We start from the raw sequence: 114,637 nt of genomic DNA, 5'->3' as shown, positions 1-114,637 counted from the left end.
CGACCGCGTCGGAGCGGCCGGCGATGACGAAGTCGGTGCCACGACGGGCATGCGAGGCCTCGGGCGAGTTCGGGTCCGGGCCGTGTCCGTCGTCGTGAAGAGTCGTCCACTCCGACCATCCGCCGCCTCGGTTACGGGTGCGCAACAAAAGGGTGGCTGTCGATGGCGCGTCGCCGGCCCATGTCAGGGCAGCCCCGGAGAAGGACTCGGTGCGGAATTGCTTGGTTGCGTAGATGTCGACCGCCGCGGAACGGCGCGCCGGGCTGTCCGTGCTGCCGAGATCGCGCAGGTGCTCCGCTCGCCCCACTGCACGCAGCTTGCCGCGGCCGACGGCAATTCGCTCGATTCTCGCCCCGGCCGGACTCGCTTGGACTGTGGATGGCAACGTGATCAGTCCAGCCGCGACGGGTGCGCCGAGGGCAAGTCGTAGGACCGACCTACGGGTGAGGTAAGGGCGTAACTCACTGGCCGATTGGTGCTCTGCAGACATAGTCTCTCCCCGTGACTATCCGTAACTCTCTGTTATGGATGCATTTGAGGCTAGTCGCGATGTTTGTGACCCGTCGAGCGATTCGTAGAGATTCGACCCGCGAATTGCCGGATTGTCCTAGCGCAACGCACGTGCCACGCCGCCCTGGCATCAGCCTCCGACTACGCCGTTGATCTTCCTGGCGGCATCGGCGACGAGAGCAGCACCGTCGGTATAGGGCGAACGCCAGATGGCCAGAGCCGAGCTGGCCTCGGAGGTGAGCACATCCCGCGTGAACGCCTCCACGCCGAACGGACCGGTGTAGCCCGCCTCGAGCGCGGTGGTGACGATGCGCGGAATATTGACCACGCCGGTCGTCAGCGGGCCACGGCCGGACTGGCCGAGCTCGAGGTAGCCGAGTCTGGGTGCCGCCAGGCGGATGGCAGCGGCCATATCGGCCTCCTCGACGGCCATATGGAAGGTGTCGAGATGGATGCGCAGATGCTCCGAACCGCTCATACGGATGTACTCCAAGGCTTGTGCGGCGGTGTTAATGGCCGCTGTCTCGTAGCGATTGAGGACTTCGAAGGTCATCGTGATGCCGATCTCGTGTGCTTCGTCGGCGATGTGGCCCACCAACTGGGCGGACTGCTCCAGGGACGGCCGAGGAAACGGCCCACCGGGCCGGCCGAAGAGGCCATAGGGCACGCCGTTGAGCTGGTCCGACCCGAGCTCGGCGGTGAAGCGGACCATTCGCCGCAATGCCGCAGAACCGGCCGCACGGACTGTGGGGTCCAACGAGGAGACGTCGGCATCCGGAGACTGCCCGGCGATCGCCACGGGTGTGAGCTCTCGCGTGGCGAACATGGCGCCCAGCTTCTCGGCGTCGAGCGCGTCGGGATCCACCGGCGGCAGGACTACACGGCTGTACCCGGCATCGGCCAGGACATCCAGTGCGGCCGGTAACCCCGGATCGTCCAGGCCTGCCACCAGCACGTTCAGGTGGCAGCCCAGGTCAAGCTTCGCTGTGCTCATCGTCTTCTTCTCTCCCGCCGATTCAGAAGACCGGGAGGTCGAGTCGCTGTTTGAACACCGAGTAGCCGTCGTCCACGTGCACAACCGTGCCGTTGATGACGTTCGCCTCGTCCGAGGCGAGGAAAGCCACAACGTTAGCGATCTCGTCCGGCTCGGTCAGCCTGTCCCGCAGTTGCTCGGCCGCGAACGTGGCCTTCAGATCATCGTCGAACTGCTGGATGATCGGCGTACCAACGCGGCCCGGAGTGATGGCCACACACCGGATCCCGTGCCCGGCCAGCTCGTAGGCGGCCGACCGGGTGAAGGAAATGACAGCCGCCTTCGCCGCGCTGTACGTGAATGCCAGCTCAGCCGCCTGCTCCCCGTAGATCGACGATGTGCTGATAATGACGCCGGGAGTGCCCTGCCGCACGAATTGGCGCCCCGCGGCCAGGATGCCGTAATACACCCCGGTTTGATCCACCGCGATCATCGGCTCGTAGTCCACTGACGGATCGTGCTCCAGCAGTGGCTTGCCACCGGCGATACCGGCGTTGTTGAAGATGACGTCGAGCTTGCCGAACGTTTCCACAGCGTGCTGGACGGCTGCCTCGACCTGCTCGTAGACCGCGACGTCCACCTTGACGGCCGTAGCGGACCCGCCCACGTCCTCGATCTCGGCCGCCACTCTGCGGGCGTCGTCGTCGTTGATGTCCGCCACGACGACCTGCGCGCCCTCGCGCGCCAGCTTGTGTAGGGTGGCCTCGCCGATGCCGCTGGCTCCGCCGGTGACGAGTGCGACCTTGCCTTCCAGACGCATGTGTATGACTCCTTCTCAGCCCGTGGGCTCGATGTCGGCGACGTTGTCGATGGTGACGAGGGTGACGTCGGATTCGATGAAGTTCTCCTCCGGCAGTTCACTGGTGTCCGCGTAGTGCTCCAGTTGTCCGATGACGATGTCGAGGATGCCCGGCCAGTCCTGCACCACGGTCGCGTGGAACGGGCCATCTTTCTCGATCTCGTTCAGGGCGATGCCGACGGCGTCGACGCCGGTGACGACGACGTCCTCCCGCCCCGCCTCGGTGGCCGCCTGCGCCGCGCCTACGGCGGCGTGGTCCCAGCCGTTCCAGATGCCGTCCAGTCCGGCGGGGTTCGCCTGGAGGTAGTCGGTGACGAACTGCAGCGCCTCCTCCTGGGAGGTGCCGGGGTTGAGTACCTGCCGGACCTCGTCCGGGGTCACGGTGGCGCCTGCCTCGGTGAGCAGGTCATAGGCGATGCCGCTGCGGGTCATGATCCCCACGTGCGGGTCGTGCCCGATGATCATGACTTCCTTGCCTTCGAGGCCGCCCATCGCCTCCTCGAGCGCTCCGACGGTGAGCTCGGCGATCTGCTGCTGGCTCGTGGTCACGTCGACGACGAAGTCGTCGTTCGGCTCCACGCCGCCGTCGATGGAGAAAATCGGCACGTCGGCTTCCTCTGCCGCGTTGACCAGCGGAGCGATCTGCCGAGGATCCGGGAAGCCGGCCAGAACCGCGTCCGTGCCCTGAGTGATCGAGCTGACGACATCGGTGTTGATGACGTCGTAGTCGAAGTCGGACGTATGCAGGGTGACGTCCCAGCCGAGTTCCTCGCCACGTTCCACGAAAGCGTCGAGCGTGTACTTGCCGACCGGAGTTCCGTAGCCGGCGGTGAACGCGGCGACCCGAAAAGTGTCGTCGTCGCCAGCGGTGCATGCGCTGAGCATGGTTGCCATGGCGAAGGCTGTGATGGAGGTGACTGCCAGTGTTCGTCGTTGACGCATGGTGACTCCTCGTTGAGTGACGCGACCCGTCGACACGGGTGCTTTCCGACGTAAGAGCAGTGGTGTGTATCCAGCTACCTGCTGCATGTCTTCAACGCTGAGAGCAGCACGGCAGCCACGATGATGAGGCCCGTGAGCACCTGCTGGTAGTACGTGTTGACGCCGATGATGTTGAGCCCGTTGCTCATCACCCCGATGATGGCGACGCCGACGAGCGTCCCCCCGATATTCGCCTGCCCGGACTTCAGCACAGTCATGCCCAGAAGCGCTGCGGCGACGGCGAGCATCATGTAGTTGTTAGCGCTGGTGGCGCTGGCGCTGCCCAGCCGGGAGACCAGGATGATCCCGCCGAGCGCCGCCACCGAACCGGCCACGGTGAAGGCGAAGAACCGCATCCACCGCACGTTGATTCCGGACAGCCGTGCCACCTCGGCACTGCCACCTACGGCGTACCAGCGGCGGCCGGTTGTGGAAAACCGCAGCACCAGCCAGATCACCAGTGCGATGACCGCTGCGAAGATGACCGGCATCGGGATGCCCAGGTGACGGCTCTGGCCGAACCAGCCGAACGCCTCCGGCATGCCGTAGAGCGTGGTCCCGTCAGTCACCAGGAATGCCAGCCCGCCGATCGTTGTCATCGATGCCAGGGTCGCGACCAGCGCCGACAGCCCGGCAAAGGCGACGAGTATCCCGTTCGCGACACCGACTAGCGTCCCGACCAGCAGGCCGATCGCGATCGCCACCGGCATCGAGGTTCCACCGACCATCAACGCGGCCGCCGTGGCTCCGGACAGCGTTGCGTTCGTCCCCACCGAGAGGTCGAAGTTCCCCACCACCATGACGACCGTCTGCGCCACCGCGATGATCGTCAAGATGGCGATCTGCAGCAGGAGGTTGCGCAGATTCGCGAAGGTGAGGAACGCGTCAGGGCGCATCACACCGAAGAAGGCGATGAGTGCGACAAGCGCGAGGACGGTCCCACCCTGCCAGAAGAGCTGGCCGATCGAGGTGCGGTCGGCCGTGGCGCGGTCGGTCGATACCGGGACAGCTTGTGGAGTATCGGTCTTGGCCATCTCATGCAGCCCTTCCGTAACAGTAAGAGAGGAGGAGCTCTTCGTCTGCGGCCTCCGCGGGGACCTCACCCGACAGGCGACCTTCATGCATGATGAGGATCCGGTCGGTCATGCCGATGAGCTCGGGAAGCTCGGAACTGACGGCCACCACCGTGGTGCCACCGGCGGCCAGCTCGCGGATCAGCCGGTAGATCTCCGCCTTCGTACCCACGTCGATGCCCCGAGTAGGCTCGTCCAACAGCAGCACCTTGGGCCGGCGGGCGAGCATCTTCGCCAGGACGATCTTCTGCTGGTTTCCGCCCGAGAGCTGGCTCACATGCTGGCGCGGACCGCGCGCCTTGATCTGTAGGTCGTCGAGCGCCGTGCGGGCCAGACCGGTGACCCTGTGCTGCAGCACCCACCCGATCCGGCTGACCTCCGCGAGGTTCGCCACGGCGATGTTGTCCTGGATCGTGGCGTCCAGGATCACGCCCTGGCTGCGTCGTTCTTCCGGCACCAAGGCGAGGCCGGCGTCGAGCGCTCGCCCGACGCTCCCCCGAGGCGCTAGGCCCCGCCCGGAGACGGAGACCGTGCCTCCCGTGCGGCGTTGCGCCCCCGAGAGCAGACGCAGTAACTCGCTGCGGCCGGATCCGGCCAGCCCGCCGATCCCGAGCACCTCTCCGGACGAGGCGTGGAACGACACATCGCTGACCCGGTGACCTGTCAGCCCCTCCACCCGCAGCACGACGTCGTCGGTCGCGGTCCCCCGTTCCGGGTATAACTGGCCTTGTGCGCGGCCGACCATGGTGGCAATGACCTCGTCGACGGTGACGTCGTCGACATCGCGGGTGGTGATCGTCGATCCGTTGCGCATGACGGTCAGCCGGTCGCACAGCTCGAAGACCTCCTCGAGGCGGTGCGAGACGTAGACGATCGCCACACCCTCGTCGCGCAGCGCCCGCAGAACCGTGAACAAGCTCTCGATCTCGACGTCTGTCAGCGACGCGGTCGGTTCGTCGAGGATCAGCACCCGGGCATCGGTCGCCAGCGCCCGGGCGACGGCGACCATGGTCTGCTGGACTGGAGAGAGATCTCCCGCGAGGCGACGCAGCGAGATCTTCTGGTTGAGCCGGTCCAGCTGTGCGCGGGCCTGCTGATGGAGCCGGCGCCACTGGACCAGGCCGCCGCGCCGTGGAGTCGTGTCGCCGAGCAGGATATTCTCCGCGACACTGATCGTCGGGATGACAGACAGCTCCTGGTAGAGCGCCACGATCCCGGCATGGTGCGCGTCGCGGACGCCGGTGAAGGCCACTGGCCGGCCCTCACACCGGATCTCACCTGCCTCGTGAGACAGCAGCCCGGTCAGCACCTTGATGAGCGTGGACTTGCCCGCGCCGTTCTCACCGAGCAAGGCGTGGATCTCGCCGGGACGCACGGAAAAATGGGCGTCGTCGAGCGCCAGGACGCCGTCAAAGCGTTTCACGACGCCGCGCGCCTCGAGCGCTGGTGGCGACCCATCGGCTTGAGTCGCTGTCACCAGGCTCGGCGCAGAGTCCAGCGGGGCTTGTGGAACTGGCGAGGCGTTCATGCCGCACCTACGTCATCGAGGTTGTTGCAGCGGATGAGCACCTTGGGGTGATTCCCGGAGAGATGTGCGGCGAAGGCGTCCGCCGCGTCTTCCAGCGGGTAGACGGTGGTGGTGAGTTCGTCGGTGAAGAGATAGGGCAGCAGGTTCAGAGCGCGGGGGAAGGCGTAGGGCGAGACGAAGACGCCGGTGAGCGTGAGCTCCCGTAGGTAGAGGTAGTCCGATAGGTTGAGCGGCAGCTCGTAGTCGGACGGATACATGGCGCCGTAGACGACGGTGCCTCCATAGGCGGCGATGTCGAGTAAGCCGCGGGTGGCGCGGGGGGATCCGGAGGCGTCGATGACGACGTCGAAACCACGCCCGCCCGTGACTTCCCGGGCGCGTTCCAGCTGGTCCTCATCGGTCGGGTCGATGGCATGGTCGGCCCCGTGCCGCAGGGCCATCTCCCGGCGTGCGGCGACCGGCTCGATCACCGTCAGCGACGTCGCACCGTACCGGCACATGACCTGCGCGGCGAGCTGGCCGATCGGTCCACCGCCGCAGACGGCGACAGTGTCGCCAGGACGGATACGGGTCTTGTCCGCGATGCGCACCGCTACCGACGTGGGCTCAAGCAGGCAACCCTTACGCAGTGAGACATCCTCGGGCAGCTCATAGACCTGGGAGGCGTGCCACGTGACGGTCTCGGCCATGCCGGGACGGTTGTAATCGTGGATCCGTTCGCAGAACTGCTGACGTCCGTCTCGGCAGGGGCGGCAGATGCCGCAGAACTTCAGGAAGTTGCCGGCCACGCGGTCACCGATCCGTAGACCAGTGCGGGACGCGGCATCCTCCCCCAGAGCCTCTATCACGCCCGAGAGCTCGTGGCCGAGGCCGATGGGCACGTCGGTCCCGAAGAATCCTTCGGCCAGGTGTGGGTCGGATCCGCAGATCGCGGCGTAGGCGACCCGCACGCGGACATCCTCGGCGCCAAGGGGCTGATCAGGGAAGTCGACGACGCCGATCCGCCCGCGCCTGCCCTCGTCGGTGTCGCGAAGGTTCCCGATCTTTGTCACGGCTACGGTTCGCATGATCTCCTCCTCTCAGACGCCGGCGGGCACGGCCGTCGTCGCTGCTCGACGCACGGCATCGAGCGTCGCGGTGAGCCCGTAGCCGTGTTTGTTCCGCAACTGCTCGTCTTCGCCGAAGCCGGCGTAGACCTGCGGGATGCCGAGGCGTTCAAAGGAGGTCAGGCGGATGCCGCGGTCGGCGACGACGTCGGCGACGCGAGTAGCGAGGCCGCCATAGGCGAGGTGATCCTCCAACACGACAAACCGGCCGGTCGTCTCCTCCGCACAGCGGACGATGAGATCCTCGTCGACAGGTTTGAGAGTGAACATGTCCACCACTCGCACCGACAGGCCCTCGTCGGCGAGTTGATCGGCAGCGGTCAGGGCCTGGGCGACAGTGGTGCCGTGCGTGAAGAGCGTGACGTCCCGACCGTCACGGGCGACGATGCCCTCGCCGATTCGCACGTTGTGCTGGCCGGATTCGTAGAGGATCTTGTCCTTCTTGCCCACCGCGAGGCGGATGTAGATCGGGCCGGACATGGTCATCGACTGCCGGATGATGTCTCCAACCATGAGCGGGTCCCCTATCGAGGTCACGGTCATATTCGTCAACGAGCACATCAGCGACAGGTCCTCCACCGCATAGTGCGTCGAACCGCCGTTGCCAACCAGGCCGCCGTGGGTTCCGATGATCTTCACCGGGAGGTTCGGATAGCACACATCGGTGCGGACCTGCTCTAACGCGCGCATCGACAGGAACGGCAGCATCCCGGACACGACGGGAATCATCCCGTCATACGCCAAGCCCGCCGCGATGCCTACACAGGCCTGTTCGGCGAGGCCGACATCGAGGAATCGCTCAGGGTATTTCTCTCGGAATTCCACGAGGGTCGCCCCGATATCCGGGGTGACCACCCAGAGGTTCTCGTGATCCTCACCCAGCTCAGCCAATGTGGCGCCGATCACGGAGCGGGCGGAGAGCATCTCCCCGAAAGTGAACGTCACGGGCATTACACAGCCTCCTTCTCGCGAGACGTGCTGGTAGCGCGTGCCGCCGCGAGTGCGGCGAGGGCACGCTCGAGGTCTTCGCTGCCCAGGGAGCCGGCGTGCCAGGCAAGATTGCGTTCCATGAAGTCCACGCCCTTGCCTTTGACCGTCTCGCAGATCACCACGGTCGGCCGCCGTTGGTCTGGGGCGGGGAGCGCATCAACCGCGCCGACTAGTTCGGTCATGTCATGCCCGTCGGCATCGATCACGTTCCAGTCGAAGGCGCGCCACTTGTCCGCATAGGGCTCGAAGACGACCCGCTCCTCGGCGAACGACGTCATCAGTTGCCGGTTGCGATCGACGAAGGCGACGAGGTTGCCCAATGCGTTCGACCGGGCCGCCATCACCGCCTCCCAGACCGAACCCTCACCGGTCTCACCGTCACCGAGCAGGCAGAAGACACGGTGACTCTCGCCACGCCCGCGAGCGGCCAGCGCCATCCCCACCGCGAGCGGGAGCCCATGGCCGAGTGAACCGGTCGAACACTCCACTCCAGGGAGCTGAACCTTGCACGGATGCATCCCATATGCGCTGTCAAGCTGCCCGTATGTCGCGACGATGTCGTCGTAATCGAAGAATCCGCGCTGGGACATCGCGATGTACATGCACACCGCCGCGTGGCCCTTGGAGAGCACGAACCGGTCTCGTGTCGGATTGGCGATATCCGACGGGTCCACGCGCAACCCATACTGAAACAGCACCGTGAGGATGTCCGACACCGACAGGTCGCCCCCGATGTGCACAGCTCCCTCGTAGGTCCCGCACAGGCGCAGCAGCTTCTCCCGCAACTCATACGCGAGATCCTCGAGTTCTTCCACACCGAGTTGCTGCTGCGCCAGCACTTCATAGCGCTCATCAGCTGCTGGGATCTCTCGACTCATAAATGCCTCCTCATTGGTGACACCTGATGCTGAGGTCAACGCGTCGTCGATAGTGCGTCCCCGTCGCTCTTCCTTCTCGGGTAGCGAATTCGCCAAGGGAATCGATTGCGGTGACATTAACAGCAACCTATTTACTTGTAAACAAGTTTGCGTCTAATCTTGGCCAGACGTTGATCCCGACCGTGACGGACGATCACAAAGAGGTGAGTGGGATGACCGAACAGATGGAAAAGACCGGCGTACGTACTGGCTTGTTCATTGGCGGGCGCGAGCGTTTCACCGATGAGACACTGCGAGTGGCAGATCCTGGGAAGCCAGGCCGAGTCGTCGGAGAGGCGTCGGCCGCCTCGGTGGGAGATGTGGCTGATGCGGTGGCCGCGGCAAAGGACGCGTTCGCGCACTGGTCGTCGCTGTCGGCGGATGAGCGTTCGGCGATGATGGCGGAGGCGATTGCCGGAGTCGGAGATCTGCGGGACGAGGATGCGGAGATCCTGGCCCAGGAGAACGGGAAGATCCGCGGAGAAGCCTGGGTCGATGGACTGGTCTTCGAGATCCGATGGCAGCTCGCGCTCGCCCACACCAACGAGGTCGAGGCATCCACCACGCTCGACCCGGCGCCGGGAATCCCGGTATCCACTCAGGTCGGATATCAGCCGCTAGGCGTCGTCACGATCATCGTGCCGTTCAATTGGCCGATCGCGATCCTCGGCGCGTCGTTGCCGCACGCATTGCTGGCAGGGAACACGGTGATCGTCAAGCCACCGCCCTCGGCGCCGCTGGCGACCACGCGGGTCGTTCAGCGGGTGGCGGAAAAGCTTCCTGAAGGGGTATTGAATGTCGTCACCGGACATGATGAGAACATGGCCGGGTTGATCGAAAACACCGATGTCGCCAAGGTCTGCTTCACCGGATCGGTCGGCGGCGGTAAGAAGATCATGGAGATGGCATCCAGATCCCTGACTCGAGTCACGTTGGAGCTCGGCGGTAACGATCCGGCGATCTTCCTGCAAAACGCCACGCTCGACGACGCACATCTGGACCGGCTGTTCGCCGCGATCTTCGACACCACTGGGCAAATCTGTATGAACGCCAAACGGGTGTTCGTTCACCGTGCCCGGCTGGATGAAGTCGTCGCAGGGTTGGAGGAGCGCTTGCAGCGCGTGGTCCTGGGCTACGGGCTGGACGAGGACACCACCATGGGCCCGTTGCACCAGGCCGCCCAGAAGGGGTTCGTGGAAGAACTCATCGCCGAGGCCAAGGCCGCCGGTGCGGATGTGCGAGAGTTCGGTCAGCTGCCCGATGGGGAGATGGCGGCCGGGAACTTCGTGCGCCCGACTTTGGTGGTCGGCGCTGACGTGCACCTACGGGTAGTCACCGAGGAACAATTCGGCCCGGTCATCCCCGTGATCGGATTCGACACCGAAGAGGAGGCCGTGACATTGGCGAATGACACCTGGGGCGGTCTATGTGGCTCGGTGTGGAGCGCGAGCGAGGCCGACGCCCAACGTGTCGCCGCCAAGCTCGCCTGCGGGTACGTGTGGATCAACGACCACGGCGCGCCCCGGCTGGACCTGCGCGCCCCGTTCGGTGGAATGAAGCAGTCCGGGTTCGGTCGGGAGCAGGGCATTCACGGCGTCCGGGCGTTCCAGGACACCCACTCCATCGGCACGCTGGACCAGCAAGCCCTGGCACAGGCGGCTCACTGACCCTCATGGACCTCCCACGCCCCCCAAGAAACACGCCAGCCCCCGGCGTCAACAGCCCGGACCAAGACAAGGAGAAAACGCACAAGGCCAGCCGCAGTCGCGTACGGAGGAAACACGCACCGCCTCCGAACGCGGTGACTGAGCCGGTGCCGACCATCGACCCGGACAACTTCATCCCCCGGCTGCTGGCGCTTGTTTCCAATGCACTTGTCTGGCGCGAGTCGACTCTCCTCCGTGAGCACGTCGGGCTTGGTACCAACGACTGGCGAGTCCTGTCGTCCTTGGCGATCTACCCAGGTGCCTCCGCCACTGAGGTCTCGGAATTCGTCGGTCTCAACAAGGCTGTCATCTCCAAAAGCGTCAACGTTCTGGCGAGTCGCGGCCTCATCGTGCTCTCCGATGGCCCGCGCGGCTCGCGGCCGATGTACCTGACGCGCGCCGGCGTCGAAACCCACGACGCCATCTACCCGCTCTCGGTGTCCGGACAAGACATCATCATCGATGACCTGACAGAGGAGGAGATCTCCGAGTTCAAGAGAATCTTGCGCTTGATGACGGCCCGGATCCGGGAGACGCCCGTACCCAGCAACGGCGCCACCCCCGAGACCGAGCCGGAGGCCTGATCACCACCGCCTGCCTTTTTCGCGGCAACCCGACCAAGAGCTGAGCCTCATCCGCGTCGATGCGTGTTCCGGCGAAGTCACTTGGCAACGAACCGAGGACCGCGATCACTGTCCAACTTCCTTGTCGCTTATGATCATCAAGCGGGGGTCCCAGGACAGCTGGGCTACGTGGAGGCCAGATGAGCGACCCCGAAGAACCTCTGGTACCGAACCCCGTCTATACAGACCTACAGCAGCTACGCAATGCTCTTGACCAGGTCGCACCAGACATTGGCGATGCCCTGTCGGGTGCTATGAAGGAGCTGGAAAACGGCGCGTGGCGGGGCCGAACCACGGCCACTGCCTTCGAGGCCGAACTCGACGGCCACCATCGATGGCTGCGCGACGTGGTCGAAACCATCCTCGGCCAGATCGACACCAGAATGCAGAACACCGAAGCCGAGGTGCCCGAGAGTGAGGCTACCGCGCTGCAGATGCTGCTTGATGGAAATCGCGACTACTAGGCACGAAGGGCTATGAACAGGTGAACGACATCTCGCAGATCGATATCGCGGCGATGCGGTCGATGATCGGGTCACTCGAGGACGGCAGCGAGGGCTTGCTGGACGCAGCCTCGCGGCTGCGCTCACGTGCGTCTTACCACGGTCTGGCGGCGGGTGAGCTCCGTCAGATCACCGACATCGGACAATGGACCCAAGAAGAACTGCCGGGCCTGCGTGAGCGGCTCCGGCTGGCCGAGGCAATCGAGGCCAGCGCGGGTGACAACCGCCCCGTGGTCAACCTCTCCGAGGCGGCGTTCAACCACGAACTCACCGATCCGGTCACCCAACGAGCTTTCGGCGGCGGTGTGGATGTGTCCGCGACCGTGGTCGTCACGCTTGAGACCGGCGAGAACGTGCTGGTCGAGGAGTTGAGTGACGGCCGATTCCGGGTTACCGACGGCCAAGGGTTCGCGGCCGGTGCCGGCGTCGGCGTCGGCCTGGAGGCCGGTGTCATCATCGACGGCAAGGAATACGGCATAGGCGCCTCCGCCTCAGCCGATGTGATGCTGTCGTTCAAACAAGGGACGACTTACTATTTCGATGACCTAGCCGAAGTCCAGAGATTCCTCGTCCTCAACGGGGCGACGACGATTGCCCTCAACATGTCGCCAGTTCTCAGGCCGTTCCACCCATGGATCAAACAGCAGACACCATGGACGCCTGAGGCAGACGAGTGGTTCGCCGAGGTTGGGGTCGAAGGCCAAGGCCAAATACGAGCCATGGGGATCATCAACACGATAGGTGGCGAAGCAGCCGTTGGTGCCTACCTTGGCGGAACGTATCGCCGCGACGGCACCGCAACGGTTTACCTGCGTGGGACCGCCGAGTGGGCAGCAGGCGTGCACACGATTCCAGGCGACGTTGAGGCGGGTTTCGCCCTGGACGGTGAGGTCCTCGTCGAGCTGGACCTGGACGCTGACGGCAATCCGACCGCGCTTCGTTTCCAAGCAGCTGGGATCGGTGAAGCGTACGTTCGCGAGCAAGGCGAGACCATCCTGGGCACCGACGATCCACGATACGTAGAGCTCACCTATGAGCTTCCGATCGACTGGCCCGCCGATGCCGAACTCATCGGCGACACGTTGAGTAGCCTTGAGGACCCAACCAGCCCCATGGCCGCCACGGCGGCAGACCGACTGACGACCGAGATCGCGGAGCGGGGATTCATCTACCGAGATACCTACGCTCTCGGAGACTCCGAGTTCGGTGCATTCGCCAACGGCCAGGTCAAGGGGTTGGATGTCGGTGGCAGCGCAGGGCTCGACACCGTCCAACGGCAGCATTTGAGCCGCGAGTACCGCCACGACGGCGTGTGGGTGTCCTCCAACCCGTAGAGGCCGGCGGCCAGGACATCATCAACTTCGCCACCGAGGTCGTCGCAATGGGCGGCCGCGCGTCGGAGAAGCGGTGGAATGTGGACTGAACCCCCGCGCGAATAGGGGCGCCGGAATAGTGAGCGGGGCGGTCGCCCGGCTGGCAAGGCCGGCGACTCCCTATTCGCACGGGTTCTTGCTGGGCTTAACGAAGCAGATACGCCGGTCCGGCGATACCACCGGGTCGTTCGTCGGAGGGCTGCGGATCTGCGACGGAAACGACAATCGAGTTCGTGCCGGCCCTGAGGAACCCACCGGCATGGAACTCCCAGACACTCGAGGCCGTGCCGTCCGCCGCGACCTCAAGCTCGTGATCGTTGACCCACGCGCGCGCCGTGCCGTTCAGCCGGGTGAACAGTAGCCGTGCTTCCCGGCTGATTTGGCTGCCGTTGAGCCTGACATCCGTCCGATAGGCCAGTCCCCCGTTGAAATAGCCGAGGCCTTGTTGCGGCCAGGTGCGGCTGCGGGTATCCAGCGACATCCACAGGCTCTCGGTGGGAATCACGCTCTCCCACAGCCCGACGTTCGCGCAGTCTCCCCTCGGGTCCACCATGGCGAACCAGGTGTCCGGCAGTTCGGTCTCGACGCGTCGGCCCTCCAGGTCCACGGTGACCGGTGGAACCGGGATGTCCAGCTGACGGTACCCGTCGCCGCGCCGGTACGGAGCGGGCGCCGCACCAGGATCGACGACGTCCGGGCTCGCCCAGATGAACGCGGGGCCCGTCAGCCCGCCCGTACCCAGCTCTTGCAGCCGGACGTTGGTGATCTTGAGGGTGAACTCATCATGACCGTCGAACTGGAGGAAGCCGGTGACGTCGAACTCCCACGGCTGGAAGACCCTGCTTCCGGCCACCAGCGGCACCTCATGCCCGTTGACCCATGCCCGCGCTGATTCGTCCAGCGAACCGAGCCAGAGGGTGAGCTTCCGGCTGGACCAGGCTGGATCGACGGTGACCGTTGTCCGATACCACATCACGCCTCGGTAGTAGCGAAGCCCCTGGGCAGACCAGGATCCGCCTCTGGTGCGTAGTTCGCGCCAGGTGTCCGTCGGCACGTCGGCGGCATAGACCTGATCGGCTTCGGCGGCGTCGTCTTGATCGAGGAGCGCCGACCAGGTGTCCGGCAGCATCGCGGCAATCTGATTTCCGCCGGAGGACCTTTCCGCGGCTTGGCTGACCGGATCGCTGAACAGGTTCAGGAAGTTTCTCCGCAGCGGATACAGAGCGACCGGCTTGTGGCTCACGGCTTCGGTGAAAGCGTCAGCCGCGTTCTGATGTTCGGCCTTCGCCTCTGCGAACTCCAGGTCGCGCCAGTGGCGCAGGGACTTCAGGAAGGCATCACCGACATCGAAGGCGAGGCGGGCGACGTGCACCCGGTCGACGATGCCGGCGTCGCCGCTGCGTTCGGCTATGGACTCAGCGGCGGACAGTTCGTCGTCGAGCGAGGCCATCAGCTCTGCGGGGAAGATCTCAGTGTGGTCGAACCAGCGCCCCGCTGAGTAGGGGGCGTCGGCCATGGCATCGCTGATCGCCGCGTAGTACCGCGCCATCGGTGCGGCGGCGGGACCATACGCCGCCGTCATGAACTCCCGCAGAATCGGCACCGGGTTGGCGTCGGTCTGCCACATGAGCTTGGTGGCGAGGTAGAAGGCTGGAGCGTCGTAACCCCAACTGGCCGAGACCTCCACCCGCAGCCCCTCCGACGAGCCGTGCTCCACCATCAAGGGGAACTCGTCCCGGGCGGGACCGATGCCGCAGAACGGCAAACCCCGGATCGGCCAGGTTGAACAGGTACCCGCGGTAGCTCCACGCGTCCACCAGCTCGCTCCAGCGGTCCGCCAGCCGGAGGAAGTACCGCCGTTCCCACCCCGCGGGATCCGCCGCCGTGTGCATCCGGTCGACGTTGATCGGAGCCAGCGCCGGGACGATCTTGCGGTTCGGAATCTCCCGGACGGGCGGCAGCATGTACGTGTCGTAGCAGAAGAAGGCCAGCCCGACATCCGGATAGTCCTGCTGCACATCGTCGAGCACCAGATTGAAGAACTTGATGTACCGGTCCGTCACGCTCGGCAGTCCGGCCAGCGTGTCGTAGTCACCGGCGTCCCAGTCGCTGGTGCCGAAGCCGTGGCCGTCGGCCGGGCCCATTCGCAAGAACCGCAGGTCCGGATTCTCGGCGAGGAGGGCCCGCGCGGCCGCGATGGCACGGCGGAGAACCTCTGGATGGCTCACGTCCAACTGGGCCGTCGGCTGTCCGTTCTCAGACATGAACAATTCGGGCTCGGTCGTGCTGTTCGCCGGGGGCAGCAACGGAATGCCGTGCGCGTTCCACGACGTGCCACGCAGCCGGTGACGCCGTGCCCAGTCGACGCCCTCATAACGGTCGACGCCGGGAGGAAGGGTGCTCAGATAGTTGTCGACGAAGTGCATCTGGCGGCTGGCGAAGGTCGGGATCTGCACCGTGTCCTGAATCGCCGCTTTGAGCGTGGTGGACTCGGGCGCCACCGTCCCGTGCGGGCCAGGCATCAGCCAGCGGATCCCCAACTGCTCCAGGAGCTCGTAGGCGGCGAACAGTGTCCCGTTTTCGTCCACGCCAGCCATCTGAATGGCCGACGGCCCGACGATCAGCCGGAACGAGTCGCCGCTGCCCTCGACCGGCTCGAGGTCATCGGCGATCGGATCCGGACATGCCTGCCCGACGTATATCGGGACGGCGGATACACCGGAGACACCGGTGCTGATGGGCAGGGTGGCGCCGGTGATCAGTTCGATATGCGTTTGCAACTCGTCGGCGGCCAGCAACTCCTTCTCGGTGGCATCCCCGGCGACGACGATGACCGCTCGCGGTCTGCCCTTGTCCACCAGTGCTGGCCCCGATGGCCGGTCAGCCGGACGTAATGCGGAGGCTGCCGCCGGCGCCGAGAGGCTCGCGGCCACGGCGGCGAAGGCCGTCGCCACGCCACCTCGAAGGACGGTTCTCCGGTCGATGGTCGGTTTCTCGTTCATCTCAACTCCTTGTGGAGGCTGGGATCGGAAACGGTGACTACGTGTCAGGTGTGTATGTGCAGGTCACGCCCGCTGAATTCGGGCAGGAGGTCGTCCAGTGGGCAGTGCACGGCCATGCCCGGGATGACGTGTTGCCACGTGCTCTGCGGGCCGTGCAGGCGGGTCTGGATGATGGATTCGGGGTCCAGAGGCGGCGTCTCGAGCTCTATCCGACGTATCCGCGGTTCGATCGCGGCGGCCAGGTAGCCGAAGAAGGCGCCCGCACCCGCACCGAAGAACTGGATCCCGGGCCCGCCATGGCTGGTTGCCTGCTCCTGGGTGACGAACTCGACTGCCCGCAAGACGTCGAATACGCGCGCGGCGGCCAGGCTGTCGCCAAGCCAGATGAGGTCGGTCATCAGCTTGTAGACCGTGCCGTAGTTCTCCTCGAGCGGAAAGGGATTGATCGGATGCGGCGCGAGCGCGCCGATGCCACGCACATCGACGGCGAGGATGCCGATCCCCCGCCCCACGCGCTCAGCCAGCCATGTGGTCCGGTCCGCGAGCTCCGACGTTCCACCGTCGAAGCAGGCGATCTCGACCGCCGTCATCGGATCCTGAGCGGGCCGGACAAAAACACCCGCGTTCACGACGTCGACCTCTGACCACCACACCGCTTTCCTGCTGATCAGCTCGACGGCGCCGACACGATGGCGCTGCGGCGGCTGCCATCTGGCGAAGAACTCCGCCGGGGTACGCCGATGCTCCCCCACCTGGTCGGCCAGCCATTGCGCGGGCGACGACGAGCGGGTCGACCGGAGCACGTCGAAGCGCCCTCTGTTGAGTTCGAAGACCTGGCTCACATCCGGATGGTCGAGCCGTATCTGTCCCGAGGCGGTGCATTGCAGGTCCGCCTCGGGAATGAGTTCGGGATCCGAATGATCGACCGGAGCCCCCGCATCGTCACCCAAGTGGCGAACGAAGAACCCGGCCGCCGCCCGGGCCAGCTCAGCACGTAAACCGTGCGGATGATCAACCCGGACATGGCCGAGCCCGTCCGGGTTGCCGAGAATCCCGTACACCCGGCCGGCTCGTTCGACGGTGTCGATCGCACCTTCTACCGGGAAGAAGTCGTAGTTCGCGGACATCACCAGAACCGGACGCGGTGCCATGGCGATCAGGAAGTCCTCGTGATCGACACCGACCTGGGCGCCGCCGGGGAGGATCTGCTCGGCGTCCTGGGCACCACCCGACCACTGGTACGAGCTTCTGGACATGATGAAGCAGCCCACGGCGGCGGCGGTGATGCGCGGCTCGGCGAGCATCAGCCAGGTCGCTTGAGTGGCGCCCCCGCTGTTCCCGGCCACGCCGATGCGCGCCGGATCCACCTCGGGCCGCGTGCACAGATAGTCGATCGACCGGCGAGCGTCGTCGACGAAGTATCTGGCGATGGTGTCGCCGATCCACCAGCACTGCACGCCCGCGTGGTTGTGTTCCACCACGTTGGGGCGGACCTCTTCGCGGCCGGCCGAATCCAGGTAACTCTTGCGCTCGCCGTGGCCGATCGAGTCGATCGCCAGAACCACCAGGCCGTTGCGTGCCAGCCGAGCGCAGAACGATTGGTACCTCCGCGCCGCCTTGCCCGCTTCGGAGTGCCCGGACAGGAAAAGGACCGCGCCGGTGGGTTCACCGGTGTTCCGGGGCAGATAGAGATTGGCCGTGACGAGTCGTCCGGGCGCCTTCTCCAGCACGACCTTCTCGATCCGGAAGGACGGGCGTTCCACGGTGCCGGCCAGCCGGGCGACCGGCACCGGGCGGTCGGTGGGAAGCCCGCCCAGAACCGAATCGGCGTACTCGCGCAGGATCTTCTGCCGGGCACGGACGTCCTCGGCTGTGCGCAGCGAATCGTTCGCTGCCCGCCCGGCGTCGATCTGCTCCGCCGTTCGAGCGTAGACATTCATCTGCACCTGCAGCGACGGATCATAAAAGCCGTCGAGGCACGGGCCGAAGCCACTGATCCGAACACCCACTACGCTGTCCCTTCTGCGATTCGCTCGTTCGATGCTCAGGTGTTCGGGATGTCGCCGACGGGTCCGTTGACCGACCCCCAGCGGACCGTGGGACCTGTCACATGTGTCCGGCGTCCGTCGGACCCGTTGGTCACGGTCACTCCGGAGATGAGGATGGACCAGCGCGTCGTCGTTCCGGCCGGCATGTCTTCGGTGAACCGGCACCCGGCCACCACCGCGCCGTAGACCCGGGATTGGTACGAGTCCGCGGTGACCCCCGCATGACCGTGCAGGAATTCGCAGTCCGTGAGTCTCTTGATCGCCGAGTTCGAGGTGAAGTAGATGCCTCGGCCACCGCGAGCGATGAACGAACAGTTGGTGTAGGCGACGTTCTGACCGGTGTTTCCGGAATCGGACAGGATGACTCCGGCCGCTCCTTCGCGATACACCTGGCCATTCGTCCATGCCCGGTCTTCGAACACGCAGTCCGTATAGCGCGCCGCCAGGCTGGCATCGCTTGAGCCGTAACCGACGTTCGCCGCGCCGTAGAACCGGCACTCCCCGAACTTCATCCCGGGGTAGTTCGTGTAACAGCTGTATGTGGTGGTTCCCCAGAACGTGCAATCCTCAAAGCTCGAGTGGCCGCCCTCTCCAAATTGGTCATTGGCGGCGTTGAGGCCCCACCCGGCATTGTTGATCATGTCGCATCCGATGAAGAGCCCGTCCAAGGTCACACTGCTCTCCGGCTCGATGTCGACGCCGGCGGCCGGTGCGGACCGGATGGCGCCGCGTCCGGTGTGGTTGAACGAGCAGTTCACGCACGTCAGACCGCGTCCGCCGGTCCAGGAGAGGCCCTGCCTGCCGTTGTACTCCGACACTACGTTGCTGAGCGTGTGCGGCGTGGCCGGGCTGGCGCTGGTCAGCCCGCCATAACCGATGGTGACACCGTCCAGCGCATGATGATGTGTGTACATGTTGCTGATGGCCACATCGCTGCACCTGAGGATGCGGATGCCCGTGCCTTTCATCTGCCGCCCGGTGTCGCCCCACCGCCCGCCGAGCACCAGGTTGGCGCTGTTGCCGTCCAGCTCCAAGCCGTCGATGGTGACGTTGGTGCTGCCCTCCACGCCGATCATCCAGCGCACCTCGGCCGCGTAGGCCTCGTCCCAGAAGTTGCCCGGCGGTGGGTCGAAAACGGCGCCGGTCTCGGGGTGGAACGAGCCGTAACGCAACCCGGAGGCCAGCCGCATGGTGGCTCCGGCCCCTTCGATCCGCAGGTACTGCACGGGCGTGGTCCGCGGGATGAAGAAGATGTCCTGCATTGGGTAGTACGGGGTGCCGGGGCTGTTGTCCACCCCCTGGATACCGACGATGTAGGTGGCGGGCGGGATGATGAGAGTGCCGCCGCCGGCCGCGATGATCGCTGCTGCCGCGGCTTGGAATGCGGCCGTGTCGTTGGTCTGACCGTCGCCCACGGCGCCGAAGTCGGCGCGCAGATTGAACGTGGGGTACTGCGCGGCCAGGTGCGACGCCGCGGACGACGCGCCGGCCGTTGCGACCGTCGCCGTCGCCAGCCCTGCGACAGGAGCCAGTGCCGCCGCCCCGAGGAAGGATCTGCGGCTCAAGCCGGAAGAAGTGCTCATGGTGCGTCCTCTCCGGGCGCATGGGCACGCCCTGTCTGTCAGTACGGACTTGTGCTGGTTCGGTCGCGCTGGTGTCAGGTCACTTGACGGCGCCGGCCACCATGCCGGATTCGATTTGCCGCTGGAAGACGATGTAGACCACGAGGACGGGGATCATGGACAAGGTCAGGCCCGCGAACAGCCCGCTCCAGTCGCTCGCATATTCCTGGCTCACGGCGAGCGACGCCAGTCCCTGCGCTATCACGTATTTGTCCGGATCCGTCTGAAGCACCAGAGGCAACAGAAACTGATTCCACTGGCCGATGGTGACGAATATCCCGACGCTGATCATTCCCGGCCGGGCCATCGGCAGCATCACCCAGAAGAATGTGCGCCAGTGCCCGCAGCCGTCGATGAAGGCGGCGTCGGCTATCGAATCCGGAAGGGTGCGGAAGTAGGCGGTAAGAAAGAACACCGCGAATGGTAGATAGTACGCGGTATAAATCAGGGCGAGCCCGGGGAGCGAGTTTGCCAGTTGCAGAGATCGCGCCACGAAGAACAGCGGAACGATTGCCAGGAATACCGGAAACGTCAGGCCGGCCACGAACAGGAAATAGATCACTCTGTTGCCCGGGAACGGATATCTGGCGATAACGTAGGCCACGAGAGATCCCAGCCCCAGGGTGAGGAATACTCCCAGGGATACCACGACCGCCGTGTTGAGAAAGTATTGCCCGATGTTCGCCGTCGTCCAGGCCCGGACGAAGCTGTCCAGGCTGAACGATCCGGGCAGGGACCACGCGCTAGTGAGGATCTCGTCGTCGGACTTGAAGGAGTTCAGCACCGTCCAGAGCAACGGCAAGATGACGAGGACGGCCCAGGTCAGCAGAAAGGCGTGAGAGAAGACGTTGAGGGTTCGCCCGCCGAGATCCGCCTGGTCCCGTCCGCTGCGCCGGGCTGGTTCGGCAGGCACCGGGTGATTCGGGTCGAGTGCTCGAGGCTGGCTGTGGACGCTCATCGACGGCTCCTAATACACCACGCGGTCACGCCGCATGAATCGCAACGTGATCACCGCCAGGAAGATGGTCACGACGAACAGGGCGACCCCCAGGGCGGTGGCATATCCGAACCTGCCGTGCTCGAAAGCCGTCAGGTAGATGTAGTTGCCCAAGACCTGGGTCGAGTTGTTGGGACCACCCGACCCCCCGGCCGCCGACATGACGTTGACGATGGCGAACATGTCCAGTGCGTTGATGCCGGCGTAGACGAGCGCGACCTGAACGGTGTCCCAGATCAGCGGCACCGTGATCCGCCAGAAGATGCGCCAGCGGCTGGCGCCGTCCAGCATCGCCGCCTCGTACATGTCAGGCGGGATCGACCCGATCGCGGCGGTGAACACCAGCACGTAGAACCCGACCGACACCCAGACGATCACGGCCAGGATCGCCCAATACGCCGTCTTGGTGCTCCCCAGCCAGTTCACCGGATCGATGCCGATGAGCCCCAGGAACCCATTGAGCAGCCCGTTGCCGGTGGGATCGTAGACGAAGGACCAGAGGACGCCGATCACGGCGATCGACAGCAGATGCGGAAAGAAATAGACGATGCGATAGAAGGACGCGCCGCGCACACCTTGAACCGCGGCCTTCTTCGCCCGGCCGGCCACGTTCAGCATCGTGGCGAAGAACAGGCCGAGCCCGATCGAGAACACCGGCAACACCACTGCGGCAAGAAGGTTGTGCCTCAGCGAGATCCAGAAGACCGGGTCCTTCAGGAGCCGCTCGTAGTTGGCCAGCCCGATGAGCCGTCGTTCCGACGTGTAGCCGCTCCAGTCGGTCAGCGAAACATAGAACGACTGCAGGTACGGCCAGAGCACAAGGACGGCGTAGAGCACGATCGGGCCGGCCAGCGCACCGACGATGAAACGGTATCTTCCCTGCCGCATGGATGCGTCAGTCTCGCTGGAACTTGGTGACGGAGTCGTCGTCCTTGACGGCATCGGCCGCGCTCTGGCATTGCTGCGCCCACTCGTCGGGGTTGATCTCACCGGTCATCAGCAGGCTGGTGGTCTCGTTCACGCTCGCGGAAAGCTCGCTGTACCACTGGTTATAGAGCCAGAAGAAGGTGTCGTCGCCGGATGCCGCGAGCGCCTCGCGGACGGACGTGAGGCCGGATCCGACGTCGGTGGGCTCGTAGTCGGCCAGAGATGTCAGCGTCTGCGTCTGATCGGTGAAGTTCGTCGCTGATTCCGGCGACAGCATGATCCGCAGCAGCTCCATGCCACCCATGGGATTCTTGGCCTGAGACGGAACGATGTAAGGCTCGGAGCCCATGCCGCGGATCGCCGTGCCGGGCAGTGCGTCGGACGACGTCACGGCTGGCGTCGTGGTGACAACCATGTCGAATCCATCCGGCGTGACGTCGCCCAGCTCACTCTCCAGCCAGGAGCCGCACGGAATGAAGGCGGCCTCCCCCGTCGCCCAGTACGTCTGGGCCTGGGTGTGCGTCATGCCCGACGTCCCGGGAAGGATGTAATCCCTCTCGACGAGCTGGTAGAAGGCCTCCGCGGCCGCCATCACCGGCGGCGCCGTCCATGCCCCGGCCTCGAGGTTGTCGATGTTCTTGAGCACGTCCAGGCCCCCGGCCTTGGCCGCTGCCATGAGGATAGGCGTGAGGATGTAGCCGGGGTTCTTCCCCTGATACGTCCACGGCGACATGCCGGTGGATTTGATCTCCGCGCAGAGGTCCAGCATGTCGTCCCAGGTTTCGGGTTCCGGCCAGCCGTTCTCCTCGAACAGGGACCTGCTGTGCCAGATGCCGTGGACGACGAACGCGTAGTACAGCGCATGCGGTGTCCCTCCGAAAGAGCCGAGGTCCACCACACCGGGGATCAAGGTCTCGCGCACTGTCTTGCCGTCGGCGCCGATCGCCGGTGCGTCCAGCAGCGGCGTCAGGTCCATCAGCTGACCGTCAGCGACCAACGCCGCCATGGGCAGGTTGCCCGCCCCGGAGTTGTCGATCAGGTCGGGGACGTCCCCGGAGATGAAGCGTGGCTGCAGTTGCTTGCCGAGTTCCTGGCCGCCCTGGTGCTTGATCTCCGCATTCGGGAACCGCTCGGTGTAGATCGCCTGCGCGTCGATGACGTACTGATCGCCATATCCGCCCTTGAAGATCACCGTCTCCAGCGGTTCGTCAGCAGAAACGTTCAACGGGTTGTCAGCGTCGGGCTCGGTGCTCGGGGCACCCGTCGAGCCGCTGCCTGAAGGCGTATCAGCGTCATTGGCCTGGCCGCAGCTCACCAGTGAGCCAGCAGCGAACGCCGCTGCGGTGGTTCCACTGAGCCGGAGGAAAGCGCGACGGTCAAGTCCGCGCGAAGGCCGGATGGTCATCGGTGTTCCTTTCTGTTTGGTCGTGGAACTGCGAACTGCGCTGTTGCCGGAGGCTCTTGTCGGACGGCGGCAGAAGTCGGGATTGCCGGCGGTTCAGGATGCATCGTGGCTCCTCACCGGATGATTAAGCGCTATGATTAAGCGCGTTAGCAGATGCTAGGCTCATCATGCTGTGGTCGTCAATAGCTCGGCCGCATCTTCGTCTGGCGTTTGGAGGTACTCGTGGCTCAACGCCCGCGGGTGGGCGGACGGCGCGTGACTCAGAGTGATGTCGCGCGGGCTGCCAACGTGTCCACGGCCATCGTGTCGACGGTGGTCAACAACAAGGCGGCGTCGATCCGGGTAAGCGAGCAAACCCGCGCCCGGGTCTGGCAGGCCATTCGCGAGCTCAATTACGTCCCGAACGTGGCCGCGCAGAATCTGGCCGGAGGACGCAACCGGATCATCGGCGCCTTCACCTACCACCGGCTCTTCCCCCGAGAGTCTCGCGACTTCTACTACGAGTTCCTCTTGGGCATCGAGGAAGAAGCGGAAGCGGTGGGGCACAACCTCCTGCTGTTCACCGGAGCACGCAACGAAGAGGGGGAACGCTCGATCTTCGGCCGTGACACCAACATGCTCAGGCTCGCCGACGGAGCGATACTCGTCGGCGGCAAGATCGACGGCGACGAGATCCGGCGCCTGGTCGAGGACGATTATCCGTTTGTGGTCATCGGCCGTCACGAGGTGGCGGGCCCCGACATCTCGTGGGTCGCGGCAGATTACGAATCCGGCACTGAGGCGGTGGTCGACCGCCTCCATGCACTCGGACACCGGCGGATCCTGATGGTGGTCGGGCGCCGGACCCACGAGACGTTGATCGAACGCCGGCTCGGGTTCACGGCCGCCTGCAAACGTCATCGATTGGGCCGCCAGCGCGCACACATGGTCGCCTTCGGCGCAGTCAATCCGGATTTACCGCAGGTCCCCCATGTCGCCGACGAGGACGGTGTGCTGACCTTCGCAGACAAGGTTGGTTGCACAGCCGTCGTGGCCGAGTCGTCGTACGTCGCGCATCGCATCTACCAGGCCGCGCTCGCCCAGAACCTCGCCGTTCCACAGGAATTGAGCATCGCCGGTCTCGGAGACCACGGCGATCGGGAGAACGTACTGTCGCCGGACCCCGCGCTCACCCAGCTGAAAACGCCCAGCCGCGAGATCGGTGCCGCGGCCGTTCGTATGCTGCTGCGCCGGCTCGAGGCGTTCGGCGAACCCGCCGAGCAGGAGCGGATCGCGTGCGAACTGGCCGAGGGAACCACCACGGCCTGAACTACGCCTCACTCCCGACCCCAGTCCCGTTCGACGACGAAGAACTCCCTCCCGACGCTTCTGCCAGCGCCAGCCCTCATACCGCCTCATCAGACATTTCCGGTAACGAACCCCCGTCCACCAGCACTCTCACAGTAGAGACAAAGATCCGCGCACTTGACCTTCGAGTCAGGTTGAAGGTTTACCGTGAAGGCCATGGAAGAACTGCGGATTTCCGACGTCGCGTCGCGTAGCGGCGTGCCTGCGACGACGTTGCGCTATTACGAGGACGTTGGGCTCCTGGCTGCGCAGCGGGCGGCCAACGGCTACCGGGTGTTCGACGCCACGGTGCTGGAACGGCTGCGGTTCATCACCGCGGCGAAACAGCTGGGTTTGCCGCTGGACCAGATCGCGTCGTTGTTACAAGTGTGGCAGTCCGATCCATGCGCGTCGGTCAAGGCTCAGTTGCGTCCCCTGCTCAGTGGCCGGCTTGCTTCCATCGAGTCCGGGATCGCCGAGCTGATGCGCATTCGGCATGGGCTGGCCGCCGCGGCGCGGCATCTTGACCAGTTGCCCGAACGTGATGAACGGTGCAGCCCTGAGTGCGCTTTCCTCGTCGCCGAGCCGCCAGTGGCATGTTCGCTGGGTTCGGGCCAGCACGAACGCGTCGAACAGTGGCGCCGGGCGCTGATCGGCGCCCCGCTACAACGTTTCACCGGCGGCGTGCGTGTCGAGCTGCCCATGACCGCCCTGGCGGCCGTGAGCGAGCTGGCCGTGGCCGAACAGCAGTGCTGCCCGTTCTTCACCTTCGACATCAGCCTGCACGGTGTGGTGTTCTTCCTGACCATTACCGCACCGTCAGAAGGCATGCCGATGCTCGACGACCTCATCGGTGTCCCCGCGGACGCGACCGCGCAGCCGGACGTGGGTGCATGTGCGTCGTGACTCGCTAGAACGCCACCAGCTGTGGGTCTAGCTCGCGGCTGTCGCATTCGGGCTGGGTTTCGGGACGTTGTGGCCACAGGCCGGAGGCACGCTGGAATCCATGGTCTGGCCGGTGCTGGTGATTCTGCTGTATGCCACCTTCACCCAGGTGCCACTGACCTCGATCCGTTCCGCGTTCACCGACCGCCGGTTCCTGGCCACGGCCCTGGCGGGCAACTCCGTAGTACTTCCGGCCATCGTGTGGGGGCTTGTCCAGTTCATACCGGACATCGATGCGCTGCGGCTGGGGTTGCTCCTCGTTCTCGTGGTGCCATGCACCGACTGGTTCATCACCTTCAGCCAACTCGGGCGGGCAGACTCCGCACGAGCCATCGCCCTCACACCGCCGACACTTATCCTGCAACTGCTCCTGCTACCCGTATACCTGCGCCTCATCGGCGGCACCGACCTCATCGCGGTGTTCACCATCCGAGATGTCTGGCCCGCGTTCGTGGTCATCCTCGCGCCTTTGATCGCCGCGGCGATCACCGAGATCTGGGCCTCCGGACGTCCTACCCGCCAACGCCTGCGCGCCCATCTGGGCTGGTGGCCCGTCCCGTCGCTGGCAGCCGTGATCTTCCTGGTCGCCGCGGCTCACAGCGGCCCGGCCCGAGACGATGCCCACCTGCTGCCCGTCGTCATCGTGATGCAGTCGCTCGTCGAACTGCTCGGCATGATCTTCTACCTATGGTTCGTACCCCGCGTCTTGTTCCCCGACCGCGCGAAACAGCCGGACTGAGGAAGTCCGACCTGCTGCCCAACGTCACGCGACTTTGATACCGCCAGGTTGCGTTCAGGGCAGCTACAGACCGTGAACGCCACCTGGCGGTATCAAAGTCGTGGAATTCGGCCCGCGGCGAACTAGATTGACGTCGTCCGCCGCCAGAACCTCCGCGATCTCGGTCTCGAGTCTCGGTCTCGAGCGCGCCGGGCTCAGCCCAGCCTTGATCACAGTGCGGCGTGCTACTGTCCGAGTAGTTGTGATCGTTGTTTACTTCAACGATATTTGTGGGTCATGCGCCGTGACCCGGGTCTCGGGTTCCGCTGGCCTTGACGTTCTTCTCCACTCACGTGCGGCCGGCTGCGTACGGGTGCCACCCTCGCGGCCTGTCGTTGCCGCCAGGCGCGCAACCACGGCTATACCGGCCACGTGCCCTGTAAATGTCCGAAACAACCAACCCCCCTTGGGTGGTGCACGTTGATCTCATTCATCTGGTCTCCAGGAAATCCGCTGCCGGCCGGCACCGGCGGTTCGGAGAACTACACCGTCGGTCAGGTTCGAGAACTGAACCGCCGTGGCGTTCCGGCGCAGGTAGTCACCGTCGGCCTGGGAACCGCCGACGGCCGTGACGACTTCATCGACATACCGTTCCGGTCCCTGTCGAGGCTGGCCGAGGTCGGTGAACTGGACGGCACCGTCGTCTTCGTCAACGAACCACACATCGTGTCGACCAAGTTCCAAGCATTCCTGATCCTGCACAACCCGCCGCCCATCCGGGAACGGGAGAAGGCGTTCGCCGCCGACGGCACCAGAGATCGCATCCTGATCGCTACCAGCCGGTATGCGGCCGGGTTATGGTCGCGGTTCCTCGATGTCGATGTGTCGACCATCAAGGTGGTGTACCCGTTCGCCGAGCCGTGCTTCGCCACACAGCTCAGGCCGGTCAACGACAGCGGGTTGACCCGTGTGTTGTTCGCCGGCCGGCTGAGCCCGGAGAAGGGCATCTACACCCTCTTGTCGACCCTGCACATCGACGTCATCGACCACGACTCGGACCTCGTCTTCACAGCGACGACCGCGGGCGCCGACAAACCGCAAGGAAAGATCATCGAACGGCTGCTCGACGCGCATCCCGGGATCTCCGTGGTCACCACCCGTAAGACACCGGCCGCGATGGCGGAGCTGATGGCCGATCACGACATCGTGGTGATGCCGTCCAATAGTCAGTACTGGCACGAGACCTTCGGCATCGTCTCGATCGAAGCCCAGCACGCCGGTTGCCGGGTCATCGCCTCCGACGACGGCGGCCTGCCGGAGACCGACTGCGGGGGCATGACTCTGGTCGAACCCGACGACGCGGAGGCACTCGCCTGGGGCATCCATGCGGCAGCGGTGGCCGGGCCACTCCCGATGTCCGTCCGACCGAGCGCCGGCACGAGGTTCACCGTGGAGCAATCCGTAAACACGCTGCTCGACGTATTCACCCGGCCTTTGCCGATCCCCCCGGCAACCATCATTAGGCAACTTGAAGAGCTCGTGGCCGCACCATCGGTAGACAGACCGATCCCGGTCGGGCCGAGCAACCCCGTGACCCCTGCCGCAGCGTAGGCGCGGGCGGGCAGCCGGCCGGGATCGAGATTCCCGCGACCATGAGGTCGCGGGGTAGTGTGATTGAGAGGCGTTGGACACGGAGGCGCTGATGGCTCCAGCCACGCCGGCACGATGTATATCGGTCGTAGAGGCCGAAGACGGGCGTGGTCATGCGACTGCCCGACACAAAGTCGATTGATACCGATGTGCGAGCGGCGTTCAGCCCAGCAATCAATGGTGACGTGCGGGTTCTCGACAGGGCTTGGTGGCCTCGTTCCAGCACGAACAGAATGCTGTCGTTTGCTGGGAGCTCCATGTGAGTCCGACTTCGCCGAGCCCGGCAGCCGCGACGGCAACCGATACCGTGCCCCGGCGCACGCGGTACGTGAGCACGTACACCGAACTAGCTCACCAGGTAAGGGCGGCTGGGTTGCTCCGACGGCGCTATGCGTATTACTGGACCAAGATCATCGGAACAATCGCGGCATTCGCCGGGATCTGGGTGGTGTTCGCGTTCCTCGGTGACTCCTGGTTCCAGCTGGTGCTCGCCGCAGGGCTAGGGGTCGTGCTGGCCCAACTGACGTTCCTGGGCCACGACAGCGCACACCGGCAGATTTTCGCGTCCCACCATTGGAACGACTGGACGGCCCGGGTGTTGTCCGGACTATTCGTCGGGCTCAGCCACGGCTGGTGGATGAACAAACACAGCCGCCATCACGCCAACCCGAACAAGGAAGGCGCGGACCCCGACATCGGGCCCAGCGCCTTCGCCTTCACCCCTACCGTCGCGCAGAACCGCCGCGGACTGACTGCCCGCCTCACCCGGTGGCAGGGCTACTTCGTCCCGCTCATCCTGTTCATGGGACTCGCCCTCCACATCGCGAGCATCCAGCGGCTCATGCACCGGCAACAGCTCAAGCACCGCTGGTGGGAAGCAGTATTCATTACCGGTCGTTTCGGCGGATACGTCACCGTACTGCTGCTCGTTCTGCCACCAGGCAAGGCTGCCGCCTTCTTCGGGGTCCAGATGGCCCTGTTCGGCCTCCTGCTCGGCGGTGCCTTCGCACCTAACCACGTCGGCATGCCGATCGTCCCGCCCGACCTCAAGATCGACTTTCTGCAGCGCCAAGTACTGATGTCACGCAACATCGCCGGAGGTAGGCTCACCAGCTTCGCCATGGGAGGGCTCAACTACCAGATCGAACACCATCTGTTCCCCAACATGCCCCGTCCCAACCTGCGTCGAGCACAACCCCTCGTCCGGGAACACTGCGCCAAACACAACATCCACTACACCGAAACCAGCTTGGCCGGCGCCTACCGCGTCATCGTCCGCTACCTCAACGCCGTCGAACACGCCACGATGGACCCGTTTCGCTGCCCGCTCGCCACCCAGTACCGCAGCTGAGCTGAACCGCCGGCCGCTCCTCGGACAGGTAGGCGGCCACCTCCGGCTGACGCAGCCCTTCGTCCGTCACGTAGCGTCGATGGATCGAGCGTTCTTGCCTCGTCTCCTCCGACGAGGTCGACCGAGCCCCGGATCAGTACTCCTCGCAGGTCCCGGCCCGCGCGAGAGATGTCCACCATGACCGATGCGAACGGGTGGCCGACAAGATTGCGGTACTTGCGAGTGACGTGCGATGTCGGGACGTGGATGTGTGAACCCACCCGCTCAGACCACATCGGCACGATATGGATCGTGTCCGAGAGGTCCAGGGTCCTGAGCTTCACCCGGGGATAGGTCGGTGCCCGTCGAACACAGGAGCCGACGGTCCGGGCTGTGATCGGCCATGGTCGGCGCGCCGCTTTCGCCGGGGTCCGGCGCCACCTGTACACAGAAGGACCACGACGTCGCCTGGGTCGGCAGGCTGCTCGGCCCCGGCACGTCGAAGACGTCGGTATCGGGCGTTATCCGGCGCAACGGGGTTAGAGCGAAGGCGCGGCCGGTGACGCTCTCACCGGGTTCCAGCCGCACGGCGGGCGCCCGATAGGCGGTACCGGTGTTGCTGTCGGTTCCGCTGCTACGGCTGGTGGCAAAGATCTCCTTGGTGACGAGGACGGTCCCAGCGTCGTCGCTGTAGACCCAGCTGGACTCCTCGGTGTCCGGAAGGGGAACATCGATCGTGGGTGTGACCTGCGCTGGTCGTCGTTCTACCACGAGCACGGCGACCTCGGCGTCGTTGGTGACGGTGTACTCGGCGACCAGGCCGGACGTCTCCGGCGGATAGTCGGGTCCGGTGGGAGCGCCGACACCGAGTTCCGCGTCGAGGACGACGTCGAGCTCGATAGGCGCCGTCGTATCGTCACCGTCGGGGTCCTCGCCGGACCCGCCTCCGCCGCAGCCCGTAAGTGCGAGCACGGCAACCACCACCGAGAATGCTCGACCCAGGTGCATCGCCGGTCCTCTCGCTGGCGCATAGTGGATGTCCCTTCGACGCGTCACGGCTCGGTACGGTTCATGACCACGTCGATGTCGCGGGATGCGCGCTGGAGGTGCTCGCCGTCGGGCTCGAGGACGGCGCAGAGGTTCTCCACCAGTCGGGCGAAGCAGCATACCGAGACGTCGTAGCTTTCGTGGAACATCACTCCGACGGTCGCCTGGCCAAGAGATGCGCGGTCGAAGGTGCCTTGCTCGCCCACTGCGGCACCGGAAACAGTGAGATCGCGCAAAGAGGACCGGTTCGCGGGTTCTTCTGTGGCACCATGCCTTGCTTCAATCCGCCGGTAGGCGCGACAGCTCGGAGAGATCTCCTATCGCGACGTTAGCCTGGACCAGTGAGTTCGTCGTAGTCGCCTCGTGCCCAGGCTGCGTGTCGCTGCGCGGAGCTGCGCAGGCGGGCGCTGGCGTCGTGCGTGATCGCGCGGCCGAAGTTGCCGTAGATCCGGTCGAACTCGTAGCGTTCTAGATGATCAGCGATGCGCAGCACGACCGATGATGACAGCGGGATGCGGTTCGGGTACGACCGCATGAAGGCCAGCGATTCACCATCGGGATTGACAGCCACTGTGTCGCCGGTCAACAGCACGCCGGCGCCGTCCTCGCCCGCCCAATGCACCACGCTGCTGCCGGGGAAGTGTCCGCCCGGCTGGGACGCCACTACTCCCGGAACGAGCTCGATCTCCCCATCCCAGAAGGCCACCGAGGCAGGTGTGAGGCCGAGCCATTCGCGATCGAGTGACGACACGTACACCACAGCATCCCCGAGCGCGCGAGACCACAGCGACTGGAGGCCGTACATGTGCGGGTGTGACGCGATGATCGCTCGGAGCGGTCCCAAAGCCCGCACCGCTTCGACCGCATCGTTCGTCATCGACGCGGGCACCTCGACCATCACGTTGCCCGCTTCTGTCACGATGACCTTGGCCTGTTGATCGATCCCGGGCCCACCGCCGACACGGACCGACCACAGCCCTGGCTCGGCCGGCAAGACCTCGATGCGACCGGTGTAATCCGCGGGGTCAACCCAGCGCTGTCGTCGATCCTCGGCCAAGTACTGACGTTCGTCGGCACAGATCGGACAGACATCAGGAAGGGAGGCGGAGTCGTACTCGACCCCGCAAATCTCACATTGTCTGACTGACACGGACAAATCCATTGGGCCTGGGGCGTTGTGGTTCACATGTACTCCTTGTGCTCGGAAGCCCCAGTGTGAAACTTCATGTGCACTTGAGGTCAACCGGATGAAGCCGGCAAGATGTGAGCATGCAAGATGAGCTCACCATCGGGGAGGTCGCAGCACGCGCAGGGGTCGCCACTTCGGCAATCCGCCACTACGAGACGATGGGGCTAATCTCCAGCGAACGGACCAGCGGCAACCAACGTCGCTTCGCTCGCTCGGTCCTCCGCCGCATCGCGGTGATCCAAGCTGCACAGCACGTGGGCATCTCCCTCGCTGAGATACGCGACGCCTTCGCAAGATTCCCGTCCGACCACGCACCGACCAAACGAGATTGGGTACGCCTCGCTCGCGAGTGGAAGCCTCGACTCGAGCAGCGCATCCGCGAACTCGAACAGGTCCACGACGGGCTTTCCAAATGCATCGGCTGTGGCTGCCTCTCCATGAGACAGTGCGCCATCTACAACCCCGACGACCAACTCGCTACACAGGGCTCGGGCGCCCGCCGCATATTCCCGCATGGATAGCTACGCGAGACGACGACGCTATTGATTCGCAGTTATCTTCATGCCGCCAGCTCGGCGGGCGGAGCTGGCTCTGGATCACGTACGACCGGTCCTTGATTTCGCCACAGGCCCTTGCCCAGCACCGAGACCAGGTCGGAGCCGTTGTTGGGTGTTGGTGAGGCCGAGCGCTGCGGCGGCCGGGCCGAGCTGGTTGGTCTCTTGCCGGTAGACGATCCTCGTGTCCCACGTTCGCCAGCAGGCTGTTCGCCAGGGCACGGTTCGCGGAGCCCACGTCGCCGACGTTCTCCAAGTCGGTGAGCTTGTTGAAGGCGAGGAGACTTGGGAGCCCGCGTCCCCGGACCGACACGCCAGACCGCGCTACACCCTCAACTGTGAAGAACCGTTCAAATCCCCCACCCGATCAAAGATCCACACAGTCCTGCAGGTCACAGACCTGCGGCGTGTCCGAGCACCGACTTGTCCACCTAGACTCACCACCGGATCGATCTATCGCGCGGAGCTGTTCGCCTCGTAGTGAACCAAGGCCATCAAGGCCCGATTGCGGGGCTACCGTACGAGAGCATGACGCCTACAGCCACCAACGCGGCATACGACTCGATCGCACACTGGTACGACAACCTGGTCGGCAACGCACACACCGCCCACGACGACCCCTACTTCACCCCACTCCTCGACCTCGCCGGCGACCTCGCAAACCAACGAATCTGCGACCTCGCCTGCGGACAAGGCCGAATCTCACGAACCCTGGCCACCCACGGAGCAAACGTCGTCGGCATCGACGCCTCCGCCGAACTGCTCACCATCGCCGCCCGCTACAACAGCGATCACCGTTCTGTCGAGTACCGCCACGACAACGCCCACACCCTCGACAGCTGCCAGGACGCCGAATTCGACGGCGTGATCTGCAACATGGCGCTGTTGGACATCCCCGACCTCACAGCCACCATCAGCAGCACATACCGGATCCTGCGCCCCGGAGGCTGGTTCGCCTTCTCAACCTTCCACCCATGCTTCAACGCACCCCGCAGCGCCGAACTCATCGACGACACCGGCCACCACCACCGCACCGTCACCGACTACTTCACCGAAGGCTTCTGGACCTCAGACCGACGCACCGGCCCACCACGCATTGTCGGCGCCCACCACCGAACACTCACCACCTACCTCAACACCCTCATCAACGCAGGCTTCACCCTCCGACACATCCAAGAAGTGCCCGGCCCAACGCCAGGATGGCAACAAGTCCCACCCGTACTCGCCGCCATCGCCGACAAACCCTCTCAGTGAGCGGATACTCGTCGCCATCATGGATTGTGTCGAGCACGCGTGCCCTGCGGATACGGCTGTGCCTGCCCGGTAGTCTGCACGGGGTGATCAATTCGTACGCGAACTCTGACGATGCCAGGGTTGCGGTAGCTGCAGCACAGGCCGGCGCGGGCACGGTGCGCACCATGTACGGCCAGCAGCTCTCCCGCATCGACAAGGGCAGCGGGGACTTCGCCACCGACGCCGACATCCAGGCCGAGACGACGATCCTCGACATCATCCGTACTGCCCGTCCCCACGACGCCGTGCTCGGCGAGGAAGGCGGGCAGCAGGGCGCCGCGGTGTCTGGGCGCCAGTGGCTGGTGGATCCCTTGTGCGGCACGCTGAACTACGCCGTCGGCACCATGCTCGTCGCCGTCAACGTCGCGCTGCTCGACGGGCCCGCCGCCGTCGCCGACCCTTTCAGCGGCGAGGTCTTCTTCACCAACGCTGAAACGGCCTGGGTACGACACCACGACATCGACACGGAGCTGGCGCCCTCACCCGAACCCAAACTGGTAGACCTCAACCTGGACCCGCCGTTTCCCAGCGCGCCCGAGTTCCGGGCCGCGGACCTGCTCACCCACCCCGAGTTCGTCAAGAGTTTCCGACCACGTGTCGTATCCACGACGTTGGCGCTGGCCTGGGTCGCCGCCGGCAAGCGTGCCGCCTACGTCACCGATGGCAACGACCTGCCCGAGAGCGTGCACTTCGCCGCCGGCATCGCCGTGTGCCAGGCCGCTGGCTGCATCGTGACCGGAATCAACGGTGACCCGATCGATCAGACCAGCCGTGGACTCGTGGCAGCCGCTGACACCGAGACCCATGAATTGCTGATCTCGATGATCCACAGCCGAACCTAAAGCCTTTGCCCTGGGCAACGAACTATCACGGCTTCCCGACTTCTGCCTCCAGCTGGTTCATCCGAACCGGGTGGAGAACCGCCCCACCGCATCCCCCCTCGGCGCGCCCGGCCGGTCCATCCGCCAGTCCCTAACAAGCTCCTCGATCTCGTCCGCAGCGGCTTCCGGCCACTCACGGCGCAGCCTGGCGCGATACATCTGCTCACCAAACTCGTACATGTCGAACACCGCACGTATGCGCCGCGCCGCAGCCGAATCGCTCCCCCAACCAGCTTATAGAACACACTGTCTCGACCGTCAGCACAAACCCATCCATCAGACGCGGCAGCCCAAAGACCCTGAGACGCCGAGCGGTGTCCAATGAAGGTCCCATTGCTTATGCTCGGCCACTCGCAGCATCAGAACCCAGACCTGCGCGAACCATAACCACGTGAGGGTTCAAGTCGGCCCCCTAGCCGACTTGACTAGCATTTTCGCAGCTCAGAAGCCTGTCGAGTCCTAGGGTCGACCTGGCCCGCCTGCCGACATGCCCGGGCGGGGGTTCAAGTCCCCCCTGCACCAACAGGCAGTGTTGTTGCAGGTCAGAGCCCCACAATGTGTCCGAGGACCGACTTGTCCACTTAGCCTCACCCACGCCGCCATACTCGACTTGCCGTGACGTGCGGCAACGGCTCTTCATGTGGGTGTTTCGACGTGCTCTCCTCCGCGTCCTCGCCAAGTTGGCCGCACGCCGCGTTGTGCCTGACAACCAGGCCCGGGAGTTCGTCCAGCGAATCGATACGGGAGCAGGCACTGATCAAAGACCGCTGGGATGTTGAGGATGTGACCCCACGGACCGCGCCGGATCAGGCACGTCTTCATACCGGCCTCCATCGCCGGGCGCGCGTCGTTATCCGGCCGATCACCGACGTACAGGATGGTCGACGCATCACCACCGCCTTCACGAATAACCCGCTCGAAAAAAGGCCGGTGACGGCTTCCCCAACCGGCTCACCACTCTCACCGAGGGCCTGCTGCTACTCGCCCAGCCGGACGAGGCACCGGACGGGCAGCTCGACCGGGCCCCGATGGACCTGCGCACCCTGGCCAACGACGCCCGGCATGACCTGCACGCGCTCGACACATCCCGACCGGTGGAGTTCACCGGGCCGGGCGGCAGCGGTCCTCCCGCCGCTTCCCCCGTGTACGGCGATGAGGCCCGACTACGGCAGGTCGTGGTCAACCTCGTCGGCAACACCGCCAGCCACACGCCGCCCCGGCACCCCAGCCCGCATCAGCGTCGGCACCGTGGACGGATACGCAGTGCTCGAGGTAGCCGACCAAGGACCCGGCATGACAGCCGAGCAAGCAGACCGGGTCTTCGACCGGTTCTACCGCACCGACCGGTCCCGAGACCGCTCAAGCGGTGCCAACACCGAACTCGGGCTCGCCATCGCCCGCTCCCTCGCTAGAGCACACGACGGTGACATCGAGCTGACGACCACCTGCGGCGAGGGCGCCTGTTTCCGGCTGACCCTGCCGCTGCTGCACCGCGACTGAGTGACCAGTGACACATGTGGGCCTAGGGTTTCGCGCGCGGGTACTTGCTCGACAAGTCGTTCGGCGCGCTCGACGCTATGATCCGCGCGGTGCTGTAGTGAGGTGTCGTCCTCTAAACACCAGCCCTGGCTCGCAGGTCAGTGGCGGCGGATAGCGTCGCGGAGACGCCCCAGCAACCTGAACTGCCGAAAGGGAATCGCACACACTCAGAGCAACACAGGATCTGCAGGCGAGCCTTCGCAAGGACGATGGGGGTTCACGTCCCCACACTTGGGCGTGTCGCACCTGCTCCACGGAGCCACGGCGACCAGACGAACACTTAGCGAGCGACCAGACGAATACGCCATTTGCGACCAGGCGAACGCAATTAGTGCGGCCAATCGAACACACCACGTGTCATATTGACCATATGGCACACCTTCCTCAGTCACCGATCGGTCGCATCATCCCACGCAAAGCCGCCGCACGTGTCGAGGAAGCACTCGAAGACACCCGCGTCGTACTCATCAATGGTGCCCGCCAATCCGGAAAGAGCACCTTGGTCGGCCAGATCGGCCATGACCGAGGCGCGGAGTGGCACAGCCTCGACCGAGCCGCCACCCGCCAGGCTGCAGCATACGACCCCACAGAGTTCGTCAACAGCGACGCCCCCATGGTGATCGACGAAGTCCAACGAGTTCCGGAACTCCTACTTGCGATCAAGGAAACCGTCGACGCCGACCCGCGACCCGGCCGATTTCTACTGACCGGCTCCGCGCGTTTGCTCGGCCTCCGCAGTGTCCCCGACGCGCTGCCGGGCCGCATGGAGACCATCGAACTCTGGCCTCTGTCGCAAGGAGAGATCGACGATCGCCCAGATGGTTTTGTCGACGCCCTTTTCGACGCCGGCACCGACCTACACCACACATCCGATGAGACCCGTGACGGCTACATCCAACGGCTGACCCGCGGCGGCTTTCCAGAGGCCGCCTCCCGGACACCCCGGCGAAGAGAAAGGTTCCTTGACTCCTACGTCGCCGACATCATCAATCGCGACGTCATCCAGCTCTCCGAGATCGAACGCGCACCCGAAATGCGAACCTTGACACGCATCCTCGCCGCACGGTCAGGCCAACTCCTCGTACCGGGCACACTGGCAAACGAACTTGGCCTCCCCCGGCCAACCATCACCCGCTACCTCGGCCTTCTCGAGGAAGTCTTCCTGATCAGACGAATACCCGCCTGGTCACGAAACCTCAGCACACGCGCCATCGCCACACCGAAAGTCGCTACGGTCGACTCCGCCGTCGCTGCAAACCTCCTCGGCCTGGACAGCCACCGCCTGCGCCAGCCCAACAGCCCCCTCGGTCCGCTGCTCGAAGGCTTTGCCGCTATGGAAATCGCACGACAGCTGACCTGGTCCCACCAACGCGCCGACATGTACCACTACCGCACCAAAGACAAGGTCGAGGTCGACATCGTGCTGGAGAATCGCCGCGGCCAGGTCGTCGCCATCGACGTCAAGGCCGCCTCCACCGTCAAGGCAGAAGACTTCCGCGGGCTTCGCCACCTAGCCGAACGCCTCGGCCATGACCTCATCGTCGGCGCGGTCCTCTACATCGGGCAACAAACCCTCCCTTTCGGCCCTCGCTTTCGCGCCATACCGATCAGCGCACTCTGGGAAACGCCTTCCCCACACTGAGACAGCCCAGGCGCCAACGCTCGCGATGACGACGACGGAAGCTGAGGTGTCGGGGCGAGATGCCGACCCCCTGCGCGAGGTCCATCTGGCTTCTGCGTCGAGCCCCGCCAGTGCCGGCTCAACTGTCCGGCCGACAGGCTGGCAACCGGTCGCGCATCACACACGGCAGAAAGACTCGCAGCGTCATTGCCGCCGAATCCTCCCAACGGTTCCACTACCTCTGAGGTAATCGACACGACTACCCCCGCAAAGGGAGTCTGACGGCATGAGTACCACTACTTCGTCCTCGACCTTACGCCCGCCGATGAAGGAACGGTGGCTGCGTGCGGCCATGTTGATCGACGCCGCAGTGACCGGAGCCAACGGCCTCGCCTACGTCGTCGCGGCCGCCTTGCTGACCACTGTGCTGGGGCCACCGGTGCCCTTTCTGATCGGCATCGGCGTGTTCTTGGCAAGCTACGCGATTGTGATCCTGCTGGTCAGTCGGGCGCGATCCATCCCTCCTGCGGGCGTGTGGTTCGCCATCGTCATGAACGCCGCGTGGTCCGCCGCATCCGTGATCCACATGATCACGGCCGACTGGTTGACCCCGGCGGGAAGGGTATGGGCCGTGCTCCAGGCAGTCGTCGTCCTCGGCTTCGCCGTCGCACAGATGATCGGCCTGCACCGAACCCGCTCGTGACCTTGCCCTGCCCCTCCGTACTCAGCGGATCGCGGTGCCTCCGGGGACGTCCCGGTCAGTGTGCACGTCAGAGCACTTCGGCGGTCTTCATCGCGGCATTCCTCAGAGACCACCCGAACGACATCTACGTGCGCGAAAAGGCGATCGTAGGCAGCCTCGACGACTGGCTTTCATCGATCTTGAACGATCCCGAGTGGGCCGCCAATTGCTTCAGTGCGCCGGTACGCGGACAGCTCGGAGAGATCTCCTATCGCGACGTTAGCCTGGACCAGTGAGATGGTCGTAGTCGCCTCGTGCCCAGGCCGCGTGTCGCTGCGCAGGCGGGCTTTGGCGTCGCGTGTCAACGGCGCCTGAATTCTGACCCCTTCGCGGCAGGGTGGTTTCCAGCCTTGCCGCCTGGGGGTCAGTTTTCACGCGCCGCCGACATGCTGCACCAGCAGGGCGCGGTCCTGGTCGTCAACGACGGCCGCGGACGCTGAAGTGGCGGATCACGGTTCTCGCTCTCAACTCAAAGATCGCGGCTAGGACAACGACCCGATCTCGTGCTCAAGCCTCCGGAAAGGATGAACTTTGAACGGATGCCAAATCGACGACGTCCCCAACCACGGATGCTCTTAGTCCGGCGCCCGCATCGTCGGCACGACGACGCGGCGAGGCGCTGGGTACGGCCGGCTCGGATGTCATCGTGGTTCCACCTTCCAGTCCCTACTCCGAGGGTTCTTGCATCAGAGGTGGAATGTCGCGTCGGGTGTGCAGCACGCGCCACACGTCGACATGGACTGCGCGCTCGACGTAGAAGACCAGGTAGGGGAACCGAGCCAGCGGCCAGGTCCGCAGTTCGGGGATGTCAAGCTCGTGGGAATAGCGAGGCGATCCCATCCCGGGACGACGACCAATGTGTGCATAGGCGTCCTGCAGCGCGTCAACCAGATCAAGCGCCGCTTGCTGCGCACGCTCCTTCACGTAGTAGGCGACCGCATCATCGACATCCCGGTTGGCCTGCTCACGCGGGATGACCGGCTTCGGACTCACTCTTGGGCACGTCCACGAACGCGCTCGCGTAGCCCATCGAAGTACGCCGCATCCGCAGGACCAGACGGAGCAGACGCAGCACCCTCCAACACCAGATTCCGCAGAACTTGGCGATCCCGATCCCGCCGGATCAACTCACGCATGTACTCACTGCTCGTCCCGTAGCCCTTCTCCGCGACCTGTTCGTCCACGAATGCCCGGAGCTGATCCGGCAGCGAGATGTTCATCGTCCCCATGCCTCAAAGACTACGAGCGGATGGCAAAAATTGCCAAGCATCCACACGCAGTCCGCCACGTATTCACTCCGAGGACACACCGCAGCCCCAGGCAACTGTTCGCTCCACCCAGCCCTCCGGTGGAACGACGCCAACAGGCGATCCGGACCCGATCATTCCGTATAATAAAACGGTCGGTTCGATTTGTGTCCAAGGAAGGACTTGTCCACCTAGCCTCACCCACACCGCCGTCCTTGATTTGAGCTGCACCGCAGGCGCATCAGGGCCTGACGTACATCAGCCATAGTTCGGCGGGACACGAAAGCTGCATCGAACACCGGACGCCTTGGCCAGCTTCCGATCGAGAGTGACCATCGGCGCCGTCAAGTGCTCGGCCACAGCCACATACCAGGCGTCATACGATGTGACGTTGTCACGCAACTCCCACACACGTGCACCGAACGGCTCGTACGAGAAATAGACGACCGAGAGGGCGAGCAGGTCAGCGTGCGCCAGCGACGCGGTATCGACGGAGATCTCACCCGACTGCGACGCGCGTCGCAGTATGTTCGCCGCTTCCACAGACATCAGATGCGGTGCTGCGAGATCCTCCGACTCCATCGCTTGCTCAGCCCAGGTCCCCGCCGGCCCACTATCGACTAGAGCCGCCACGACGAACGAAGCGTCGACCACAATCGTCACCGGCGATCAGCATCCCGGCGCTCCAGGATGGCCTCTGCCGAAAGTTGGCTCCCAGTGCGCTGTTTGCGACTGCGAACCCGCGACAACAGTGTCTCCGCATCAGGCCGCCTGGTCAGCTCGACCAGCTGCAAACGAACATACTCCTGAAGCGAGCGACCCGAGCGCGCCGCACGCGCCGCCAACTCATCCCGCGTCTCATCCGGCACATCCCGGATCGTGATCGATGTAGCCATAGCTGCATTATGCTGCCAGGACATGCAACCTGCAACACGCCCGGCAATCCTACCCAAACGGCAGCACGAATCTGACCCAGCTCCGGCCGGACCTCCGGACCCACGATCACGCTGGCACGCCACGCGCCGAAGCGCCACCTCACGCTGGTTCAACCGAATCGCCTAGACAGCCACCCCACCGCAGGTAAGCCAGATCAGACGTCACCCATCGGCGCAGCAGACCCGCCGACTCTTCACTTTGGTGACACCTCACGGTGGACCTTCGGCCGATGGCTGGTCAACGGCGTCAAGGTTGAACTGGCACACATCCACGATCCGACAGCTACCCACCTGATGATCGAAACCCGAGGCCCACTGGCATGGCGCGAACGATCAACTGTTGAATGGCATGGGCATCGGTCCCAACCGTCTCGATCGAAGTCCAATTGGCTACCATGATCGCCAGAGAACAAGAACACAGGATCAAAGCAACAATGACGGCTGTCAGCCGCCATCATCTGAACGGGTCGCTTCTGCGTCGCGCCATCGCCGACAGGCAATCAGAGGGCTTCGCCATGAACGTACCCGAGCAGCTGAAACGCCTGCTCAACGAGCGGTCAGCACGCTCGGAAGACGCCCCAGCAACCTGAATTCCGGCCACGAACCACACCTTCAGGCCAACCCAGGCCCTGCAAGCAAGCGTCCACAAAGCGGATGATGCGCGTGGGGGTTCAAGTCCACCAAACGCCGGAAATTCACAAACTCGCAGGTCAGAGACCTGCGGGGTGTCCGAGGGCCGACTTGTCCGCTTAACCTCACCCACACCACGACACTTGGCCTAGGGTGACTTGCGACGATGGTTGACGTCGTTTGGACCGTAGACGTGGCGTCCGATGCTGCCGGCACCGTAGCGACGACGCTGGCCGTCATAGGAGCATTACCGCCTCCAACGCTGACCGATCTCCCGCATCCGGAGTCCGGTCGGGACGGACGCTGTCGACGCGTCGAGGCGAATGCCGAGATCGTCTCGAGTCGGTGGCGATTGTAGTCGCCACGGCACGCAAAACGGACTACGATGGCGGTTCTAGTCGCCACAGGAAAGTTGATCGATGAGTCTTGTAGATAGGCCTCTGTACCTCGACCGAATCGCAGCCTTCATCGACGCTCCGGTCGTCAAGGTACTCACCGGCTTGCGCCGCTCCGGCAAGTCCCGACTCCTCGAACTCACTGCCGGACTGATCCGCGACCGTGGTGTGCCGAATGAGCGGATTCTGCACCTAAACTTCGACTCGCTCAAATGGTCCCATCTCCGCTCGGCAGAGGCTCTGGATTCCTTCATCACAGCCACCCTGCCCGCCGATGGCCGAGTCTACGTCCTGCTGGACGAGATCCAGGAGGTTGATGAGTGGGAACGTCTGGTGAACTCCCTCGTCGTCGGAGGCAGGACCGACCTCTGCATCACCGGGTCCAACTCACGCCTACTATCCGGAGAACTTGCAACCTATATCGCCGGTCGGTACGTCTCGATCGACGTGTGGCCGCTGTCCTTCCGGGAGTATCTCGACTTCACGGCGATGTACTCGGACCGAGACACGTCCCGCACGGATGAAGAGTTCGCTCGGTTCCTGCGACTCGGAGGCTTTCCCGGGGTGCACATCCTCCCGTTCGAGGAGCCTGATGCACACGCGCTGGTCACCGACATCTACCAATCGACGCTCGTCCGGGATGTTCTGACCCGCCACGCAATCCGTGATGCCGACATGTTCGAGCGAGTGGCCGCATTCGCGCTGGACAACGTCGGCAACCCGTTCTCCGCCCGGCGGGTCGCGCAATATCTAAAGTCCCAACGGCGAACCGTCCGGCACGAGACGGTGCTGAACTACCTCTCGGCATTGGCCGAGGCGTTCGTCATCGCCCGTGTTCCGCGCTACGACGTCAGAGGACGCGCCCTACTCGCCACCGACGAAAAGCATTACGCAGGGGACCACGGGCTCGTCCATGCCTTGTTCGGCTACTCCGACCAACGCCTTCCCGGCGTATTGGAGAATATCGTATGGTCCGAGCTTCGGCGCCGCGGCTACGACGTGACGATCGGCAAGGTCGGCGCTACCGAGGTCGACTTCGTCGCAACCCGGCGCGACGAGATCCTCTACGTCCAGGTCGCCACCACAATCGCCGCATCACCCGAAACTCGCCAACGCGAGTACGCGCCACTGGAGGCGATCCCGGACAACCATCCGAAGTACGTACTGACCCTCGACCCGCTCGCCGGGGACCAGACCGGCGGCATCCACCACCAGCGCATCCCCGACTTCCTCCTCGCCGACACCTATTGACATCATCCCCAACGAGCGCATCGTCTACACCACGGCCTTGTTCACCGACGAGGGCCCCTCGACCGTTCCGCGCAAGCCCTGAATCGATCACCCTTGAAGGAAACGGGTGGAGGCCATGAAGCGACGCAGGTCTGCGGCGTCCAATTCGACGCCGACGACCCTGAAGCATGGTCCTGCAACGTGGCGTACTTGGGTCGGCACATCCCTACCGACCGACCCGGCACCGTGCACGTTCTGCACTTCGACCAACCCACCTACGTGCAAGAGGGCGATCGTGGGCATATGCAGCCGACGACCCACTATGTCGGTTGGACCGGCCGACGAGTCGAGCGGCGGGTGCGGCAGCACGCCGTGCCCGCCGACAGCGTCGTCGACAAGATGCCGGGCACGGCGGAGGACGAAAAACAGCTCAAGGCGACCGGCCACTGCCTGCGCTATGGGAGGCTGCAAGCGCCCGAGTGCCTGAGTGCCGCGCCACAGCGGCACCAACGAACCGAACGTTGACTGCCCACCGTCAACCTCGCCCGCGATACGTTTCCTGGCGCTCGTGGTGACCACCAAGGCCGGCCACGAGGTGCGCCTCGTCCCGAGCCGCGACCACGCTCCACCCTGAAGCGTGGGATTCTGGTGAGTGTCCGAGGACCGACTTGTCCACCTAGACTCACCCTCGGTGTCACCCTCGGCCTGGAGTAGTCCACACGCTCGCCTCTGTACGGGGGACGGCTACTCACGACCCGTCGCTTGCGCCTGCCTGCGAGTCGTCGGTGTCGAGGACCGTCCTGGCCGTCTCGATCTCGTCGCTGAGAGCTTCGCGTAGCTCTGGGGCGTGTTTGGCGACCACAGACCAGACAATATCGTCGTCGACGGTCCAGTAGTTGTGCGCGATACGGTTACGCATCCCCCTGATCAGCCGCCACGGCACTGCCGGATGAGTCTCCAACCATTGCTCACCCAGACGCTCAAGATCAGCGGCTAGGCGGATGACGTTGTACTGACACGCACGAGCAACTGCGATATCAGCGTCATACGCAGCCCGCCCACGCTCTGCCAACTGGGCCATCTCGCCCAGCGAAGCACCGACGTAGAGCAAACGCTCGGCAGTACGAACGTCCACCGTCAAGCCGCCAGAGCCAGCGGTTCGCGGTGACGGTTCACACCACGCCGAAGCAGATCGTTGGACTCCAGCTCGGCAGTGGTCACGACCTGCACGGGACAACCGAGCACAGTGGACAGTTCCTCATCCAGACCAATAATTTCAGCAGCCGTCGCCCCGGGCTCAAGTTCAACCAGCAGGTCAAGATCCGAATCCGGCCGATCATCACCCCGCGCCACGGAACCAAACACCCAGACCTGGGTGACCGGGAAACGAGTGAACACTGCGGCGACGGCACCGCGATGACGATCAAGCAACACCGATGGCCGAACTGTATTCACCAAACGCGCGTCAAGATCGAACCCCGCAGCATTCAGCAACCGCTCAAGCATCGCCACCGACGGCTGCCGCCGCCCAGACTCAACCGCTGCCACCGTCGACTGCGGAACACCAGCTGCACGAGCAAGCTCACGCTGCGACACACCACGCTTCGCCCGCGCCGCAGCCACCAAGCCCGCCGCCGTACCGCGCCTCACCGCACTCATCTCACGTTCAGCCAGAGCCATACACCCATGATAGCGAATTCGCTGTCACAGCGAATCGCCTCCACCGCCGCCGGGACACGAACCGTACTAAAGGAAGGACCCCTCGAACACGATGCACCGCTGATCCGCGCCTCGCGCACGTAGCTTCTCGGCCTCGTGCACGTCGAGATCTTCGAGGATCGCCACGCTCCACAACGGACGATAAAACCCTTCGACGGCTAGCGAGAGGAGGAAGACGCGCTGACGGCTCGGCCACAGAACACTGGTATCACAAACGGCCGAGAACGTGTCCTCATCCTGTCAGAAGAAGGACCCCGTCAACGCGAGCCAGCGGGCCCTGCGGCCTGCTGCTACCTCGGGCCCGGACACGTCGAAGGTCTTCGGCGACAGTCTCCGGGCTCTCATCGAGGTCGTATCCAGCAGGTGGGCGGCACAGTAACGGCACAGGCCAACGTCACGATGGAAGAGCGAGCTGAACTCTACAATGCGCTCGCCATTCGTCTCACATTCACACCCGCCCCGCGCCAGGTCAAAGTGGATATTGACCCCGCGCGGGGGGTTTGGGCGTGTCCGAGGACCGACTTGACCACCTACCACACGCACACGGTGATCAACCTAGCCGCCTGACCTGCGGCCTTGCCGACCGGCCTCGGCTCACGTGGTCTTGTTTGGTACACCGAGTGGGAGCAGCTCCGCCCGGATCGGCTTATTTGGCGCGAGGGAGAAGACAGCGTTGCCGTGTTCGGTAATGATCTGTTCGATCTGCGGGAGATTCGCAACCAAGATCGCCGCGATTTGTTCTGTCGGCGTCGTTCGCATCTCACGAGTGATCAACACACTCGGACAATCCGCACTCGATGCCGCGAGGAACTTGGTCAGCTTCTTATCCGCGGTCACCAGCATGCGGTCCTGCGTGCAGCACCAAGACAGAATCTGCGGATCAGCGGTTGTCGCCAGCCCGACATCCTCGGTATGGGCGACGTCGTGGCCATGGGTCTCAAGCAACGAGGCAAGCCGACGAGGCAAGTTCTGATCAATCAGCAGCCTCACGCCGGTTCCTTGAGCGGCACGTAGAGCTCCCGATGCGCCAGAGCAGCCGCATAGCCCAGGACCTGCTGAACATCCTCCGGCTCGATGAACGGAAAGTCCGTGTGGATCTGTTCGAACGTCCAGCCCGCAGCCAGCAACTCCAGCAGATGTTCAACGCTGAACCGGTAGCCACGAATGCACGGCTGACCACCAAGCTTGTCAGGCTCAACAGTCAAACGATCAAAACCAGGCACAGTCTGCGGCATGGCTCCAGTGTAAACCTCCAACGCATCCATGTACGGACAGAAGAAGGCATGTAGCCATTGCTCATCGCCACCACGCCGCAGCCTCCCACGACCGCTCTTCAAATACGTCACGCGATCCAGAAGTGACGGCAACTAGCATGCGCTACGTGGATACCCTGCCCAGTGGTGTTGTCACCGGCCTGATAGTGGCCGCCTTGATTGCCTTAGCCAGCTGGGCGTGAGCTCGTGACCGTCTGCCGATAAGAGTTCGCAGCGCCCCACGCCCAGCTCGCGCAACCTCGACCCCGAACCCGCACGCCGTGTCGGTGCGTACCGAGATAGATGACGGCCTGCCTCCGCTCGATTCGCCTTCCCCACGCCGCCGCGGCAACCGGCGCCAGACCCATGGGCGAGCACCGAGAGATACATCAAGTGGGCGGCGCATAACGGCGGGGTGCCCCTGGGGCGTTTCAACCATCGCTTCACCATTCGAGGAGCAGAAGACACTGCCGTACATCTTGAAAGATCGCGGTGCGTGTTCTAGACCGCCGCGATCCCCTCCATGGAACGGTCGTGGGCGAGAATGCTGGTGGCGATTCCGTCGATCGCTACCTCATCGCCGACCTGGACGACATCGACGAACATGGTCACGCCAAGACTGAGCAGGCCGTCGACGAATGGGACACGCAGCTCGACGATTTCGTATCTCGACCATGGAATCTGTTGACCGTGTCAAGAACGGACGTTGACGCCTTCGTCCTGTCCGCGACAACTGACCGATACGACTGCCAGTTCATCGTCGAGGTCCACTACCGAGGTGAGCATCGAAGCGGCATCGTACGGCTTGAGGGGGAACGAGGTCCCTTTCGGGTTTTCTGCCCTTCCCTACCCCTAGCTTTGGCTCAGCTCATCCCCCAGCTGAGTGACCTCGACGTTAGAGGAACCGCGTGCGACTCCAGTGGGAAGACAGCTTCCCGCGGCGCCTCACACCGACTGCCATGTCAGTCATCTACGTTGACAACAACGTAGATCGCCAGGACGCTGGGCACCAGCAAAAAGCAGGTGGGAGTTCAAGTCCCCCACCGGGTCGGCTCTACTCGCATTTATGCAGGTCAGAGACCTGCGGCGTGTCCGAGGGGGGACTTGTCCACTTAACCTCACCCACACCGCCATGCTCGACCTTCCCGTACGATGTGCGTCCTTTCGCGCATCCGACGACCCCCGGCCACAAACGTTCAAATGTGTACACAAACGTGATCTCAATTAGATACACTTAAGAGATGAGGCTTCAAACCCTGTCCGTGCGGGAAGCACGAGAACAACTTCCTGGCTTACTGGCCCGCTTCCGCAAGGGGGACCGCTCCCCCATCGGTGTCGGCTCACACCGTAAAACCGAAGCCGTCGTGGTGCCGGTCGACGTCTACGACGAACTTACCGCCGAACGAGATCGAGCCGCAGCCGAAGCCGAAGCCACAGCATCCCTGCGGGCCGAAGGATTAACCCCCAGCTCCGACGCAGACGCGATCACCCAACGCTGGATCCGCGGAGAAATCACCACCCAGCACATGCGAACCTTGATCCGCGAACTTCACCGCGCCCCGTGACTGATCCGTACCTCGATCCAGACAGCAGCGTCCTACTCAACCGTCTCGAAATCAGCGACGCCGAACAGTTGCGGACGGCGGCGACATCCTCGCGACGATTCAGATCGATACGTGACCAACAGCATCGGCATTCAGGGTGCCCGGAGGCGAAACTCGCGTCCGTCAGGGTCGGCGAGGACGATCACCCCACGATCGTTCGACCGAAGGCTCTGGGCCCCGAGCCCCACGAGCCGGTCGACCTCAGCCTCCAGGTCGCCGCCGGTCGCCACGAGTTCGAAGCGCTGCCGACCGCTTCTCTGCGGGCCGAGGTCGTCCGGCGCGCGGTGCCACGCGTCCCACGACACCTTGGTGCCGCCTTGCGGGGACTGGACCGCGGTCTGCGCGCCCTTGTCCCACACCAGCGGCCAGCGCAGAGCCTTGCTCCAGAAAGCTCCGACCGCGCGGGTGCCGTCGCACGTGAACTCACCGAGACGGCCGCAGTCGGCTAGGAATCGGTTGCCCGGCTCGATGACGCAGAACTCATAGCCCTCGGGATCGGACAACACGATGTGTCCTTCATCGCGACGTTGGCCGACGTCCAGATGGCTCGCGCCCAGCTCCACCGCGATGGCCACGGTGTGCTGCTGGTCAGCAAGGCTCGTACTGGTCAGGTGCAGATGAATCCGGTGCTGACCAGCCGGGGGCACTCCATCGGCAACAAAACGCAGGCCGAGCTGCCCATCGGCACCAGGCAGAAGCACACCGTCGCCATCCTCAACCAGCTCACGCCCAAGCAGCCCGGCCCAGAACTGCGCCACGCGCGTTGGGTTCTGGGCGCCGTAGGTCACCGCCACCAGTGTCGACTGCACCGTCGCAAGCTACAACGAACCTGCCAAAGAACACCACCTACGCGGGCTCCAGCGCGAGAGATTCGTCGATCGACTCACCCACTACTTCGCCCAGGTCAACGCCTTCCACCCATTCTGCGAGGGCAACGGCCGAACACCGAGCCTTCTTCGGCCAGCTCAGTCACGACGCCGGCCGCCCCATCAACTGGTCACAACTCGACCCAGCGCAAACGAACACGCATCCATCCAGGTCAACTCCCCGGTAGCCGCGATTCCTCGGAGAGATCTCCTATCGCGACGTCAGCCTGGGCCAGTTAGATGGTCGTAGTCGCCTCGTGCCCAGGCTGCGTGTCGCTGCGCGGAGCTGCGCAGGCGGGCGCTGGCGTCGTGCGTGATCGCGCGGCCGAAGTTGCCGTAGATCCGGTCGAACTCGTAGCGTTCTAGATGATCAGCGATGCGCAGCACGACCGATGATGACAGCGGGATGCGGTTCGGGTACGACCGCATGAAGGCCAGCGATTCACCATCGGGATTGACAGCCACTGTGTCGCCGGTCAACAGCACGCCGGCGCCGTCCTCGCCCGCCCAATGCACCACGCTGCTGCCGGGGAAGTGTCCGCCCGGCTGGGACGCCACTACTCCCGGAACGAGCTCGATCTCCCCATCCCAGAAGGCCACCGAGGCAGGTGTGAGGCCGAGCCATTCGCGATCGAGTGACGACACGTACACCACAGCATCCCCGAGCGCGCGAGACCACAGCGACTGGAGGCCGTACATGTGCGGGTGTGACGCGATGATCGCTCGGAGCGGTCCCAAAGCCCGCACCGCTTCGACCGCATCGTTCGTCATCGACGCGGGCACCTCGACCATCACGTTGCCCGCTTCTGTCACGATGACCTTGGCCTGTTGATCGATCCCGGGCCCACCGCCGACACGGACCGACCACAGCCCTGGCTCGGCCAGGAAGACCTCGATGCGACCGGTGTAATCCGCGGGGTCAACCCAGTGCTGTCGTCGATCCTCGGCCAAGTACTGACGTTCGTCGGCACAGATCGGACAGACATAAGGAAGGGAGGCGGAGTCGTACTCGACCCCGCAAATCTCACATTGTCTGACTGACACGGACAAATCCATTGGGCCTGGGGCGTTGTCGTTCACATGTTCTCCTTGTGCTCGGAAGTCCCAGTGTGAAACTTCATGTGCACTTGAGGTCAACCGGAGAAGACCGGCAAGATGTGAGCATGCAGGATGAGCTCACCATCGGGGAGGTCGCAGCACGCGCCGGGTCGCCAGTTGGGCAGACAACTTGCCTCCGCTGACAATCTCGTGACAGCAGGTGTTCGCCTCGCCGATGCGCCGCACGATAGGCACGGAGAGGCGGCCTCCGGCTCGCCCCGTTATGCTTCGCCGCGTGCCAGCGCCGTCGCGGCCTCGACCTGGGCTTCCGGTATGGCCGCAAGATGCTCGTTCATCTTCCACTGAGCCGAGGCCGCTCGCTTTCGCGCGGTGCTGCGGCTCGTGCTCCGAACCCGGTGGCGGCGTTGGGTGTCCCGGCACACGTGACCGTACTGTTCCCGTTCGTCAGCCCACCCCAGATCGACGCCGAAGTTCTGCGACGAGTCGCCGCTGTGGCAGCCACCGTTAGCCCCTTTGACTACCGCCTCAGCACGACGGCGTGGTTCAACCATGACGTCGTCCATCTGGCGCCCGACAATCCCGCACCATTCGTCGACCTCACGACACGGATACACGCTGCATTCCCCGATTACCCGCCATACGGCGGTCAGTACAGTGAACCGATCCCGCACCTGACCATCGGCCACGGAGGCGACCTCACCACACTCAGCGCCGCCGAGAAGACCGTCCTCGCCCACCCTCCGGTGACGGGACGCGCATATCGGCTGACTTTGATGGTCGAGGAGCCCGGCGGTCATTGGGTGCCGCGGCTGGTGTTCCATCGGATGCGACGACGGATTCCATGACTCCTGAGTGCACCACCACCTAAAAGCCACATCAACGACGCCGCCTTATGGGCCCTCACATTCACGTTGACGGCCACCGACGGTGCTTCTCCGGAGTAGGCGCCGTCCTCCTCGCTCCACATCTGCTGAACGATCTGCAGGGTCTCCTTCTGGCGTTCGAACCGCTCCGCGAGGACGGGCATCGCACGCCTAGCCCGACGTGCTCGCGCTCGTACCACAGGGCACTGATCCCGAGCATCGCGCGGCCACGCACCGGCATGAGGAAGTTCCAGACCGGGACGTCCAAAGACGATTCAGGACTGACCCATGCCGGTATTCAATTCGATGTGGATCGACCTGCCCAATAGGTGCATGTGGCGGGCGACGCCGATGGTGGTGGCTCGGAGAACGTCGTCGCGCAGGACTGCACCGGACCAGCGATCGCCCCGGGGCACAAGCCTCCCACAGGCGGATTCCCCACATGAGGCGCTGGACCCGCCGCGGGTTACAAAGTAGCTGCGTGGGGGTACAAGTCGGCGATACGCCGAATGATCAAGCATCCTTGCAGGTCAGAGACCTGCGAAGGGTCCAAGGGGAGATTGTCCACTTACCACACGCACACCATCGTCGATCTGCGGACTGGACCGCGGCACCCGTCTCAGACCAGGGGATGCCGTACCCCGGTGCCAGTTTTCCTACCTAGCTTCTACCCTGTCCCCTGCCTTCCGGCCACCTACATGATTGAGTGGCGTTCCGTGGTCGATGATCCTGCGAATACCGAAGTCACCCTCGCCGGCGGAAACAGCAACCGCGTCACACGACTCGGCGCCACAGTACGTCGCAACACTGGACCACATACGCCTGCCGTACACGCCCTACTTCAACATCTCGAACGTCACGGATTCACCGGCAGCCCACGCCTACTCGGCGTTGAAGGCGGCCGAGAAATCCTCAGCTTCATCGACGGAGAGGCAGGAACCTACCCCATAAAGCCCGCCGTACAAACCACCGAAGCTCTCGATACCTCGGTCGCTCTGCTACAACGATTCCACGACGCCACAGCCGGACTCGCCCTCCCCGACGGATGGGTCGATCACCAAGTGGCCGGCACCACCAGCGAAGTCATCTGCCACTGGGACGCCGCGCCGTACAACATCGTCTACCAAGGATCACGCGCGGTCGGACTCATAGACTTCGACCACGCTGGCCCCGGGCGCCGAATCGACGACATCGCCTACCTCGCATACCGGCTCGCGCCGCTGTGCGCCGACACCAACCTCAACGCCGGCGGGTGGGACACTTCGGTCGACAGACTGGGCCGCCTCCGCCGAATCCTACGCCGCTATCCCAGCGAACACCGGACCTTGATACCCGACCTCGTGACAGACCGCCTCGAGAGAATGAAGCACTGGATCCTCACCCGCTCCGCCGCCGGCGACCCCACCGTAGAGGTGCACATCCGCGAGAACCACGTAGGAATCTACGCCGCCGACCAACACTTCATCACGTCGAACCGGGACACAATCCTCTCCGCACTCCAGTAATGAGAGGGTCTGTTGCACGACACCAGCGTAAAGCTCCAACGCTGCCATGAAACCGACAGACGACACGCACGCGATCGTGACCGCAGCCGTGCTCCGGTGAGCTCAGCGGGCGAGTGATGCGCACTCGGCCAACCGAGGCTGCCCCGTACGTCAGTGGCGGCGGATAGCCTCGCCAGGTATGAGTGTCCAATGGGCCTGCGTGGCGACAACACGCCGCTGCGGGCCCTTATCGACCAACTCGTCGCCCGCTAGGCGGTTTCCCGCCCTCATACGTCCCCGGAAACGCTACAGATCGTCAGCAGCACGTCGAAACACACCTTCAGCGGCTTCATCCGAGCCGCGCAGAGACGCGACACGGAGATGGCACACTCCTGCCACGAGTTCACAGCAACCGAACATGCCCCAGGGCTCACATCGGCGACACACCTAACGATCACCAGAATCTATGCAGGTCAGAGACCTTCGGCGTGTCCGAGTAGCGATCCGAACCACAACCTCACCGTCGTCCTGCGGACGAAGCTGAACCTTCGGTAGCGGCCGGTCGCTGTTGCCAGTGGGCGTCCGCTGGGTGCGGCAAATCTTCAGCGGGCGTTGCGGCAGATCGTTAGTTGCATTTACGGCAAATCCTCAGCCAGCTTGGCGGCAGATCGTTGTCTTACCTGTTCAAGAGGGCGTACATTTCTTCCATGGAGCCAGACACTACGGCCTTCGATGGAGTTCGGCCTCGACGGGCGACCGATGCTGTGCGTGTTGCCCTGACCGAGGCGCGCGTAGTACTCGTACAGGGCGCGCGTCAAGCCGGCAAGAGCACCCTGATGCGGATCATCACACAGGGCCATCCTGACGCTACATCGCGCACCCTCGACGATCCGGACATGCGGGCTGCGGCCGCCGCCGATCCCAAGAGCTTCGTCGATGTGCCAGGCATGCTCGCCATTGACGAAATCCAGCGCGTCCCCGAGCTGTTGTTGGCAATCAAGGCCGACGTGGATGAACTTCCACGTCGAGGACGCTTCCTTCTGACCGGTTCGGCTCGCGTCTTCGCGCTCAAATCGGTACCAGACGCGCTCCCGGGGCGCATCCAGACGATCGAACTCTGGCCCTTCTCCCAGGGCGAGATCGACCAAGCACCCGATGGGTTCGTCGATGCCGTCTTTGAACACGGCCCGAGCCTGCGGCACTCCACCACGCTGGGCCGGGCGGACTACGCCGAGCGTCTGGTGCGGGGTGGATTCCCGGAAGTGCTCACCCTTTCTCGCCCGGCCAGCCGTCGCAGATACTTCAACGCCTACGTCGAGGATCTGATCGAGCGTGAGATCACCGAGATCGGCGAGATCGAACGTGTCCCCGAACTACACACCGTGCTGCGACTGCTCGCAGCTCGGGCAGGCTCGTTGCTGGTTATGGATCCGATCGCCAGCGGCGCGCGCCTCGCCGCAATGACAGCGCGCCGCTATGTGACCTTGCTCGAACAGGTCTTCCTGGTCAAGCGCCTGCCCGCGTGGTCGAGGAACGTCAGCGCGCGGGCGACGGGAACTCCGAAGATCTTTTTCGTTGACTCAGGCATTGCCGCGCATCTGCTCATCCAAACGCCCCAGACTTTGCTGGAGCCAACGAACAACGCGTTTGGTCCGCTTCTGGAAAGCTTCGTCGTCTCCGAGATCTCACGACAGCTCAGCTGGAACGACGAGCCGATCGAGCTGTCCCACTATCGGACGCGCGACAAGGTCGAGGTGGACCTCATCCTCGAACATCCGCACCGCGGCGTCGTCGGTGTCGAGGTCAAGGCGGCGGCCACCGTCCGACAAGACGACTTCCGCGGCCTCAGACATCTCGCGGAGCGGGTAGGCGACGACTTCGTCGTCGGGATCGTGCTCTACTCAGGGCAGCAAACACTTTCATTTGGCCCAAACCTGCTCGCGATGCCCACAAGCGTGCTCTGGGAGGTCCAGCCCTGACCCCGTGACCTGCCGGTACACCAGCCTCTCCCGGCTGGACGCGATCGGCCGGCTTCCCCGCTGAGATCCGATGACCCACATACTTTCGAGTGTCCGAGGGGGGACTTGAACCCCCACCCCCTTGACGGGGACTAGCACCTCAAGCTAGCGCGTCTGCCTATTCCGCCACCCGGACTGGTGTCGACACTTAATGTGTCGCGGCCGAGTAACTGTACCAAACTCCAGCGGTGGTCTGTCCAACCGCGTGGTCCGGTCAGGTACTCGGTGCTGGACGGCGGGTTTCAGAAGATCCACATCCCGCTGCCCTCAGTTCAAGATACCGCGCCCGCGCTTCGAATACCGCACGCATCTCCTCCGTCACTCCCTCGAGGAACTCCTCGCGGTAGGTGGCGTCGGTGAGGATCGAGATCGCGTAGTAAAGCCCGGTGATCGCCGCCATGCCGCCAGCGACCCGAAGGAGGGCTTCAGTGATCTGGATGTCGTAACCGAACAGCTCCAGATCGTAGGACCACATTCCGTCGACCACCGCCCACGCCGTACGGACCTCCTCCCCCACGGCCAGGGCGCCAAAGGCGACGAAGAACGCACCCACGCCGACGCTGACGACGAACACCTGCAACGCCTGGCTGATGGTCAACGTCAACCCGACGTTGACCCGCTGCCGGCGATTCAGGGCGGGCGCGTCGCCACGTACGTCCGACTCCAGACGGCGGACCTGCCCGGGTATCCGGACGATGACGAACAGCGCACCCAGGCCCACGAACAGCCCAGCAACGATCCACACGAACAAGCGCGGCATCGTCGAGAACACCTGCCACATCTCCGCGTTCAGGAACAGCACCAGGGAGAACACCAGCAGCAGCGGCAGTGCTCTGACCAGGCGCGCCAGCGATTCCGCCAGCTCGTCTGCCACCCGCGTCAAGGCCCAGAACAGGGTCCCGATCAGCCCGTAGCCCACCACGAGATAGACCAGTGCGAGGAACAGGGAGTTGCCGGCGATGACCCCCAGCACCTGCCACCACTGGCCGCCGAAGATCAATGGCAGCAGTGCCGGGATGAACACGAAGGCCAAGAGCTCCGGCCGGCCGATCCGTTGGGGCAACGTCCAGAACCCGCGGCCGAGCAGACGGTTGAAGATCCCGAACGCGACCACGAGGATCGCCAGACCACCGAATGCGGCCGCCACGTTGCCGAGGAACGGCCAGTCGGTGTCGATGGCGCCGAGCATCTCGCCGAGGAAGACCAGGGCCAGCAGGGGCGCGGCCCGGGTGAAGATGTCCTCCGACGCGGAGTACCCCTCGATGAACAGCGGCAGACCGCTGCGGCGGAACGTCCTCTCATGCCGCGCCAGCTCCGCCTGGACGGGATCCTCAAAATCTGCCACGAACCGGACCCTATCGCTACGGGCAGCAGCAGCGCCGGATCCAGGCCGGTGTCACCGGGTCGCGGAGATTCCCCAGCTGCCGTGGAACGTCTCGCCTGGTTTCAGCACAACGAGCCCGTCTCCGCTGTTGAACGCGTCTACAGCGGCGGTCATCGGCTCGACCGCGAGGGACCGGCGACGCCCTTCAGCGATGCTCACGACGTCGGCGGTGTACAGCAGGACAAACGGCCACGACTCGTCCTGCCAGAGCGAGATCCGCCAGCCGTCGGGCCGTTGAACCACGGTTTGGGCATGCCCCGACGAATCACGGGTCAGCTCCGTGTACAGGCCCAGCTGGCTGTCCCCCACTTGGCGCGGCGCCCGGAAGTCGGTCTCGACATCGACGGCCGTGCGCTGCGTCATCATCCCGTTCTCGCCGAGCAAGATGGTCGATCCGGGCACCGTGACGGTGGCGTCGTCCACGAATCCGTCGCCGACGCTGAGATAGGGGTGGGCGCCCGCGGCGAACGGAGCGGCTGTGTCGCTGAGGTTCTCGACCCATAGCGCGGAACTCAACCCGGAATCGTCCAGGGACCAGGAGGCCTGCACTCGCAGTGTCCACGGATAACCCGGCCGGGCGGGGAGCACGGTGGCGAGCCGGATAGAGGACTCGTCTCGTTGCAGCACCTGGAACGGTAACCAACGGACGAGGCCGTGGATGGCTGTGGAGGTGCCGGGGTCGAGCGGAGTAGAAAGCTCTTCACCGTCGAAGACGTAGCGCCCCTCCCGGATTCGATTGGGCCACGGCACCAGCCACTGGCCCCGGGCGCTGGGGCACATCGTTCCAGCGGCATAACCCGCCACCATCTCGGTGCCGTCCACCGAATAGGCGCGCAGGCCGCCTCCGGCTTCGACGACCACGGCTTCTTGCCTACCAAGACGTAGGGTGTGCTCGCTCGCACCGCCCACCTCGACGAGTTCGGCCACGCCGCTCACCTTACGCTGGTAGGTAATGAACCACATCAGACACCGCACCGACGGCGACGGGTGGGTCGAGTGCGTTTGCGGACAGCGCCATTGGGGTTTGTACGGTTCGGCGGGGCTGATGGTGGTCGACCCTGCCCATGGCGTCCTGCTGCAGCACCGAGCCGAATGGAGCCACCACGGCGGCACGTGGGGCATTCCGGGCGGGGCGCGCGCGTCAGATGAGAACGCGCTCGCCGGAGCGAAACGGGAAGCCGAAGAGGAAGCGGCCATCCCGGCCGAGCACGTGCAGCCCACACACGCCTGGGTCGAGGATCACGGCTCTTGGTCCTATACGACCGTCATCGCCACGTGCGACGTTCCGTTCGATCCGTACCCGAGTGACCCGGAGAGCCTCGACATAGCCTGGGTGGCTCCCGACGACGTGGACACGCTGCCGCTGCATCCCGCTTTCGGCAAGCTCTGGCCGTCCATACGCGAGCAGGCGTTCCGCGAACTCGTCCTCGTGGTGGACGCAGCCAACGTCGTCGGTTCCCGCCCGGATGGGTGGTGGCGTGACCGCGCCGGAGCGGCGGAGAAGCTGCGCGACCGGCTCAGCGGTGCCCAACCCGTGCCCGGAGCACAGCTCGGGCTGCCGGCCACGTACTGGTGGCCGCGGATCCACCTGGTGGTCGAGGGCCAGGCGCGGAACATCGACGCGGCGGCGGCGGCGCCAGTGCCGGTCACGGTCGAGCGCGCGCCCGGAAGCGGCGACGACCTGATCGCCGCGGTGGTGCAGGACGCGGTGATGCGCCGCCCCGGCGACCACGTCGTCGTCGTGACCTCTGATCGTGAGCTACGGGGCCGCGTCGAGGACAACGGCGCCTCCACCGTCGGCCCACGAACCCTGGATCAGCTCCTCGATCCGTAACCCGTCAGGGCGATCCAGGGCGCTCGGCACTAGGCAGACTTGCGCGCCTTCTTGGCCGGCGCCTTCTTCGCCGCCTTCTTAGCCGGCGCCGACTCGTCGCGGCCACCCTTCGCGCCGCTCTTCGCGGTCTTGGCCTCCTCGACGCTGCGCCGCAGCGCCTCCATCAGGTCGACCACCTTGCCCTCGCCGGGCTCTTCCTCCTCGGCCGGAGCGCTGACCTCGCCGGTGCCGGATTTCGCCTCGATCACCTGCATCAAAGCTTCGCGGTAGTCGTCGGTGTACTCATCCGGCTCGAAATCACCGGACAGCGTCTCGATGTACGACTCCGCCATCGCCATCTCCTGCTTGCGGACCTGGACGTCCTCGGAGAGGAAACCGAACTCGGGCTTGCGGATCTCGTCCGGCCACAGCATGGTCTGGACGACGAGCACGCCCTCGTGCGAGCGCAGCACGGCCAGCCGCTCCCGGTTACGCAACGCCATCTTCACCACGCCCACCCGGCCGGACTCCTCGAGGGAATCACGCAGCAGAACGTACGGCTTGGTATCGCCGGTGGGCTCGACGTAATACGCACGCGACAGCGACGTCGGGTCGATCTGCGCGAAGGGCACGAACCCGAGCACCTCGACGGCCTTGCTCGACGCCACGGGCAGTTCGGCGAGGTCGTCGCTGGTCAGGATCACCATCTCACCGTCGGGCATCTCGTAGCCCTTGGCGATGTCGGCGTAGGCGACCTCATGCCCGCCCTTCTCGCAGAAACGCCGGTAACGGATCCGCCCGCCGTCCTCGGCGTGGACCTGCCGGAAGCTCACGTCCTTCTCCTCGGTGGCGGACACGAGCCGCACCGGGATCGACACCAGCCCGAATGAGATCGAGCCTCTCCACACCGTTTGCATTGGACGTCCCCGAGTAGTCGGTCTGTACCAGCGATGATGCCGCGATCTGCGGCATCTTGCCAGTATTGACCGCCGGAATGGGCAAAACTCATCGGCGTGCCTCTCAGGCAGATCGGACAGCGGCTGGCATCCTGAACGCATAGATGCTGGAAGGAGTGTCCGCTGATGGAATCACTGATCAGCTGGTGCGCCGACTGCGGCCAGCATGCCGTTTTCGACGCGGTTCCGGACGCCTCACCTGCTGAGTTTCTCTGCCGCGGCTGCGACGCCGCCGCGATCGTGGAGTACTCGCCTTCAGTCACTGCGCCGAGTCTGTCCGCCGTCGCCTGAGGCGTGTAGAGGACAACCGGCCGCGGAGATCAAGGACGCAGCACGTAGCAAGCGACGGCTGCCGCGGCGGCCACGTTCAACGAGTCAACGCCGCCACTCATGGGAATCGCCACTCGCCGGTCCGCCGCCCGCATCCACCGCTGTGTCAGCCCCTCCCCCTCGGTGCCGACGAGCAGCGCTATCCGGTCCGCCACCGCGACCGCGCCGATGTCCATGGCGTCGTCGCCCGGGGTCAGTGCCATGACCTCGAATCCGGCGTCGTGCAGGACGGTCGGGCCGTCGTACCAGTTCTCCACCCGCGTATACGGGACGGAGAAGACCGTGCCCATCGACACCTTGATAGCCCGCCGATAGAGCGGATCGGCACACCGCGGGCTCAGTAGCACCGCGTCCCAGCCAAGCGCCGCCGCGCCGCGGAACACCGCGCCGACGTTGGTGTGGTCGACGAGATCCTCCATGACCACCACTCGCCGGGTGTTTTCGACTACCGCCTCGATACTCGGCAGTGGCCGCCGGTGCAGCGAGGCAAGCGCACCCCGATGCACGTGAAAGCCGGTCACGTCCTCCACGAGCGGCTCAGGAGCCAGGAAACATGGCACGTCACCGGCCCGCTCGATGACATCACCGAGTGCCTGCGCCCAGCGCGGCGCCATCAGGAACGAGCGCACCGCATAGCCGGCCTCGACGGCGCGGCGTATGACTTTCTCCCCTTCAGCCAGGAACAGCCCGTGCTCCGCCTCCAGCGACGTGCGCAACTGGACGTCACGCAAGGACACGTAGTCGGCCAGCCTCGGATCGGCGGCATCGTCGATGTGTTCGAAAGGCACCGCACGTATTCTGCCGCAGCTATCGGATATCCGCCGACGACGGGCAGGGAACGGCACGCCGATGTGAGTCGATCCGCGATGCCACGCCCGCCGAGTGGGGGCCGCCGTTCAGTTCAGGATGAATGAGACGGTCGCGACGATCCCGACGACGATGACGACGACCCGCAGCACAACGGGCGCCAGCGAGCGAGCGATCCGGGCGCCGACGACCCCACCCGTGGCCGCGCCGATGGCGATCATCGCCACGACGGCCCAGTCCACATCGGCGATCGCGATGAACACGATGCCGGCCACCAAGTTGACCAGACCGGCCAGCACGTTCTTCGCCGCGTTGACCCGCTGCAGAGTCTCCGACAGCCCGAGACCGAGCACGGCGATCAGGATGACACCTTGGGCGGCGCCGAAGTAGCCGCCGTAGACGCTGCTGCCCAGCACCATCAGCCAGACCCAGAAGCCACCGTTCTCGCGGCGTGGTCGATGCTTCAGCTTCTGCGTCAGCCAAGGCTGAATCGCCACCAGCACACACGCGAGCACGATCAGGACTGGGACGATCGTCTCGAACGCCTCGGGCGGCAACTTGAGCAGCAGCAGTGCGCCCACCACCGCGCCGACCAATGCGACCGCGCCCAGTCGCAGCAGCCGATCCCGCTGCCCCACGAGTTCACGGCGATAACCCCAGGCGCCGGCCACCGAGCCAGGGACCAAGCCCACCGAGTTGGACACGTTGGCCACGACGGGCGGGTAACCGAGCGCCACCAGGGTGGGAAACGTGATCAGGCTGCCGGATCCGACGACGGTGTTGATGACGCCCGCGGCGAAGCCCGCCGCCACGATGGCGACGGCCTCCAGCAGGCTCACTCCCGGGGAGGCTGCGGCGGCGGGGGCGGCTCCGGCGCGCCACCGGGACCGGTGTCAGCGCCTGGACCGGCCCCGGGGTCACCGCTGTTCTCTGGTGCCGGCGTGCTGCGCCCCTGCGATGCCGCTTCCGCCGCTCGTAGCGCCTCGCGGACCTCGCTCTGCGCGGCGGACACGGCGGCTTCCCCTTCAGCGGCGGCATTGGCCGCGGCGTCCGAGACGTCTTCGGCCACTCCCGCGCCCGGGATCTGGTCCAGCCGCTGTTCTTCACCCTCGCCGTTGTCGTCGTAGTCCTCAGCCGAGCCTCCGCTGCCCGGCACACCCGGCAGGGCATTGCCGAACTTGCCCACGGCGGTGCCGAGACCCTCCAGCGCGGCACCGATCTCCGACGGCACGATCCAGACCTTGTTCGCATCACCCTTGGCGATCTCGGGCAGCATCTGCAGGTACTGGTAGGAGAGCAGCTTCTGATCCGGGCGGCCCTTGTGGATGGCGTTGAAGACGGCACCGATCGCCTTGGCCTCACCGTCGGCACGCAGGATCTGGGCCTGCTTGTCCGCCTCGGCACGCAGAATCTGCGAGGTCTTGTCACCTTCGGCGGAGAGGATGGCCGACTGCTTCTGGCCCTCCGCGGTGAGGATCTGGGACTGCCGGACACCTTCGGCGTTGAGGATCGCCGCACGCTTGTCGCGGTCGGCCCGCATCTGCTTCTCCATCGAGTCCTGGATGGACGGCGGCGGGTCGATGGCTTTGAGCTCGACTCGGTTGACGCGGATGCCCCACTTGCCGGTGGCTTCATCGAGCACTCCGCGCAGCGCGCTGTTGATCTCTTCACGGCTGGTGAGCGTGCGTTCGAGGTCCATACCACCGATGACGTTTCGCAGCGTGGTGACCGCCAGCTGCTCGATACCCTGGATGTAGTTGGCGATCTCGTAGGTAGCAGCCTTGGGGTCATTGACCTGGTAGTAGATCACGGTGTCGATCGACACGACCAGGTTGTCCTGGGTGATCACCGGCTGCGGCGGGAACGAGACCACTTGTTCACGAAGGTCGATCAGCGGCAGCACCCGATCGATGAACGGCACGACGATGGCCAGACCAGGCGACAGTGTGCGCTGATACCGTCCCAGGCGCTCGACGATGCCGGCCCGCGCCTGAGGAACGATGCGCACCGATTTGGCCAACGCCACCAGGACGAAGACGGCCAGCAAGAATATGACAATAAGAAGGAATGTCTGCCCGGCTTCCATCGATCACCTTTCACATGTATTCAGGTGCCGTCACGGCGTCATACGACGCCGCCGGGACATGCTCGGCGAGCGTCGACGGAGCCGACCCTACACCGGTTCGTCGCCCGGGAACACCAATGCCGTCGCGCCGTCGATCTCGACCACGTCGACACTCTTTCCCGGCTCGATCACCGAACGTCCGTCGAAGCTCCGGGCCGTCCACACCTCGCCGGCGAGTTTGATCCGGCCGCCGTCGCCGTCGACCTGCTCGAGCACCAGCGCGCTCTGGCCGACCAGGGCAGCCGCGCCGGTACGCACCCGGCTGGGAACCCGCATATGTCGTTTGGCGATGGGGCGCACGACCGCGATCAGAGCCGCGCTCACGCCGATGGCGATCAGGGCTTGCCCGATGAGCGGCACGCCGAAGACCGCCGCCAGGGCACCACTAGCCGCACCGGCCGCCAGCATCAGGAAGACGAGATCGACCGTGGTGGTCTCGATGATCCCGAAGATGAAGGCCAGTCCCAGCCATGCCGACCATTCGTTGTCGCCTAGCCAGTCCCAGAAGCCTTGCATCTGTCCACATTACCGTTGAGTACATATGGGTGTCTCGTCTCACGCGGAGCGCGCATTCCACCGGCCGTTCTGATGGCTGACGTCCAGCGCCACACCAAAGCAGCTGCTGAGGTTGTCGGCTGTGAGTGTGTCCTCGATGGGCCCGGAAGCGACGATTTTCCCGCCTCGCAAGAGCATGGCGTGGGTGATACCGACCGGGATCTCCTCCACATGATGGGTGACGAGAACGGTGGCCGGAGATGCCTCGTCGGTGGCGATCTGGCCGAGCGTGGCCACGAGTGTCTCGCGGCCCCCGAGGTCCAGGCCCGCCGTGGGCTCGTCGAGCAGGAGCAGCTCAGGATCGCTCATCAGGGCACGCGCGATCTGGGTGCGTTTGCGCTCGCCCTCGGACAGCGTCCCGAACGTCCTCCCGGCCAGGTGCGAGATCCCCAGCCGGTACAGCAATTCGAGCGCCCGCGCGTCGTCGAGATCCTCGTAGGATTCGCGCCAGGTGCCGAGCACCCCGTACGCGGCGGTACGCACCACGTCGAGGACCCATTCACTTCCCCGGATGCGCTCGGCCAGCGCCGCGCTGGTCAAACCGATTCGGGGACGGAGTTCGAAGACGTCCACCGCGCCCAGGACCTCACCCAGAACCGAGGCATACCCACTGGACGGGTGCATGTTGGTGGCGGCGATCTGCAGCAAGGTCGTCTTGCCGGCGCCGTTCGGACCGAGGATCACCCACCGTTCGTCCTCGGCAACCCGCCAGTTGATGCCCTCGAGGAGGTGGTTGCCAGACCGGGTCAATGTCACGTCGGCGAACTCGAGCACGTCGGACATTACGAAACTCGCTCCTTCGGGCCTCTACATACGCACACGGCAACACCCACGGGCACCATACCCGGCAGCGGTTCGCCGCTGTGCCATGCGCCCCACCGAAACTGCCCCCGCGGTCCGTGCTAGGGCTTCGAGGAGGGGTGCTACCAGGACCCCGGCCAGTTACAACTCTTGCCCCGCGGGGAGCCCCTCCGCCGCGCCGTAACGGCAAACCGCAGGCGCGGACACACCGACCCGTTACGCTGTGGGGTCATGGTGACGATGCCGCGCTCCGCGCGACTTGCGGCGTGGGCGACTGCTTGGCTGCACGACGACTGCACGCTCGACGACGTCGTGAACAGGGTGTGCGCCGACGACGAACCCCACAACGTGACCGACGTGCCAGGACACCCGTCAACGGTCAACTTCGTCTCCGCGCTGACTACCTTGCGAGCAGAGGGCGTCACCTCGTTCCAGGTCACGTTGCCGGCGCCAGGTGATCCGGTTGGCCTAGGCGGCCCGGCCGACCTGACCGCCGACGCCATCGATGCCGGCGAGGCCGTCCTGGCCACCGGCACCACCACCTACGCGCTTGTGCCCGACATTCAGGTCTTCGGCCCACCTGGAGATCAGGGGCACATGGTCACCTGGCGTTGCCGTCCGGCGGATTCGCCACCCGCCGGACCGAACCTGCCCGAAGCTGAACAAACGCTGGCCAGCACACTCCGCGAAACCGGCGCCACGCTGGCCAAGCTCGACGTCGCGGCCTGGAAACCAGAGGTTGCGGCGCTGCTCGACGACGTCCGTTCCGAGCCGATAGCAGAACCGTTGCCACGTACGTTCCCTGCCAAGGCTCAGGTGGTGGCCGCCCGCAGTATCCGCCTCATGGCGGTGGCCGACTTCGCGCTCGGCGACGACGGCGGGGCGGTCACCCTCGGCTCGGCGGAGTCCCGACGGGCGGCTCTCGCGCCGCTGGAACGGGCCGCGCGGCATGCGCTGATCGCCGCGTGCAACTCTCTCGCCGCCGGATCCGCCGCGGGGGTGCACCACGACGCCAGGTAACGTGAACGACGTTATGGTCGATTACTCACCTACCGAGCCCCGGACCCTGCTCGTGACTCTGACCGGACCGGACCGTCCAGGGCTGACGTCGCAGATCTTCGCCGCCATCTCGCCGCACCCTGTGGACATCCTGGACATCGAGCAGGTCACCGCCCGCGGAAAACTGACGCTGGCCATCGTGCTCAGCGCGCCGCCGGACGACACTATGCTGCGTCGAGGACTGGAGCAGGTGGCGGGGGCGCTGGGCCTCCACGTCGAGTTCAGTGCGGGAACCGGAGATCACGCCGAGCCCGCGGAACGGGCGCATGTCACCGTCCTGGGCTGCCCGTTGCAGCCGTCGGCGGTGGCCGCGCTGGCCGGATGCGTGGCCGGTGCCGGCGCCAACATCGACCGCATCCTGCGGCTGGCGTCCTACCCGGTGACCTCCATCGAGTTCGAGGTCTCCGGCGCCGATCCCGAGCGACTCAAGACGCTGCTCACCGCCGAGGCACTCGCCGCCGGTGTCGACGTCGCCGTACAGCCTTCCGGCCTGATCCGTCGCGCCAAGCGGCTCGTCGTCATGGATGTCGACTCCACCCTGATCCAAGGTGAGGTGGTGGAGATGCTCGCCGCCCGCGCGGGCGTGCTGGATCAGGTGGCCGAAGTCACCGAGGCGGCCATGCGCGGGGAGCTCGACTTCGGCGACTCGTTGCGGGCCCGCGTCGAACTGCTGGCCGGGCTGCCGGAGTCCGTGCTCGACGACGTCCGGGACGAAGTCCAGTTCACCCCCGGCGCCCGGACCCTCGTACGCACCCTTAAACGGCTCGACTACCGCTGCGGCATCGTCAGCGGCGGTTTCAGCCAGATCACCGACTCCCTGGCCGCTGACCTCGGACTCGACTTCGCCGCGGCGAACACGCTGGAGATCGTCGACGGAAGGCTCACCGGACGCCTCGTCGGACCCACGCTTGACCGGGCCGGCAAAGCCGACGCGCTGCGCCGCTTCGCTGCCGATGCCGACGTGCCGCTGTCGCAGACCATCGCCATCGGCGACGGCGCCAACGACCTCGACATGATCGCCGCCGCCGGACTCGGCGTGGCGTTCAATGCCAAACCCGTCGTGCGCGACGCCGCGGACACCGCCGTGAACGTGCCGTATCTCGACGCCGTGTTGTACCTGCTCGGGATCAGCCGCGCCGATGTCGAGGCAGCCGACGCCGCCGACGGTTACACCACGCCTGCACCTCCGGTCCCAACCCCTTGATCATTGGCGGTTGACCACCGAATCCGGTGGTCAACCGCCAATGATCACCGGAATCACGACGACGATCAGCCCCGCGGCACGCTGAAGGCGACGAGCCGCGCCGAGCCCGGATCGATCTCCGCCCAGCTCCCGTCCACCTCGAACACGGCGCAGGCGGCGGTGCGGTATTCCAGGCGCATGTGTGTGCGCTCCGGCACGTCGCTGGATTCGTCGTCGAGCAGATTGGCCAACGTCCCCACACCCGGATTGTGCGCGATCAGGATGGCCCGGTTGACGTCGAACGAGACACCGCGCACCAAGTCCAGCAGATCGCCCGCCCCGGCGGCGTAGGCGCTGTCGGTCACGCTCAGCTTGGGCGGTGCGTCGAGCTGGGCCGCCAGCCGCTCGTAGGTCTCGCGGGTGCGTTGCGCGCTCGAGACCAACGCGAACTCAGGCGACAGCGAGTTCTCGTACAGCCAGCGACCGACCTGCTCGGCGTCGCGCCGGCCCCGGCCGGTCAGCGGCCGTTCGTGATCCGGGACGTCGTCGGGCCAGGCTGATTTCGCGTGCCGCAACAGCATGAGAGTTCTCGACATAAAGATCAAGGCTAACCGTACGAACCCGGCAGCTCCCCTCCCGGTGATCGTCAGTGGGTTGTGGTTGCTCCCGGCGGCGCAAACCGGGCGAAAATGGCCCACCCAGCAACCACAACCCACTGACGATCACCGAGGGTGGGCGGGTGGATTCGTCATATCCGGCACATTGCCCCGCGAATCGGTGATCTCGTAGTGACCTGGACAGCGTTCGTCTGATAAGCATTCCTGGTGGAGATCAAGCTTGCAGACGAGACAACACCGCCTCCCCCGCCGGCACCCCGGCGGGACCCGGCGCCACCTGAGTCCGGTTCCGCGCCGGAGGAGCTCCAGCCGTCCATCACCAGTTCCCGCGCTGACCTGCGCCATCAGCTGAACTCGGCTACTGCGGGCTGCGATGTGCCGCTGGCGGCGATCGACATGGACGCCTGGGACGCCAACGCGGCGGACCTGGTTCGCCATGCCAAGGGCAAACCGATACGGGTCGTCAGCGCCGCGATCCGCAACCGGGCGTTGCTGCGCGACATCCTCGGCCGTGATGGCTACCAGGGCGTGCTTTCCTACACGCTCTCCGAGGCGATCTGGCTGGCCGGCACCGGGATCTGCGACGACGCGCTGGTCGCCTATCCGAGTGCCGACCGCCGGGCCATCTCGCGACTGGTCAGCGATGAACATCTGGCTGCCAGGGTGACGATCATGGTCGACGACGTCGCGCACCTGGACCTGGTCGATGCCGTCGCGGCACCTGAAGCCCGCGCCGAGCTCCGGGTCTGTCTCGATCTCGACTGCTCGTGGCAGGCGTTGCGCGGGCGTCTGCGCTTCGGGGCTCGTCGTTCTCCGCTCCGCAAACCCGACGACGTCGCGCGACTGGCCAGGGCCGTCGCTTCGCGACCGGGCTTCCGGCTCGTGGGTTTGATGGCCTACGAGTCGCAGCCGGCCGACGATCTCTGGCGCGCCAAGCGTGGCCGCATCCGCCGCAGGCTGGCCAGACTGATCCAGAAGCGCGGCGAACAGCGCCTGACCGCCCGCCGCGCCGCAGCCGTCGAGGCGGTACGCAACGTGGCCGACCTCGAGTTCGTCAACGCCGGCGGGAGCGTGTCCATCACGAGAACCGCCGATGAATCGTGTGTCACCGAACTCTCCGCGGGGTCGGCGCTTCTCGGGCCGATGCAAACAGACATAGCCGACGGATTCATGCCCCGCCCGGCGGCGTTCTTCGCATTGCCCGTGGTCCGCAGGCCCAGTGCCTCGGTGGTCACCGTCGCCGGTGGCGGATACGTCGCCAGCGGAACAGCGGGCGAGCACCAGCTGCCCACCCCCTGGCTGCCCGACGGCTTGCGACTCGCACGACATGAGGGCGCCGGGCAGACTCAGACGCCGCTACGGGGAGCCACCGCGGCCAGCCTGGCCATCGGCGATCTCGTCTGGTTCCGGCACGCGAAGGCAGGCGAGCTCGCCGAGCGGTTCGACAGCTACCATCTCGTCCGTGGCGAGCGGCTGATGGACACCGCGCCGACATACCGGGGAGACGGAAAAACCTTCATGTAATGCTGTCCGTATGCAGGTGACACATCTCAGCATCTACCCGATCAAATCCACCCAGGGTCGTCCGGCCAGCTCCTTGGCGGTCGAGCCGTGGGGTCCGGTCGATGACCGGCGTTGGATGCTGGTGGGCGAGGACGGCGCCGTGGTCACCGCGCGCGCCTTTCCGCCGCTGCTCAGCGTGACCGCCGAGCCGGGCGGACCCGGACAGGTGCGACTGCACGGACCACACGCCGAACCGCTCGACGTCGATGCCACCGGCGACGCCGAACTGATCCCGGTCAAGGTGTGGCGCAGCGAACTCAAGGCAACGCACCCGAGCCCAGCTGCCGACCGTTGGTTCAGCACGCTGATCGACCACGACGTCCGGCTGGTATGGCTGGACGATCCCACCCGGCGGCCGGTCGATCCCGAATTCGGGAAGCTCGAAGACCGGGTCAGCTTCGCCGACGGCTACCCCGTGCTCCTCGCCACCACCGCGTCGCTGCGCCAGCTCAACGACTGGATCGCCGCCGGAGCTGCCGAACGCGGGGAAGAGCCGCCTGAACCACTGGACATGCGCAGGTTCCGGCCGAACGTCGTCGTCGAGAACGACGAGCCGTTCGCCGAAGACCAATGGTCACGCGTCCGAATCGGCGACGTCGAATTCCGGGTGGCCAAGCCGTGCGACCGGTGTGTGTTGACCACCATCGACCCGGACACCCTCGTCAAGGGCAAAGAGCCGCTACGCACACTCGCTCGCTACCGCCGGTGGGACGGCAAGGTCTGGTTCGCGGTGAGCCTCATCCCCGACGGCCCCGGCACATTGAACGTCGGAGACGCGGTCACTGCGCTGTGATACCCACCGGGCGGGTCAGATGCGGCAGGCGAGGATGTCGGTGACCAGGATGGCCCGGGCACCGATCTCCCACAGCTCGTCCATCACTCGCTGCGCTTGGTCCCTCGGTACCATCGAGCGCACCGCCACCCAACCTTCGCGGTGCAGTGGTGAGACCGTCGGCGACTCGAGGCCGGGCGTCAGCTCGCTGGCTTCCTCGACCCGCTCGGCCCGGATGTCGTAGTCCATCATGACGTAGCGACGCGCCACCAGCACACCCTTGAGACGGCGCAGCAACTGCTCGGTGCCCGGCGCGGAGTCACCGTCGGCACGGGTGACCAGCACCGCCTCGGACTTCAGGATCGGCTCGCCGACCAGCTCCAGGCCGGCCTGACGCAACGTCGTTCCGGTTTCGACGACGTCGGCGATGATGTCGGCGACACCGAGTTGAACCGCCGTCTCCACCGCACCGTCGAGCTTGATCACCTCAGCGTCGATACCGCGATCGCGGAGATACGAGTCGAGCAGACCGGCATACGACGTCGCCACCCGTTTGCCGTTGAAATCGGCGAGCTGGTCGGCCGTTCCCGGCCTGGCGGCGAACCGGAACGTCGAGCCGGCGAAGCCGAGCGGGAGCAACTCGCGGGCCGGCGCGTGTGAGTCGAGCAGCAGGTCACGCCCGGTGATACCCACATCGAGGGTCCCGGATCCGACATATACCGCGATGTCGCGCGGGCGCAGGAAGAAGAACTCGACGTTGTTCTCCGGATCGCTCAGGACCAGCTCCCGGCCGCCGTCCTGGCGCTGCCGGTATCCGGCCTCGCGGAGCATCTCGGCCGCTGGCTCGGCCAGCGATCCTTTGTTGGGCACAGCTATACGCAGGGTATTCATGTGAGTTTGTCTCTCTGGGTCCGTGGTTGACCAGCGTCCGTGTCAGAGCACAGAGCGCTAGAGCTTCGCGTAGACGTCGTCGAGGGTGAGGCCGCGAGCCAGCATCAGCACCTGGACGTGGTACAGGAGCTGCGAGATCTCTTCGGCGGCACGCTCGGCACTCTCATGCTCGGCGGCCATCCACGCTTCGGCGGCTTCCTCGACGACCTTCTTGCCCACATGATGGACGCCCTGATGCACCGCCTGCACCGTGCCCGAACCGGGCGCATCGGACTCCACCTTGGCGGACAATTCGGCCCACAGGCCTTCGAAGCTCTTCACGTGCGCTTATCCTACGCGACCCTTCCCCATGATCATGAACACTAGTTGACCGTATTGGTCAAGAGGTGTTCATGATCATGGGGAGAGGGGGCGGAGGGTGAGGGCGGTGGCGACGGCGGCCTGCGCGGCCTCGCGGCCCTTGTCCTCCTTGGAACCCTCCAGGCCCGAGCGGTCCAACGCCTGTTCCTCGGTGTCACAGGTCAGCACCCCGAAGCCCACCGGAACACCGGTGTCGACGGAAACCCGCGTCAACCCGTCGGTGGCCGCCTGGCAGACGTACTCGAAGTGCGGTGTGCCGCCACGGATCACCACGCCCAGGGCGACGACGGCGTCGTATCCGGCACGCGCGCAGTGCGCCGCCGCCACCGGCAACTCGAACGACCCCGGGACCCGGACCAGCGACGGCTCCGCCACGCCGGCTTCCTTCAAAGCCGACAGCGCGCCGTCGACCAGTCCGTCCATCACCTTCTGATGCCACTGTGCCGCGACAACCGCCACTCGCAGTCCACGTCCGTCCAGGCTCAGTGCCGGTGCGCCTTCTCCGCTCACGTCAGGTTTCCTTCCAATTCATCCGTCGCGGACAGCTCGACGTCCGAGCCGCCCTGTTCGATGTCGGCCGCCGGCTGGCCATCCAACCCCGGCAGGTCATGCCCGAGCCGGTCCCGCTTGGTGCGCAGGTAGCGGAGGTTCTCCGGCTGTGGGGTGACCGGCAGCCCGACGCGCTCGGCGACGTCCAGCCCGTAGCCCTCGATCCCGGTCAGCTTGGCCGGATTGTTCGTCATCAAGGCCAGAGACCGGACGCCGAGATCGGCCAGGATCTGTGCACCGACGCCGTAGTCGCGGGCATCGGCCGGCAGACCGAGCTCGATGTTGGCATCGACCGTGTCATGGCCGTTGTCCTGCAGCTCGTAGGCCTGCAGCTTGTGCGCCAGGCCGATCCCCCGTCCCTCGTGGCCGCGCAGATAGACGACGACGCCGCGGCCAGCCTTCGCCACCGCGGCAAGAGCCGCTTGCAGCTGCGGGCCGCAATCACAGCGCAGCGAGCCGAACGCATCACCGGTCAGGCACTCGGAATGGATCCGGGCGAGCACCGGGTCGTCGCCGGAGAGCTCCCCCTTGACCAGCGCCAGATGCTCACCGCCGCCCACCAGGTCGCGATAGCCGTAGGCGCGGAAGTCTCCGTGCATCGTGGGCAGCCGCGTGGTGGCGATCCGTTCGACCTGGCGCTCGGTGCGCTGCCGGTACCGGATCAGGTCGGCGATGGAGATCATCGCGAGGCCGTGCTCGTCGGCGAACTCGCGCAGCGCCGGGGCCCGCATCATCGAGCCGTCGTCGTGCACCACCTCGCAGAGCACCGCCGCCGGGGAGAACCCGGCGAGCCGGGCCAGATCCACGCCGGCCTCGGTGTGCCCGGCGCGGCGCAGCACCCCGCCCTCCTTGGCCCGCAACGGGAACACGTGGCCGGGCCGGGTGAGCTCGTACGCTTCCGTGGCCGAATCGGCCAGCACCTTCGCGGTGTGCGCTCGGTCCGATGCGGAGATACCGGTGCTGACGCCGTGCCGGGCATCCACCGAGACCGCGTATGCGGTCCCCTTGCGGTCCTCGTTCACGGCCGTCATCGGCGGCAGTTTGAGGCGGTCGAGTTCCGAGCCGATCATCGGCACACAGATCACACCCGACGAGTACCGGATCGTGAAACCCATCAGTTCCGGGGTGGCCCGGGCAGCCGCGAAGATGAGGTCGCCCTCGTTCTCCCGGTCTTCATCGTCCACGACGACGACGGCCCGCCCCGCGGCGATCTCCTTGATCGCACGCTCGACCGAGTCGAGCTGGATCGCTTCACCCATGCTGCTGCCCTTCAACGAGACGTTCGACGTACTTGGCGATGACATCGACTTCGAGATTGACCTCATGACCCGGCTCCCGGGAGCCGAGGGTGGTCAGCTCCAGCGTCGTGGGGATCAGACTGACCTCGAACCAGTCGGAGCCGACGCCGGACACCGTCAGTGAAACGCCGTCGACGGCGATCGAACCTTTCTCGACGACGTACCGGCTCACGGCCTCCGGCAGGGCGAAGCGCACGACGTCCCACCGGTCCCCCGGTGTTCTGCTCCGCACCACACCGACCGCGTCGACGTGACCCTGCACGATGTGCCCGCCCAGGCGGTCGCTGGCCTTGACGGCACGTTCGAGGTTCACCGGATCGTCGGGCCGCAACCGGCCCAGCGCCGAGCGGTGCAGCGTTTCGGGCATGACGTCGACGGTGAACGAACCCGCGTCCACATCGATGACGGTGAGACACACGCCGTTCACGGCGATCGACGCCCCATGGACGGCGTCGGACGTCACGAGCGGGCCACGCAACGTCAGCTGGGCCGACTCTTCGGTGGATTCGAGCTTGACGACGGTGCCGAGCTCCTCGACGATTCCGGTGAACATCTATTCAACCCTCCTGGCTGGTGCTGACGTGCAGCACAGCACCGGTGTGCGGTTCGTTGCCGTCGACGTCGACGGCGGTGGTATCGGAGCGCGGGACGGCGACCAGCCGGAGGTCGCGGCCCACGGTGGCCACATCGGTCAGCTCAAGGCGAATCGCGGCGTTGATGGTGTCGACACCCGCTTCGGCGAGCGCATTCGGTCCGGCACCGAGCAGCGTCGGCGCCACGTAGCCGATCACGCGGTCGATCAAGCCTGCGCGCCAGAATGCACCAGCCAACGTGGGTCCCCCTTCCAGCAACAGGTAGCGCTGTCCTCGATCGAACAGCGCGGTCACGAGCTTCGACAGGTTGACGCCGCCGTCCACCGTGGCGCCGACCTCGTCGGCGGTGGCTATCCAGGTGGGTGCGCTCGCATCCCTGACCCGGGCCGATGCCGGCGTCCGGCCCGTCGAGTCGACGACCACGCGCAACGGCTGTGTGTCGTAGGGCAGCAGGGCCTCGCCGTCGCGGGCGGTGAGCTGGGGGTCGTCGGCGACGACGGTCCCGACTCCGGCCACGATCGTGTCGACGGCCGCCCGCAGCCGGTGCACCTCGGCGCGCGCTTGCGGACCGGTGATCCAGCGGCTGGTGCCGTCCGCGGCGGCGCTGCGCCCATCCAGCGTCGCGGCGTACTTCCACACGACGAACGGACGTCCGGTGCGGTACGGCGTGAGCCAGCGCGTGTTGACCGCCGCCGCTTCGTCGGCCAGCACACCGGACTCGACGTCCAGGCCGTGTGCACGCAGGGCTGACGCTCCGCCGGCCGCGACGGGATTGGGATCGGAGACGGCGAAGACCACGCGGGCGATTCCGGCGTCGGCGAGGGCAGTTGCACAGGGCCCAGTGCGTCCCGAGTGAGCACATGGTTCGAGCGTGACGACGGCGGTGCCGCCCCGGGCACGATCCCCGGCGGCACGCAGGGCAACGACTTCGGCGTGCGGACCACCGGGGCGCTGATGCCAGCCCTCACCGGCGACATTGCCGTCCGCGTCCAGGATGACGCAGCCCACGTCCGGGTTGGGGGGCGTGGTGTCCTGCGAGCGTGAAGACAGCTCGATAGCACGGCGCATAGCCGCGTTCTCGGTGTGGTTAGCCACCGGAGCTCCTCCTTGCTCGACTGCCGAGCATGCTCCGGGGCGAGGGTCGCCAAAGCGACAAACCGGACATCGGTCGACTCCGCGGACTCGCCTGGCGAATACCGCTTCACCGAGATGTCCTCGCGCACTGCCTCCCATCCGGACTTTAACCGTCGGTTCCGGAATTTCACCGGATCAACCGGCCGCCTCGTCGAGACAGCGACCGGGTCGCGGACTATCACCGCCGGTTCGGAGTTTCACCGACCCCGGAGCACGCGTGGTTCTCTGTTGGCAGTGTAACCGCCGATATCGCGAGGATGTTCCCGGTAGACCGTGACGATTCCCACGTCACTGATGAGCAGCGGCTGTCGCCAGCTCCCGAAGTTCGTCAACGGCCGCCGCGGCGTCGTCGGCGCCGTAGACGGCCGAGCCGGCAACGAACACGTCGGCGCCCGCGTCGGCACAGCGTTCGATCGTGTCTTTGGATACTCCGCCGTCGACCTGGATCCAGATGTCCAGCCCCGACCGGCTGACCATGTCCCGAGCCCGACGGATTTTCGGCAGGCACATGTCGAGGAAGGCCTGCCCACCGAATCCTGGTTCGACGGTCATGACCAGCAGCATGTCGATCTCGGCCAGCAGGTCCTCGAACGGTTCCACCGGCGTCGCCGGCTTGAGCCCGACCCCCGCCCGCGCCCCCTGTTTGCGAATCTCGCGGGCCAACCGGATCGGGGCGGCGGCCGCCTCCGCGTGGAACGTCACGTTGTGGGCGCCCACCTCCGCGAAAGCCGGAGCCCAGCGGTCTGGGTCTTCGATCATCAGGTGGCAGTCCACGGGCAGGCTGGTGCGCTTCAGGATGGCCTCGACCACCGGAAGCCCGAGCGTCAGGTTCGGCACGAAGTGGTTGTCCATGACATCGACATGGACAAGATCCGCGGTGTGAATGCGCTGTATCTCGGTTTCGAGGTTGGCGAAGTCAGCGGACAAGATGCTCGGAGCGATCTGGATTCCCACGAGCACCCAGCGTAGATGCTCACTCTCTCCACAACGGTCAGGGACGCGGTCAGCGCGCCCCGTATTCATCGAGATCGGCCTGTGGCCAACCCGATCTGGACCCTTGATCGCTGTCATGCTTGTGCGATCAACCCCTTGGGGAGGCACAATGACAGCTATGGCGGTGATGCCCCGTGTGTCGGACGACTGGACGGTCGACGACCTCGAACACCTACCCGACGACGGCCTGCAGTACGAGCTCGTCGACGGGATGTTGATAGTGAGCCCAGCACCGGCCCCGGTCCATCAAGAGGTGGTCAGTGAACTCTGCGCGCAACTTCGGGCCGTGTGCCCGAAGCATCTGAAGGCTCTAGTCGCACCGCTCGATTGGCAGCCCGATCGGCACACCTCGCTCCAGCCAGACGTGCTCGTGGTCGATCGATCGAATATCGGAGAGAAGAACATCAGCCGACCACTCGCCCTCGCTGTCGAGGTGCTCTCCCCAAGCACGCGGCGCAAGGACCGGGTGCTGAAGTTCTCCAAGTACGCCGACGCGGGCGTGTCCTCGTACTGGGTCGTCGACCCGGCGGAACCGTCCATCGAGACGTACAACCTGGTCGACGGCGCGTACACCGACGCTGGACGAGCCCAGGGCGCTGAATCGCTCAGCCTGGACCGGCCCTTTCCGATCACCATCACACCGGCCAGCCTCATCGACCTCTGAATCCGCGCGCCGGTAGATCCGCGTTCAATTGCCCCGCCGCGACGTCACTTCCGGCGTAGCAGCGCCAGGTACATCGCATCGGTACCGTGCACGTGCGGCCACAACTGAACGTCCGGGCCGTCGCCCAGATCCGGCACGCCGGGCAGATACGGCCGGGCGTCCACCCGCTCCGCATCGCCGCGGCTCTTCAGCACGTCGTCGACGACGGTCACCGTCTCCGCCAGATGCGGCGAGCACGTCACGTAGGCGACAATGCCTCCCGGGCGGACCGACCGGATGCCTGCGTCCAGCAACGAGATCTGCAGCCGGCGCAACGGTCCCACATCGGCCGACTGCCTGCGCCAACGCGCTTCGGGCCGACGGCGCAACGCCCCGAGACCGGTGCACGGCGCGTCGAGCAGCACCCGGTCGAAGTCTTCTTCGGGCCACGGCGGGTCAGTGGCGTCGGCGACGAGCACCTCGTGTTCGCCCGGATCACCGCGTAGTGCTTGCTCGACCAGTCTGGCGCGGTGCTCGTGTTTCTCGACGGCCAGCAGCTGGGCGCCGGGACCGGCCGTCAGACCGGCCAAGAGCGCGGCTTTGCCACCGGGCCCGGCACACATGTCGAGCCAGCGCTCGTCCGGGCCGCTGATCTCGACCCGGCTCAGGGCCACGGTCACCAGTTGGCTGCCCTCGTCCTGCACCCCGGCTCGACCGGCACGCACAGCGGCCAGCTTGCCCGGGTCGCCCGAGACCAAGGTCGCGCCGTACGGCGACCACCTAGCTGGCTGCGCTCCGGCGCTGACCAGCTCTTCGACGTCGCCACGCCCGGGCCGTACCGCCAGGGCAACCGGGGCCGGCTCGTTGTCGGCGATCAGCGCCGCCTCGAGCGCTTCGGCGTCGCCGCGCAGGGCATCGGAGAAGGCGCGGACTATCCAGGCTGGATGCCCGTGCCGGAAGGCGAGGTAACCGGCGAGGTCAGTTTCGCGAGGCGGTGCGAGCTGCTCGGCCCACCCATCCAGGTCCTGCTCGCCCACGCGCCGCAGCACCGCGTTGGCGAACTTGGCCGCGCCCTCGTGGACATGGGTGCGCACCAGATCGACGGTGGTAGACACGGCGGCGTGTGGTGGCACCCGGGTGGACAACAGCTGATGAGCCCCGAGGCGCAACGCGTCGATCACGGGTGGATCCAGATCGGCCAGCGAACGCCCGGCGCAGGTCTGCACGATCTGGTCGTACGTGCCTGTTGAGCGCAAGGTGCCGTAGGTGAGTTCAGTGGCGAAGGCGGCGTCGCGAGCGTTGACGCCGCGTTCCCGGAGCAGCTCCGGAAGAACCAGATTCGCGTAGGCTTCGTCGTCGTTCACCGCGCGCAGCGCGTCGAACGCAACGGTGCGGGCCAGGTCCGCGCGCTCGCCGGCGTCGCGACGTCCTCCCTGGCGAGAACCGCTCACCCGGCGCTCGCCTGCCGCGCGACGTTTCGGCCGGCTCACGCGCCCAGCCGCTCTCCGGCTTCGGGCCGGACACCGCGTGCCCAGTCCGAAGCCGCCATGGCGCGCTTACCTTGAGGCTGGACGTCGCCGAGCACCACGGGATGGCTTCCGGTTCCTACCCGAACCCCGGACTTCTCGACAAGCAACTCTCCTGCCGGAATAGGTTCCCGGCCGCGTTCCATCGTGACGGGCCCGAGTTTGAGGCGCTCTCCGCGAAACGTGGTCCATGCTCCCGGCGCCGGTGTGCACGCCCGGATCAGTCGATCGATTCGAAGCGCGGGCACGGTCCAGTCGAGGGCGGCGTCGTCCACGGTGAGTTTGGGTGCGTGGGAGACACCGTCGGCGGGCTGGGGTTCCGGGCGCAGACTGCCGTCCTCGATCCCGTCGAGAGTGTGAACGAGCAGCTGGGAACCCGATCGCGCCAGCCGGTCCAGCAGGTCGCCACTGGTGTCCGTAGGCCTGACCTGCTCGGTGACCAGCCCGTACACCGGCCCGGTGTCCAGGCCTTCCTCGAGCCGGAACGTACACGCGCCGGTGAGGTCGTCACCGTTGAGCACGGCGTGTTGCACCGGAGCGGCCCCACGCCAAGCCGGCAGCAGCGAGAAGTGCAGATTGACCCAGCCATGTGTCGGCACGTCGAGTGCTGAGCGCGGAATCAACCCGCCGTAGGCGACCACCGGCGCGCAGTCCGGCGCCAGCGCGTTCAGCCGGTCGATGAACTCCGGGTCCCGCGGCTTCGCCGGCTTGAGAACCTCGATGCCGGCCTCCTCCGCGACCTGCGCCACCGGGCTGGGGCTGACCTTGCGGCCGCGTCCGGAACGCGCATCAGGCCGGGTCAGCACCGCCACCACGTCGTGGTTCGAGGACAGGATCGCCCGCAGCGACGGCACGGCGACATCCGGGGTACCGGCAAACAGAACACGCACTGGATACAGACCTCCTCACGGTGACAGCCACGACTCTTTCACAGTCTCCGCGCCGCACCGCGCACCGGTCCACCGCACCTGCCGCGCCCGTCTCGCCAACCGGCAAGAGGCGCCCGGCGACGCCGCCGTTCGTTGGCAGCCACACCCCTTTCGACACTCGGTGACGTAAACGCCAACAGTTGACCTCTACGTCACCGAACTCACAAGGATGTCTGTGTACTCACGCCGTGCCCGGCTGCCGTGACTACTCGCCGCGGTACCCCGTCGGCTCGTCTCCCAGATCGACGATGGCAGCGACCGGTCCGCCGCCCTCTGGGCCCTGATGTGCTGCCGAGACCGAGACGAACACCGCGGGATCACCGGTGACGGCGGCCGAGACGCCGCCCACGGCAGCCTTGATCTGGCGGTGCCAATGCACGTCGGAATCGTCGAGCATCGCGTTGCGCCGGCCACGTACCGTGCCGTCCTGGCTGGCCTCACATTTGAGAAAGACATTGACGAGCCGGCCGTCGAGGTCACTCGGGTGGGGCCGCTCCGGCAGCTCGAGGCCGGCGTCGCGGATCGCGTTCCAGATGCCGTCGGCGTCCAATGCGTCCTTCATGACACTATGCCCGATCCGGTAGCGGCCGCCGACGCCGCGCGCGTTGCCCACGACGACGACCTGCGCCTGGTCGAGCTCCACCCCGGACGAGCAGGACGCGACCGCAGAATACAGCTCACGGTTGTGCATGACGTCGGCGTCGGTAGGCATCTCGATCTCCCCGAGCGCCACCGCGACACCCAGCGCGGTAGAACCGTTGGACAGGTCCATCGACTCGTGAGTGTGCTCGGTCCAGACCGTCTTGCCGCGGGCTTTGGCATCGCGGATGGTGTGGATGGTGAGCAGCGGGGTCTTGGTCTGCACATAGTGGACGTCGGCCGGATCGGTGATACCGGCGCGTTTCATCGCGACCTCGACGGCCGCGGAGACCTTCTCGACCATGCCGATACGGCCGATCTCCTCGGGCAACAGGACGTCGCTCATCGCGAATCCGACGGTCAGCCGAGGTTCGTCAGTGGGTTCGACCTGCTCCGCGGGCACGGTCGCGAAGATCGTCGCGTGCGGGCTGATAATGCCGTCGGTGCCGCCCGACCACACGATGGGAACCTGCTTGGCCTCGTCCGCGGTTCGGGTTCCTCTTTCGACGAGGACGTCGCGGAACGCCCGATCAGCGATGATCCGGGTGTAGTCGTTCACCCCGCCGTTGCCTTCGGTCTTGCCGACGACGGCGATGACCCGGTCCGCGTCGAGGACACCGGCATCGATCAGCTCGGTCAGCCCAGAGGCGTCACTGACGTGCTTGATAGCAACTTTGCGGACTTCGATCGGCTCAGGCATTCCCGGCCACACCTCCTCGGCTTCACCGCGTGACTCGTGTGGACCCACGTAGACCGGCGGTGCTCAAACGACTATTCGGTGCGTCGAGCCTAGGGATGCGACCAGGCGCATCACGACGGTGACGCTTGCCCAAACAGCAGCCTAGTTTCGGCAGGTATCGCCGACCAGCCCTGCTGAACTCTAAGCGGTGGCCGCGGCAGCGACCACTACGGTGCCAGCTTCGTCGCGCACAGCGTCGGCGATACGGTCCAGCGATGTGATCACGGCACGCTGCCCTCCGTGCTCCACGAAGCGGCAACATGCCTCGACCTTCGGCCCCATACTGCCGCCGGCGAAATGGCCTTCGTCGGCATAGCGGCGCATCGTCGCGACATCGACTGTGCCCAGCGCCTCCGCCTCGGGCGTGCCGAAACGTAACACCGCGTGGGCGACATCGGTGGCGATGACCAGCGTGTCGGCTCCTAGGCTGCGGGCGAGCAACGCCGCGCCGAGATCCTTGTCGATCACCGCTTCCACCCCGTGGATCTCGCCGTCGGGAGCACGCACCACCGGGATGCCGCCACCGCCGTTGGCGACGACAACGAACCCGGCTGCCACCAGGGCGGTCACCGCGGGGCCGTCGAGAATCTCGAGTGGTTCCGGGCTAGCTACCACCCGGCGCCACCCGCGCTCGCCCCGGTCTTCCCAAACCTGGCCGTGTTCGATCAGCACCTGAGCCTCGGCTTGCGGCAAGTAGCGCCCGATGGGCTTGGTGGGCGTGGTCAGTCCTGGATCGTGCGCGTCCACGCGGGTGCGCGTGACCACCGCGGCGACCCGCCGGCGCACGCCGCGGTCGGTCAGGGCCCGTTCCAGTGCGTTGACCAGGATGAACCCGATAGTCCCCTGCGTCTGGGCCCCGCACCAGTCGAGTGGCACGGGCGGCACCACTGGTGCCGCGAGCTCGTTCTTGACCAGCAGGTTTCCCACTTGTGGGCCGTTGCCGTGTGTCAGGGCGACGTCGTAGCCATCAGCTACGAGGTCGGCGACCGGCTGCATGGCTTCGGTGACGGCCTTGATCTGATCCCCAGGACGAGCACTGCCGTCCGGGGCGGTCATGGCATTCCCGCCCAAGGCAACGAGCACGCGCACGCCAGCACCTCCTCTTTCACTAGTTCCTTCCCCATGATCATGAACACTTGACGACCAATATGGTCACCAAGTGTTCATGATCACCTGCCGAGACGACGGTAGCGCTTCAGCCGGCCGGCCCTACGCACGGCGGGATCCGCTTCCAGCAACCGCACCAATTCATACTGCAAGACCTGAGCCGTGCGCCGGCAGAACTCATCCGGTTCGTCCGCGGCGTCGTCGTGCTCGGCGATGATCCGGTCGACGATCCCGTCGCGCAGCAGATCCAGCGACCGGACGCCCTGTTCGGCGGCGATCTCGGCGGCACGCTCGGTGGTCCGGTACATGATGGCACTGGCGCCCTCCGGCGGCAGCGGCGACAGCCAGGCATGCTGGGCGGCGAGCACCCGGTCCGCCGGGACCAGAGCCAGCGCGCCACCGCCGGTGCCCTCGCCCAGCAGCAGGCACAGAGTAGGCGCCCGCAGGCCGATCAGCTCGGCCAGCGAGCGGGCGATCTCGGCGGCCATCCCCCGCTCTTCGGCCGCCTTCGACAACGCCGCTCCAGGGGTGTCGATGATGCTGACCAACGGCAGCCCGAGCTCGTCGGCGAGGCGCATGCCGCGGCGAGCCTCGCGCAGCGCACCGGGCCCCATGGGACCGGCCAGCTCCTGATTGCGGCGGTCTTGCCCGAGGACCACACACGGCGCTCCGCCGAAGCGCGCGAGGGCCAGCAGCAAACCCGGGTCCCGCTCCCCTTCACCGGTGCCGTTGAGGGTGATGATGTCGCTGGCCGCCACCCGAAGCAGCTGGCGCACACCCGGACGCTCCGGGCGGCGCGATCTGGTCACCGATTCCCAGGCCGGGATATCAGCGAGAGGTTCCTTCGGCAGCTCCGGCACCTGCGGCAACCCTTCGCGCGGCGCCATGAGCACGGTCAACGCGCGATCGGCGATCTCAGCCAACTGCTCCGGCGGCAGCACGGCGTCCAGGAGTCCGTGAGCGTACAGGTTCTCGGCCACCTGCACGCCCTCGGGGAACGGCTGATCGTAGAGGGCCTGGTAGACCCGTGGCCCGAGAAACCCGATCAAGGCGCCAGGCTCCCCCACCGTGACGTGCCCGAGCGATCCCCACGACGCCAGCACGCCTCCGGTGGTGGGATCACGCAGGTACACCAGGAAGGGCAGTCCGGCGGACTTGTGCGCGCTGACCGCGGCGGTGATCTTCAGCATCTGGACGAACGCGAGAGTCCCCTCCTGCATCCGGGTGCCACCGGACACCGGGGCCGCGAGCAGCGGCAACCCCTCCGCGGTGGCGCGCTCGATACCGGCGGTGAGCCGTTCGGCGGCGGCCACCCCGATCGAACCGCCCAGGAAGCCGAACTCGCAGGCGGCAACCGCTACCCGTCGTCCCCGTAGCCGGCCTTCACCGGTGATGACGGCCTCGTCCAGGCCGGTACGCTCGCGGGCCGCGGCCAGTTCCTCCGCGTACCTGCCCTCGGCCCGCACATCTATCGGCGCGGAGTCCCACCGAGCGAACGAGCCGTTGTCCAGAACCAGATCAACGAGCTCCAGGGCACCGCGCCGATTCGTCATGGACACCACGCTCCCCCACCACACTGATGTTGATCATGGGCGGATGGCACCTTCTCGGACCGGTGAAGGTCACATCTGGCCATGATCAACGCTAGGACGGGTCGGCTGAGTCGAGTTCGTCCAGCCATTGCCGGACACTCTCGTTGTGCTCGCCCAGCAGCGGCGGAGCAGCGTGACCGCGCGGGAGTTCGCCGTCGAAGCGCAGCGGCGGACCGGGTAGCTGCGCCCGGCCGAGCACCGGGTGTTCGACGTCGATCAGCAACCCTTGCGAGCGAGTCTGGTCCCACTCGTACACCTCGTCCAGCGAACGAACTTTGCCGCTCGCGATACCGGCCTTGTCCAGCAGCGTCAGCCAGTGGTCAGTGGAAGCGGTGGCGAACACCCGCTCGATCTCCTCGATCAGCTCGTGGCGGTGTTGCACCCGCAGAGCATTCGTCGCGTACCGCGGATCAGCCGGATCGATGCCGACGACGCCGGCGAAGGCTCGCCATTGAACCTCGCTGCCGACCGCCACTTGCAGGGCGCCGTCGGCGGCGTTGAACAAGCCGTACGGCACGATGGCCGCATGGTGATTGCCGCTGCCCTGCGGGACTTCACCGGCGACGGTCCACCGGGTGCCCTGAAAGGCGTGTACGCCCACCACCGATGCCAGCAATGACGTGCGCACCACCCGCCCACGGCCGGTGCGTTCCCGCTCCAGCAGGGCTGCCAGCACACCGTTGGCCCCGTACATGCCGGCCAGCAGATCCGCGATGGGCACGCCGACCTTCATGGGGGCACCGGGCTCGCCGGTGATACTCATCAGCCCGGCCTCGCCCTGGGCGATCTGGTCGTAGCCGGCCCGCCCAGCCGCCGGGCCGTCGTGACCGAAACCGGTGATGGACAGGATCACCAGGCCCGGGTTGATCTCATGCAACTGCTCGACGCTGAAACCGAAGCGGTCGAGGACGCCGGTGCGGAAGTTCTCCACCAGGACGTCGGCCTGCCGGATCAGCCGGGTCAGGAACTGCTGGCCTTCCGCGCTTTTCAGATCCGCGGTGACCGATTCCTTGTTGCGGTTGCACGACATGAAATACGTCGAGACCTGTGTGTCGGCGGAGCCGGCGAACGGCGGCCCCCAACCGCGCGAATCGTCGCCGTGTCCGGGGGCCTCGACCTTGATCACCCGGGCGCCGAGGTCGCCGAGCATCATGCCCGCGTGCGGGCCGGCCAGCGCCCGCGACAGGTCGACGACGACGTACCCGGCCAACGGCCGGTCAGCCGCGCCGGCCTGGCCCTCTGCTGTGTGCTCGGTGTGGTTCACCGGTCACCTCCGCGAAGTGTGGTCGAGCCGAGATCAAACCGTTCTGTACCTGCTGGCAGATTACGGCCAGGGGGACGAGAGCCGGCCATGAGATCCGCCACACCGATCCTCATAGCCAGTCCGCCTCGGCAGCGGCCGCCCCGCCGGACAGCTGGGCATACCCGGGTCCGCGGTCGAAGAACGGGCTTGGCTCCGCCTGCTCCTCACGCATCTGAGTCCGCAGCGTGTCGCTGGCTGAAGAATCGACAACCGGGTCGTCCGCCGATCCGCGGATGACGACGCCATAGTCACGCCGCGCGCCTTCGACCGAGACCTTGCGCCATGAGATGTCACGCAGCACCTCGTCGTACGGGCGCTCCAGCGGGTCCCCCCAACCACCGCCGCCGGTGGTGCGGATCCGGATGACTTCGCCGGCCGCGACAGGCTCGGCGTCGGCCAGCGCGTCCACCTCACGCTCGCGAGGGCCGCCGGGATCGATGGTCACCTGGAACGGCCGGCCGGCCTTACCGCCTTTCAGTCCCCAGCAGGACAAGATGGATCGATCCGCGATGGACATGAAATGCGCGTCACGCAGCATCCGGATGTGTTTCTCGTAGCCGAGACCGCCGCGGTGCCGGCCGGGCCCGCCGGAGTCGAGAGCCAACCCGAGCCGTTCGACGACGAACGGGAACCGTGACTCGCTGAACTCACTCGGCAGGTTCCGGGAGTCGGGCACGACGTGGATGGTGTCCTCACCGTCGGCGTAATACCGTCCGCCCGAACCGCCGCCGAGCACCTCCCGCATCAGGTACGGCTGGCCGCTGGTGTCCTCGCCGTAGACCCCGGTGTAGCGGATGGTCTCCTGGTCGGCCGGCATGTTGCCGTCGACGGCCTTGGCCACCGCACCGGCCAGCACGCCGAGCATCCGGAGGATGACGAAGGTGCGCGCGTTGGTGGGAGCCGGGAAGATCGGGGTGAGCAGCGTGCCCGGCGGCGGGAACCGCATGTCGATCAGCGGCACGATGCCTTCGTTGACGTCGAGCTCAGCCATCCGCTCCGGCGTGTCGGCCAAGTTGCGCAGGATAGGCGCCAGCCACTTCTTCAGGAACACCCCGTCGGCGTAGTCGCCGGCATGGTTGATCGGGCCCTTTGCCTGCGGCCCGGTGCCGGTGAAGTCGATGGTCAGCTTGCCGCCATCGGCTTCGCTCTTGGTCAAGGTGACGCGCTGGCGATGCAGCTGCGGCTCGTCCACGCCGTCGTGCTCGGCGTAGTCCTCCCAGACATACGAGCCCGCGGGGATCTTCGACAGCACCTCGCGGCGGAAGGTCTCACTGGTCTGGTCCAGGATGGTGTCGAAGCACGCTTCGACGGCTTGCTTGCCATACCGTTCGAACAGCTCGGCCATCCGGCGCGCGCCCATCAGGCAGGCCGCGCACTCCGCGTCCAGGTCGGCGGCGAGCGAGTCCGGCATCCGCGAGTTGCGCGTCATGATCTTCAGCGCTGCCTCGTTCGGCACACCGGCGTCCCACAGTTTGATCGGCGGGACCATCAGGCCCTCTTCGAACACGCTGGTCGCCCTCGAAGGCATGGAGCCGGGCACCGAACCACCGATGTCGTCGTGGTGGCCGAATGCCTGCACGAACGCGACGACGGTATCGGCGCCGGTGTGGTCCTTGGCGAACACGGGCGCCGTGACGCACAGATCCGGCAGGTGCCCGATGCCGCCTTCGGAGAGGTAGACGTCGTTGTGAAAGAACACGTCACCCGGCTTCATGGTCTCGGGCGGATAGTCCCGGGCCACCGGGTGCACGAGGGCCGAGTAGGAGCGGCCGGTGAGCTTGCGCAGGTGCCGGTCGTGGATCCCGGCGCGGTAGTCGTGCGCGTCGCGGATCATCGGTGAGCGGGATGTGCGGCCGATGGCGGTCTCGACCTCCTGCTCCACCGACGCGAGATAGCCCTCGACTATCTCCACGAGGACCGGATCCACCTGGACGTTATCGGTCAGCCGATACGCAGTGCCCGTCATGCTGCGTCCTCTCGCGTGATGAGCAGGTTGCCGAAGCGGTCCACGTCCACCCGGAACCCTGGATGGATCGGGACCGTCGAGCCGAATTCCTCGATGACGGCCGGTCCGACGATGACGTCGCCGGCGCCGAGGGTGGATCGTTGATAGACGGCGGTGTCCAGCCAATCGTCGAAATAGACGCGTCGCCGTGCGCTGGGCTCCGAGCCCGAGCCGGGTTCGATCTCGACCATCTCGGGCCGGCGGATCGGCCCGATGCCGGTGACTCGCAGATTCACCCATTCCACCTGCTGACGCGGGTCGTCACGGAAGTGGTAGCCATACAGCTTGTAGTGCTCGGAATGGAACGCGTCAGCGACCGCGCCGGCCAGTTCGGCCGTCATCGGGCCGTCTGGGATGTCAACCCGGACCTCGAACGCCTGGCCGAAGTATCGAAGATCGGCGGTGCGCACGAAGCGCCGCGCGGCCGGCTCGAAGCCTTCTCGGCGCAACGCGGCAGCGGCTTCGTCGCGCAGATCGTCCAGGATCTTGCGCACCGCCGCGAGATCGAGGTCGCGATGCCGCGCGACGGCAGTGCGCACGTAGTCGTTTCGCACATCGACGGTGAGCAGTCCATAGGCCGACAGGTTGCCCGGATTGGCGGGCACCAGGACGCCGTCGAGCCCCAGCACGTCCACCAGACTGCAGGCCAGCAGTGAACCTGAGCCGCCGAAGCTGACCAGGGTGAAGTCCCGGACGTCCAGGCCGCGTTTGACGGTGATCTGACGCAGTGCGTTGGCCTGGTTCCACGCCGAGATCTCCAGCACCCCCGCCGCGCAGCGTTCCACCTCGAGGCCGAGCCGGTCCGCGAGACCGGAGATGCCCTGCCGGGCGGCATCCACGTCCAGCGGGATCTCTCCGCCAAGCAGATGTGGCGGGATCCGGCCGAGGACGAGGTGCGCGTCGGTGATGGTCGGCTCGGTGCCGCCGGCGCCGTAACAGATCGGCCCGGGATCGGCGCCGGCGGAGTGCGGGCCGACTTTGAGGGTGCCCTCCGGACTGATCCAGCCGATTGATCCACCTCCAGCTCCGACGGTCACGACGTCGATCATCGGGATTTTGCTCGGATACGCCCCGACCGTACCTTCGGTGGTCAGCGCTGGATGGCCGTCGACGACGACGGTCACATCGGTGGACGTGCCGCCGCCGTCAAGGGTGACAACACTGGGGTACCCGGCTGCCCCCGCGACAACCGCGGCTCCCAGCGCACCGGCGGCCGGACCGGAGAGCACCGTGGTGATCGGGTGGTCGGCCACCTCCTCGGCGGACAACACTCCCCCGTTCGATTTCATGATGTAGAAAGGCAGCGGCCGGGCGCCTCCGGGTTCATCCGTACCGGCTGTCTGGAGCCCGCCCAGCTCGCTCAACCTGACGGCGATGTTCTCGACGTAGCGGCGGATATCCGGCTTGACGGCTGCGTCGACCAGCGTCGTGACACTGCGCTCGTACTCGCGGTACTCCCGCAGGACGTCCGCCGAGATCGAGATGGTCGCCTCCGGATGTTCGCGCGCCAGGACGTCTCGCATGCGCAGCTCGTGTTCCGGGTTCGCGTACGCGTGGAGGAAGCAGACACCGATGGTGGTGATCCCGCGCTCCCGGAAGAAGCGGGCGGCGGCCACGGCGTCGTCCTCGTCGAAGGGCCGGATCACCGACCCGTCGGCCGCCATCCGTCCATGCACGGTGCGCACCCGGTCCGCCGGAACGATACGGGGCGGCTTCACCCAGAAGTAGCTGTTGCCGTAGCCGTCGGGAACCGACTGCCGGGCGATCTCGAGCATGTGTTCGTAGCCCTCAGTGGTGATGAAGCCGAGGTCGTCGACTTTGCCTTCGAGCAGCTTGTTCGTCGCGACCGTCGTTCCATGGCTGACCGCCGAGACCGACTCCGGACCGACTCCCAACCGGTCCAGCACCTTGGCCATCCCGGTCATGAAGCCGTCGGCGGGGTCCGCTGGCGTGGACGGGGTCTTCGTGGTCACCAGCCGGCCGGTGTGCTCGTCCACGGCGACGACGTCGGTGAATGTCCCGCCCGTGTCGATTCCGACTCGAATCTTCGGCGCATCCATGCCCGCGATTCAACCGGCAGAACTTGCCCGACGCGTCGGCAAGTCTTGCCAACGGTCGAACCGCCGCCTTGGTGACCGATTCAGGCAGGGAGGGGGAACGGCGCCGCCAAGCCTTCGAACATCGGATAGTGACGGATGTTGAGGGTAGCCAGCTCCAGCCCTCGAACATCGGCCGTGGCCGCGATCAGATAGTCGGCGAGTTCGATGCCGGAGTGGGAACGCCGGTGCTGCCGCATAAACTCACCGGCCCGCCGAGCGATCATCTCCGTGACCGGTTCAATCCGCAGCGCGCCAAACAAGGCCCAGACCTCACGTCGCTCCGCACTTCGCATGCCGCCGGTCAACTCCGCAACCGACACCGCGCTGATCATCAAGGGACCCGCGGCGCGGGCGTCGAGCAGCCACGCACGCGCAACGTCCAGCCCACGCAGGTGGGCGATCAACACATCGCTGTCAATCAGGATCACGGCGTGATCTGCCACATCTCTACAAGATGCCGGCCCCGCTCACTCGTCTCTCGCGGCATGATCTCGATCTCGGGACACACCCCAAACGATGCCTCGAGCGCTGTGAGATCCGCCGCCGCGTCATCAGCTGCACCAGCCAGCGCCCGATCCAGAAGTCGGCGCGCCACCTCCTCCCGGGACGCACCCTCAGCCTCAGCCATTCGGTCCAGCATCTGCGTACCTTCGCGGCCCATCGTCGCCACCAGCCACTCTTCGAACAGCAGCGATTCCGCGTCGTGATCTCCGTCCACCTGGTCGAGTCGGTCGCTGACGACGCGCACAACGAAATCCGACACGCTCATTCCCGCCTCTCTCGCGGCTTCTTCGAGCCGTTGCTTGAACCCCGGCGTGACCCGCACGTGCAGCCGCTCACTGCGACGCTCGGGCCATTGGACGTCGATGCCGGCCATGGCCACCTCCTGTTGTGCACCCATTGTACGCACATGTCGGTTTCCTACAAAAGGCTGGGCTATGATCTTCGCGCGGCACTAGCTTTGGAGTGGTCACGCCGCGCTACCAGTGCGACACCCGGTCCCTACGGTCGAATCATGACCAGAGCTGAACACCTCCGAAAGGACCGGATCATGCAGCACCCACGACCTACCCGACACATGAAAGCGGTAGCCGCGGCCGCGCTGTCCACCCTGCTCCTGCTCACCGCCTGCGGCGCCGAAGTGACCGACCGGGACACCACCACATCAACGCTCTCCAACGACGTTCCTGAACCCACTACGGAGCCGGCGACCGAGCCCGCGGGCACCAACCGTGACACCGGCGAAGACAACGACGAGGGCCAGAACGACGACACGCCGCCGGCCGACCCGGCTGCGGATGCCGAGGACGCCAATCGGCCGGGCTCTGCAGGAGGCTGCCAATGACCTCCCACCTGAGGGACCGCGCTCCATCATTCTGGTATCCGACGGTGAGGACACTTGTGCTCCCCCGCCCCCTGTGAGGTCGCCGCCGGCCTGGCCGACGACGGCATCGACCTGACCATCAACACCGTCGGCTTCGCCCTGGAGGACAACGACCAGGCTCGCGAGGAACTGAACTGCATCGCCGAGGTTGCACGGGGTGAGTTCCGCGACGTGGAATCCGCTTCCGAGCTGACCGAGACCCTTGAAGAAATCACCGCACGGGAGCGGCGCCGGGTCGAATTCACCGGCTCGGCTCTCGAGGGCGCGCCCATCCCGCAGAACGCACGTACCGGCGACCTGGACACCACATACACCGATGTCGTGCTCCCGGGCGAACTCAACTATTACCGATTCGAGGTGAACGGTTCGGACCGGACTGCTGGGTATCGACATCCCTGGATATCGAGTCGAGAATGAAGAGTGCTCCTCGGCCGCGTTGATCGACGTATGAGGGTCCGATCGCCTGGTCGAGGAGCACCTTCCTGCGGACGAAAACTACACCTATCCGGCACGGTGCGCGACCCGAAACTTCGGGCTTGACTCTCCCCCGAGGGGAGACACCAGGATCCATACCTGACCAGGGGGCGGCGATGGACGAGCTGTTGAGCATCGGGCGGTTCTCGCGGATGTGCTGGCTCAGCGTCAAGGCGCTGCGGCTCTACGACGAGACCGGCCTGCTGTCGCCGGCGTACGTGGACCCGGTGACGGGCTACCGCTACTACACCGACGAGCAGGCACCCGTGGCCCGGGCCATCGCCATCCTGCGCTCGCTCGACATGCCGTTGCAGGACATCAAACCGATCGTGACCGAGACGGATCCCGACGCTGTTCGTGCATTGCTCGACGCACACCGGATAGTGCTCGAGCAGCGCATCGAGCGCCATCGGCACATGCTGCAGCGGGTCGAGAACTTCATCAGGAAGGGAGCCGTCATGACCTACGAGATCACCACCAGGAACACCGCGCCCACCGACGTCATCGGATTGACGTTCAGCACCTCTCCCGAAGCCATCAGCACCGACGCCGGACCCGCTTATCACCGGATTTACGACGCGCTCAGCCGGGTGGACACCATACCGGCAGGCCCGCCCCGGATGGTCTACCACGCCATGGAAGACGAGGAGTGGACCATCGAGGTCTGCGTGCCGGTGCCGGACGGGGGTCCCGTGCCGGACGGATTGACGCGTCGTCGCATGGACGGCGGGCGCGCCGCCCGCGCCGTCCATGTCGGCCCATACAACGAACTCGGCATGGCCTATCGCGAGATGGAGGTGTGGATCGGCAAACAGGGACTCACCCCCGCGGCGTTGCCCTACGACGTGTACCTCAACGACCCGGCGGAGGTCAAAGACCCGGCGAAGTACGAGACGGAGATCGTCTGGCCGGTCCGCTGACCCGCCGCGTGTCCAGCCCGATCACAGCTTGACGTGCGGGAACGAAGTCTCTTTCGCCCGCGTGAGATCGTCACTGTGCCGGCGGATCATCTCCAGGTTGCGGTCGGCCAGGTGGTCGAACCCCTGCGCGATGCTGGATCCGGGTGTGAGTGAACGCATCGCCTCGTCCGGGTCCAGCCGCGCTGAGACCCAGCATTCGTGACTGGCAGCCCGCGCGATCACCTCGGCGACCGGCGTGACGATCATCGAATTGCCGAAGTAGAGCATGCCGGTCGCGTCGATACCCGTGCAATTGGCTCCGATGACGAACACGTGGTTGTCGTAGGCGCGAGCACGGTTCGTGAGTTCCCAGATGTCCGCGGAGCGAAGCAGGCCGGAGGGGCGCACGATGACCTCCGCCCCGCGCACCGCCGCGATGCGGGACAGCTCCGGGTAGTCGCCGTCGAAGCACAGGATCATGCCGATGTTGCCGAGTTCGGTCTCCACCACCACGACGTCGTTTCCGGGCGTCACCCAGCCGCCCTTGGAGCGCAGCTCGGTGCAGAACGGGTGTGTCTTGTGATAGACACCGCGGATCGAGCCGTCCGGCCCGGCCAGGACGGCGGAGTTGTAGACGACGCCTCGCTCTTCGCCTCGCTCGTATGTTCCCCACACCAGGTGGACGCCAAGCCGCCCGGCGACCTCCTGGAACGGCTCGGTGAGACCGCCGGGAATCTCGGCCACCAGGTCCCAGAGCCGCTCCGGCGGACATCCGGGGGTGAAACCGGTGGTCACCGTCTCGGGGAGCACCACGAGCTCGGCGCTTGTGTCAGCAACACATTGCTCGACGTAGCTGACCGCGTGGTCGATGTTCGCTTTGATGGTCTCCGGTGTGAGTGGCTCGGCGCGTGGCCGCACCTGAACCGCTGCCGCAGTGAACGCCCGCATCGAATGTCCCTCCCCGTTTTCCTACTGTAGTCCTGAACCGCCTCGATCTTTGGCTATCCGCGACGCCGACCGGCGATCCAGCCGCCGACGACAACACCGCCCAGCGCGATCGCCGCTCCAACCAGCACACCACGCCCGAAATCGCCGCCGAGCACAGCCGCGGCCCCCGAAGCTGGTGCAGCCGGCGCCTCGTAAACACCCGACGCTGCCGGCGCGGGAGCACCGGTACCCGGGACAGGACCGGCTGGTCCTGCTGTCACACCCGCTTCGCCTGTCGCCGCGGCGACAGCGGCGGCGGTTTTACCGGTCAGCACGTCGTCCACCGCGGCGAAGAACTCCCCCGCCGTTTTCTTCGCCACTCCGCTGAGCATCCGCTGCCCGACACCGCCGATCATGCCGCCGACGATGGCGTCGGCGTCGTAGTCCAGCGTGGTCACGCCGTCGCCGTTCTCGTTGAGCGTGACCCGGACGTCGGCGCTGACCGTGCCCGGTGCTCCGGCGCCGGACGCCTTGAGCACGAACGTGGCCGGCTCCTGCTGATCACGCAGCTGGACCTCGCCGGCGTACACACCCTTGATCGACGCGACCCCCGCCGACACCGTCATCCGGTACTGGTCCGGACCAATCGTCTCGAGACGCTGGCAGCCGGGGATCGTCCGGACGAGAACGGCGGGATCGTTCAGGGCCTGCCACACCCTCTCGCGTGGGGCATGGAGGACGGCAGATCCAGTGATCTTCATCGTGTGGAGCCTTTCTCGGCGGAGAAACCGTGAATTCGTGGTCGCACCGCGGGAACCTCACCCGCCGCGTGCCTTGCTCGCAGATGATGCAACTCCGACGGCGAGATCGGCATCCGGGTGATCCGGAAGCCTTCCGCGTCCTCGATGGCCGAGGCGAGCACGGCTGAGCCCGGGATCACCCCGGCCTCCCCCGCTCCCTTGATACCCAGCGGGTTCAGCGGTGACGGCGTCTCCAGGTGATCGGTCTCGACGACGGGCACCTCGGTCGCATACGGCATCAGAAAGTCCATGAAGGACGCATTGAGCAGCTGCCCGGCGTCGTCGTACACCATCCGCTCGTACAGTGCGCCGCCGACACCCTGGGCTACACCCCCATGGATCTGGCCCTCGACAATGCGTGGGTTGATCAGCGTCCCGCAGTCATGCACCACGCAGTAGCGCAGAATCGAGATCTCCGCCGTGTCCGGGTCGGTCTCGACGATCACCGCGTGCATGCCGTTGGCGAAGGTGGATCGAGGCGGCGAATAGTAGGCCGTGCCTTCCAGACCTGGTTCCTCGCCGTCGGCCACCGGCGGCTCGTCCGGATCGGCTGGGGTGGCGAACTGGGTGGCCCGCTGAGTCTCCTCGTCGAAGGCATACCGCAGGGGATTCGACAGGACGGCGACGGTCGACAACGGCACCGAGGACCCCGGTGCCCCCTTCACCCGCACGTCGCCGTCGACGATCTCGAGATCACGCGGGTCCGCCTCCAACGCCTCTGCCGCGACCCGCAACGCCTTCTCCCGCACCTTGCGCGCGGCCGCGGCGATCGCGTTGCCGCTCATCACCGCGGCCCGGGAGGCGAACGTGCCAACCGCATACTTGAACCGGCGGGTGTCTCCGGTGGTCACCACCACCTTCTCGACCGGAACGCCTAGTTCGTCCGCCACCACCTGCGCGAACGCGGTCTGGTGGCCCTGTCCCTGGCTGGTCAGGCCGGTGGCGACGACGACGGTGCCGTCGGTCTCGACCTTGACGAACCCGCCCTCGTACGGGCCGACGCCGGTCCCCTCGACGTAGCAGGCCATGCCGATGCCGACCTGCCGGCCGGCCGCCCGCGCTTGTGTCCGGTACTGCTCGAACTCGTCCCAGCCGACCAACTCGCGCAACTTGTCGAGGGTGGCCGGATAGTCGCCGGAATCGTAGATCAGCGGCCGCCCGTCCTGGAAGACCATGCCGTGGTCATAGGGCATCTCGTCGGGCTGGATGAAGTTGCGCTCCCGGACGACGGTCCGGTCCAGGCCGAGGTGTTCAGCGATAGCGTCCATGGTCCGCTCCATCGCGAAGCACCCTTGCGGGCGGCCCGCGCCGCGGTACGGCGTGACGATCACGGTGTTGGTGTAGAGGCTGAAGAACTCCACCCGGTAGGCACCCGGCTTGTACGGGCCGAGCAGCTGTGTGGAGGTGATGATCGGAACGATGATGCCGTACGGCGTGTAGGCGCCGTTGTCGTGCCAGAGCGTGACGTCGAGTCCGAGCAGCCGGCCGTCGTCGTCGAAGCCGGCCCGGATCCGCTGCAGCTGGCCACGCTCGTGCGCGCTGGAGACGAAATGCTCCCGGCGATCCTCGGTCCACTTCACCTCACGGTTCAGCGTGAGCGCCGCCCACGGGATCAGGATCTCCTCGGGCCACGGATGCACGATCTTCACACCGAACCCGCCGCCCACATCCGGCGCGATGACCTCGACGCGATCGGCCGGCAGGCCGAGCTTGGCCGCCACCGCCGCGCGCACGGACGTGGACGCCTGGGTGGATGTGTACACCCGCAGGCTCTGGTCGTCGCTGTCCCATCGGGCCCACACCCCCTTGCCCTCCATCGGGGACGACGCGCTGCGCTCGATCTCCAGATCCAGCTCGACGACGTTCGGCGCCGACTCGATCGCGGCAGGAGCGTTCCCGACCTCCTGCACCAGATGTGCGGCCACGTTGCCCGGCACGTCGTCGTGTACCAGCAGCTCGCCGGCCCGAGCGTTGTCGATGCCAACCACGGGTGGCAGGAAGTCGAACTCCACCCGGATCCGGTCGCAAACGTCCTCGGCGACGTAGCGGTCGGTGGCCACCACCATGACAATGGCCTCGCCGACGTGGTTGACCTCGTCCTTGGCCAGCGCATACGGCGTGCGTCCGTGGGTCAGTCCCGGATGCGGGATCAGCAGCGGCAGCGGCTCTCCGACCCGGCCAGGAAGGTCCTCATGGGTGTAGATCGCGACCAGCCCGTCGACATCGAGGGCATCCGTGACGTCGATGTCGACGATTCGCGCATGCGCGTGGGGGCTGCGCACGAACGCGACCTCCAAGGCACCGTGGCCGATATCGTCCACGTACCGTCCCTGTCCGGACAGCAAACGTGGATCTTCTCGCCGGGCGATAGGTTCGCCGAGGCTTCGCGTCGTCAACGGCTCGCCTCCTCGTCGTGTCCCCGGGCCGCGCGTATCTCGGATGCCCGCAGCACCGACGCGACGATGTTCTGATACCCGGTGCATCGGCACAGGTTGCCGGCGATCGCCTCCCGGGCCTCTTCCTGGGTCGGGGCCGGGTTCTCTTCGAGATAGGCGGTGATGGTGGTCACGAAACCCGGAGTGCAGAATCCGCATTGCAACCCGTGGCAGTCACGGAAGGCCTCTTGAACCGGTCCCAGCGCGCCGTCCGGGCGATTGCAGCCCTCGACGGTGGTGATCTCCGCGCCGTCGTGCATCACGGCGAACTGAAGACAGGACCGGATCGGCCGCCCGTCCACCAAAACGGTGCAGGCACCGCAGACACCGTGTTCGCAACCGACGTGAGTGCCGGTGAGTCCGAGGTCGTGGCGCAAGAAATCCGACAGCAGGCGGCGCGCCGGAACAGCCGCGGATCGGGGCAATCCATTGACGTGCATCGTCACTTCGTGCACCGGCTCGGCCGCTGGGGAATCGCTCACCGTGGAACCTCCGTGCTGGCAGCGCCGAGGCGACGCACTCCGTCTCTGTTCACCGCTTCGGGCGCGGCTGCGTCCAGCCCGGCCGCGTGGAGCGCCCTGGTGGTCAGCACACCGGCCAGGTGCCGGCGATACTCCGCCGTGGCATGAATGTCGTCGTCCGGGTCCAGCCGATCCGCCGCCGCACGCCCGGCTCCGACCCAGTCAGCAGTGTCGAACGGCACCGCGCCGGCTTCGTCGGTCAGGTCGAGCACCACCGGTGTGGCGTCGACCGAGATGTAGGCGGTTCTGGCCGAGACCACGCGGAGGTCGTCGTCCAGTGTGACGAGCGCGCCGGCACCGCACACCGCGTAGTCACCGTGCCGGCGGGCCACCTCCAGCCAGGCCGACCCGGTGCGCCCGGCCGGAACCGGGAAGACCGCTTCGGTTGCCAGCTCGCCGGCCACGGCGCAGGACTCGAGCGGACCGAGGAAGAAGTCGGCCGCGGCTACCGTACGTGTCGAGTTGACCGCCCGCAGCTGCATCGATCCTTCGAGCAGTGCCAGCACGGCCGTCATCTCTCCGGAGGGATCGGCGTGCACGAGGCTGCCGACCGTCGTCCCGCGGTTCCGGATCGTGGGATGCGCGACGTGCCGCAACGCCCGGCCAAGCAGCGGCAATGCGCCCGATGCCGCGGGGTCGCGCTCCACGTCCGTGTGCCGCGCGGTGGCGCCGACCCGGACCACCCGCTGTTCATCGTCCCCGTCGACCCGCACATAGGAAAGCTCGTCCAGCCGGTTGATATCGACCAGATGCTCCGGCGCGGCCAGGCGCATATTCAGCAGCGGCACCAGGCTCTGCCCACCTGCCAGGACCTTCGCGTCCGGCCCGAACTCGGAAAGCACCTGGAGCGCGCCCCCGACGCCGTCCGGCCGGTGGTAGGTGAATCCCGATGGCTTCACGTCATCTTCTCCCTGTCCCCGGGTGTACGGGATTTAGGAAACCTATGCATATCGCCGGTCAACAGCATGGGCATGATCTGCCGACTCGAACCGGGATCCGTCGGCAACGTCTGTCCCGATGCAAGCTCATCGAACACCGCATGCGACAACATCAAGACAGTCCACGCATCTGCAGGACCTTCAGGGCCAGTGCTAGATCGAGCCGCAGTTCGGGATCAGTGGTGAAGGCGCCCACCATCCGTTCGAGCTTGCCGATCCGGTAGCGCAGCGTGTTGTAGTGGAAGTGCAGGATCCGCGCCGCTTCGGCCACGTTGAGGTTGGTATCGAGCAGCACTTTCAGGGTGTGTCGCAGGTCGGCCATCTCTGGATCGTCCTCGGCGGCCAGCTCACGCAAGCTCTCCTTGACGAACCCGCGGAGTTCGTCCTGATCCTCGATCAGGCTGATGAGACGGAACGACCTCAGAGCATCGAAGTGCGCCACGGATCCGGACCCGTTCATCTGCCGGCCGACGTACACCGCGCGCCGAGCCTGCTCGTACGCGGCCGGTAGCCGTTCGGGATCGTCGAGTACCCGGCTGACGCCGGTAGAGAAGGAGCGCCGGCCACCTCCGCCGTCCCCCGAGACACCGCGGACGACGTCTCGCACCAGAGCGTCGACGTCCGCGGTTTGCGGCACCGGCAAGAGCGCGACGACCTCCTGCGCGAATCCCACAACCGGTGCGGCGTGGTCGCGTCGTCCGACTACCGTCTGCCAGGCCGTTGTAAAACGCTCCTGAGCCGGTCTGAGCTCCAAACCCGTCATGGGCGCCGAACCGACGCCGGGATCGAGTTCGGCCACCACCACAACCAGCTCACGAGCGACGTCCCAGCCCAGAACCTCGCAGTGGGCAACGATCTGCTCGCGTTCGCCCGCCCGGCCGGCCAACATGTCGCGGAGGAAGTCGCCTCGGTACTTGCCCTCCACCGCCGTCACCGCGAGCTGCTTGTTCACCGCCAGCGCGGCGACGGTGGCGGTGCGCTCGAGGACATTCACGTCGCCCTCGTCCAGCTCACGATCCCCGGCGAAAGCGACGATGCGCCCGTGATCGACGCGCCCCGCGACCACGGGCACCACTGCGTGCTGGCCAGGGACGTCCGGGTGAGCGTGTACCCCTCCCGGCTCGTACTCGGTGCGGAATCGCCCTGTCTGGTCGAAGCAGGCGGACGAGCGCCACCCACTGAGGTCGTCCGGGGCGCCACCCTCAGCCAGGACCCGGCCGTCGGAGGTGGTAACGAACACCGCTACCCCCAGCACGGCGGACGCCTTGTCCGCCAGCTCGCCGAGCCCGCCGCCCTCAAGCACCACCGACAGCAGAGCGTGGTGGATCTCCCAGGACCGCTCGAGCTCCACGGTCTGCCGGTTGAGCACGCCCGTGAGCACCTGGTTCAGGATGTCGTCGAAACCGACCGCGTCCGGCAGCAGCAACAGCGGCAGGTCGAGCCGGTCGGCCTCCTCGACCATCTGCTCCGGCAGCCGGTCGAGATATCGGTGCAACTTGACCCCGATGGCGGCCAGCCCTTGCTCGTTGAGGTCGCCCACCAGGGCCGAGAATCCCTGCGGGGTGTTGCGCAGCGGGTAGCCCGTGGTCAGCAGCAGTTCGTGCGGTTTGACCCACGGCAGGATGTCCGGGACCTCCATGATGTTGGCCCGCCGCACGATCCGGTCCAGCCCACCGGCACCGGCCACCAGCCGGGCGCCGGCCAGAGCAGGCATCTCCATCGCCTTGCGCACGGTCAGGCCGGGCACCGTAGCCGGTGGCAGGACCTTGACGGGTGCACCGGCTGGCAACTCCGGCGAAGGATCGCCCTGATCGTTGGCAACATTTCCCATGCAGAGACCGTAGCGCCCGCAGTTACGTTCATGACAGACCAATCCGGCGGTAATCGGCGAACGTGGAGGTGGGCATGCTGCATTCCACGATGACGCCAGGGCAGGACGCACCTGGGATACGGTGGCTCACCGCTGCCGCCGGTTCGGCTCTCACCCCGCTCTTGCGCGGGCCACGTCGCAACGGCGAGGTGGTGGCCCGCACCACGGACATGGTGGCCGTGCACGTCACCGGGGCCGAACCAGCACTTGTCTGCGTGACCAACACCAGGGCCGCCCGGCTGCCGTGCGCCATGATCGTCGACACCCCCTTGCCGGCGGCCACCGTCGGCACCCCGGCGGCGATCGGCAATGGCCGACTCCGGCTGCCCACCGCCGTGGTCAGTGTCGCGCGGTGGTGGCCGGCCAGGGCACCACACGTGTTCGACGCGGCCCTGTGCGTGCGCCGTGCCGCCCGATGCCCACGACCCGACCTCGACGAACTCGTGCGCCAAGCGGCAGCCCTGCTCACCGACGGGCTGTCCACCGACCGGCACCGCCTGGGCGATGCCGTCGACGCGCTCCTGGGCCTCGGCCCCGGTCTCACACCGGCCGGTGACGACGTCTTGGCCGGGGCTCTGACGACGCTGCGGGCCGTCCACAGCCGGCGGGCCGACGAGCTCACGGCCGCGATCGAAGCCGCCGCTCCGTTGTCCCGCACCACCACGGTGTCCGCGGGCCTGCTCGCCTACGCCGCTCAGGGACGGTGTGTACCGGAACTCGCCGCCCTGCTCGCGGCTCTCGAATCTCCCGGTGGAGACGTGCAGTCCGCCCACCGAGACCTGCTGACCGTCGGACACACATCCGGTTCGGCGCTCTACGCAGGTGTCCTCTGCGCGCTCTTGCGCGCCGACCACCCAATGTCCGATCGGAGACCGGCGCTTTGACTCGACACCTCGAACTCCGCTCCGGCGTCTACCACGACTCCGTGACGCTCATGCAGGTCAGCCGCACGATCGGAAGCGCACCCGGGGTCAACGCCGCACTGGTGGCCATGGCCACCGAGCTCAACCTGGAACTGCTGGCCGGCATGGGATTCGACGCCCCGGCAGACACCGGACCCAACGACCTCATGGTGGCACTCGACACCATCGACGACGACGCCCTCCACAGCGCTCTCGAGCTGGTGCAGTCCACACTGAGCGAACGGAGCCGGCCCACGCCACAAGGCTTCGGCGACACCCCCGCGGCACGCACCGTCGGCGCGGCCGCCAAGCGGGCACCGGCCACCGTCGCGTTCGTCTCGACGCCCGGCCAGTACGCCTTCGCCGACGCGATGGATGCCTTGGAGAGCGACCTTCCGGTCATCGTGTTCTCCGACAACGTTCCGCTGCATCAGGAAATCAGGTTGAAGGAGGAGGCTCGGCGGCGCGGGCTGCTGGTCATGGGGCCGGACTGCGGCACGGCAGTGGTCGGTGGGACCGGCTTCGGCTTCGCCAATGTGGTGCAGCCCGGTCCGGTGGGGATCGTCGCGGCCTCCGGCACCGGAGCGCAACACGTGATGAGCCTGGTCAGCGCCGCCGGGGTGGGTATCAGCCATTGCCTTGGTGTCGGCGGACGAGACCTGACGGACTCGGTCGGCGCGATCTCCACCTTGACCGCGCTGGACATGCTGGCCGCCGACTCCGCCACCGAATTGATCGCCGTGGTCAGCAAACCACCCGCTCCCGCCGTGGCCGAACTGGTCCGCTCCCACGCCGCCGAGCTGGGCAAACCGGTGCTCTTCGCCCTTCTCGGCGAGGGCCAGCCAGACCTGACGGCGACGGCCCAGGCGATCGTCGAGGCCGCTCGCGGCGGCCCACAGCCCGAGTGGACGCCGCCGCGAACCTGGGCTCCGCCTCGGGAACTCCGCCCGGGCAATGGCCACCTGCGAGGGCTGTTCGCCGGCGGAACACTCTGCGACGAAGCGATGCTCATCGCCAGCTCCATCCTGGGTCCCGTGTACTCGAACATCCCGCTGCGGCCCGATTGGGCACTTGGTGACGGCCTCCGCGCGTCCGGCCACGCGATGATCGATTTCGGCGACGACACCCTCACCCAGGGCCGGCCGCATCCGATGATCGACGGCTCGCTACGCGCCGAGCGGCTGCTGGCCGAAGCGGGCGATCCGGACTGCGGCGTGGTGCTGCTCGACGTCGTCCTCGGCCACGGCGCCCACCCCGATCCGGCGAGTGAACTCGCGCCGGCTATCGAGGCGGCCCGCGAACGAGCCGCCGAGGACGGCCGCGACCTGAACGTCGTCGTCTCCCTGATCGGTACCGTCGACGATTCCCAGGACCTGAACCGGCAGGCCATCGCCCTCGCCGGTGCGGGGGCGTCGGTCCACCTGTCGAATGCCGCCGCCACCCGGGAAGCGGTTCGTCTCGTTGGAGGAGCCACATGACCACGCTGCGAGACCTCCTCACCACCGAGCCGCGCGTCGTCACGGCGGGGGTCGATCTGTTCGCCGACGCGCTGGCCGCCCAGGCCGTGGCCACCGAACAAGTCGAGTGGCGGCCACCCCTCGATGGCACTGCCGACAGCCTGCCCGCGGTCATGGCCGATCCGCGCCGCGCTGCGGCCAATACCCGAGCCGTCGAACGGATGCTCGCTTCCACCGCGGAGCTCGTAGACGTCCGCCCGGCCCGCGAGGTGCTCGGGCTTCAGCCGGGCGAGTTCCTGCACGCGGGCCCGCCGCTGACCTGGGAACGCGCGTCCGGCCCCATGCGCGGGGCGCTGATCGGGGCGATGATCTTCGAAGGGCTGGCGAGCACCCCGGAGGACGCGGATGGCAAACTGGCCGGCGGGGACGGCATCACCCTGCAGCCGTGTCACGACCGCGGGGCCGTCGGCCCGATGGCCGGAGTGGTGTCGCCGTCGATGTGGATGTTCGAGCTGCGCGACGAGGCCAACGACGGCACGTCGTGGTGCTCGCTGAACGAGGGCCTCGGCAAGGTGCTGCGGTACGGCGCCTACTCCCCCGATGTCATCGACCGGCTGCGGTGGATGAGCGATGTTCTCGGACCGCTTCTGCAGACCGCCGTGCGCCGCCGGGGGCGGATCGACGTCAAGAGCATCGTCGCCCAGATGGTGCAGATGGGCGACGAGGGGCACAACCGCAACCGGGCAGGCACCCTGATGCTGCTGCGCGAGCTGCTGCCGGACCTGATCGACAGCGGTGCACCGTCCGTGCAGGTGGCCGAGGCCGTGCGGTTCGTTTCCGGCAACGACCACTTCTTCCTCAACCTGGTGATGCCCGCCGGGAAACTTCAGACGTCAGCCGCCGCCGGTATCGACGGCAGCACCGTCGTCACCACCATGGCCCGCAACGGCACCGACTTCGGCATCCAGGTCTCCGGAACCGGCAGCGAGTGGTTCACCGCGCCGGCGAACACACCGGACGGGTTGTTCCTCGGCTCGTTCGGGCCGGAGGACGCCAACCCCGACATCGGCGACTCCACCATCACCGAGACGATGGGGATCGGCGGGTTCGCGATGGCCGCCGCGCCGGCCATCGTGCGCTTCGTGGGCGGCTCGGTGCCGGACGCGTTGCGCACGTCGCGGCTGATGTATGAGATCACCGTCGGTGAGAACCCGGCGTATGCGTATCCGATCCTCGAGTTCCGCGGCGCGCCCACCGGCATCGACGTGACTCTGGTGGCCCGCACCGGGATCCTGCCGCAGATCAACACCGGCATGGCCGGCAAAGTGGCCGGCACCGGTCAGGTCGGCGCGGGCCTGGTCAAACCCCCGGCCGAATGCTTCACCGCCGCTCTCGCCGCCCTCGCCGCCCGGACCCCCACCTGATGATCATGAACACTAATTGACGAATACGGTCAACTAGTGTTCATGATCATCAGGTCGGAGGTCGCCTGGGTGATCGACGTCATCCGGGCGACCGGTGCCGTCGCACGGCACGGCCGTGACCAGCTCGGGGTGGGCCTGCATGAAGGCGCGGGCGCCTACGTCGCCTTCGGCGAGGGCCAGGACGTCGTCCCACACCTCCCGGCCCAGCAGCACCGGGTTGCCGCTCTCGCCGCCGTAGGTGGCCACAGCCACGAACGCACCTCCTGCCCGCGCCGCCCGCAGCCGGTGGACGGACTCGGGGCCCAGCCACGGTTGATCGACCAGCGCGACGACTACCGCGCCGACCTCCTCGTCGCGTAGCGCCTCGATGCCGGCCCGCAACGACGACGCCATACCCGTCCGCCAGTCGGGATTGTGCACCACTCTCGCACCGGGCACTCGCACCCGGACCGCCCCGTCAACGACGACGATCGGCCAGCAGTCGCCGTCGACCAGCAACCGCACAGCCTGATCCACCAGCCGCTTGCCTCCGAGCGGCAATGTGGCCTTGGGCGCGCCGAAGCGGCGCCCCTCCCCTGCCGCCAGAACCAGCCCCGCCGCCGGCACGGTCATCGTGATCCACCAATCCGGTCGTGGTGGATCGGCCCGGACAGATCGCGCAGCCGCTGCCCCGTCCCGCCCCATCGAGCAGCGATGATCTCCGCGGCGATCGACACCGCTGTCTCTTCCGGGGTGCGGGCTCCGATGTCCAGCCCCACGGGCGAGGACATCCGCTCCAGCTCTTCCTCGGTGACACCACGCTCGCGCAACCGATCCAGCCGGTCGTCATGGGTGCGCCGCGATCCCATCACCCCGATGTATGCCGCGGGTGTGCGCAGCGCCGACTCGAGCAGTGGGACATCGAACTTCGGATCGTGGGTGAGCACGCAGATCACCGTGCGGGAATCGATCGTGGTCCGGGCCAGGAAGTCGTGCGGCCAGCTCACGATCACGTCGTCGGCATCGGGGAAACGGCGCTGGGTCGCGAACACCGGCCGAGCGTCACACACTGTCACGTGGTAGCCGAGAAACTTGCCCATCCGCACGACGGCCGCCGCGAAGTCGATCGCGCCGAACACCAGCATCTTCGGCCGCGGCGCAAACGACTGGATGAACACCTCCAGCTCGTCCATACGGCGCTCGCCCTCGGCGCCATAACGGCGAATACCGGTGCTGCCTTGGTCGAGCATGCCGCGGGCGTCGTCGGCGACGGCATCGTCCAGCCGCTGCCCGCCCAGAGTGCCCGATACGCGATCCGGCCACACCACAAGGTGCGTGCCCACCGATCCTGGGCCGGCCACAACGGTCGCCAGCGCCACCGGCACGGAACTGGCCACGCTCTCCGCGATCGCCGGGAGCTCGGGCAAGACGGCGGAATCGACCGGCTCGACGAATACGTCGATGATGCCGCCGCAGGTCAGCCCCACTGCGAACGCGTCGTCGTCGCTGACGCCGTAGCGCTGCAGGGTAGGTTCGCGGCCGCCGATCACCTCTTGAGCCAGCTCGTACACCGCGCCTTCGATACAGCCGCCCGACACGCTACCGATCGCCTCACCGGTCTCGGTGACCACCATGGACGTACCGGCGGGTCGGGGTGCGGACTGAAAGGTCGACACGACTGTCACGAGCCCGGCACGGCCGCCGTCACCCACCGCGGCCACGAGTTCGTCCATCACCTCACGCATGGTCCATCACCCTCCCCGACAGACCGGCCAGGTGCTGGGGTTCATTCTTCCCCAACGTGCGGGCCAATTCCTCCATCGCCGCCAGGGAGTGCCCGGCCACCAGCCGGTCGATGTGCGGGATGGCGGCCAGCATGCCACCTGTGCGGGGCACGAATCCGGCCCGTCCCCGGTGCGGATTCACCCAGACGATGTGCCGGGCGAACCTGCGCAACCGGGCCATCTGCTCGCCCAGCGGCGCAGGGTCGCCTCGTTCCCATCCGTCGCTGGCGATGACGACGACGGCGCCTCGTGCCGAACCGCGCTGGCCCCATCTGTCGAGGAACTCCTTGAGCTCGGCGCCCAGCCGGGTGCCACCGCGCCAGTCCGGTATCGCCGCTGACGCCGCCGCCAGCGCCAGGCCCGGTTCCCGCATCCGCAACTCTCTGGTGACGCGTGTGAGCCGGGTGCCGACGGTGAACGCCTCGGTGCCCGGCCGCGCCTGGCACGCGGCATGGGCGAACCGGAGCAGGGTGTCGGCGTACGGCGCCATCGATCCGCTGACGTCGATGATGAAGACCAAGCGGCGATACCGGCGCGCCCGCCTGCGATGCAGCAGCTCAGCAGGCTCACCCCCGTGGCGCAGCATCGTCCGCACGGTGCGGCGCGGGTCCACCGTGCCGCTGGGCGACGCGCGCAGCCGATGAGTGAGCCGCTGTGGTCCGGCGGGCACCAGGAGGCTGACAAAACGTTGCACCTCGGCGCGTTCGGCCACGCCGAGCTCGGCGACGTCGCGATGCCGCAGCACCTCCAACCGGCTGGCGGTGGCCAGCTGTTCCGGGGGCTGGGGCTCGTCATCGTGCTGATCGCCGTTCCCGGCCGTGTCCGCGGGCCGGGCGACGAGCTGGTACGACGGCTCGACCGCGACGCGCGGGCGCGGACGCTCCGGACGTCCGGAGAAGTACGCCGCGAAGACGTGATCGAACCTGTCGATGTCCTCCGGCGACGCACACAGCGTGAGGCGGCCGGACCAGTACACCGACGCCAGCGAGTCCGCGCCGAGCTCACCGAGTGCGCGGATCATCGCGTGCACGCGTGTTGGCGGCACCCGGGCACCCGCGGCACGCAACCGGCCGGCGAACTCCACGACCGCGCCAACCGCATCGTCGTCGGCAGTTGTGTGTGTGCCAGGCCGGTCCATGGCTCATCCGCCGACCAGATCGGCGACCTGGGGCCGCATCCGCTCGGTGTCTTCCTGATACTTCAGCACCGCTCCGAGGGTGCGCGCGGCCAGATCCGCGTCCAGCTGGTTCGCGCCCAGCGCCGACAGCGCGGCGACCCAGTCGATCGACTCCGCCAGGCCGGGGGGTTTGAGCAGGTCCAGTTCACGCAGCCGGTGGACGGTGCGCGCGACATCGGCGGCCAGCCGCTCGGTGACCTCGGGGAGATGCCGCCGGATCACCGCGATCTCGCGCTCGACGCCGGGGTGGTCGAGCCAGTGGTACAGGCAGCGACGTTTCAGGGCGTCGTGCACCTCACGGGTCCGGTTGCTGGTGACGACGACGACGGGTGGTGTGCTGGCCCGGACGGTGCCGACCTCGGGGATGGAGATGGTGAAGTCCGAGAGCACTTCCAGCAAGAATGCCTCGAACTCGTCGTCGGCCCGGTCGATCTCGTCGATGAGCAGGACACACGGCGATTCTTCGAGGGCTCGCAGCAGCGGCCTGGCCAGCAGGAACCGGCGGTCGTAGAGCTCGTGCTCCAACCGGTCGACGTCGGTGACCCCGACGGCCTCGGCAGCGCGCAGATGCAGCAACTGACGGGGAAAGTCCCAGTCGTAGAGCGCCTGCGCGGCGTCGACGCCCTCGTAACACTGCAGGCGGATCAGCGGCGCTCCCAACGCCACCGCGAGTGCCTGGGCCAGTGACGTCTTGCCGACGCCGGCCTCTCCTTCGACGAACAGCGGCCGGCCCATGCGGATGGCCAGGAAGGCTGCTGTCGCGAGGCCGTCGTCGGCGAGGTATCCGGCGGCGTCCAGGCGATCGCTCAGCTGGGCGGGGCTGGTCACGTCCCCGTTGTACGGCGTCTCGCGCTGACCGGTCTCGAATCGGTCCGGAGTATCCGTCATGGGTCAACGCTACGCCAGACCGGGACTCTCACCATGGCGAAATGTGCCAGGAGGAAGGCTAGGAACGTCGTGAATGTCACCAGGTGACCGAGACCACATCGGACCGGTAACTTGCTTGTCCACGGAACATGCCTGAGATGACCACGCACCCGTGTTCGTCTGGTGAGCGTGGTCCGGCAATACTACTGAAGCTCCACCGGCGGGGCGCAGTCGTCGTGGCATTCCGGCCCCAGACGGGCCGGTTTCTCGAGCGGAATACAGGAGGGCCTCTCATGAGCGGCACCCCAGCAAGGCCGGTTGACCTGAATTACGGGCTGGACGACGTCCCTAGACCGCTTGCGAGCGTGGGACTCGGCATCCAGCATGTGCTCACCATGTTCGGCGCCACGGTAGCCGTGCCGCTGATCCTCGGCCCGGCCATGGACATGAATCCGGAACAGATGGCCATCCTGGTCAGTTCCGTGATGATCTGTTCGGGCATCGCCACGTTCCTCCAGGTCCGGTTCGGCACCCGGCTACCGATCATCCAGGGTGTGTCGTTCGCATTCCTCGGCCCGTTCTTCGCGATCATCGCCGGGACCGTCGCCCAGGGCGGCGATGTCAGCATGCAATACATCGCCGGCGCCATCATCGCCGGCTCGGTGCTGCAGATGGTGCTCGGTTATACCGGGCTGTTCGGGCGGATCCGCCGATACATCACTCCGGTGGTCATCGGTCCGGTGATCGCGCTGATCGGCCTCGCCTTGTTCCAGGCCGGCGCTCCCATGGCGGGCGGCAACTGGTGGTTCGGCGGGCTGACCATCGCGGCGGCGTTCACCTTCGCCCTGATCCTGGCGCCAAGAGTGCGGTTCTTCTCGCTGTTCCCGATTCTGCTGGCACTGCTCCTCGCCTACGTCACGGCCTGGTTCTTCAGCGCCATCGGTGTGCTCACCGAGGGCAACCCGGCGTATGTCAGCTTCGACGGCGTCGGCGACGCGCCCTGGGTCCGCAGTCTCGTCTTCGGCGATGGCGGCATCTTCATGCCGTGGGGCTGGCCACAGTTCAGCCTGGGCTTCATCCTGGCCACCCTGGCCGGCTTCCTCGCGTCGATGATCGAGTCCTTCGGTGACTACCACGCGATCTCGCGGGCCGTGGGCAAGGACCACCCGACCGAGAAGCAGATCAACCGCGGCATCGGGGCTGAAGGGGTGGGCTGCTTCGCCACCGGCATGTTCGGCGGATTCGCCTCGACCAGCTACACCGAGAACATCGGCCTGGTGGCGCTGACCAAGGTGGCCAGCCGGCGGGTGGTGTATATCGCCGCGGGGTTCCTGATCCTGTTCGGGCTGATCGCCAAGTTCGGCGCGGTTGTGGCCACTATCCCGCAACCCATCGTCGGCGGGCTTTATTGCACATTGTTCGGGCTGATCGCGTCCATCGGTATCTCCAACGTCACCCGTGCCGACCTCACCAGCCAGCGCAATCTGATGATCATCGGGTTCATCCTGTTCATGGGGCTGTCGGTGCCGGCCTACTTCGAGGGCGTCGAGATCCACATCTCGTGGGCGGAATGGATCGGCGACGTCATCACGACAGTCGGCAGCACCGGCATGGCCGTGGCGGCGATCCTCGGGCTGATCCTGGACAACGTCATCCCGGGCACGGACCGGGAGCGCGGCCTCATCACCGACGACGAGATCCGCGGGCCGGTCGGCGAGACCCCCGCCGACGACTAACTGACCCATCCCACCCCACCCCACGCACCCAACCACCCACCCAACCCACGCACCCCAACCCACCCCAACCCAACCCATCCACCCCAATCCATCCATCCCAATCCGTGGTGATCGTCACCTCTTCGCGACCACAACCCACTGACGATCACCACGGGTTGGGCGCTAGACGGCTTGGGCGCTAGACGGCTTGGGCGAGGCGGAACCCGAGGTCGTCGATGCGGAACGTCGGGTGGCTCTTCCGGCGGCATGATGCCCGGCAGCCACGCGGCGGATCATAGGCGCCGCCGCCGCGGAAGACCCGGTACGGACCGTAGACCGAGGGGTCGTAGAGGTCCCAGCACCATTCCCACACGTTGCCGATCAGGTCGTGCAGTCCCCAAGCGTTGGGTGCCTTGGTGGCGACGTCGTGGACCGCGCCGCCGGAGTTTCCGCGATACCACCCGATCTCGTCGAGTTCGCCGTACCGGGCTTCAGCGCTGCCGGCTCGGCAGGCGTACTCCCACTCGGCCTCGGACGGCAGCCGGTAGCCGTCGGCCGCTTCGTCCCAGGCCACGTCGAGCCCGTCCGGGTCGTCGCCGATCGCGTAGGCAGACTGCAACCCCTCGGCCTCGGACAACACGTTGCAGTACCGCACCGCGTCCAGCCACGACACATCAGTGATCGGTACCGATGCTCCGGCAGCGCCGGCCGGCACTTCGCCGGTGCCGGCGCCGTACATCTCGCGAGTCACCGGCCAACGCATCAACTGGAACGCCCCGACCTCGACTCTCCAGTCCGACCGCGTGCCCTCGTCGCGGAGCGTGATCTCACCGGAGGGCAGCCCGATCAGGTAATCGGCGATCGACGACTGCATAGCTTCGTGGCCTCACGTAACGGTAACGACGGGTTCTGCGTGGCCAAACGTTACGCCAGGCCACGAACCCCGAGCAGGCACGCGCTCGGCGCGGCCGCGACAGGTTCAGGTGGCGCGGCCGAACGTCGGGTGCGGGGAGATCTTCACCTCTGGTGGTGCTTCTCCGGCCCACTCGGCCTCACGGATCGCCTTCATGGCGGCCTTGCGCGCCTCGCGGTCAAGGCGGTCGATGAACAGGATCCCGTCGAGGTGATCTGTTTCGTGCTGGATCGCGCGAGCCAGCAACTCAGTGCCTTCGATCGTCACCGGATCGCCGAACTCGTTGAACCCCTTGGCGACCACACCGTAGGCGCGTACACAGTCATACTCGAGACCCGGAATAGACAGGCACCCTTCGGGCCCGAACTGTTCCTCCTCGGACAGCTCGAGGTCCGGGTTGATCAGGTGGCCGACGATGCCGTCGACATCGTAGGTGAACACCCGCAGCGACACGCCGAGCTGTGGCGCCGCCAGCCCCGCTCCCCCGGCTTCGAGCATCGTCTCGGTCAGGTCTTTGACCAGGCCCCGCAGCTCTTTGTCGAACGTGACCACCGGCTCGGCCTTGGTCCGCAGAACTGGATCACCGAACAGCCGGATCGGCCGAACCGTCATTCGCTCATTCTCCCTCGTAACTCCCCGTTGCCGCCTACCAACACGGCGTCCTGAACCCACATGGTCACTCGGGCGTGGAAAGTAGACCCGCGCCCGTCAGGTCCACTCGTAGCTTGGCGGGCGAGGTGAAATGCAACGCGGTCATACCGAGACTAGCCGCGGCCTGGACGTTGGCAGAGTTGTCGTCTATGTAGACCGCCGACGGCAGTTCTACGCCGTAGCGGCCGGCGAGCAGCCGGAAGATCCGCGGATCTGGTTTGATCAGCTCTTCCTCCCCCGACACCACGATTCCCTCGAACCAGGACAGCCAGTGGAATCGCTCCCGGGCGATGGGGAATTTCTCTGCCGACCAGTTGGTCAGCGCGTACAGCTCGGTTCCCGTGTTGCGGAGATCCTGGAGGATGTCCACCGTCTCCCCGATGGGACCACCGATCATCTCCTCCCACCGGTGGTGGTAAGCCGCGATCAACTCGGAGTAACCCGGGTGCTGTTCGCTGAGCAGTGCCACGGCGTCGTCCCACGAACGGCCGCGATCCTGCTCCAGGTTCCACTCCGGGGTCGTGACCTCGGAAAGGAACCGCTCGACATCGTCATCATCGGGCAGCAGCTTGCGATAGAGGTAACGAGGATCCCAGTCGATCAGGACGCCACCCAGATCGAAGACGACCGTGTTCATACGTTGAAGCCCAGTGCCCGAAGCTGCTCGCGTCCCTCGTCGGTGATCTTCTCAGGACCCCACGGGGGCATCCACACCCAGTTGATCCGCAGCTCATTGACCAGGCCGTCGGTGACCGATCTCGCCTGCTCCTCGATGACATCGGTCAGCGGGCAGGCGGCGCTTGTCAACGTCATGTCGATGGTGGCTACGCCCTCGTCGTCCACGTTCACGCCGTAGATCAGGCCGAGGTCGACGACGTTGATCCCGAGCTCGGGGTCCACGACGTCGCGCAACGCCTCTTTCAGATCCTCAATATCAACCGTCGTCGTCATATCAACCATTCTCCCAAAAAACGTCTACCGCCGTACCTTGCTCCACCCTCACGCCGTGCCGGGCGCCGCCAAGAAGGAGGCTGACTTGATGTCGTGTCGGGGCGGACGGCGAGGGGTGATCTCTGCCCATGGTGCGGGAACGCTCAAGGCGGCGACGGGAGTCCCCGTCCATGGTGCGGTGGGCATCGGCGAGCGAGGAACGAGTGAGCCGCGGGCGAGGACGGGGACTCCCGTCGCCGCCGGAACAATCCGCAACACCGAGGACCGAGCCGGACGCGGGCGGGGCCGGCATCACCGACTCACCTCTTCAACGGACTGCGCCCGCGCCACCGCGTCCTTAAACGCCATCCAGGACAACAATGCGCACTTGACCCGGGCCGGGTAACGGGCGACGCCGGCGAAGGCGATCCCGTCTCCGAGTACGTCCTCGTCCGGCTCGACCTGTCCTTTGCCGTGCATGAGCTCGTTGAACGCGGCTTCGACGGGTGACGCCTCGGCCGCCGGGCGCCCGTTCAGCAGCTCGTACAGCACACTGGCCGAGGCCTGGCTGATGGAGCAGCCCTGGCCGTCGTAGGAGACGTCGGCCAGGGTGTCACCGTGGAGCCGTACCCGCACCGTGATCTCGTCGCCGCAGGTGGGGTTGACGTGGTGTGCTTCGGCGTCGAACGGCTCACGGAGCCCGCGCCCCCGCGGGCTCTTGTAGTGGTCCAGGATGATCTCCTGGTACAGCGACTCGCTCAACCGAAGAACCTCTTCACCTGCTCGATTCCGTCCAGCAACGCGTCGATCTCCGCTGTGGTGGTGTACAGATAGAACGACGCTCGGGTGGTCGCTGGTATTCCATAACGGATGCAGACCGGCCGTGCGCAGTGGTGGCCAACTCGCACGGCGACGCCGTACTCGTCGAGCACCTGACCGACGTCGTGCGGGTGAATACCGTCGACGGTGAAGGACACCGTGCCGCCCCGGTCGACGGGTATGGCCGGGCCGATGATGGTCACGCCGTCGATGTCGGCGAGCCGGTCCAGCGCGTATGCCGTGATGACCCGCTCGTGCTCGTGGATGTTGTTCATGCCGATGCCGGTCAGATAGTCGATCGCCGCGCCCAGCCCGACGGCCTGAGCAATCGGCGGGGTGCCGGCCTCGAACTTGTGCGGGATCGGCGCGAACGTCGAGCCCTCCATCGCGACGGTCTCGATCATCTCGCCGCCGCCGAGGAAAGGCGGCAGCCCATCGAGAACCTCACGACGTCCCCACAGCACTCCGACACCGGTGGGACCGCATAATTTGTGCCCGGTGAACGCGAGCAGGTCCACGCCCTGCGTGCTCAACGCCGACACGTCGACCGGCTGATGCGGCACGGACTGTGCGGCGTCGACCAGAACCAGCGCGCCCACTTCCTTGGCGCGGGCCGCGATCTGCTCCACCGGGTTGACCGTGCCGAGGATGTTCGACTGGTGCACGAGCGAGACGATCTTGGTGCGGGGCGTGATCAGTTCGTGGATGTTCGTGAGGTCGAGCCGGCCTTCCTCGGTCAGCCCGAACCACCGAAGCGTCGCACCGGTGCGCTGACACGCGAGCTGCCACGGCACGATGTTGGAGTGGTGCTCCATCTCGGTGATGACGACCTCGTCGCCGGGGCCGAGTCGATAACGGGGGTCGTCGGCAAGCCCGCTGGCCAGAGTGTTCGCCACCAGGTTGAGTGCCTCGGTGATGTTCTTGGTGAAGATCACCTCGTCGCGACTGGGGGCTCCGATGAACGCGGCGACCTTGTCCCTGGCGCCTTCGAAGGCCGCCGTGGACTCCTCACCGAGCTGGTGGATTGCCCGCGCGACGTTCGCGTTGTGCCGCTCGTAGTGCTCGGCCATCGCCTCGACAACTGGCCGCGGCTTCTGCGAGGTGTTCGCCGAGTCCAGGTACACCAGCTGACGGTCGCCGGCCAGCCGCCGTTCCAGGATCGGGAAGTCCTTGCGGATCCGATCCACGTCCAGCGGGCTGGCCATCCGGTGCGCCACGGCTACCTCCTTCTCACTGCCGCAAAATGATCATGTTTGGTGGGTTTTCTCGTGCGTCACCATGCCTGCATACCTGTCAAGGCACGAGGAAACCTACCAAACATGATCATTTAGGGATTCAGACATTTAGGGTGCCTCGGTCTCGATGGCTCAGGCGGAGGCGCCGACGTAGTCGACGTACCCCTTCTCTTCCAGCTTCTCAGCCAGCTCCGCACCGCCTTCTTCGGCGATCTTGCCGCCGACGAACACGTGCACGAAGTCCGGCGTGATGTAGCGCAAGATGCGGGTGTAGTGCGTGATCAGCATGACGCCCTTGTCGCCACTGGAGGTGAACCGGTTGACGCCGTCGGACACGATGCGCAGGGCGTCGATGTCCAGGCCAGAGTCGGTCTCGTCGAGTACTGCGAAGCTCGGCTTCAGCAACTCCAGCTGGAGGATCTCGTGGCGCTTCTTCTCACCGCCGGAGAACCCGGTGTTGAGGTCGCGCTCGGCGAAGTCCGGGTCGATGCGCAGCTCGTCCATCGCGCCCTTGACGTCCTTGACCCACGTGCGAAGCTTCGGGGCCTCGCCGTCGATGGCGGTCTTCGCGGTACGCAAGAAGTTGGACACCGACACGCCAGGAACCTCGACGGGGTACTGCATCGCCAGGAACAGTCCCGCACGCGCCCGCTCGTCGACGGACATCTCGAGGACATCCTCGTCGTCCAGCTTCACCGAGCCGGAGGTGACCGTGTACTTGGGGTGCCCCGCCAGGGCGTACGCCAGCGTGGACTTGCCGGAGCCGTTCGGGCCCATGATCGCGTGTGTCTCGCCACTGCGCACGGTCAGGTTGACGCCGTGCAGGATCTGGACCGGGCCGTTCTCCGTCTCGACGGAGACGTGCAGGTCGCGTATATCGAGGGTGCTCATCGGTTACTCGTGCCTCTTTTCGTGTGTTATTCAGAGTCTCGTCTTGCCGTCGCCCGGGCGGAGCCGCCACTCGACTCGGTCGGGGCCCGGGGCATATGGAATCCTCCGGGGCTCGGCTCGGGCATCGGCGTGGGAGGAGCCCCGCGACGACCTCGCCGCGGGCGGGGAGGATTCCATATGCCCCGGGCCTCCTCTCACGACTCGGTGGCCTTCTGTTCAACGACGGCGAGCTCGCGCTCGACCGTTGTCATGAGGCGGTCCTTGAGTTCCGGCACGCCGATCCGGTTGATCAGCGACGCGAAGAACCCACGGACGACGAGCTTGCGTGCCAGCTCAGCCGGGATGCCGCGCGCCTGCAGGTAGAACAGCTGCTCGTCGTCGAACCGGCCGGTGGCGCTCGCGTGCCCGGCGCCCTCGATCTCGCCGGTCTCGATCTCGAGGTTCGGCACCGAATCGGCGCGAGCACCGTCGGTGAGCACGAGGTTCCGGTTGAGCTCGTAGGTGTTGATCCCGAGAGCTTCCTTGCGGATCAGCACGTCGCCGACCCAGACCGAGTGCGCCTGCTTGCCCTGCAACGCACCCTTGTACTCGACGTCACTGGTGGCGTTCGGGGTGTTGTGGTCGACGATGAGCCGGTTCTCGACGTACTGACCGGAGTCGACGTAGTACAACCCGAGCAGCGTGGCGTCACCGCCGGGACCGGCGTAGTTGATCGTCGTCCCCGTGCGGACGAGGTCGCCGCCGAAGGTGATGACCGCGTGCTTCACCTTGGCATCGCGCCCGACGTGGATGTGGTGGTGCGCCAGGTGCACGGCGTCGTCGGCCCAGTCCTGCAGAGTGACCACCGTCAGCTCGGCGCCGTCCTCGACGACGACCTCGACGTTCTCGACGAAGGCTGCGGAGCCTTCGTACTCCACCACGACGACCGACTTGCTGTGCCGGCCGGCTGTGATGACCAAGTGCCCAGCGGCACCGCGCTCTGCCGACGCGCCCGTCAGCTTGATCACGGCCGGCTGCTCGATCACGGTGTCGCGCGGGATGTCGACGGCGAACACCTTCTCCGCCGCCGCCCAGGCACGAGCACTCGGCCGATCCACCGGCACGTAGGTCGATGTGCCTCGACGGGAGTCGTCCGCGCCGACCGACTGCGCACTGATCCGCGGATCGACGTCGACCGCCACGCTGTAGTCGCCGCCGTCGAGAGGCGCGTCGTCGTGCAGGCCACGCAGACGGCTCATGGGGGTGAACCGCCAAACCTCCTCGCGGCCACGCGGGACGGGATGCGCGTTGACGTCGAACGACGCGAAGCGGTCGAGCGCACTGCGTGCGCTCGAGTCCGGCTCCGTTCCGGCGCCGTGCGAGTGGGCGCCCAGGCCATGCTGGGCCGGCGTGTCGGTGGCGGTGCTCATCTGCTCCTCGGGTTCTACTCGTCAGCCGGGCTGGTCGAGCCAGCCGGATTGGTGTCTTGCGTGGCCGGTGGCGCTGTCAGCCGACGGCGCCTTCCATCTGCAACTCGATCAGGCGGTTGAGCTCCAGGGCATACTCCATCGGCAGCTCACGCGCGATCGGCTCGATGAACCCGCGCACGATCATGGCCATCGCCTCGTCCTCGGGCACACCTCGGCTCATCAGGTAGAACAGCTGGTCTTCACTGACCTTGGACACCGTGGCCTCGTGACCCATGGAGACGTCATCGTTGCGGATGTCGACGTACGGGTACGTGTCAGACCGCGACACGGTGTCGATCAACAACGCGTCACACAGCACCGTGCTGGCGCTGGTGGTAGCCCGCGGCATCACCTGGACCAGGCCCCGGTAGGAAGTGCGGCCACCGCCACGCGCCACCGACTTGGAGACGATGGAGCTGGAGGTGTGCGGAGCCATGTGCACCATCTTGGCGCCGGAGTCCTGGTGCTGTCCCTCACCGGCGAAGGCCAGCGACAGGGTCTCACCCTTGGCGTGCTCGCCCATCAGCCAGATGGCCGGGTACTTCATGGTGATCTTCGAGCCGATGTTGCCGTCGACCCACTCCATGGTGGCGCCTTCGGCGGCCGTGGCGCGCTTGGTGACCAGGTTGTACACGTTGTTCGACCAGTTCTGGATGGTCGTGTACCGAGCCCGGGCGCCCTTCTTGACCACGATCTCGACGACGGCGCTGTGCAGCGAGTCCGACGTGTAGATCGGCGCGGTGCAACCCTCGACGTAGTGCACGTAGGCGTCCTCGTCGACAATGATCAGCGTCCGCTCGAACTGGCCCATGTTCTCCGTGTTGATGCGGAAGTAGGCCTGCAGCGGGATGTCGACGTGTACACCCTTCGGCACGTAGATGAACGAACCGCCGGACCATACGGCGGTGTTCAGCGCGGAGAACTTGTTGTCGCCCGCCGGGATGACCGAGGCGAAGTACTCCTTGAACAGTTCCGGGTACTCACGCAGCGCGGTGTCGGTGTCGAGGAAAACGACACCCTGCTTCTCCAGGTCTTCCTGGATCTGGTGGTAGACGACCTCGGACTCGTACTGAGCGGCCACACCGGAGACCAGGCGCTGCTTTTCCGCCTCCGGGATGCCGAGTTTGTCGTACGTGTTCTTGATGTCGTCGGGCAGGTCCTCCCACGAGGCGGCCTGCTTCTCCGTCGAACGGACAAAGTACTTGATGTTGTCGAAGTCGATGGTCGACAGATCCGCACCCCAGGTGGGCATGGGCTTCTTCTCGAACAGCCGCAACGCCTTGAGGCGGATGTCGAGCATCCACTCGGGCTCGTTCTTCAGCGCGGAGATCTCCCGGACGACGTCCTCGTTCAGACCGCGCTTCGCCGTTGCGCCGGCGACGTCCGAGTCGGCCCAGCCGTACTCGTACCGCCCGAGGCCTTCGAGCTCCGGGTGAGCAGTGGTGGTCATATCAAGAGATCCTCTCCGCAGGGTCTTCCGTGTGCTGCCCCGGCGCATCGATACTCCGGGGAACGTGTGTGGTGCAGACGCCGTCGCCGTGGGCGATCGTGGCGATTCGCTGAACATGGGTGTCCAGCAGCCGCGCGAACACCTCGGTCTCGGCCTCGCACAATTGCGGGAACTGCTCGGCGACATGCGCCACCGGGCAATGATGCTGGCACAACTGCTCGCCGCCGGTGACCGGTGATTCAGCCGCCGACGCCGCGTAGCCGTCGCCGGTCAGGGCCGCCGCCAGGACGGCCGTACGGTCCTGCGGCCTGGCCGCCTCGATCAGCGGCCGGTAACGGTGCTCCAGGTCGGCGACCCGGTGCCGGGCGAACTCCGCGACCAGCGACTCTCCACCAGTCTCGGCGAGAAAGCGCAGCGCACCGACCGCGAGGTCGTCGTACGCCTGCTCGAACTCGTCGCGGCCCGCGTCGGTCAGCACGAAGACCTTCGCCGGGCGCCCTCGCCCACGCTGACCGTAGACCCGCTGTTCGCGAGCCTCGATCACGCCGTCAGCGAGGAGAGCATCGAGGTGCCGGCGGATCGCCGCCGGTGTCAGCCCGAGCTGCTCGCCCAATGCGACCGCCGTGGACGGCCCGTTCTCCAGGATGGCGCGTGCGACGCGTTCCCTGGTGCCAGCGTGCGAATCCACCGCGGCGGAGGGCTCCTCCGTCGCTGTGGCTCCTGCCCGCATGTTTTTCACAACACCATCGTGCTCTTTTTCCGGACGAGAGACAAATTCCGCGCACAATGCCGTCCGTGGCGTCAATCACGCAGGCCAGGCTCACCTAACCTCTGCGACATCAGTCGCTTACACCTCCATCGCGACCACGACTCCCCCATAGACCGCTCTATTGTGATTCGCTCTAGATTGAAGACTCGGAAGGGTTCAGATGGAGAGCACGATCATCCTCATCGCCGCGGGCGGCGCCGTCGTCATTGCTGTGGCCATCGCTCTGACCTACCGAGCGGGCAAGAAGCGCACCGAGGCCCTCCAGGCCCTCGCAGCCAGCCATGGCTGGGAATGGATCGGCCGCGACGACTCCCTGGCCACCAGATGGGACG

At 66.1% G+C, this 114,637-nt stretch carries 111 protein-coding genes, 1 tRNA gene, 4 pseudogenes and 1 riboswitch (2 of these 117 running past the window's edge); of the genes and pseudogenes, 38 read left to right on the top strand and 78 right to left on the bottom strand.

The window, feature by feature from the left end:
* From F7O44_RS01285 to F7O44_RS01245, 9 genes are all read right to left on the bottom strand, one after another.
* Positions 1-490, bottom strand: partial view of a peptidoglycan recognition protein family protein gene (locus F7O44_RS01285; protein WP_162448383.1) — the beginning only. 686 nt of this gene lie to the left of the window's left edge; the window shows 490 of its 1,176 coding nt (coding positions 1-490); its start codon is at positions 488-490; its stop codon lies off the left edge, out of view.
* Between the two features lie 150 nt (positions 491-640).
* Positions 641-1,504, bottom strand: coding sequence for a sugar phosphate isomerase/epimerase family protein (locus tag F7O44_RS01280; protein WP_162448382.1), 864 nt, complete (start codon positions 1,502-1,504; stop codon positions 641-643).
* A 22-nt stretch (positions 1,505-1,526) separates the two neighbouring features.
* Complete coding sequence (locus F7O44_RS01275) at positions 1,527-2,303, bottom strand: SDR family NAD(P)-dependent oxidoreductase (RefSeq protein WP_162448381.1); 777 nt, start codon at positions 2,301-2,303, stop codon at positions 1,527-1,529.
* 15 nt (positions 2,304-2,318) lie between these two features.
* Entirely contained in the window at positions 2,319-3,284 is a 966-nt protein-coding gene (locus F7O44_RS01270) for a sugar ABC transporter substrate-binding protein (protein ID WP_162448380.1), read from the bottom strand.
* Between the two features lie 74 nt (positions 3,285-3,358).
* On the bottom strand, positions 3,359-4,357 hold the full coding sequence (locus F7O44_RS01265; protein ID WP_162448379.1) for an ABC transporter permease: 999 nt from the start codon (positions 4,355-4,357) through the stop codon (positions 3,359-3,361).
* Between the two features lies 1 nt (position 4,358).
* Positions 4,359-5,924 carry a sugar ABC transporter ATP-binding protein gene (locus F7O44_RS01260; protein WP_162448378.1) on the bottom strand — a complete coding sequence of 522 codons (1,566 nt, stop codon included), beginning with the start codon at positions 5,922-5,924 and terminating at the stop codon, positions 4,359-4,361.
* A complete protein-coding gene (locus tag F7O44_RS01255) occupies positions 5,921-6,991 on the bottom strand; it encodes a zinc-dependent alcohol dehydrogenase (protein ID WP_162448377.1) in 1,071 nt (356 codons plus the stop codon). The genes F7O44_RS01260 and F7O44_RS01255 overlap by 4 nt, the downstream gene beginning before the upstream one ends.
* Positions 6,992-7,003: 12 nt before the next feature.
* A complete protein-coding gene (locus F7O44_RS01250) occupies positions 7,004-7,981 on the bottom strand; it encodes a transketolase family protein (protein WP_162448376.1) in 978 nt (325 codons plus the stop codon).
* A complete protein-coding gene (locus F7O44_RS01245) occupies positions 7,981-8,898 on the bottom strand; it encodes a transketolase (protein WP_162448375.1) in 918 nt (305 codons plus the stop codon). Before F7O44_RS01245 ends, F7O44_RS01250 begins: the two co-directional genes overlap by 1 nt.
* Positions 8,899-9,110: 212 nt before the next feature.
* Here F7O44_RS01245 and F7O44_RS01240 point away from each other — a divergent pair, with 212 nt between their 5' ends.
* From F7O44_RS01240 to F7O44_RS01225, 4 genes are all read left to right on the top strand, one after another.
* Positions 9,111-10,604, top strand: a complete 1,494-nt coding sequence (locus tag F7O44_RS01240; protein ID WP_162448374.1) for an aldehyde dehydrogenase family protein — start codon at positions 9,111-9,113, stop codon at positions 10,602-10,604.
* 146 nt (positions 10,605-10,750) lie between these two features.
* Positions 10,751-11,227 (top strand): MarR family transcriptional regulator, encoded by a 477-nt coding sequence (locus F7O44_RS01235; RefSeq protein ID WP_162448373.1) that lies wholly within the window; start codon positions 10,751-10,753, stop codon positions 11,225-11,227.
* 179 nt (positions 11,228-11,406) lie between these two features.
* Positions 11,407-11,730, top strand: coding sequence for a hypothetical protein (locus F7O44_RS01230; RefSeq protein WP_162448372.1), 324 nt, complete (start codon positions 11,407-11,409; stop codon positions 11,728-11,730).
* 20 nt (positions 11,731-11,750) lie between these two features.
* Positions 11,751-13,103, top strand: coding sequence for a hypothetical protein (locus F7O44_RS01225; protein ID WP_162448371.1), 1,353 nt, complete (start codon positions 11,751-11,753; stop codon positions 13,101-13,103).
* Between the two features lie 1,508 nt (positions 13,104-14,611).
* Here F7O44_RS01225 and F7O44_RS32415 read toward each other — a convergent pair.
* The 6 genes from F7O44_RS32415 to ngcE all read right to left on the bottom strand — a co-directional run bounded on the left by F7O44_RS32415 (position 14,612) and on the right by ngcE (position 23,143).
* On the bottom strand, positions 14,612-16,144 hold the full coding sequence (locus F7O44_RS32415) for a DUF4838 domain-containing protein (protein ID WP_162448369.1): 1,533 nt from the start codon (positions 16,142-16,144) through the stop codon (positions 14,612-14,614).
* Between the two features lie 44 nt (positions 16,145-16,188).
* Positions 16,189-18,084 (bottom strand): alpha/beta hydrolase family protein, encoded by a 1,896-nt coding sequence (locus tag F7O44_RS01210; RefSeq protein WP_222850937.1) that lies wholly within the window; start codon positions 18,082-18,084, stop codon positions 16,189-16,191.
* A 104-nt stretch (positions 18,085-18,188) separates the two neighbouring features.
* The gene (locus tag F7O44_RS01205) at positions 18,189-19,775 is read right to left on the bottom strand and encodes a right-handed parallel beta-helix repeat-containing protein (RefSeq protein WP_162448367.1); all 1,587 of its coding nucleotides are present in this window, start codon (positions 19,773-19,775) and stop codon (positions 18,189-18,191) included.
* A 79-nt stretch (positions 19,776-19,854) separates the two neighbouring features.
* Positions 19,855-20,772: a carbohydrate ABC transporter permease gene (locus tag F7O44_RS01200; protein ID WP_162448366.1), complete on the bottom strand. Its 918-nt coding sequence runs from the start codon at positions 20,770-20,772 to the stop codon at positions 19,855-19,857.
* Positions 20,773-20,781: 9 nt separating this feature from the next.
* Positions 20,782-21,699 (bottom strand): carbohydrate ABC transporter permease, encoded by a 918-nt coding sequence (locus F7O44_RS01195; protein WP_162448365.1) that lies wholly within the window; start codon positions 21,697-21,699, stop codon positions 20,782-20,784.
* Positions 21,700-21,706: 7 nt separating this feature from the next.
* On the bottom strand, positions 21,707-23,143 hold the full coding sequence (gene ngcE, locus F7O44_RS01190; RefSeq protein WP_162448364.1) for an N-acetylglucosamine/diacetylchitobiose ABC transporter substrate-binding protein: 1,437 nt from the start codon (positions 23,141-23,143) through the stop codon (positions 21,707-21,709).
* 255 nt (positions 23,144-23,398) lie between these two features.
* On the opposite strand from ngcE, the gene F7O44_RS01185 reads away from it, so the two are divergent.
* From F7O44_RS01185 to F7O44_RS01165, 5 genes are all read left to right on the top strand, one after another.
* On the top strand, positions 23,399-24,451 hold the full coding sequence (locus F7O44_RS01185) for a substrate-binding domain-containing protein (RefSeq protein WP_162448363.1): 1,053 nt from the start codon (positions 23,399-23,401) through the stop codon (positions 24,449-24,451).
* Positions 24,452-24,646: 195 nt separating this feature from the next.
* A complete protein-coding gene (locus tag F7O44_RS01180) occupies positions 24,647-25,375 on the top strand; it encodes a MerR family transcriptional regulator (RefSeq protein ID WP_162448362.1) in 729 nt (242 codons plus the stop codon).
* Between the two features lie 100 nt (positions 25,376-25,475).
* On the top strand, positions 25,476-26,153 hold the full coding sequence (locus F7O44_RS01175; protein ID WP_222850936.1) for a hypothetical protein: 678 nt from the start codon (positions 25,476-25,478) through the stop codon (positions 26,151-26,153).
* Positions 26,154-26,612: 459 nt separating this feature from the next.
* On the top strand, positions 26,613-27,743 hold the full coding sequence (locus tag F7O44_RS01170; protein WP_162448361.1) for a glycosyltransferase family 4 protein: 1,131 nt from the start codon (positions 26,613-26,615) through the stop codon (positions 27,741-27,743).
* Between the two features lie 298 nt (positions 27,744-28,041).
* On the top strand, positions 28,042-29,133 hold the full coding sequence (locus F7O44_RS01165) for a fatty acid desaturase family protein (protein ID WP_222850935.1): 1,092 nt from the start codon (positions 28,042-28,044) through the stop codon (positions 29,131-29,133).
* Between the two features lie 264 nt (positions 29,134-29,397).
* Here the strand turns inward: F7O44_RS01165 and F7O44_RS01155 are convergent, their stop codons facing one another.
* The 3 genes from F7O44_RS01155 to F7O44_RS29885 form a co-directional block, all read right to left on the bottom strand.
* Positions 29,398-30,120: a hypothetical protein gene (locus F7O44_RS01155; RefSeq protein WP_162448359.1), complete on the bottom strand. Its 723-nt coding sequence runs from the start codon at positions 30,118-30,120 to the stop codon at positions 29,398-29,400.
* 44 nt (positions 30,121-30,164) lie between these two features.
* Entirely contained in the window at positions 30,165-30,365 is a 201-nt protein-coding gene (locus F7O44_RS01150; RefSeq protein WP_162448358.1) for a hypothetical protein, read from the bottom strand.
* Between the two features lie 122 nt (positions 30,366-30,487).
* Complete coding sequence (locus F7O44_RS29885; protein ID WP_222850934.1) at positions 30,488-31,309, bottom strand: MBL fold metallo-hydrolase; 822 nt, start codon at positions 31,307-31,309, stop codon at positions 30,488-30,490.
* A gap of 119 nt (positions 31,310-31,428) precedes the next feature.
* On the opposite strand from F7O44_RS29885, the gene soxR reads away from it, so the two are divergent.
* Complete coding sequence (gene soxR / locus F7O44_RS01140) at positions 31,429-31,869, top strand: redox-sensitive transcriptional activator SoxR (RefSeq protein WP_162448357.1); 441 nt, start codon at positions 31,429-31,431, stop codon at positions 31,867-31,869.
* Here the strand turns inward: soxR and F7O44_RS31480 are convergent.
* Positions 31,826-32,182, bottom strand: a pseudogene (locus tag F7O44_RS31480) (ATP-binding protein); the annotation flags it as partial. The gene soxR and the pseudogene F7O44_RS31480 overlap by 44 nt on opposite strands.
* A gap of 248 nt (positions 32,183-32,430) precedes the next feature.
* Between F7O44_RS31480 and F7O44_RS01135 the strand changes: the two are divergent.
* Both F7O44_RS01135 and F7O44_RS01130 read left to right on the top strand, forming a co-directional pair.
* Positions 32,431-33,156, top strand: coding sequence for a class I SAM-dependent methyltransferase (locus F7O44_RS01135; protein WP_162448356.1), 726 nt, complete (start codon positions 32,431-32,433; stop codon positions 33,154-33,156).
* A gap of 83 nt (positions 33,157-33,239) precedes the next feature.
* Entirely contained in the window at positions 33,240-34,037 is a 798-nt protein-coding gene (locus F7O44_RS01130) for an inositol monophosphatase family protein (protein WP_162448355.1), read from the top strand.
* 57 nt (positions 34,038-34,094) lie between these two features.
* Here the strand turns inward: F7O44_RS01130 and F7O44_RS29290 are convergent.
* A pseudogene (locus F7O44_RS29290) lies at positions 34,095-34,283 on the bottom strand (hypothetical protein); the annotation flags it as partial.
* A 429-nt stretch (positions 34,284-34,712) separates the two neighbouring features.
* Positions 34,713-34,952, bottom strand: a complete 240-nt coding sequence (locus F7O44_RS31475; RefSeq protein WP_425501352.1) for an HAD hydrolase-like protein — start codon at positions 34,950-34,952, stop codon at positions 34,713-34,715.
* 71 nt (positions 34,953-35,023) lie between these two features.
* Between F7O44_RS31475 and F7O44_RS31470 the strand changes: the two are divergent.
* The 3 genes and pseudogenes from F7O44_RS31470 to F7O44_RS01110 all read left to right on the top strand — a co-directional run.
* Positions 35,024-35,576: pseudogene (locus F7O44_RS31470) on the top strand (sensor histidine kinase); the annotation flags it as partial.
* Positions 35,577-36,009: 433 nt separating this feature from the next.
* On the top strand, positions 36,010-37,257 hold the full coding sequence (locus F7O44_RS01115) for a DUF4143 domain-containing protein (protein ID WP_162449252.1): 1,248 nt from the start codon (positions 36,010-36,012) through the stop codon (positions 37,255-37,257).
* 265 nt (positions 37,258-37,522) lie between these two features.
* Positions 37,523-37,939, top strand: a complete 417-nt coding sequence (locus tag F7O44_RS01110) for a hypothetical protein (RefSeq protein ID WP_162448354.1) — start codon at positions 37,523-37,525, stop codon at positions 37,937-37,939.
* A 705-nt stretch (positions 37,940-38,644) separates the two neighbouring features.
* Here F7O44_RS01110 and F7O44_RS01105 read toward each other — a convergent pair.
* The 4 genes from F7O44_RS01105 to F7O44_RS01090 all read right to left on the bottom strand — a co-directional run bounded on the left by F7O44_RS01105 (position 38,645) and on the right by F7O44_RS01090 (position 40,121).
* Complete coding sequence (locus F7O44_RS01105; RefSeq protein ID WP_162448353.1) at positions 38,645-38,971, bottom strand: type II toxin-antitoxin system RelE/ParE family toxin; 327 nt, start codon at positions 38,969-38,971, stop codon at positions 38,645-38,647.
* On the bottom strand, positions 38,968-39,207 hold the full coding sequence (locus F7O44_RS01100; protein WP_162448352.1) for a type II toxin-antitoxin system ParD family antitoxin: 240 nt from the start codon (positions 39,205-39,207) through the stop codon (positions 38,968-38,970). Before F7O44_RS01100 ends, F7O44_RS01105 begins: the two co-directional genes overlap by 4 nt.
* A gap of 276 nt (positions 39,208-39,483) precedes the next feature.
* Positions 39,484-39,888, bottom strand: coding sequence for a PIN domain-containing protein (locus F7O44_RS01095; RefSeq protein WP_162448351.1), 405 nt, complete (start codon positions 39,886-39,888; stop codon positions 39,484-39,486).
* A complete protein-coding gene (locus tag F7O44_RS01090) occupies positions 39,885-40,121 on the bottom strand; it encodes a FitA-like ribbon-helix-helix domain-containing protein (protein ID WP_162448350.1) in 237 nt (78 codons plus the stop codon). Before F7O44_RS01090 ends, F7O44_RS01095 begins: the two co-directional genes overlap by 4 nt.
* 434 nt (positions 40,122-40,555) lie before the next feature.
* On the opposite strand from F7O44_RS01090, the gene F7O44_RS01085 reads away from it, so the two are divergent.
* The 3 genes from F7O44_RS01085 (at position 40,556) to F7O44_RS01075 (ending at position 42,940) form a co-directional block, all read left to right on the top strand.
* Entirely contained in the window at positions 40,556-40,750 is a 195-nt protein-coding gene (locus F7O44_RS01085) for a hypothetical protein (RefSeq protein ID WP_162448349.1), read from the top strand.
* Positions 40,751-41,209: 459 nt separating this feature from the next.
* Entirely contained in the window at positions 41,210-42,436 is a 1,227-nt protein-coding gene (locus F7O44_RS01080) for an ATP-binding protein (protein ID WP_162448348.1), read from the top strand.
* A gap of 180 nt (positions 42,437-42,616) precedes the next feature.
* A complete protein-coding gene (locus F7O44_RS01075; protein ID WP_162448347.1) occupies positions 42,617-42,940 on the top strand; it encodes a hypothetical protein in 324 nt (107 codons plus the stop codon).
* Positions 42,941-43,163: 223 nt separating this feature from the next.
* On the opposite strand, the gene F7O44_RS30860 is transcribed toward F7O44_RS01075, so the two are convergent.
* The 4 genes from F7O44_RS30860 to F7O44_RS01055 all read right to left on the bottom strand — a co-directional run bounded on the left by F7O44_RS30860 (position 43,164) and on the right by F7O44_RS01055 (position 45,369).
* Complete coding sequence (locus tag F7O44_RS30860; RefSeq protein WP_162448346.1) at positions 43,164-43,550, bottom strand: HepT-like ribonuclease domain-containing protein; 387 nt, start codon at positions 43,548-43,550, stop codon at positions 43,164-43,166.
* A 2-nt stretch (positions 43,551-43,552) separates the two neighbouring features.
* Positions 43,553-44,074 (bottom strand): helix-turn-helix domain-containing protein, encoded by a 522-nt coding sequence (locus F7O44_RS01065; RefSeq protein WP_162449251.1) that lies wholly within the window; start codon positions 44,072-44,074, stop codon positions 43,553-43,555.
* Between the two features lie 654 nt (positions 44,075-44,728).
* Positions 44,729-45,124 carry a DUF5615 family PIN-like protein gene (locus F7O44_RS01060; protein WP_162448345.1) on the bottom strand — a complete coding sequence of 132 codons (396 nt, stop codon included), beginning with the start codon at positions 45,122-45,124 and terminating at the stop codon, positions 44,729-44,731.
* Positions 45,121-45,369 (bottom strand): DUF433 domain-containing protein, encoded by a 249-nt coding sequence (locus F7O44_RS01055; protein WP_162448344.1) that lies wholly within the window; start codon positions 45,367-45,369, stop codon positions 45,121-45,123. The genes F7O44_RS01060 and F7O44_RS01055 overlap by 4 nt, the downstream gene beginning before the upstream one ends.
* Positions 45,370-46,628: 1,259 nt before the next feature.
* Between F7O44_RS01055 and F7O44_RS01050 the strand changes: the two genes are divergently transcribed.
* Positions 46,629-46,952, top strand: a complete 324-nt coding sequence (locus F7O44_RS01050; protein WP_162448343.1) for an antitoxin VbhA family protein — start codon at positions 46,629-46,631, stop codon at positions 46,950-46,952.
* Between the two features lie 131 nt (positions 46,953-47,083).
* Here F7O44_RS01050 and F7O44_RS01045 read toward each other — a convergent pair whose 3' ends face one another.
* Positions 47,084-47,800 (bottom strand): VOC family protein, encoded by a 717-nt coding sequence (locus F7O44_RS01045; RefSeq protein WP_162448342.1) that lies wholly within the window; start codon positions 47,798-47,800, stop codon positions 47,084-47,086.
* A 52-nt stretch (positions 47,801-47,852) separates the two neighbouring features.
* Between F7O44_RS01045 and F7O44_RS32235 the strand changes: the two are divergent.
* Positions 47,853-48,107 (top strand): annotated as a pseudogene (locus tag F7O44_RS32235) (Fic family protein); the annotation flags it as partial.
* On the opposite strand, the gene F7O44_RS29875 reads toward F7O44_RS32235, so the two are convergent.
* Complete coding sequence (locus F7O44_RS29875; protein ID WP_222850931.1) at positions 48,080-48,901, bottom strand: MBL fold metallo-hydrolase; 822 nt, start codon at positions 48,899-48,901, stop codon at positions 48,080-48,082. The pseudogene F7O44_RS32235 and the gene F7O44_RS29875 overlap by 28 nt on opposite strands.
* Positions 48,902-49,239: 338 nt before the next feature.
* On the opposite strand from F7O44_RS29875, the gene F7O44_RS01030 reads away from it, so the two are divergent.
* From F7O44_RS01030 to F7O44_RS01020, 3 genes are all read left to right on the top strand, one after another.
* Complete coding sequence (locus tag F7O44_RS01030) at positions 49,240-49,761, top strand: 2'-5' RNA ligase family protein (RefSeq protein WP_281353359.1); 522 nt, start codon at positions 49,240-49,242, stop codon at positions 49,759-49,761.
* A gap of 734 nt (positions 49,762-50,495) precedes the next feature.
* Positions 50,496-51,284 (top strand): phosphotransferase, encoded by a 789-nt coding sequence (locus F7O44_RS01025; protein WP_162448340.1) that lies wholly within the window; start codon positions 50,496-50,498, stop codon positions 51,282-51,284.
* Between the two features lie 686 nt (positions 51,285-51,970).
* Entirely contained in the window at positions 51,971-53,242 is a 1,272-nt protein-coding gene (locus F7O44_RS01020) for an ATP-binding protein (protein ID WP_162448339.1), read from the top strand.
* Positions 53,243-53,332: 90 nt separating this feature from the next.
* Here F7O44_RS01020 and F7O44_RS01015 read toward each other — a convergent pair.
* From F7O44_RS01015 to F7O44_RS01005, 3 genes are all read right to left on the bottom strand, one after another.
* Positions 53,333-53,417, bottom strand: a tRNA-Leu gene (locus F7O44_RS01015).
* A gap of 78 nt (positions 53,418-53,495) precedes the next feature.
* Complete coding sequence (locus tag F7O44_RS01010; protein ID WP_162448338.1) at positions 53,496-54,626, bottom strand: hypothetical protein; 1,131 nt, start codon at positions 54,624-54,626, stop codon at positions 53,496-53,498.
* A gap of 51 nt (positions 54,627-54,677) precedes the next feature.
* Positions 54,678-55,592 carry an aldose epimerase family protein gene (locus tag F7O44_RS01005; RefSeq protein WP_162448337.1) on the bottom strand — a complete coding sequence of 305 codons (915 nt, stop codon included), beginning with the start codon at positions 55,590-55,592 and terminating at the stop codon, positions 54,678-54,680.
* A 25-nt stretch (positions 55,593-55,617) separates the two neighbouring features.
* Between F7O44_RS01005 and F7O44_RS01000 the strand changes: the two genes are divergently transcribed.
* Positions 55,618-56,499 (top strand): NUDIX domain-containing protein, encoded by an 882-nt coding sequence (locus F7O44_RS01000; RefSeq protein ID WP_162448336.1) that lies wholly within the window; start codon positions 55,618-55,620, stop codon positions 56,497-56,499.
* A gap of 29 nt (positions 56,500-56,528) precedes the next feature.
* Here the strand turns inward: F7O44_RS01000 and ku are convergent, their stop codons facing one another.
* Positions 56,529-57,395, bottom strand: a complete 867-nt coding sequence (gene ku / locus F7O44_RS00995) for a non-homologous end joining protein Ku (RefSeq protein WP_162448335.1) — start codon at positions 57,393-57,395, stop codon at positions 56,529-56,531.
* Positions 57,396-57,560: 165 nt separating this feature from the next.
* On the opposite strand from ku, the gene F7O44_RS00990 reads away from it, so the two are divergent.
* Positions 57,561-57,725: a hypothetical protein gene (locus F7O44_RS00990; RefSeq protein ID WP_162448334.1), complete on the top strand. Its 165-nt coding sequence runs from the start codon at positions 57,561-57,563 to the stop codon at positions 57,723-57,725.
* A gap of 29 nt (positions 57,726-57,754) precedes the next feature.
* Here F7O44_RS00990 and F7O44_RS31455 read toward each other — a convergent pair whose 3' ends face one another.
* The 5 genes from F7O44_RS31455 to F7O44_RS00965 all read right to left on the bottom strand — a co-directional run bounded on the left by F7O44_RS31455 (position 57,755) and on the right by F7O44_RS00965 (position 62,034).
* The gene (locus tag F7O44_RS31455; protein ID WP_162448333.1) at positions 57,755-58,552 is read right to left on the bottom strand and encodes a TrmH family RNA methyltransferase; all 798 of its coding nucleotides are present in this window, start codon (positions 58,550-58,552) and stop codon (positions 57,755-57,757) included.
* Between the two features lie 108 nt (positions 58,553-58,660).
* A complete protein-coding gene (locus F7O44_RS00980) occupies positions 58,661-59,410 on the bottom strand; it encodes a TSUP family transporter (protein WP_162448332.1) in 750 nt (249 codons plus the stop codon).
* On the bottom strand, positions 59,407-60,657 hold the full coding sequence (locus F7O44_RS00975; protein WP_162448331.1) for an SPFH domain-containing protein: 1,251 nt from the start codon (positions 60,655-60,657) through the stop codon (positions 59,407-59,409). The genes F7O44_RS00980 and F7O44_RS00975 overlap by 4 nt, the downstream gene beginning before the upstream one ends.
* An 87-nt stretch (positions 60,658-60,744) precedes the next feature.
* Positions 60,745-61,212 (bottom strand): NfeD family protein, encoded by a 468-nt coding sequence (locus tag F7O44_RS00970; RefSeq protein ID WP_162448330.1) that lies wholly within the window; start codon positions 61,210-61,212, stop codon positions 60,745-60,747.
* A gap of 39 nt (positions 61,213-61,251) precedes the next feature.
* Positions 61,252-62,034: an ABC transporter ATP-binding protein gene (locus tag F7O44_RS00965; protein ID WP_162448329.1), complete on the bottom strand. Its 783-nt coding sequence runs from the start codon at positions 62,032-62,034 to the stop codon at positions 61,252-61,254.
* 249 nt (positions 62,035-62,283) lie between these two features.
* Between F7O44_RS00965 and F7O44_RS00960 the strand changes: the two genes are divergently transcribed.
* Together F7O44_RS00960 and serB are read left to right on the top strand one after the other, a co-directional pair.
* Positions 62,284-63,072 (top strand): hypothetical protein, encoded by a 789-nt coding sequence (locus F7O44_RS00960; RefSeq protein WP_162448328.1) that lies wholly within the window; start codon positions 62,284-62,286, stop codon positions 63,070-63,072.
* A 13-nt stretch (positions 63,073-63,085) separates the two neighbouring features.
* A complete protein-coding gene (gene serB / locus F7O44_RS00955; RefSeq protein WP_162449249.1) occupies positions 63,086-64,315 on the top strand; it encodes a phosphoserine phosphatase SerB in 1,230 nt (409 codons plus the stop codon).
* Positions 64,316-64,380: 65 nt separating this feature from the next.
* Here the strand turns inward: serB and F7O44_RS00950 are convergent, their stop codons facing one another.
* Positions 64,381-64,890 (bottom strand): SixA phosphatase family protein, encoded by a 510-nt coding sequence (locus F7O44_RS00950; RefSeq protein ID WP_162448327.1) that lies wholly within the window; start codon positions 64,888-64,890, stop codon positions 64,381-64,383.
* Between the two features lie 336 nt (positions 64,891-65,226).
* On the opposite strand from F7O44_RS00950, the gene F7O44_RS00945 reads away from it, so the two are divergent.
* A complete protein-coding gene (locus F7O44_RS00945) occupies positions 65,227-66,435 on the top strand; it encodes an alanine racemase (RefSeq protein WP_343073820.1) in 1,209 nt (402 codons plus the stop codon).
* A 10-nt stretch (positions 66,436-66,445) separates the two neighbouring features.
* On the top strand, positions 66,446-67,267 hold the full coding sequence (locus tag F7O44_RS00940; RefSeq protein ID WP_162448326.1) for an MOSC domain-containing protein: 822 nt from the start codon (positions 66,446-66,448) through the stop codon (positions 67,265-67,267).
* A 15-nt stretch (positions 67,268-67,282) separates the two neighbouring features.
* On the opposite strand, the gene hisG is transcribed toward F7O44_RS00940, so the two are convergent.
* From hisG to rpe, 7 genes are all read right to left on the bottom strand, one after another.
* Entirely contained in the window at positions 67,283-68,137 is an 855-nt protein-coding gene (gene hisG, locus F7O44_RS00935; protein ID WP_162448325.1) for an ATP phosphoribosyltransferase, read from the bottom strand.
* Positions 68,138-68,194: 57 nt separating this feature from the next.
* The gene (locus F7O44_RS00930; protein ID WP_162448324.1) at positions 68,195-68,458 is read right to left on the bottom strand and encodes a phosphoribosyl-ATP diphosphatase; all 264 of its coding nucleotides are present in this window, start codon (positions 68,456-68,458) and stop codon (positions 68,195-68,197) included.
* A gap of 75 nt (positions 68,459-68,533) precedes the next feature.
* Complete coding sequence (gene ribH, locus F7O44_RS00925) at positions 68,534-69,007, bottom strand: 6,7-dimethyl-8-ribityllumazine synthase (protein ID WP_162448323.1); 474 nt, start codon at positions 69,005-69,007, stop codon at positions 68,534-68,536.
* Positions 69,004-70,305: a bifunctional 3,4-dihydroxy-2-butanone-4-phosphate synthase/GTP cyclohydrolase II gene (locus F7O44_RS00920; RefSeq protein ID WP_162448322.1), complete on the bottom strand. Its 1,302-nt coding sequence runs from the start codon at positions 70,303-70,305 to the stop codon at positions 69,004-69,006. Before F7O44_RS00920 ends, ribH begins: the two co-directional genes overlap by 4 nt.
* Positions 70,298-70,897 carry a riboflavin synthase gene (locus tag F7O44_RS00915; protein ID WP_162448321.1) on the bottom strand — a complete coding sequence of 200 codons (600 nt, stop codon included), beginning with the start codon at positions 70,895-70,897 and terminating at the stop codon, positions 70,298-70,300. The genes F7O44_RS00920 and F7O44_RS00915 overlap by 8 nt, the downstream gene beginning before the upstream one ends.
* Before the next feature lie 4 nt (positions 70,898-70,901).
* A complete protein-coding gene (ribD, locus tag F7O44_RS00910; RefSeq protein ID WP_187361041.1) occupies positions 70,902-72,005 on the bottom strand; it encodes a bifunctional diaminohydroxyphosphoribosylaminopyrimidine deaminase/5-amino-6-(5-phosphoribosylamino)uracil reductase RibD in 1,104 nt (367 codons plus the stop codon).
* 147 nt (positions 72,006-72,152) lie between these two features.
* Positions 72,153-72,290: riboswitch (FMN riboswitch) on the bottom strand.
* A 69-nt stretch (positions 72,291-72,359) separates the two neighbouring features.
* Positions 72,360-73,025 carry a ribulose-phosphate 3-epimerase gene (gene rpe / locus F7O44_RS00905; protein ID WP_162448319.1) on the bottom strand — a complete coding sequence of 222 codons (666 nt, stop codon included), beginning with the start codon at positions 73,023-73,025 and terminating at the stop codon, positions 72,360-72,362.
* A 148-nt stretch (positions 73,026-73,173) separates the two neighbouring features.
* On the opposite strand from rpe, the gene F7O44_RS00900 reads away from it, so the two are divergent.
* The gene (locus tag F7O44_RS00900; protein ID WP_162448318.1) at positions 73,174-73,728 is read left to right on the top strand and encodes a Uma2 family endonuclease; all 555 of its coding nucleotides are present in this window, start codon (positions 73,174-73,176) and stop codon (positions 73,726-73,728) included.
* A gap of 44 nt (positions 73,729-73,772) precedes the next feature.
* Here F7O44_RS00900 and F7O44_RS00895 read toward each other — a convergent pair whose 3' ends face one another.
* The 10 genes from F7O44_RS00895 to F7O44_RS29515 all read right to left on the bottom strand — a co-directional run bounded on the left by F7O44_RS00895 (position 73,773) and on the right by F7O44_RS29515 (position 86,547).
* Positions 73,773-75,158 carry a transcription antitermination factor NusB gene (locus tag F7O44_RS00895; protein WP_162448317.1) on the bottom strand — a complete coding sequence of 462 codons (1,386 nt, stop codon included), beginning with the start codon at positions 75,156-75,158 and terminating at the stop codon, positions 73,773-73,775.
* A 35-nt stretch (positions 75,159-75,193) separates the two neighbouring features.
* Positions 75,194-76,123 (bottom strand): methionyl-tRNA formyltransferase, encoded by a 930-nt coding sequence (gene fmt / locus F7O44_RS00890; RefSeq protein WP_162448316.1) that lies wholly within the window; start codon positions 76,121-76,123, stop codon positions 75,194-75,196.
* A 244-nt stretch (positions 76,124-76,367) separates the two neighbouring features.
* Positions 76,368-77,501 (bottom strand): barbiturase, encoded by a 1,134-nt coding sequence (gene bar, locus F7O44_RS00885; RefSeq protein WP_162448315.1) that lies wholly within the window; start codon positions 77,499-77,501, stop codon positions 76,368-76,370.
* 180 nt (positions 77,502-77,681) lie between these two features.
* Entirely contained in the window at positions 77,682-78,629 is a 948-nt protein-coding gene (locus F7O44_RS00880) for a carbamate kinase (protein WP_162448314.1), read from the bottom strand.
* Between the two features lie 80 nt (positions 78,630-78,709).
* On the bottom strand, positions 78,710-80,200 hold the full coding sequence (locus F7O44_RS00875; RefSeq protein WP_162448313.1) for a carboxyl transferase domain-containing protein: 1,491 nt from the start codon (positions 80,198-80,200) through the stop codon (positions 78,710-78,712).
* A gap of 91 nt (positions 80,201-80,291) precedes the next feature.
* Positions 80,292-81,503 (bottom strand): CoA transferase, encoded by a 1,212-nt coding sequence (locus F7O44_RS00870; protein ID WP_162448312.1) that lies wholly within the window; start codon positions 81,501-81,503, stop codon positions 80,292-80,294.
* A gap of 109 nt (positions 81,504-81,612) precedes the next feature.
* A complete protein-coding gene (locus F7O44_RS00865; protein WP_162448311.1) occupies positions 81,613-83,508 on the bottom strand; it encodes a hydantoinase B/oxoprolinase family protein in 1,896 nt (631 codons plus the stop codon).
* A complete protein-coding gene (locus tag F7O44_RS00860) occupies positions 83,505-85,607 on the bottom strand; it encodes a hydantoinase/oxoprolinase family protein (protein WP_162448310.1) in 2,103 nt (700 codons plus the stop codon). Before F7O44_RS00860 ends, F7O44_RS00865 begins: the two co-directional genes overlap by 4 nt.
* A gap of 80 nt (positions 85,608-85,687) precedes the next feature.
* A complete protein-coding gene (locus F7O44_RS00855; RefSeq protein ID WP_162448309.1) occupies positions 85,688-86,074 on the bottom strand; it encodes a PIN domain-containing protein in 387 nt (128 codons plus the stop codon).
* Positions 86,071-86,547 carry a ribbon-helix-helix domain-containing protein gene (locus tag F7O44_RS29515; protein ID WP_222850929.1) on the bottom strand — a complete coding sequence of 159 codons (477 nt, stop codon included), beginning with the start codon at positions 86,545-86,547 and terminating at the stop codon, positions 86,071-86,073. Before F7O44_RS29515 ends, F7O44_RS00855 begins: the two co-directional genes overlap by 4 nt.
* 150 nt (positions 86,548-86,697) lie before the next feature.
* Between F7O44_RS29515 and F7O44_RS00845 the strand changes: the two genes are divergently transcribed.
* The 3 genes from F7O44_RS00845 (at position 86,698) to F7O44_RS00835 (ending at position 88,424) form a co-directional block, all read left to right on the top strand.
* Positions 86,698-86,991, top strand: coding sequence for a hypothetical protein (locus F7O44_RS00845; RefSeq protein WP_162448308.1), 294 nt, complete (start codon positions 86,698-86,700; stop codon positions 86,989-86,991).
* A gap of 54 nt (positions 86,992-87,045) precedes the next feature.
* Positions 87,046-87,447 (top strand): vWA domain-containing protein, encoded by a 402-nt coding sequence (locus F7O44_RS00840; protein WP_162448307.1) that lies wholly within the window; start codon positions 87,046-87,048, stop codon positions 87,445-87,447.
* Positions 87,448-87,566: 119 nt separating this feature from the next.
* Positions 87,567-88,424, top strand: coding sequence for a MerR family transcriptional regulator (locus F7O44_RS00835; RefSeq protein WP_162448306.1), 858 nt, complete (start codon positions 87,567-87,569; stop codon positions 88,422-88,424).
* 21 nt (positions 88,425-88,445) lie between these two features.
* On the opposite strand, the gene F7O44_RS00830 is transcribed toward F7O44_RS00835, so the two are convergent.
* From F7O44_RS00830 to F7O44_RS00805, 6 genes are all read right to left on the bottom strand, one after another.
* A complete protein-coding gene (locus F7O44_RS00830; protein ID WP_162448305.1) occupies positions 88,446-89,351 on the bottom strand; it encodes a carbon-nitrogen hydrolase family protein in 906 nt (301 codons plus the stop codon).
* Between the two features lie 53 nt (positions 89,352-89,404).
* Positions 89,405-90,091, bottom strand: coding sequence for an SRPBCC family protein (locus F7O44_RS00825; protein ID WP_162448304.1), 687 nt, complete (start codon positions 90,089-90,091; stop codon positions 89,405-89,407).
* On the bottom strand, positions 90,088-92,526 hold the full coding sequence (gene cutA, locus F7O44_RS00820) for an aerobic carbon-monoxide dehydrogenase large subunit (RefSeq protein ID WP_162448303.1): 2,439 nt from the start codon (positions 92,524-92,526) through the stop codon (positions 90,088-90,090). The genes F7O44_RS00825 and cutA overlap by 4 nt, the downstream gene beginning before the upstream one ends.
* Positions 92,523-93,005: a (2Fe-2S)-binding protein gene (locus F7O44_RS00815; protein ID WP_162449246.1), complete on the bottom strand. Its 483-nt coding sequence runs from the start codon at positions 93,003-93,005 to the stop codon at positions 92,523-92,525. The genes cutA and F7O44_RS00815 overlap by 4 nt, the downstream gene beginning before the upstream one ends.
* Before the next feature lie 38 nt (positions 93,006-93,043).
* Positions 93,044-93,985, bottom strand: a complete 942-nt coding sequence (locus F7O44_RS31450; RefSeq protein WP_162448302.1) for an FAD binding domain-containing protein — start codon at positions 93,983-93,985, stop codon at positions 93,044-93,046.
* Between the two features lie 151 nt (positions 93,986-94,136).
* Positions 94,137-95,855: a PucR family transcriptional regulator gene (locus F7O44_RS00805; protein WP_162448301.1), complete on the bottom strand. Its 1,719-nt coding sequence runs from the start codon at positions 95,853-95,855 to the stop codon at positions 94,137-94,139.
* A gap of 74 nt (positions 95,856-95,929) precedes the next feature.
* Here F7O44_RS00805 and F7O44_RS00800 point away from each other — a divergent pair, with 74 nt between their 5' ends.
* The 3 genes from F7O44_RS00800 to F7O44_RS00790 are packed head-to-tail and all read left to right on the top strand — an operon-like array spanning position 95,930 to position 99,677.
* The gene (locus tag F7O44_RS00800) at positions 95,930-96,778 is read left to right on the top strand and encodes an oxamate carbamoyltransferase subunit AllH family protein (protein WP_162448300.1); all 849 of its coding nucleotides are present in this window, start codon (positions 95,930-95,932) and stop codon (positions 96,776-96,778) included.
* Positions 96,775-98,274, top strand: a complete 1,500-nt coding sequence (locus F7O44_RS00795) for an AllF/FdrA family protein (RefSeq protein WP_222850928.1) — start codon at positions 96,775-96,777, stop codon at positions 98,272-98,274. The genes F7O44_RS00800 and F7O44_RS00795 overlap by 4 nt, the downstream gene beginning before the upstream one ends.
* A complete protein-coding gene (locus F7O44_RS00790) occupies positions 98,271-99,677 on the top strand; it encodes a YlbE family protein (protein ID WP_162448299.1) in 1,407 nt (468 codons plus the stop codon). The genes F7O44_RS00795 and F7O44_RS00790 overlap by 4 nt, the downstream gene beginning before the upstream one ends.
* A 33-nt stretch (positions 99,678-99,710) precedes the next feature.
* Here the strand turns inward: F7O44_RS00790 and F7O44_RS00785 are convergent, their stop codons facing one another.
* From F7O44_RS00785 to F7O44_RS00770, 4 genes are read right to left on the bottom strand one after another with little or no spacing between them, the layout of a single operon-like run.
* Complete coding sequence (locus tag F7O44_RS00785; protein WP_162448298.1) at positions 99,711-100,289, bottom strand: nucleotidyltransferase family protein; 579 nt, start codon at positions 100,287-100,289, stop codon at positions 99,711-99,713.
* Positions 100,286-101,401, bottom strand: a complete 1,116-nt coding sequence (locus tag F7O44_RS00780; RefSeq protein ID WP_162448297.1) for an XdhC family protein — start codon at positions 101,399-101,401, stop codon at positions 100,286-100,288. Before F7O44_RS00780 ends, F7O44_RS00785 begins: the two co-directional genes overlap by 4 nt.
* Positions 101,394-102,578, bottom strand: a complete 1,185-nt coding sequence (locus F7O44_RS00775; RefSeq protein ID WP_162448296.1) for a vWA domain-containing protein — start codon at positions 102,576-102,578, stop codon at positions 101,394-101,396. Before F7O44_RS00775 ends, F7O44_RS00780 begins: the two co-directional genes overlap by 8 nt.
* A 3-nt stretch (positions 102,579-102,581) precedes the next feature.
* Positions 102,582-103,505 (bottom strand): AAA family ATPase, encoded by a 924-nt coding sequence (locus F7O44_RS00770; RefSeq protein ID WP_162448295.1) that lies wholly within the window; start codon positions 103,503-103,505, stop codon positions 102,582-102,584.
* 272 nt (positions 103,506-103,777) lie between these two features.
* Here F7O44_RS00770 and F7O44_RS00765 point away from each other — a divergent pair, with 272 nt between their 5' ends.
* On the top strand, positions 103,778-105,220 hold the full coding sequence (locus F7O44_RS00765) for a uracil-xanthine permease family protein (RefSeq protein ID WP_162448294.1): 1,443 nt from the start codon (positions 103,778-103,780) through the stop codon (positions 105,218-105,220).
* Positions 105,221-105,398: 178 nt separating this feature from the next.
* On the opposite strand, the gene F7O44_RS00760 is transcribed toward F7O44_RS00765, so the two are convergent.
* The 10 genes from F7O44_RS00760 to F7O44_RS00715 form a co-directional block, all read right to left on the bottom strand.
* The gene (locus F7O44_RS00760; RefSeq protein WP_162448293.1) at positions 105,399-106,073 is read right to left on the bottom strand and encodes a formylglycine-generating enzyme family protein; all 675 of its coding nucleotides are present in this window, start codon (positions 106,071-106,073) and stop codon (positions 105,399-105,401) included.
* A 105-nt stretch (positions 106,074-106,178) separates the two neighbouring features.
* Entirely contained in the window at positions 106,179-106,724 is a 546-nt protein-coding gene (gene def, locus F7O44_RS00755) for a peptide deformylase (RefSeq protein WP_162448292.1), read from the bottom strand.
* Positions 106,725-106,788: 64 nt separating this feature from the next.
* On the bottom strand, positions 106,789-107,400 hold the full coding sequence (locus F7O44_RS00750) for an HAD family hydrolase (RefSeq protein ID WP_162448291.1): 612 nt from the start codon (positions 107,398-107,400) through the stop codon (positions 106,789-106,791).
* Positions 107,397-107,723 (bottom strand): metal-sulfur cluster assembly factor, encoded by a 327-nt coding sequence (locus F7O44_RS00745; protein ID WP_246220618.1) that lies wholly within the window; start codon positions 107,721-107,723, stop codon positions 107,397-107,399. Before F7O44_RS00745 ends, F7O44_RS00750 begins: the two co-directional genes overlap by 4 nt.
* Positions 107,724-108,005: 282 nt before the next feature.
* The gene (sufU, locus tag F7O44_RS00740) at positions 108,006-108,455 is read right to left on the bottom strand and encodes a Fe-S cluster assembly sulfur transfer protein SufU (protein ID WP_162448289.1); all 450 of its coding nucleotides are present in this window, start codon (positions 108,453-108,455) and stop codon (positions 108,006-108,008) included.
* Complete coding sequence (locus F7O44_RS00735) at positions 108,452-109,717, bottom strand: cysteine desulfurase (RefSeq protein ID WP_162449244.1); 1,266 nt, start codon at positions 109,715-109,717, stop codon at positions 108,452-108,454. The genes sufU and F7O44_RS00735 overlap by 4 nt, the downstream gene beginning before the upstream one ends.
* A 162-nt stretch (positions 109,718-109,879) precedes the next feature.
* Entirely contained in the window at positions 109,880-110,638 is a 759-nt protein-coding gene (gene sufC, locus F7O44_RS00730; protein WP_162448288.1) for a Fe-S cluster assembly ATPase SufC, read from the bottom strand.
* Positions 110,639-110,832: 194 nt separating this feature from the next.
* Positions 110,833-112,047, bottom strand: a complete 1,215-nt coding sequence (sufD, locus tag F7O44_RS00725; protein ID WP_162448287.1) for a Fe-S cluster assembly protein SufD — start codon at positions 112,045-112,047, stop codon at positions 110,833-110,835.
* Between the two features lie 76 nt (positions 112,048-112,123).
* Positions 112,124-113,536 (bottom strand): Fe-S cluster assembly protein SufB, encoded by a 1,413-nt coding sequence (sufB, locus tag F7O44_RS00720; RefSeq protein WP_162448286.1) that lies wholly within the window; start codon positions 113,534-113,536, stop codon positions 112,124-112,126.
* Between the two features lies 1 nt (position 113,537).
* The gene (locus F7O44_RS00715; protein ID WP_162449243.1) at positions 113,538-114,266 is read right to left on the bottom strand and encodes a helix-turn-helix transcriptional regulator; all 729 of its coding nucleotides are present in this window, start codon (positions 114,264-114,266) and stop codon (positions 113,538-113,540) included.
* A 199-nt stretch (positions 114,267-114,465) separates the two neighbouring features.
* Between F7O44_RS00715 and F7O44_RS00710 the strand changes: the two genes are divergently transcribed.
* Positions 114,466-114,637, top strand: partial view of a DUF3137 domain-containing protein gene (locus F7O44_RS00710; RefSeq protein WP_162448285.1) — the beginning only. It continues 518 nt past the right edge of the window; the window shows 172 of its 690 coding nt (coding positions 1-172); the start codon lies at positions 114,466-114,468; the stop codon falls past the right edge of the window.

The sequence above is a fragment of the Phytoactinopolyspora mesophila genome, from assembly GCF_010122465.1.
GTDB lineage: Bacteria > Actinomycetota > Actinomycetes > Jiangellales > Jiangellaceae > Phytoactinopolyspora > Phytoactinopolyspora mesophila.
Note: the sequence above shows the minus strand (reverse complement) of the source record. Positions and strands in the feature narration are given on the sequence as shown.

Bases quoted from the DNA above. Each gene is read 5' to 3' on its own strand.
- F7O44_RS01085 (WP_162448349.1), top strand. From the start codon at position 40,556: ATGATCGCCAGAGAACAAGAACACAGGATCAAAGCAACAATGACGGCT.
- F7O44_RS29515 (WP_222850929.1), bottom strand. From the start codon at position 86,547: ATGGGTGCACAACAGGAGGTGGCCATGGCCGGCATCGACGTCCAATGG.
- F7O44_RS32415 (WP_162448369.1), bottom strand. From the start codon at position 16,144: ATGAACGAGAAACCGACCATCGACCGGAGAACCGTCCTTCGAGGTGGC.
- bar (WP_162448315.1), bottom strand. From the start codon at position 77,501: ATGCCTGAGCCGATCGAAGTCCGCAAAGTTGCTATCAAGCACGTCAGT.
- sufB (WP_162448286.1), bottom strand. From the start codon at position 113,536: ATGACCACCACTGCTCACCCGGAGCTCGAAGGCCTCGGGCGGTACGAG.
- F7O44_RS00970 (WP_162448330.1), bottom strand. From the start codon at position 61,212: ATGCAAGGCTTCTGGGACTGGCTAGGCGACAACGAATGGTCGGCATGG.
- sufD (WP_162448287.1), bottom strand. From the start codon at position 112,047: ATGAGCACCGCCACCGACACGCCGGCCCAGCATGGCCTGGGCGCCCAC.
- F7O44_RS00735 (WP_162449244.1), bottom strand. From the start codon at position 109,717: ATGGCCAGCCCGCTGGACGTGGATCGGATCCGCAAGGACTTCCCGATC.
- F7O44_RS00745 (WP_246220618.1), bottom strand. From the start codon at position 107,723: ATGGTTGATATGACGACGACGGTTGATATTGAGGATCTGAAAGAGGCG.
- F7O44_RS00785 (WP_162448298.1), bottom strand. From the start codon at position 100,289: ATGACCGTGCCGGCGGCGGGGCTGGTTCTGGCGGCAGGGGAGGGGCGC.
- F7O44_RS00915 (WP_162448321.1), bottom strand. From the start codon at position 70,897: ATGTTCACCGGAATCGTCGAGGAGCTCGGCACCGTCGTCAAGCTCGAA.
- F7O44_RS01065 (WP_162449251.1), bottom strand. From the start codon at position 44,074: ATGAGTGCGGTGAGGCGCGGTACGGCGGCGGGCTTGGTGGCTGCGGCG.
- F7O44_RS00960 (WP_162448328.1), top strand. From the start codon at position 62,284: ATGGTGACGATGCCGCGCTCCGCGCGACTTGCGGCGTGGGCGACTGCT.
- F7O44_RS01270 (WP_162448380.1), bottom strand. From the start codon at position 3,284: ATGCGTCAACGACGAACACTGGCAGTCACCTCCATCACAGCCTTCGCC.
- F7O44_RS01030 (WP_281353359.1), top strand. From the start codon at position 49,240: ATGCTCGTTCATCTTCCACTGAGCCGAGGCCGCTCGCTTTCGCGCGGT.
- F7O44_RS00940 (WP_162448326.1), top strand. From the start codon at position 66,446: ATGCAGGTGACACATCTCAGCATCTACCCGATCAAATCCACCCAGGGT.
- F7O44_RS00715 (WP_162449243.1), bottom strand. From the start codon at position 114,266: ATGCGGGCAGGAGCCACAGCGACGGAGGAGCCCTCCGCCGCGGTGGAT.
- F7O44_RS01080 (WP_162448348.1), top strand. From the start codon at position 41,210: ATGAGTCTTGTAGATAGGCCTCTGTACCTCGACCGAATCGCAGCCTTC.
- sufC (WP_162448288.1), bottom strand. From the start codon at position 110,638: ATGAGCACCCTCGATATACGCGACCTGCACGTCTCCGTCGAGACGGAG.
- F7O44_RS00805 (WP_162448301.1), bottom strand. From the start codon at position 95,855: ATGGGAAATGTTGCCAACGATCAGGGCGATCCTTCGCCGGAGTTGCCA.
- ribD (WP_187361041.1), bottom strand. From the start codon at position 72,005: ATGCGCCGTGCTATCGAGCTGTCTTCACGCTCGCAGGACACCACGCCC.
- F7O44_RS01200 (WP_162448366.1), bottom strand. From the start codon at position 20,772: ATGAGCGTCCACAGCCAGCCTCGAGCACTCGACCCGAATCACCCGGTG.
- F7O44_RS00965 (WP_162448329.1), bottom strand. From the start codon at position 62,034: ATGTCCGACGTGCTCGAGTTCGCCGACGTGACATTGACCCGGTCTGGC.
- F7O44_RS00790 (WP_162448299.1), top strand. From the start codon at position 98,271: ATGACCACGCTGCGAGACCTCCTCACCACCGAGCCGCGCGTCGTCACG.
- F7O44_RS00860 (WP_162448310.1), bottom strand. From the start codon at position 85,607: ATGGATGCGCCGAAGATTCGAGTCGGAATCGACACGGGCGGGACATTC.
- F7O44_RS00845 (WP_162448308.1), top strand. From the start codon at position 86,698: ATGCAGCACCCACGACCTACCCGACACATGAAAGCGGTAGCCGCGGCC.
- F7O44_RS01155 (WP_162448359.1), bottom strand. From the start codon at position 30,120: ATGCACCTGGGTCGAGCATTCTCGGTGGTGGTTGCCGTGCTCGCACTT.
- F7O44_RS01210 (WP_222850937.1), bottom strand. From the start codon at position 18,084: ATGAATGTCTACGCTCGAACGGCGGAGCAGATCGACGCCGGGCGGGCA.
- F7O44_RS00975 (WP_162448331.1), bottom strand. From the start codon at position 60,657: ATGGAAGCCGGGCAGACATTCCTTCTTATTGTCATATTCTTGCTGGCC.
- F7O44_RS01255 (WP_162448377.1), bottom strand. From the start codon at position 6,991: ATGCGAACCGTAGCCGTGACAAAGATCGGGAACCTTCGCGACACCGAC.
- F7O44_RS00770 (WP_162448295.1), bottom strand. From the start codon at position 103,505: ATGACGGATACTCCGGACCGATTCGAGACCGGTCAGCGCGAGACGCCG.
- F7O44_RS00760 (WP_162448293.1), bottom strand. From the start codon at position 106,073: ATGCAGTCGTCGATCGCCGATTACCTGATCGGGCTGCCCTCCGGTGAG.
- F7O44_RS01205 (WP_162448367.1), bottom strand. From the start codon at position 19,775: ATGAGCACTTCTTCCGGCTTGAGCCGCAGATCCTTCCTCGGGGCGGCG.
- F7O44_RS00800 (WP_162448300.1), top strand. From the start codon at position 95,930: ATGCTGCATTCCACGATGACGCCAGGGCAGGACGCACCTGGGATACGG.
- def (WP_162448292.1), bottom strand. From the start codon at position 106,724: ATGACGGTTCGGCCGATCCGGCTGTTCGGTGATCCAGTTCTGCGGACC.
- F7O44_RS01050 (WP_162448343.1), top strand. From the start codon at position 46,629: ATGAGGCTTCAAACCCTGTCCGTGCGGGAAGCACGAGAACAACTTCCT.
- F7O44_RS01180 (WP_162448362.1), top strand. From the start codon at position 24,647: ATGGAAGAACTGCGGATTTCCGACGTCGCGTCGCGTAGCGGCGTGCCT.
- ngcE (WP_162448364.1), bottom strand. From the start codon at position 23,143: ATGACCATCCGGCCTTCGCGCGGACTTGACCGTCGCGCTTTCCTCCGG.
- F7O44_RS01260 (WP_162448378.1), bottom strand. From the start codon at position 5,924: ATGAACGCCTCGCCAGTTCCACAAGCCCCGCTGGACTCTGCGCCGAGC.
- F7O44_RS00775 (WP_162448296.1), bottom strand. From the start codon at position 102,578: ATGGACCGGCCTGGCACACACACAACTGCCGACGACGATGCGGTTGGC.
- F7O44_RS00765 (WP_162448294.1), top strand. From the start codon at position 103,778: ATGAGCGGCACCCCAGCAAGGCCGGTTGACCTGAATTACGGGCTGGAC.
- F7O44_RS01175 (WP_222850936.1), top strand. From the start codon at position 25,476: ATGGTCTGGCCGGTGCTGGTGATTCTGCTGTATGCCACCTTCACCCAG.
- ku (WP_162448335.1), bottom strand. From the start codon at position 57,395: ATGCAAACGGTGTGGAGAGGCTCGATCTCATTCGGGCTGGTGTCGATC.
- F7O44_RS00900 (WP_162448318.1), top strand. From the start codon at position 73,174: ATGACAGCTATGGCGGTGATGCCCCGTGTGTCGGACGACTGGACGGTC.
- serB (WP_162449249.1), top strand. From the start codon at position 63,086: ATGGTCGATTACTCACCTACCGAGCCCCGGACCCTGCTCGTGACTCTG.
- F7O44_RS01275 (WP_162448381.1), bottom strand. From the start codon at position 2,303: ATGCGTCTGGAAGGCAAGGTCGCACTCGTCACCGGCGGAGCCAGCGGC.
- F7O44_RS01230 (WP_162448372.1), top strand. From the start codon at position 11,407: ATGAGCGACCCCGAAGAACCTCTGGTACCGAACCCCGTCTATACAGAC.
- F7O44_RS01055 (WP_162448344.1), bottom strand. From the start codon at position 45,369: ATGCCGCAGACTGTGCCTGGTTTTGATCGTTTGACTGTTGAGCCTGAC.
- F7O44_RS00825 (WP_162448304.1), bottom strand. From the start codon at position 90,091: ATGAAGATCACTGGATCTGCCGTCCTCCATGCCCCACGCGAGAGGGTG.
- F7O44_RS01250 (WP_162448376.1), bottom strand. From the start codon at position 7,981: ATGCCCGTGACGTTCACTTTCGGGGAGATGCTCTCCGCCCGCTCCGTG.
- F7O44_RS00990 (WP_162448334.1), top strand. From the start codon at position 57,561: ATGGAATCACTGATCAGCTGGTGCGCCGACTGCGGCCAGCATGCCGTT.
- F7O44_RS00750 (WP_162448291.1), bottom strand. From the start codon at position 107,400: ATGAACACGGTCGTCTTCGATCTGGGTGGCGTCCTGATCGACTGGGAT.
- F7O44_RS01135 (WP_162448356.1), top strand. From the start codon at position 32,431: ATGACGCCTACAGCCACCAACGCGGCATACGACTCGATCGCACACTGG.
- F7O44_RS01265 (WP_162448379.1), bottom strand. From the start codon at position 4,357: ATGGCCAAGACCGATACTCCACAAGCTGTCCCGGTATCGACCGACCGC.
- F7O44_RS00830 (WP_162448305.1), bottom strand. From the start codon at position 89,351: ATGCGGGCGTTCACTGCGGCAGCGGTTCAGGTGCGGCCACGCGCCGAG.
- F7O44_RS00780 (WP_162448297.1), bottom strand. From the start codon at position 101,401: ATGCGTGAGGTGATGGACGAACTCGTGGCCGCGGTGGGTGACGGCGGC.
- soxR (WP_162448357.1), top strand. From the start codon at position 31,429: ATGCAAGATGAGCTCACCATCGGGGAGGTCGCAGCACGCGCAGGGGTC.
- F7O44_RS00875 (WP_162448313.1), bottom strand. From the start codon at position 80,200: ATGACGAATCGGCGCGGTGCCCTGGAGCTCGTTGATCTGGTTCTGGAC.
- F7O44_RS01020 (WP_162448339.1), top strand. From the start codon at position 51,971: ATGGAGCCAGACACTACGGCCTTCGATGGAGTTCGGCCTCGACGGGCG.
- F7O44_RS00865 (WP_162448311.1), bottom strand. From the start codon at position 83,508: ATGACGGGCACTGCGTATCGGCTGACCGATAACGTCCAGGTGGATCCG.
- F7O44_RS00920 (WP_162448322.1), bottom strand. From the start codon at position 70,305: ATGGGTGAAGCGATCCAGCTCGACTCGGTCGAGCGTGCGATCAAGGAG.
- F7O44_RS01000 (WP_162448336.1), top strand. From the start codon at position 55,618: ATGAACCACATCAGACACCGCACCGACGGCGACGGGTGGGTCGAGTGC.
- F7O44_RS01240 (WP_162448374.1), top strand. From the start codon at position 9,111: ATGACCGAACAGATGGAAAAGACCGGCGTACGTACTGGCTTGTTCATT.
- F7O44_RS00815 (WP_162449246.1), bottom strand. From the start codon at position 93,005: ATGCACGTCAATGGATTGCCCCGATCCGCGGCTGTTCCGGCGCGCCGC.
- hisG (WP_162448325.1), bottom strand. From the start codon at position 68,137: ATGAATACCCTGCGTATAGCTGTGCCCAACAAAGGATCGCTGGCCGAG.
- F7O44_RS01245 (WP_162448375.1), bottom strand. From the start codon at position 8,898: ATGAGTCGAGAGATCCCAGCAGCTGATGAGCGCTATGAAGTGCTGGCG.
- F7O44_RS01280 (WP_162448382.1), bottom strand. From the start codon at position 1,504: ATGAGCACAGCGAAGCTTGACCTGGGCTGCCACCTGAACGTGCTGGTG.
- F7O44_RS00950 (WP_162448327.1), bottom strand. From the start codon at position 64,890: ATGTCGAGAACTCTCATGCTGTTGCGGCACGCGAAATCAGCCTGGCCC.
- F7O44_RS01110 (WP_162448354.1), top strand. From the start codon at position 37,523: ATGAGTACCACTACTTCGTCCTCGACCTTACGCCCGCCGATGAAGGAA.
- F7O44_RS01090 (WP_162448350.1), bottom strand. From the start codon at position 40,121: ATGGCTACATCGATCACGATCCGGGATGTGCCGGATGAGACGCGGGAT.
- F7O44_RS01100 (WP_162448352.1), bottom strand. From the start codon at position 39,207: ATGGGGACGATGAACATCTCGCTGCCGGATCAGCTCCGGGCATTCGTG.
- F7O44_RS01195 (WP_162448365.1), bottom strand. From the start codon at position 21,699: ATGCGGCAGGGAAGATACCGTTTCATCGTCGGTGCGCTGGCCGGCCCG.